Genomic DNA, 114571 nt, shown 5'->3' with positions numbered 1-114571 from the left:
TTCAGCATGGACAGCAGCCCACCGTCGATCATGTAGGACAACGTCACGAACAGCTTGCTGGTGTTCGATGCCCCGATGATTGCGCCTTCTGCCGCGCCCGCCAGTTCCAGATCAATCGCAGTACCGCCCAGAACCGTCATCCACGCAAAACACACCAGCGCTGGTGCGAACACGCAGCCCAGAATGAACTCACGCACTGTACGACCCTTGGAGATACGCGCCAGAAACAGGCCCACAAAGGGCGAGAACGCGATCCACCAGGCCCAGTAGAAGGTGGTCCAGCCCGCTTGCCAACCAAACTGACGGCCTTGTTCACCAGCGGCATAGGCTGCGGCCAGCGTTTCGGCATCCAATTCGGCTGCGGCACCTGTCAGACCTTCGCGGAAGCCCTCAAAACTGCCCCAGGCGTTGGTTGCGCCGCCCACCAGATCATTGGCATGGGCCTGCGCCGCCTCAGGCAGTGCTGCCGCAAATGTCTCGGTCGACAATGGGCCATAGGCATTAAAACTGAGCGACAGGAAGTGCAGGATGTAATCGACCATCGCCGTGCCATAGGTGGTCATGGCAAAAACGAATGAGCCAAATACGACGAAGGTGCCCAGCAGAATGATCGACAGCACCAGATTCAGGTTCGACAGGTATTTCACCCCCCGGCCTACACCCGACACAGCCGAGATGATTGACAGGGTCATGATCACGACCAGACCCACAATCAGACCAACCTTGCTGGGGGTCGGCACCTCGCCGCCCAGATCCATGACCCAGCCCATGCCGGTGATCGCATAGACACCGTCGATGAACTGACTGACGCCGTAACCGATGGTGACGGACACACCCAGGATCGTTGCAACAACACCCAAAACGTCGACCACATGGCCGAAAAATCCGTTGACGAAACGACCAAACAGCGGCGTCAGCGCCGAACGGATGGTCAGAGGCATATCACGCGTATAGGCGTAATAGGCCAGCGACAGACCCGTCACCACGTAGATCGCCCATGCGTGGAAGCCATAGTGCAGGAAAGTATAGCGATACGCCGATTGGATCGCTTCGGGTTCATTGCCGGTTACGTCGCCGGACACGACCAGGGGGTTCGACCCCCACAGGCCCAGCGGCTCGGCGGTGGCGAACACCATCAGGCCCACGCCAAGACCCGCACCAAACATCATCGAGAACCACGAAAAGTTCGAGAACTCGGGCTTTTCGCCCGGCGTTCCCATGATCCTGCGACCGGTGGACGGGATGATGGCGACGATGGCGAGAAAGAAGAAAAACGCACCAACGATGACGATGTAGAAACTGTTGAAGACCTCCAGAAGCTTGCCGTTCAGGCTGCCAAGCGTGCTGTTCGCATTGGCCGGGAATACAAGGGCCCACAGCACCAGCGCGACCATGATGGCCTTGCTGATCAGTGCGATGGGCACGCTGTAATTTTCATAGAATCCGGCATCTGCCGTTTCTATCTCAACATCCGTGAATGGTTCGGGTACCGACATAATCTCCTCCGTTTTGACGGTATGCGTTGGGTTGAGCCCGCTTAAACGCGGCGTCCCAATTCTGCTCTTTCCTTCGACCCGATCCTTTGGCGCTTTGCACCAATCCTCCGGCGGAGTGGGTCCTTGAAAGTTATGTCGGGCGCGATGCCCGGGCTGCTGTCGCAACGCAGCAACCGTTGGGGAAAACGCCTATCCCAGCAGCCTCATGTTGTTGGGGCTGGAACCGACGCATTCCGCAGTTTTGCGACACGAGGGCCCAAAACATGACCAACACATACACCTTCTGCGCAACCTGTTCTGGCCTTCAACCGCAAAAATCCTAATACTCAAGTGAAGCACGCTCACCCGAAACCTGACAGAGAACCCCGACCCATCATGTCCAGACGCCATTACAACTTGCCGCCGCTGACCACTTTGTCGGCCTTTGAAGCCGCCGCGCGGCACCTGAGTTTCAAGAACGCCGCCGAGGAGCTATCGGTCACGCCGGGCGCAGTCAGCCATCAGATCAAGGCGCTCGAAGGGGATCTGGACACCACGTTGTTTCAGCGCAAACATCGCGGCGTTGACCTGACCGAGGACGGCAAAGCGCTGTATGAGGCGCTGTCATCCTCGTTCGGTCGGATATCGAAAGTTCTGGCAACAATCCGGGACAGCAATTCGGGCGGCAAGGTCACGGTCGGGTCGACCACGGCGGTGGCGGCACTGTGGCTGTCCCCGGCGGTGATCCGGTTCTGGCGCGAGATGCCCGACGTCAACGTGGATCAGCTGTCACAGGATCGCCCGTTCCGGGATCGCCCCGAGGTGGATTTCTTTATCCGCTACGGGCGCGACAGCGACCCCAACCTGTCACACACCCCCCTGTTTCGCGATCACCTGATCCCGGTCGCCAGCCCCGAGGTTGCGGACCGGCTGACCGGGGCCAGCCTGCAGGCGCTTGCGGCCGAGCGGCTGATCCATCTGGATTCGGAAGATCGCACCTGGACCACCTGGCCGGACTGGTTTCAACAACTGGGCTACACCGGCACCATCCCGATTGAATCGCGGGTCAACAGCTACTCGGTCGCGCTGCAACTGGCGCGCAAAGGGGCGGGGTTGGCATTGGGCTGGCAGCGCCTGATCCAGCCTATGCTGAAATCAGGAAAACTGGTCGCAATCGGCCCGCACCACCTGACCGCGCCCAACCAGTTCTACCTTGTCGGCCGCCCGGATGAGGAGCTGTCCGACAGCGCCCGCGCCCTGAAAACATGGATCATTCAAGAGGTTCAGGGCGGCTCGGTTTAGATCAAATCACCCTCTGGTGAGGTTTTCTGATATTGAGAGAAGACCGCCCCATCCGCCAATACGAAAGGACGTATATCCAGCAACACCTTAGGGAGAGCCCGATGAACAAGCATAGCGCGCTGTCGTCCGTTCTGGCCGATGTGACCATCGCAAACGGCCTGCCGAACGAGCATTACATCGACCCGGCCATGTTCGCCGAGGAAAAGCAATCGGTGCTGTTTGCCAACTGGTCCGGGATCGGCTTCGGTAAGGACGTGCCCGAGGAAGGCGATGCCAAGCCCGTGGATTTTCTGGGTATGCCGCTGCTGATCGTGCGCGACCGGGATGGAGAGATCGGCGTGTTCCAGAACACCTGCCGTCACCGGGGCATGATCCTTGTGGACACCCCGCGCAAGATCGGCGGCGCCATCCGCTGTCCCTATCACAGCTGGTGTTACAGCCTGAAGGGCGAGCTGCGCGCCACCCCGCATGTGGGCGGCCCCGGCCAGAACAAGCACGCAGACGTCAATCGCGATAATCTGGGTCTGATCCGCATCCGCTCATACGTCTGGCGCGATGTGATCTTTGTAAATGTCGACGGCAACGCGCCTGGTTTTACCGAAGTCCACGGCCCCCTGATGGAACGTTGGGCGGATTTCGACAAACCGGTTTTTCACGGCGGCGAGACGTCCTCGTTCAAGCTGGAGGTCAAGACCAACTGGAAACTGGCGGTCGAGAATTACTGCGAAAGCTATCACCTGCCCTGGGTGCATCCCGGCCTCAACAGCTATTCCCGGTTGGAAGATCATTATAACATTGAGGAGCGCGGGCATTATTCCGGTCAGGGCACGCTGGTTTATCGCCAATTGACGGATCAGGATGGCGCGACCTTCCCCGATTTCGACGGGCTGAGCGACACATGGGACGAAGGCGCGGAATACGTGGCGCTATACCCGAATGTCCTGCTGGGTGTGCAACGTGACCACGCCTTTGCCATCGTTCTGGAACCCGTCGATCAGGAAAACACCGTCGAACATATCGAGCTTTACTACGCCAAAAGCGTTGATGACACGCCGCAACACGACGGGCTGCGCGCCTCGAACGCGCAGCTGTGGAAGACAGTGTTCGAAGAGGATGTGTTCGTGGTCGAAGGTATGCAAAAGGGCCGCCACGGGATGCTGTTCGACGGCGGGCGGTTCTCACCCGCGATGGACGGGCCGACGCATAACTTTCACCATTGGGTTGCGACGCAGATCGAAAACGGCCGTGCGGGCTGATCGGCTGCCAATCATACGGGGGGCCCATGGACAAGGATGATCTGGATCGCCTGCTGCTTGCGGCCCATGCCCGGAACGATCACGTCGATCTGGTCCGCTATTACACCATGGCAGCGGATCAGCGCGAGCAGGCACAGGACATTGATGCCGCCTGTTTCTATCTGACCCATGCCTTTGTCTTTGCATTGGAATCCGGCGCCCCCCAAGCAGATGCTCTGAACCGACGACTGGTCGCCCATGGACGCGCGCATCATCTAGATTTCCAAAGCTAAGCTGGGGCTGTACCGTCTGCTGCACCGCGCTTTGACCCAGCGCCATGTCAGGGTATCAATGGCGCAAGGCGCAACCCGGCCCCGAGCAATTTCGCCCGGCCATCCCAAGGCGGAGACTGTTAAAATGACGACCTTCCTGATCATAATCCTACTGCTCGCGACGGTCTTTGTCGGCATGAACCTGTGGACCCGTCGCCTGACCCGGCAAGGGTTCAAGCGGGTGCCGCAGCTTGGTGAGATCCTTCCCGTGACGGGCGGGCGCATCCACTATGTCGAAAAGGGTAATCCGGCCAGGCCGACCATCGTCATGATCCACGGGTTGTCAGGGCAGTTGCAGCATTACACCTATGCGCTTGTGGGCCTGCTGGCGGATGATTACCACGTCATCGCCGTCGACCGGCCCGGCTGCGGGTATTCCACCCGCGACACCGCCGATCTTGCCCGCCTGCCCGAACAGGCCCGCATGATACAGGAATTCCTGAACACCAAGGGTGTCACGGATGCTGTTCTGGTCGGGCATTCACTGGGCGGGGCCGTAGCACTGGCCATGGCGCTGGATTATCCGACAAAAATCAAGGCACTGGCGCTTTTGTCACCTCTGACGCAGCAGATGTCCGGCACACCGCAGGTATTCAAACCACTCGAGATTCGGACAGAATGGTTGCGGAACTTTATCGGCAACACAATTGCAGTCCCTCTGGCGGCTAAATCCGCGCCCCACGCCCTAAGCGCCGTTTTCGCCCCCGAATCCGCGCCAGCGGATTTCCTGGATCGCGCGGGCGGCGCTTTGGGATTGCGCCCTTCCGCCTTTATCACAGCATCACAAGACGTTGTGGGTATTGACGAGAGCATCGGAACACAGGCGGCCCGTTATGGCGATCTGACCGTGCCCGGCGGTATTTTGTTCGGCGCGCAGGACGCGATCTTGTCTGCCAATGCGCAAAGCGCCCCGATGACACAGTTCGGTCTGACGGATGAACGTCTGGACGGTCGGGGCCACATGATCCCGATCACCGCCCCCACAGCCTGCGCCACGTTTATTCGCAAGATTGCCGAAGGGGATGGCGCAAAGAACAACATGGCCGAAGAGGCCGGGTGAAGCAGGGCCAAAAAGAATCCCGGCCTGGCCGTCTTTTCCCCCTTGACCCCCATCGGCCCCTCGCTTAAATCGCCTCTCACTCATGGCGGAGTAGCTCAGTTGGTTAGAGCAGCGGAATCATAATCCGCGTGTCGGGGGTTCAAGTCCCTCCTCCGCTACCATCCCTTCCAAAACGATAGTCGTCTATACGCTGCAACGCTCTGATTGTTTTGCGGCCCGTACTCGGGCGCGCTGTGAACCTGTCTAGAACGACAAAACGGGTGTGGTGCGTGTGATGTCACGGGTGTGGGTCTCACCAGAACGTCCAATCTGAACGATCAGCTTGTCAGCCTGAGGGAAGCGGGTGAAGAAAGCGAACTGAATGGCGTCGATCGCTTGCGGGTTCTGACACTGTATTTGATAATCGGCCTGAAATTCGGTGTGGTGACCCTGATCACCCGCCAGTGCGTTGCCGCCATCCGCGCCCTGCCCGTTGGTTGACAGTGCGACATTGGCCGAGGTCGTGACGCACATCGCCTGCTCTGACAAAACAAACAGCTCCAGTGGCTTGGACAAATCAGAAATCGCCACAGCGACCGATGCCCTGTCCTCGTCGGATTCGGCGGGCATCTCAAAATCTACAATCTCGGTGGCAGGCACCGCGAGGGACAAGGACAATTCGGCCTCGGAAAACAGAATTTCCAGACGGCCCGTGCCATGTTCATGCGCTTGTGCCGTCAGGGGCTGCGACAGGATGACCGCGAGGGTCAGGACGAGAGCTGCGCTTCTCATAAACAGGCACCATCTACCAGGGAATCACGCATCTTAGTCTAATACGATTCAAACTTGGTGCAATCTTGGCATCGGATTTGATACCCCGCCAAAAATGGGGAGGCAAAGATCGGGCTGGCTTTCCTGACAATAAAACTCAGGTTGACATAGGTGACTAAATCACTCAGTTATCGCGCCGTACGCGTTGCATGACTGACGCTTGTGAAATTGCTTCTGACAGAAAGATCACACCCAAATGACCCGATTCCTTGCCGCCGCCAGCGCCCTGACGCTCAGCATTGCATCTGCTGCTGTTGCGGCCGATGCCCCGTCGAAAGCCGATGTTCTGAACGTTTACGCAAACATCGCCGAAGCCAAGTACGACGACAGCCTGATCGCTGCGAAGTCACTGCAGGCGGCTGTGAACGCCCTGATCGTCGAGCCGTCGGATGCCACCCTGAACGCAGCCCGTGCCGCGTGGGTTGCTGCGCGCGTGCCGTATCAGCAGACCGAAGTTTATCGTTTCGGCAACGCCATCGTTGACGACTGGGAAGGCAAAGTGAACGCTTGGCCACTGGATGAAGGTCTGATCGACTATGTCGACGCCTCTTACGGTGGTCCGACCGACGAGAACGAACTTGCCGCGCTGAACGTGATCGCCAACCCCAGCTTTGAGCTGTCGGGCCAGGCCATCGACGCCAGCAAGATCACCCCGAAACTGCTGAGCGACACTCTGCACGAAGCGGATGGGATCGAGGCCAACGTGGCCACCGGTTACCACGCCATCGAATTCCTGTTGTGGGGTCAGGACCTGAACGGCCACGGCACTGGCGCGGGCAACCGCCCCTGGACGGACTACGCCCAGGGTGACGACTGCACGGGCGGCCATTGCGACCGCCGCGCCCAGTATCTGAGCGCCGCGACCGAGCTGCTGGTCAGCGATCTGGAATGGATGGCGGCACAATGGGCTGAAGGTGGCGATGCACGCGCCGCCCTGAACGCGGACGAAACCGCAGGTGTCGCTGCCATCCTGACCGGCATGGGATCGCTGTCTTATGGCGAACAGGCAGGTGAGCGGATGCGTCTTGGCCTGATGCTGAACGACCCCGAGGAAGAGCATGATTGCTTCTCGGACAACACGCACAACAGCCACTACTACGATGGTCTGGGTGTTCAGAACGTCTATCTGGGCAGCTACACCCGCATCGACGGCACCCCGGTCAGCGGCGCTTCGCTGTCGGATCTGGTGATCGCAAGCGACCCGTCGCTGGATGCCGAAATGAAGGTCAAGCTGGCCAACACCATGCAGGCGCTGGGTCGCCTGAAGTCAACCGCCGAGGCCGGTTTCGCCTATGACCAGATGCTGGAGCGCGGCAACAAAGGTGGCGAGCAGCTGATCATGGGCGGTGTGAACGGTCTGGTAGATCAGACCAAAACCATCGAACGTATCGTTATCACGCTGAAACTGGATCAGATCAACTTTGAAGGGTCGGACAGTCTGGACAACCCTGACGCGGTTTTCCAATAAAACAACGGGTTTCAACCCCGAAAGAAGCGGCGCAATCGTGCCGCTTCTCGCTTTTGTGAGGCGACAACAGCCGGTTTCCTCTGGACCTCCGAAAAATAACTTACTAATACAGTAAGAAATAACAGCTACGCCCCGACGACCATGATCGTATGCCACTGCACAAACATCTCGGATCACGACATCCACGCTGCGATTGACTGGATGCGCACGGCCGATCCGTATGCGGTTATCACCCCCGGTAAAATCTATCACGCCCTTGGAAAATCCGCTGATTGCGGCGGGTGCATGCCACTTTTCCTAGACTCGATGCGTTCCAGCGATAAGCTGAAAGTCCCCATGCAGCTTCGTGCACTGCGCATCGAAGCAACACAGGAGAGTGAAGATGAAGGGCGATCCCAAAGTCATAGAGTATCTCAACAAATCACTGCGGCATGAACTGACAGCCGTTAGCCAATACTGGTTGCATTATCGTTTGCAGGAGGATTGGGGGCTTGGCCACATGGCCAAGAAAAGCCGCGAAGAAAGCATCGAAGAGATGGGGCACGCAGACAAGCTGATCGAACGGATCATCTTTCTGGAAGGCCACCCAAATCTGCAAAAACTGGACCCGCTGAGAATTGGTCAGACGCCAAAAGAGACGCTGGAATGTGACCTGGCCGCCGAGGTTGACGCACGGGCGCTGTACAACAAAGCGCGCGATTACTGCCGAGAAGCCGGCGATTACGTGTCAATGGGACTTTTTGAAAGCTTGTTGTCGGACGAAGAGAGTCATATCGATTTTCTCGAAACGCAGCTTGATCTGTACGAAAGGATTGGCGAAGCCAATTATGCGCAACTCAACGCATCGAAAATGGACGAGGGCGAGTAAGCTCTTGATCCTTCCGGTGGCCGCCCTTGCGGCCACCCAGTCCCTGTCGGCTGAGCTTGGGGACACGCATCTGAACTATCTTCCCAGAACCGACGATGAACGCGGCCGGATCACCGGGGCCACCGCTGTGCCGCAAGATTTCAGCGCGCCGCAGCGGTTCGAAGACCTGCCAGCCGGGGCTGCCACCGTACGGGCGCGCACCGACGGCGATGCGTTTTCCCAACCCTCTGGCAACCTGAGCTTTGAGCAGGAATTGGACTTTAAGGTCGGCAACGGGCTGTTCAAGAAAATCTGGGTGTCTTCGCCTTCGTCCACGCTGGCCTCGGACGGGCTGGGGCCGCTTTACAATGCCCGTTCCTGTCAGCGCTGCCACGTCAAGGACGGGCGCGGGCATACGCCGAACGGGCCGGATGACAACGCGATCTCGATGTTCCTGCGCGTGTCGATCCAGGGCGGACCCGATGACGGATATGCCGAGATCGAGGATTACATCGCCACCCTGCCCGAGCCGACGTACGGCGGCCAGATGCAGGACCACGCCCTGCCGGGCCATCCTGCAGAATACCGGTTGGACATCACCTATGAGGATGTCTCCGTTGCTCTGTCCGACGGTGAAACCGCCACCCTGCGCCGCCCCACGTACAAGGCCGCCGATCTGGGCTATGGCCCGCTGCACCCCGATGCCATGATCAGTCCGCGTGTGGCGCCTCAGATGATCGGTCTGGGCTTGCTCGAGGCGATCCCGGTCGCCGATCTGCTGGCCAAGGCCGACCCGGACGATGCGGATGGCGATGGCATTTCCGGGCGGCCCAATATTGTCTGGTCCGTCGAATACGGCGAACCGATGATGGGTCGTTTTGGCCATAAGGCCGGAATGCCCACGATCATGGAGCAATCCGCAGCCGCCTTTGCGGGGGACATCGGAATTTCCAGCCCGTTGTACCCCGCTGCCCACGGCGATTGCACCCCGGCGCAGACGAATTGCGTGAACGCGCCGCACGGCGATGGCGATGTGCGCGTGTTCGAGATTGATCAGGCAGGCATGGATCTGGTGGCCTTTTACAGCCGCAATCTGGGCGTACCGGCCCGGCGGGATGTGGACGATCCGCAAGTTCTGCGCGGCAAAGAGGTGTTCCATACCTCAGGCTGCGTCGGCTGCCATACGCCGGCATATGTGACCCATCGTATGCAAGACCGGCCCGAACATAGCTTCCAACTGATCTGGCCCTATACCGATCTGTTGCTGCATGACATGGGCGAAGGGCTGGCCGACAACCGTCCCGAAGCGCGCGCGACAGGCCGCGAATGGCGGACGCCGCCCTTGTGGGGTGTTGGGCTGACCGAACAGGTCTCGGGCCATACCCAATTTCTGCACGACGGGCGCGCGCGATCTTTGCTTGAGGCCATCCTGTGGCACGGCGGCGAGGCACAACCGGCCCGCGATACGGTCGTCTCGATGCCGAAACCCGACCGCGACGCTCTAATTCGCTTTCTGGAGAGCCTCTGACCCATGCGCCCGCTTGTTCTTGCCGTTGCTTTGACGTTGCCCTTCGCCAGTCATGCACAGGATCGCGGCCCGATCCTGACCGACACGGTGACGGCACATATTCTGCCGGGATACTCTCGATTGTCCGAGGCGACCGGCTTGCTGACGGAAACGGCTCAGCGCGATTGCGACCCCGGTTCACCAGACCTGCGGGCCGCTTACAATACTGCCTTTGACAATTGGATTTCGGTCAGCCACCTGCGGTTTGGCCCATCCGAAGTTGACGATCGGGCGTTTGCGCTGGCGTTTTGGCCGGACACCAAAGGGTTCACCCCAAAGGCCCTGTCCAGCATGATCGCAGCCAAGGACACGGCCGTGGAATCCCCTGCGGAATTTTCGGAAACATCCATTGCCGGACGCGGTTTTTTCGCGCTGGAGCTGATGCTGTTCGAACCAGCCTTTGCGACACAGGGCGACATGCCCTATCGCTGTGCGCTGGTTCGGGCGATTACGGCGGACATTGATCGCAACGCCAGCGCCATAGGGTCGGATTGGGACACCTATGCTAAGGCTCTGACCCAACCGGGGGAAACCAGCCCCTACCGATCCGGCGATGAGGCCCTGCAAGAACTGTACAAGGCCCTGATGACCGGGTTGGAGTTTACCGGCGATACACGCCTTGGCCGCCCCCTGGGCACCTTTGATCGCCCACGCCCCAAACGCGCCGAGGCGCGCAGGTCCGCGCGTTCGCTGCGCCATGTCGAGCTGTCTCTGATTGCCCTGCGTGATCTGGCCGCGCGCCTTTCGGCGGATCACCCCGACATCGCGGATGATCTGGACCGTGCGTTTGGCAAGGCGATTGATCGCGCGCAGTCGCTGGATGATCCGTCCCTGTCCGGTGTTGCCGACCCGCAGGCGCGGTTTCGGATCGAGGCGCTGCAACAGTCGATCAATGACATCCGCGCCATTGCATCCACCGAACTGGGGCCGACACTGGGCATCAGTGCAGGGTTCAATTCATTGGACGGGGATTAAGCCATGACCAGCCGTCGCCATTTCCTTATCGGGCTTGCGGCGGCCAGCCTTGCGCCTGTGCGCGGCTGGGCATCGGCAGGGGCACCCGATTACCTTGCGGCTGCGTTGTTTCCGGATGGAACCTATCAGCTGGCCGGTTTGGAGGCGAGCGGCGAGATCGTGTTTTCCCTGCCCCTGCCCGCCCGCGGCCATGCGGCGGCAGCCCACCCGCACCGCGCGCAGGCAGTGGCCTTTGCCCGGCGCCCCGGCACCTTTGCGGTCGTCATTGATTGCGTGACCGGCGCAAGAACCGCGCAGCTGGATGCGCCCGCAGGTCGCCATTTTTTCGGCCATGGCGTCTTCTCGCCCGATGGGGCGCGGCTTTACACCACCGAAAACGATTTCGAAGCAGGTGAAGGCGTGATCGGTGTCTGGAACACCGATGATTTTGCGCGCGTGGGCGAGTTCCGGTCTGGTGGAATCGGACCGCATGACATGCGCCTGATGCCCGACGGCAAGACGCTGGTCGTTGCCAACGGCGGCATCGAAACCCACCCCGAGACAGGTCGCACCAAGCTGAACCTGCCAACCATGCAACCGCGCCTGTCCTATCTGACCCTGACCGGAACCGTGCAAGAGCAGGTCACGCTGCCGCGCGCACTGCGCAAGAACTCGATCCGCCATCTGGCGGTGCGCCGGGATGGTCTGGTGGGGTTCGCGATGCAATGGCAGGGCGACAAAACGCAACATCCGCCTCTGTTGGGGCTGCACAAACGGGGCGCGGCGCCGCGATTGCTGACGGCCCCCGTCGCAGAGCAAAGCACATTGCAGGGTTACGCTGGCAGCATCGCCTTTGACGCCAGGGGCGAGACAGTTGCGATCACCTGCCCGCGCGGCAATGCGTTACACCGGTTCGACGTAGAAACCGGCGCGCTTACCGGCGCTTTCGGACTTGAGGACGTCTGCGGCCTTGGCCCCGGACCGGAAGGGTACGTTTTCACTACGGGCACCGGGATCGTCGGGGCGCTGACAGGCAAAACCCGCGTATCCGCCCGACCGGATTGCCAATGGGACAACCACCTGATCCCAATTCGCCCATCCGCATAGACCCGTCGGATTGACCACACGTGCAAGACCCAAACGGGGCCTGATCAGGCCTCGGACAGGGTTGTCCCTGTGCGCCTGGGCAATGCGGGAACCAGAGGGCGCCCGGCAATCAGCAGGAACAAGCATGAAATCAGGATGCCAATGATCGCAGGCAGATACAGCAGCATCCACATATCCGGGTCATCGACCACCACGGGCGAGACAAAGCCCCGCACACCCTCCAGCAGGACCAGAATTGTGAAGGCTCCGAAAATTTGCGGCCACAAGCCAAAGCGCGAAAAACTGCCCAGCATCAGGGTCGCATACCCGGCCATAGCGACCGCGATACAAATGGCGATCCACGAGAACCTCTGGTGCAGCTCGTCGATCAACTCTCCTTCGGTAAATCCTTCGGACGAGATGATGGTCTCTCGGTTCTGAAGCAGCTCTAGGGTCGGTATAGCTTCGAGGCTGCGGTCCGTCATGTTGTTGGTATGTGTCAGTGCGGAAATGTCATAAGACGCGTCCTCGAACAGGGTCGAGGACAGGGTCCTGCCCTGTTGGTCCTGACGCAGCGCGATTCCGTCCACCATCACCAGATGAACGCCAAGACCGTTGTTGACCAGATAGGCCGTCTTGCTGGAATAGCTGACCGGGCTCTGCTGGTCCCTGCGGTCCGAGACGAAAACTTCGTGCAGAGTACCGTCCAGATCAATGGAACCGATGTAGACCGTCACACCCGGCAACGGGTGCAGAAACTCACCCTCGTTCAAAAGCTGTGCTGTGACGTCCCCGGCGACCTCGGCCTGCCGCTGTTCCAGTTGCTCGACCGAGGCGGGACGCAGGAAAACGCTGATGGTGGCCATCATCAAACCCGCGACCAAGCCGAACAGAAACACGGCGCGCGCCAACCTCCAGGGGCTGGACCCGGTGGCCAGCATTACTGTCAGTTCACTTTCACGGCTCAGGCGGTTGGTGGCGTAAACAGCGGCGGCAAACACCGCCATTGGCATCACCGTACGGATCAACGTTGGCAGGGTCAGCGCCGTGAATTCCAGAAACACAAGGGCCGACTGCCCGCCGCTGATCACACGGTCAAACAGGCTGACGGATCGGGTGATCCAGAACACGCCGACCAGAACCAGGGTGAAAAAGCCGAACAGAATCAGCAATTGCCGCAGGAAGTATCCATCAAAGCGCGACATGTTTCCTCATTCGGCCGTTTGCAATTCGGTTGGACAATATTCCATTCAACGGGGCGAGGAAACCACATTACTGGACAATTCTTGAAAACCCGATGAGGTGCGACGCCTGCGATTTGTGACGCAGCACCACCCGATCCCTAAAAGGGGCGTCAGGTCAGCGGCATATGAAGTTCGACCTCACCGTCAACCAGTCGCCCGGTGCGGCGAAAACCGAATGCCTCGTACAGCGGCAGCGCACTGCCCGGCGCATCGACGACACTGATCACCAGCTTCGAAAGACCGCGCGTCCGGGCCAGAGATTTCGCAAATTCCAGCGCTGCCCGTCCGTACCCCTGGCCCTGATGTGTCTGGTCAATCATCAGCCGCCAGATGTATATCCCATCCGGATCGTCCTCGTCATCAAGTTCGGCATCAGGATGCGACATGTCGACGATAGCCAGCAAGCCAACCGGCGCGTCATCCTTCCAAATGCCGAAAATCCCGGACCCCGGTTCGAAAACCGACTGCGCCATCGTCATCAGATTTGATGCCACAAAAGTTGCCTGCTCATCACGAACAGTCAGTTTCGCCAGCGCGGACAGCGTGTCGCGTGTCAGGGGTCGAAAATCCACCATGGGGCATCCCTAGCACACAGCGGTGCGCCACGAAAACGTTGGCTGCTTTCGGCGGGGTTCATTCTGATACTTTGTGGAAATGGCAGGGGCAGCAGGGTTCGAACCCGCGACCTACGGTTTTGGAGACCGTCGCTCTACCAACTGAGCTATACCCCTAAGGTGCGCCTCAGATATGACAGCCGCGCAGCGGACTCAAGAGGCTTTTTCAGATTCCGCGGCACTTCTTCCAACGACAAACAAGTTGCGTGCAGCGTTGAGTTCTATAAGACACGGTTTGGCCAATACGAGGGAACCCATCCGTGAGTATCCGCAAAAAGATTGCCGACAGCGAAACCGTCCTGAATTGGGCTGCGCGTCGTATCGCGAGCTATATTCGGATGGTCAACCGCAACACCCGCTGGCAGCGTATCGGGTACGAGGAACTGGATCGGCTGGCCGAGCAGGGTGAGCCAGTCATCGTGGTGCTGTGGCACCAAAGGCTGACACAATCCCCGTATCTCTTCCCGCTGGACAAGGGGCGCATCTGTTCGATCACATCGTCCGCACGGGCGGGCAGCATGGTGGGGCGCGTGCAAAAGCTGTTCGGCATGGACACCATCGCCATGACCAGTAAAAACGCAAAAAACATTGCCGTATCGCGCGAAGTGATCGGGAAGATCAAGCAGGGCATTTCCATAGGTATCGCCGCTGATGGTCCGCGCGGACCCGAACGGGTACTGTCCACGGTGCCTCTGGTCTGGGCGCGCACCTCGGGCAAGCGGGTGTTCGGCATCACCTTTTCAGCGGAACATGGCCGCGAAGCGGGCACGTGGGATCGTCTGTTGATGCCACGCCCCTGGCGCAACAGGGGTGTCTTTCTGTGCCGGGAATGGACGGAAACCGTACCGCGGAAGGCTTCGGAGGAACAGGTCGAATCCCTGCGCCAAAGCCTTGAGCAGCACATGAACGACATCACGGCCGAGGCCGACCGTATGGTCGGACGCGAGCCCTGGTCGCCCGGGGCTTAACCGCCCCTCAGACGTTGCATCAGATAAATCTCGCTGCCTTCGGGGATCGGTTCGGTCAACCCGGTGGCGATGACGCGCCCATCTATGGCGATGGACACGCCCGCATCAATGGGCGCTTGCAATTGCGGATGCGCCCGCACCAGTTCCCGCAACAGCTCGCCGGTGGTTTTGGCCTGAACCTCGACCACCTGCTGGCCCCCGGTCAGTGACCGGAGGCCGGACCAGAGGTGAACCTCAACCATTGTCCTTGAGCGCCGCCAGAATACGCGGCGGTGACATCGGCAGTTGCCGCATCCGGACACCAGCCGCATGGGACACCGCGTTGGCAATGGCGGCCAGCGGCGGCACGATGCCGGTTTCGCCCACGCCACGCACGCCGAACGGATGGCCCGGGTTGGGCACTTCGACGATCACCGTGTCGATCATTGGCAGGTCACTGGCGACCGGGATACGGTAATCAAGGAAGATCGAGTTCTGCAGGCGACCGTCTTCGCCATAGACATATTCCTCGTTCAGCGCCCAGCCAATGCCTTGCGCAGCACCGCCCTGATACTGGCCTTCCACATAAGTCGGGTGGATCGCCTTACCGGCGTCCTGAATGACCGTATAGCGCGTGACGCTGGTCTTACCGGTTTCGGGATCGACCTCGGCATCGACGATATGGGTGCCAAAGGACACGCCGGCCCCTTCGGGGGTTGCCTCAAAGTGACCCGAGATCGGACCGCCCGTCGCGCCCATATCCGCGGTGATATCAGCCAGCGGCATCGGGTCGAAATCGCCCGCGTTCGGGCCGGAAGGCACGGCACAGCCGTCTTCCCACTTCACCGCATCAACCGGGATACCCCACTTGGCAGCCGCACGGCCACACAGCCTTTCAACCGCGTGGCGCGCCGCCTTGATGGTGGCCAGACCGCTGGCATAGGTCACGCGCGAGCCATGGCTGACGTCGTTGTAACCCAGCGACGCAGTGTCGGCGATGGTGACACGGATATTCTCATAGGGAATACCCAGAACCTCGGCCGCCATCAGCGCCATTGACGCGCGCGAGCCACCGATATCGGGCGTGCCGACCATCAGCTGCGCCGAGCCATCCTCGGACAGGGCCAGCGAGACCGAGGTCTCACCACCGTGGTTGAACCAGAACCCGCAGGAGATCCCACGCCCCTGCCCCGGCTTCAGCGGGGCCGAGTAATGCGGATGCGCCTTGGCGGCCTCAAGTGTTTCGACCAGCCCGATACGTTCGTAGGTCGGGCCATAGCTGGCCTGGGTGCCTTCGTGCGCGGCGTTTTTCAGGCGCACATCAACCGGATCGAGACCCAGTTTCTTGCACAGCTCGTCAATCACCGATTCAACCGCAAAAGCCCCCATCGGCGCGCCCGGCGCCCGGTAAGCGGCCTGTTTCGGGCGGTTGGCCATCACGTCATAGCCGATCTGCTTGACGTTGGTCAGGTTATACGGCGCAAAGGCGCACATGGCGGTCATATCGCCGGGCGCACCGGGGAAGGCCCCGCCCTGCAAGCGGAACACGCCCTGCGCGGCCGAAATCGTGCCGTCCTTCTTCATGCCGATCTTGATGTCCATCGACGCCGAAGAGGTCGGACCGGTGGCCCGGAACACCTCGGACCGGCTCATCACCAGCTTGACCGGGCGGTTGGCCTTGCGGCTCAGAGCCAGTGCGACCGGCTCGATGAACACGGTGGTCTTGCCACCGAAACCGCCGCCGATTTCCGACGCGGTCACCCGCAGTTGCGAGGTTTCAATCCCCAGCAGCGCAGCACATGTCTTTTGCGCGATCCAGTGACCTTGCGTGGTGCACCACAGCTCACCTTTGCCGTCATTGCCCAGCATGCCCAGACAGGCGTGGGGTTCGATATAGCCCTGATGCGTGGCCTCGGTGACAAAGCTGTCTTCGATGACCAGATCGGCCTCGGCAAAGCCGGCGTCGACATTGCCGTGACCGCTTTCGTGATACCGCACGACGTTGGGGTGCATCCCCTCGGGGACGGAATAATCCGCAGCCCCTTCGCGGATCACCGGCGCGTCCGAGGCCATCGCCTTATCCACATCCGTGACATGGGGCAGCACTTCATATTCGACCTCGATCAGTTTCAGCGCATCACGCGCCGCCAGCGCCGAAGTAGCCGCGATAGCTGCCACCGCATGCCCGTCATAAAGCGCCTTTTCGCCCGCCATGACGTTTTCCAGAACGTTCCAGAACTCGCCTTCCAGACCGGGCTGAAACGGGACTTTGTCCGAGAAATCAGCGCGGGTGACAACGGCTTTGACATCCTTGTGCGCCTCGGCTTTGGATGCGTCGATTTTTACGATCCGCGCATGGGCGTGCGGCGAGCGCAGGATTGCGCCGTGCAACATGCCCGGGGCCGAAACATCCGCCCCGAACTTGGCGCGGCCTGTGACCTTGTCCAGACCATCGGGGCGATCCGGGCGGGTGCCGACAAAAGTGAATTCCGATTTGCGATCGTCCAATGCCATTACGAAGCCTCCCGCAGCTCTTCGGCTGTTTCCATCACAGCGCGAATAATCTTGTCATAGCCCGTGCAGCGGCACAGGTTGCCTGCCAGCCAGTACCGTGCTTCTTCCTCGGTCGGGCTGGGGTTCTTTTCCAGCAGCGACTTGGCAGCCACCAGAATGCCCGGCGTGCAGACGCCACATTGCAAGGCGGCATGTTCGATAAAGTTCTTTTGCAGCGGGTGTAGTACGTCGCCCTCTGCGATGCCCTCGACTGTGTCGATCTGCTTGCCCTCGGCCTCGACCCCCAGCATCAGGCACGAGCAAACCAGACGGCCATCAACCGAGACTGAGCACGCGCCGCAATCGCCAGTACCGCAGCCCTCTTTCGCGCCGGTCAGGTTCAGCTTGTCTCGCAGGCAATCCAGCAGGGTTTCGCGCGGGTCGCACAGGTATTCGACCGCGTCCCCGTTTACGGTGGTGGATACGTGGAACTTGCTCATGCTTGCTCTCCCTTTGCGCGGGCATAGGCGATTTTCGCGGCGCGTTTGGCCAGAACGCCAGCAACTTCGGTGCGGAATTCGATGGTGCCGCGTTTGTCGTCGATCGGGTTACACGCGGCCGAGGCCGCAGCCGCCAGCGCATCCAACGCCACATCGTCCAGCGTGCTGCCGATGATCGCCTTGGCGCAGTCATCGACCAGCAACACGGTCGGGGCCACTGCCCCCAGCGACACGCGCGCCTCGGTGATGGTGTCGCCGTCCAGCCGCAGGCTGACGCCAACGCCAACCACGGCGATGTCCATTTCCGTGCGCGGGATGAAACGCAGATAGGCGTCGCCGCCGTTCTCGCCCCGTGCGGGGATGTTCACGGCTGTAACCACCTCACCCTTGGTCAGTGTGGTCTTGCCGGGGCTTGCGGGAATGCCTTCGGCGGCAATTGTGCGGTTCCCGTCGGGGCCGGTGATCGTCACCGTCACACCTGCGGCAACCATCGCCGGGACGGAATCAGCTGCGGGCGAGCCGTTGCACAGGTTGCCGGTCAGCGTCGCGCGGCCCTGCACCTGAGTCGAGCCGATCAGGTCCATCGCCTCGACCACACCGGGCCAGTCGCCGGACAGTTCGGGATGTTCGCTCATCTCTGCGCCGGTTGCTGCGACACCCAGCGTCCAGCTGCCGTCGACATTGCGGGTGATGTCGCTGACGCCGTCGATCTTCTTGATGTCGATCAGCGTATCGGGCGTCACTAGTTCCGAGCGCAGCTGCACCAAAACATCCGTGCCGCCCGCCAGAAACCGAGTAATGCCCGTTGCATTTGCGGCCAGTGCCGAGGCTTCGGCAAAGCTGGCGGGGCTGTGATAATCCATGAAAATACCTCGTACCTGTGGATCAGGATTCACTGGGGTTCGCGGGGGACGTTAGTGCAGCTATTCACTGGCGTCCATGGCCAGAACGACCATTTTTTGGTTTCATGATATCGATTCCAAATACCGAATCACAGGTCGATCTCAACCACGCCGCCCGCCTTGGCCGCACGGCTTTGGCACAGGATCATTGCCCCTTCACGCTGTCTGTTGGACAAAACGAAATCGCGGTGTTCGATATCGCCTGCGATCACACCGCATTTGCAGACCCCGCAGATGCCATCGGCGCACTTCACATCCACGTGAATACCCGCCTCGTTCAACACCTGAGCGGCGTCTTTGTCTTCGGGAACGTTCAGTTGCAGACCCGATTGGGCCAGCTTCAGGATAAAGGGGTGGTTTTCGTACTCCGGCTGCTCTGGGACCGAGAAATACTCCAGATGCCGCGCCTCTTCGGGGAAGTTCTGGCGCTCTGCCGCCTGAATGACGCCGTCCATGTATCGATCCGGCCCGCAGGTATAGACGTGCCAGCCGTTTCGATAACCCGAGAGGATAGCGTCCAGATCAGCGCGGGTGCCTTCGTCCGAGAAATGGTAATGCACGTGATCGGCCCAGGGCATCGCCGCCAGATCGGTCAGATACCCTGCGCCCGCGCGGGTGCTGGCGGAATAATGCAGGTCAAACGGTTTACCCAAGCTGTAAAGGCGATGGGCAAAGGCGATCATCGGCGTAATCCCGATCCCGCCGCCCATCAAAAAGGTTCTGGTCGCCGTCTCATCCAGTTCGAAATGGTTGATCGGTTTCGAGACGAAGACCTTGCGCCCTTCGTTGAATATCCGATGCAGCAGGGCCGAGCCGCCGCGCCCTTCGTCCTCGCGCAGCACACCGATCTGATATGTGAACCGGTCAGACGGATCACCGGACATCGAATACTGGCGCAGGAATTCCGGCGCGACCAGCACGTCCAGGTGTGCCCCTGCGGTCCAGTCGGGCAAAGGCGCACCATCGAGGGCTGAGAACTCATATTTGGTCACATCCGCCGTCATCTTATCGACCTTGGTCAGCGCGACCCGCATCACCGGCGCATCACCCGCGATAGAGTATCGGTGGATGACTGACATATCCCCGGCGGCCTTGCGAGCCTTGTATTCCGCGGCTGTCACCATCGCCTCATAGGCGGCAATCCCGGATTCGCGGTCCATGGCAAAGGGATAGGGCCACGGGTGCGGGGCCAGAAAGGCCGGGTAAACAGCCAGGGTCTGATCCTCGTACTTTAGGTCCAGATCCTTTTGCAGGTCGCGCCGGTTCAACGGGTGGGTTGTCGGGCGATAGGCCCCGTCGGCCTGCAGTTCGATATCCCACCACCATTTCTTGGTATCGTTCAACCCACCATTGCCCACGGCATCATCCAGCTTGGCCAACACGGGCGCGGCCTGCGGAAGGTTCATCGCCGCCCAGCGGAACGGTTTTTCCTTGAAGATACCCTCAAGGTTCCATGGACACGTCTTCATGCACCGCCCGCACATCGCCCCGCCCGGCGTGGTGATCCGGTAGGTTGCGCATTTCTGGCTGTCGGATTTCCAGATTTCATAACCGTTGAACATCAGCTTCGGCCCGGCGGTGATCGCGCCCGAGGGGCATTCGCGGGCGCATTTGTTGCAGCTTTCACAGAATGTCTGAAGACCGAAATCAATGGGCCTGTCATGGGTCATCGGCATATCAGTTGTCACAACACCCGATTTCAGGCGCGGTCCCAGATAGGGGTTCAGGATGACCTCTCCGATCCGGCTGACCTCACCCAGCCCGGACAGCAGCAGCAGAGGCGGTTGCAGCACTTCGCCATCCATCACCGTATGGGCCTTGGCCTTGTAACCGAGGTTGCGGATCTGCTGCGCAATCACCCCGCCCAGCAGCGAGAACCGCAGATAGGCGCGCATCGACTGGGCGACACTGATCCAATCGTCGCCGCTGGCGCCCTCCATCGTTTCATAGCCCTGATCAATGATCATGCTGACGGCCTGATCATGGGGCGGCGTGATCTCATCCCCTGTCGCGTCATGCGAATACCATGCCCAATCGGGGCAGCGGCTAAGGCCGACCGCGTCGACGCCAAGAAAATAGGTCGCGGCCTTGATGTTCGCGGCATTGCGCGCCGCATCCGTGGGCGGTGTGGCATCCGTGCTTTCGCCATCCTGCAACAACACAAACGCGCCCAACGCCCGGCGTTGCGCGAAACTGGGGGCGGCCTTACGGACGTAATACCCCCCTTTTGCCGCGTCCTGCAGTGCCTTGCCCATATCCCCGAACTGTGCCCGTGCGAACATGTCGGCGCGTTTGGGCACACGGGCCACGTTTTCCTCGTCGATATAGGTGGTGGGCGTCTCGACCCGCTTGAGCTTTTCGAACGGATGCGCGCCATCGACATAGCGCCGCTTGGCGTAAGGATCGCGGTTCAACGCGTTCTTGGCAAAGCCCGCGCCCAGCCACCACGCTGGCCCCTGTGTGCGAAACCACGGCTGCTGCGCCATGGGGCGCAATGGCTGATCATGGGCGATTTCCATTTCCGTGGTCACGGCGGCCAACCCAAAGCGTGTGCCCAGCCAAGGGGCCACAACCGCGCCATCCTCGACCGAGGCCAGACCAGCCGCCACAGCCAATCGTCCCAGATCAACCTCGGATGACATCGCCGAATGCGCCCGCGCATCAAAGCCCAGCAGGCGGATATAGTTGGCGATCACCACCGCATTCTCGGTCGCCAGCAGGCAGGCACGGTGATCTTGTGCATCCGTGATCCACTCTGCACCCAGCTCTGTCGGTTCGGGGTCGCGGTTGTGTTCATAAAGAAAGACGATGGCATGACGGTGCGTGTCCATCGGCTTGGGCGCGGCCTCCATACTGTCTTTCAGATCAGCCATGATCACGTCGATACCAGACGCCAGCGTTTTGGTTTGCCGCGTTTTCAACGCGTGGGCCAGACGGTCGATATCGGGGTTGCGGCGCGGGTCTTTCAGCAAGGCATCGGACTGTAACGGCCCGCAGCCCATCATCGACGCGTCGTTGAAATACCCAAACGACTTCAGGTGGTTGGCGCGCTCAACCGGGCTGTCCGGGATGTCTGACGCCACCGGGTTGACCAACCCGTCGCGGATCGCATCCATCATCGCCTGAAACTCGCCCATCGCGTTGACAATGCTTGCCGGGTCCTCGGGCCGGTGAAACCCCAGGGCGGACATCGCCGGCACCTGCGACAGGTCGGGCATCTGATGTTGCCGGGCCAACCTCTCCAACGGATAGGGCCCGTTGTGAACAGGCCGGTTCTTATCCGAAAAAAAGCGCAATCCCATCGCATATCTCCTGCTGCTGAGAGTCACCTAATGCGCGATGGACAGCAAATCCATTCATGAATAATCATAGATGGTATGAACAAAACTGATTTCACGGATCTGGACGGAAAGGTCTTACGCACTTTCCTGACCATCCTCGAAGAAAGCTCGGTCTCTAAGGCGGCAGACCGGCTGGGTGTCACGCAATCGGCAATCAGCCACACCTTGGGCAAACTGCGTCAGGTGTTGGGGGACCCGCTGTTTGTTCGCTCAGGACAGGGGCTGACACCGACGGAACGCGCCTTGTCCCTGAAAGAGCCAGTCCAGCGGGTTCTGGATGGTATGCGCGCCCTGACCGAGGAACGTCCCTTTGACCCGCAATCCGAAGAGATGGACATTCAGATTGCCACCAATGACATGCCGCGCGAGTTGATTTTTCCGCAGCTCCTGCGCGCGACCCGGGCCGAGGGCGTGCGTTTACGGCTGGGCTTCATCCCGTCAGGTGTTCCGGACCCCGCCTTGTTGCGCGGAGACAGATGCCAGCTGATGTTGACACCCCTGCCCCCGGATGGGCCCGACATCTTTCAGAAACGTGTGCTCAGCAGCCCGCTGATGATCTTTTACGACAAGGATCAACGCACACCACCCGGCGATTGGCCAAGCTATTGCGCCACAGAACATGTCGAGGTTCGTTTTGCCGATGGCCGCAGTTCGCGCGCGGTCATGCGTGGCGTGGATCAGACGCGGATTCGGCCACCAACTGTCACCCTGCCCCATTTCAACGCCATTCCATCCTTTGTGAAGGGCACAGGCCTGATTTCGACCGACACGGCGTTGATGCGGCTTGGGCCTTTGGCCGGGCTGGATTGTGCGCCCCTGCCTTTCGCCTGTGAACCGGTTTCGATCTACATGGTGTGGCACCAACGATCCGCCAACGATCCGGCCCACCGTTGGCTGCGCGACCGGATCGAAGCCATCGCCGCGACGCTGCAGGGCTGAACGCAAGCCCACGTCGTACAGATCAAAAGCGCGCCTTGACGAAATGCGTCAACGCGGCACCGGTTTCAAAGTAGGCGCGGCGCAGACCGGTCCAGTTTTCGTGATACTCTGAAACTGCCGGGACAGGCAGCACGCTTGGGTCATCGTTCAGCAGGCTTTCTGCCACCAGACGGCCAAATACTGTGCCCGGTCCAATACCGCGCCCGGAAAACCCGTGAACCGACAGGGCATTGGGACCGATCCGCGTGATCTTTGGAATATGATCCGAAGTCATCGCAATTCGCCCATGCCACCCCTCGACCAGCGATTGGTTGGCAAGCTGCGGGTAGAGCTGCGCCATCTTGCGCTTTGCCCATCCGGTATGGGCCGCCCGCCCCGCGTGGCCCAGATCTCCCATCGCTCCGAGGATGAAACGCCCATCTTGATCCATACGGAACGAGGTCATGATCAGGCCGGTATCCCAGCCCCCTTCGCCGCCCGGCAGGATGCCCGCACGTAGGTTGTCGGACAAAGGGGCGGTGGCATACTGGAAATAATAAACCGGCACATAAGCAGGGGCCGAACCCTGAAGGTTCTGGTGATATGCATTTGTCGCCTGAATCACTTTTTTGGCGCGGACGGTGCCCCGGGTGGATGTTAGCGTCCAGACGCCCGCCTCGTGCTGCATGGATTGGACAGGACTTTGCATGAACAGCCGAACCCCGGCCTGTGCAGCGGCCCGTGCCAGCCCCCGAACGTAGGCAAGCGGCTGGATGGCGCCCGCGCGTGGATCAAACAGGCCACCGTGGAACATCGCGCTGCCTGTGCGCTGGCCTGTCTGTTCGGCTGATATCAGCTCAACCGGCGCGCCCGTGGCGCTGAGCTGCGCGTGGCGGGCCTGTATATCGCGCAACCCCGACGCGGAATGTGCGCAGTGCAGGGTCCCGTTGCGCACGGGGTCGCACGCGATTTCATGCGTGTCGATCAGGCGAAACACCTCTGCCGGTGCTGCCGCCAGCAGGTCGATCAACCGCCCCCCGGCTTCGGCCCCCAGATGCGCGCGGATATCCGCAGGTGGCAGCCACAGCCCGGCATTCGCCAGCCCGACGTTGCGCCCCGAACCTCCGTGGCCGATCTCTTGCGCTTCAAGCAGGCAAACCGACGCCCCTGCCTGCACTGCGGCCAATGCGGCGGAACACCCCGTATAGCCACCGCCAATCACCGCCAGATCAACGGCTATATCACTGGTCAGAGAGGTGCTGTCGACATGCTCGCGGCAGGTTTTCAGCCAGAGGGACTGGTCGTGGTCACTCACTACAGACTCCTTGAGGTTATGCGGATCATCGGCGCGGCGTCAGGAGGTTGCAAGCGCCCGTTGATCCGCGCGCCCCATGGCGACCAGTAAGGGATTGGCGTCCTGCCGGGCCTGAAACGCCGCCTTGTCCGACATGCCCTGCCAATCGGCCAGCACCAGTGATTGCGCTACGGCCCCACCCAGCGTTGCACCGGGGCCGGTGACAATGAACAGGTCGGGGGCGAACTCACGCGCCGCTGTCTGGATCGCATGAGTGAAGTCAAAGGTCTCGGTCACCTGATGACCCAGCGTGTAGTCCCATAGGGCCCGCGTATCCGTCGCACCCGGCCACCAGATTTCGCCGCGCCCGTCGATCAACGGATGGCGCGGCTGGCCGAACAGGTTTATCCCCAACACGTTGCGGCCTTCGGCGGCCACGGGGGCCTGCAACCGCGTGTGAAAGGCGGCATGGTTGGCCAAGCGCATCGGAAACCGATCCTGCACCACCAGATGCGAGGCTTCGAACGCCGTCAACCCGTCTTCGTTTCCAGCCAGAACCAGCATTCCGCCCAAATCAATGGACAGCGCCAGATCGTGGCCATCCTTTGCGTTGATCCGCGCCACATCCGCCAGCAACTCGGCCTTTCTGTCCGCGTCTTTTTCCCAGTCTTCATCGACATGAGGATAGACCAATTGCCCGCCGATCATATGATCCTGCATCAGCGTGCCCATCGTATTCACGACACGAAACCCGTTTTCCGGCGACAGCGCCCCACCGGCTGCCAGCGCAATATACCACCCCATCGAGTTTCCAGTGACCGCGACCACCTCGATATCTTCGGCCAACGCCTGTGCGTCAGCCAAGGACGCGGCGTAGATCAGGGGTGAGGCCACATCGCCCCGGGAATAGGTGCCCACCGTATACCGATCGGCACCATCCAATGCAGTGACCGCTTGCTGCCCCGCCTCGGCCCGGATGGTGTCAAAGCGGTGAAACAGATCCGTCCGATGCGCGTGGTGGCGGTGCAGATAGCCCAGCTCGGGCTTGTTATAGGTGCCACGACCAGGGCAGATGACAACAGCAGTTCGGGTCATGGGCGACCTCCGGTCAAGGTCAGCGCGGCGGCGAAAATCTTATCGGTGGACGGCAGCGGAGCGGCATAAGCCGGGCCGGTGGCAATGAAACTGTCCTCGGCCACAACGCGCGCGGTTGAGGTGGCCGGACTTTCTTCTGCGAAGAAAGTCATCAGCGCCTCAGATTGGCTGCCGGTGCGGCGGCATTCGTCGACGACCAAAACGTGCGCGCACGTTTTGGTGGCATCGCGCAGGGCCTCGGCCGGCAGGGGTGCCAACCAGCGCAGGCCTATGATCCGGGTCTTCAGCCCCGCCGCCTCTAGCTTAGGCAGCGCCTGTTGCGACAGGTAGTGCCCGTTGCCATAGGTTACGATGGCTAGATCGGTGCCATCGCCGTGCACGCCAACCTCTCCCAGAGCGATGCGTTGTTCGGGTGAGGGGTAGGTGGTCATCCATCCTCCGTCCTGAGCCGCGTGCAGATCGCGCATCGGATAAAGCGCGATGGGCTCCAGAAAAACGACCACACGCTGTTCCTCACGCGCCAGACGGGCGCATTCGCGCAGCATCTGCGCCGCCTCTGCCCCAGTAGACGGGCAGGCGATGATCACGCCGGGGATATCGCGGAGAACAGCCAGCGAGTTGTCGTTGTGGAAATGCCCGCCGAATCCTTTTTGATACCCAAGCCCCGCAATCCGCAGCACCATCGGATTGGTGAACTGCCCGTTCGAAAAGAACGGCAGGGTTGCGGCCTCACCCCGGATTTGATCTTCGGCATTGTGCAGATAGGCCAGGAACTGGATTTCGGGGATCGGAACAAACCCATTGTGCCCCATGCCGATCGCCAGCCCCAGAATGGATTGTTCGTCCAGCAGCGTGTCGATCACCCGATCAGGGCCAAAGCGTTGCTGCAATTTCTGCGTCACCCCATAAACGCCACCCTTGCGACCGACATCCTCACCCATGCAGACGATCTCGGCATGTTCCAGCATCAGGTCGGTCAGCGCCCAGTTGATCAGGCGGCTCATGGGTTGAGGGTCATCCATCGCGCGCAAATCACCTCCGAACGCCCGGGCGCGCGTGTCAGCGTCGGGGCCATTGGTGGGTTTGCAGACCCGTTTGGGCGGGATAAGGCTGGCCATGACCTCGGACGCGGTGGTCAGACGCGGGCGGGTCGCCGCCTCGGCTGCGACACGGTCGGCACGCGCGCAGGTGTCCTTGTAGATTTTCAGCGCCTGATCCGGCGGCAAAGCACCCGCCTGGTCCAGCAGGCGCGCAGTGTGCAGCAAGGGATCGTTGGCCTCATCCTGTTCAACCTCGGATTTCGGCAGATAGGTTGTGGGCACATCTGCCCCGGCATGGCCATACAGACGCACGGTTTTCAGATGCAGGAAGGCCGGTTTGCGGCGGGTGCGCACGTATTCTGCCGCCTCTTTTGCCACCGCATAGGTCTCATAGATATCCAGCCCGTTGGCCTGAAAGTACCGGATCCCCGGGCGATGTTCCATCGACGCCTGTATCCAACCCTTCGGCGTTTTTACCGAGATACCGATCCCGTTATCCTCGCACACGAACAACAGCGGCAGCGGCGTCGACTGCACGCTGGTCCACCCCGCCGTGTTTATCGCCCCCTGTGCCGTGGAATGGTTGGCCGAGGCATCCCCGAACGAGCACATCGCAATCCCGTCCTCGGGCAATTCGCGGTGTTCCGGGTCATGCCGCCGCGCGGCACCCAGCGAATAGGCCGCACCGACCGCCTTGGGCAGGTGGCTCGCGATGGTCGAGGTTTGCGGCGGGATCATCAGCGCCCGTGACCCCAACACCTTATGCCGCCCGCCCGAGATCGGGTCTTCTTTGGAACAGGCGAAACTCAACAACATATCCCAGGCGATTTGCTGGCCGGGCACCTGTTCAGCGCGGGCAATCTGAAACGCCGCATCGCGGTAGTGCAAAAAAGCGATGTCGGTTGGGCGCAGCGCGTGGGCCACGGCAGCCATACCTTCATGACCGGACGAGCCGATCGTATAAAACCCCTGCCCCGCCTTCTGCATCGCACGGCTGGTTCGGTCCAAGGCGCGGCTCAGGACTTGCGACCGGAACACGGACACGGCGTCGGACTGACCCAGACCTGGGCGCGGGGCCGCGCCGCTGGGAAAGTCACGCATGGCGACCCGGTTCAGGAAATTCTCGTGAACAATTTGTGCGCGGTCCATTGCGTTTTCCCGGCCTTCTCTGGTTTTCGTTTGGTGGATGCGCAAGTGAACAAAGCCGCACCTGCCCTAAGCAGCTACAGACACCCCTATGTCCAGCCTGCTCTGCCGGGTTACGGGCCATTCTTCACGCAACATAGCCACCCCCTGTATCAGGCTGGCGCATCCCAATTGCCAGTGATATTCCATCGCAAAGGTATGAGGATTTGTAATATGATCGCACCGCGTCGGTTTCTGCCCTCAATCCCATCGCTGCTGGCGCTTGAGGCCGTAGACCGCCTAGGCAGCGCCTCTGCCGCCGCGGCAGAACTGTCACTGACCCAAAGCGCCATTAGCCGACAACTAAGGTCGATGGAGGAACAGCTGGGGGTCGATCTGATCCAGCGCACGCAAATGCGGCTGCACCTGACACCGGCCGCCAAGGAATACGTTGAAACCGCGCGCACCGTTCTGCACCAGCTGGCGCAGGCATCCCTGAAACTAAAGGCCAACCCTACCGGCGGATCACTGAATCTGTCCATCCTGCCGGCGTTCGGGATGCACTGGCTGGCCCCGCGCCTTCAGGATTTCGCCCTGCGCCACCCCGAAGTCACGGTGAACCTGAACACCCGCCTGAAACCGTTCGATTTCGACACCGAACATTTCGATGCCGCCATCCACTTTGGCCAGCAAAACTGGGCCGGAGTAAACTACCTGCCCATCATGCGCGAGGACGTGCTGCCGGTGTGCGCCCCCGAACTGTTACCCCGGAACGCTGACGACATCGGGTGGCTGCTGGACGCGCCCCTGCTGCATCTGGAAACACGCCCGGATGCCTGGGAAAAATGGTTTGCCGCCCAAAACTGCGCGGCAACAGGACTGCGAGGCATGTTGTTCGATCAGTTCTCGACCATGGGGCAAGCAACGGTTCACGGGCTGGGTGTTGCTTTGCTGCCCAGCTTCCTGATCGAGGAAGACCTGAAAACCGGGCGCCTCGTACCTGCTTGGCCTGGGCCGAGCGTGAGCTTGGGAGATTTCTATCTGGTATGGCCAAAATCCCGCACAGAATCCGAACCGCTGCGGTCGTTTCGGATATGGCTAGAGGGGCAGATCGACCCCGAACCAACGGGAAGCAATAACATAACAACCTGACGGCACGACCAAAATCCTGCGCGGCCTACGGCCTTGCGTCCTGCGGACGGCAGGGGACCAGGCAGGTGCGGGCAAAGCCCGCACCTGCCTGGCCCAACGGGAGGAGATGTTTCGCCAGAAACATTGACGACGGGCGGGAGAGCCCTCGTCCGGCTCAGGTGTCCAGTGAGCGGGCGATGAGTTCCTTCATGATCTCATTGGTGCCGCCATAGATCATCTGCACACGGGCGTCCGCATAGAGGCGGGCAATGGGGTATTCCATCATGAATCCATAGCCCCCAAACAGCTGAAGGCATTCATGCATGATGTCGTTCTGGATTTCGGACCCCCAGTATTTGGCCATCGAAGCCGTCGCTGCGTCCAGCGTGCCAGCATCAAGTCGTGCGATACAGTCGTTCAGGAAACTACGCAGCACTTCGGCCTTTGTCTTGCACTCGGCCAGCTTGAAACGCGTGTTCTGAAAATCCATCACGCGTTTGCCAAAGGCCTTGCGTTCCTGCGTGTATTTCACCGTTTCGGCAATGGCGAAATCAATCGCGCCCAGCGCGCCGATGGCAATGGTCAGCCGTTCCCATGGCAGCTGCTTCATCATCTGATAAAAGCCCTGACCTTCCTCGGGGCCGATCAGATTGGTCATCGGCACCTTCACGTCCTCAAAGAACAGCTCGGCTGTGTCGTTGGCCTTCATGCCCAGCTTCTTGAGGTTGCGCCCCTTGCGGAACCCTTCGGCCCCTTCCGTTTCGACAGCTACAAGCGAAACACCCTTGGACCCCAAGGACTTGTCTGTTTTCGCCGCCACCAGAATCAAATCAGCCGATTGCCCGTTGGTGATGAAAATCTTGGACCCGTTCAGCCGGTACGAGTTTCCGTCCTTGTCCGCCGTGGTCCGAATGGACTGAACGTCCGACCCGGTTCCGGGTTCGGTCATGGCCAGTGCTCCGACCATCTCACCCGAAGCAAGCCGGGGCAGCCATTTCTGTTTCTGATCTTCGCTGCCATAGGCCGTGATATAGTGGATCACAATAGACTGGATCGCGTATCCCCACCCGGAATCTCCGTGCGAGTTTTGCGCATAGATCGTAAGCGCGTCAAAGCCGAGATCGCCGCCAACGCCACCGTATTCCTCGGATATCGCGCCAGCCATCAGCCCCATGTCGCCGGCCTTGCGCCAGAAATCACGGTCCACTACGCCATTCGTCGTCCAGCGCTCGATATTGGGCACAAGTTCGTCACCCATGAACCGGCCTGCCATCTCGGCAAACATATTATGTTCTTCGGATGCCCAATTGGCGGTGGGTGTGGCTAGCGACATATTTCTTTCCTCCGGATTTGAATTAGAGGAAAACTAACCGTGGAAATGACGCAATCCAATCCGTCCACCGCGACGCAACGCAACGTCTTTTTGCACCGTCAGGCACATTTGCGTGACGTCACGCCAGCGCCTGGTCCAGCAACACCTGCGCTGCCGCCTTGGCGTCCCGCGCGGGTTCGCAGTTTTTGAGAAGAACCGCCGTCACAATCGCCCCCTCTTGCAGCAGCAATATCTGGCACCCCAGCTTTTCGGGTTCGCGCGCGCCCGCCTTGCGGGCCAGATCGGTGAAATAGTCCAGCATCAAACGCTTATGTTCGGCCGCCTGCAGGTGGATCGGGTGGTCACTTTCCTGATATTCAGCCCCCGCCTTGATGAACATGCAGCCGCGATATCCGTCCTCTTCGAACCACTGCGCCAAAGCATCAAAACTGGCAAGCAACCGGTCGGCGGGCGAATGCGCCATCTCTTCTATCTGGCGCAGGAGGCTTATGCGAAAGCTCTCGTCGCGCAGGCGCAGCGCGGCCAGGATCAGCTCTTCCTTGGTGCGGAAATGCTTGTACATCGAGGTCTTGGACACCCCGGTTTCAACCACCAATTTGTCCATTCCTGTGGCGTGAAACCCGTCACGATAAAAGACCTGCAACGCATTGCGGACCAGTTCGTCACGTTTGTTTGGGCGCATGATTCGGCTCCTGTGTGTACCGATCAGTACATAATGCTCCAAGGAATAGATCGCAACCTGATTAAAGTAACCATATGGAGTTAAACACTATTTATTGCATCCAAAGCAAAAACTCCCAACTGCCAGGTTTTGGTGCTTGCTAAAGTTTACCGATCAGTACATATTCATTGCAAGATGTACCGATCAGTAAACATTGGAGCGACCAGATGAAACGCCGGACCAGCCCATTTTCCTCACAGTACGTCCCCCTTTTGCTGAGCCTGGCGTTGCTTGCTGCCTCGCTGACGTAAAGGATCTGCGCATGGATCGCCCGCCTCTTCCCCCCTTTACGCTGGAAACCGCCACGCAAAAGGTTCGGATGGCCGAAAACGGCTGGAACAGCCGTGATGCGGATATCGTGACCCCGGCCTATACCGATGACAGCCAGTGGCGAAACCGGGCTGAATTCCTGAGCGGGCACGAGGCTATTCACGCCTTTCTGACGCGCAAATGGCACAAAGAGCTTGAGTATCGCCTGATCAAAGAGCTTTGGGCGTTTTCGGGAAATCGGATTGCCGTGCGCTATGCCTATGAATGGCGCGACGACAGCGGACAGTGGTTTCGGTCCTACGGCAACGAAAACTGGGAATTCGCCGAGGATGGCCGAATGGCCAACCGACACGCGTCGCTGAACGACCTGCCAATAGCTGAGACTGAGCGCCTGTTCCATTGGCCGCAAGGCCCCCGCCCCGACGATCATCCCGGCCTGTCCGATCTGGGTCTGTGAAAGGACACCCATGCCCCGTGCCTTTTCCGAACTGACCTTCACCCCTGCAGTTCGCGCGCATCAGGAACGTATGGGATCAGCCGCGACCTATGCCAGGTTCGTCGAGGGCGGCCCCCAGCAAGGCCACGAGATTGGCCCCGCCGAGAAAACCTTTATCGAAGCGCGCGACGGGTTTTACCAGTCCACCGTTTCGGAAACCGGCTGGCCTTATGTCCAATATCGCGGCGGCCCGGTCGGGTTTCTGAAGGTTCTGGGCGCGCAGACGATCGGGTATGCGGATCTGTCAGGGAACAAGCAGTACATCTCTCGCGGGAATCTGGACGGAAACGACCGGGTCGCGATGATCCTGATGGATTATGCCAACCAACGCCGCCTGAAAATACTGGGCCGCATTACGTTTACCGAAGGCGAAGCCGCAGCATCCAGCCTTTATCCCGAAGGCGCCGAAGCACCGGCCGAACGCGCTGTGATCATACGGGTGGACGCATTGGACTGGAATTGTCCGCGCCACATTACACCACGATTCACCGAGGCCGAACTGCGCCCCCACCTGAACAGCCTGGGGCAGCAGATGGCACAATTGCAGGCCGAGAACGAACGATTGAAACAGGAACTGGCCAAACTGTCCTGAGCCCACCATCCGGCAACAGGCAGATTGTCCTGGTATGAAGGAGCGACCCCAGATGCAACGGTCCACTTTGAATGCTGCCGTTGTTTGGATTACGGGTTTTGTGTTGTTTACTGCGGCCCTGATGCTGGCTTTCTTCGCCTCGCCCGAGGCCGTGCGAACCACGCCGCCCGACCTGTACAACTCGCTTTTGCTGGAACAGCTTCCAAACAGGTAATGCCCGCAAATCGGTTGAGGGCGCTATTCCTGCGCTCACATACAGAAAGATCCCCTGAACCCCTTGACCTTCCCGTGACTGGAACCCTCATCTGAAAGGCAGATGACAACATGGGAACGAGTCGGATGGCTGCGCCGCAGACTACTCAGATCAAAATCTCGGGTATGGGATGTGCCTCATGCGTGGGGCGTGTGGAATCTGCCTTGAACCACGTGCCGGGGGTAACGGATGCGTCCGTCAATTTTGCGACTGAAACGGCGCAGGTCACGCATGACGGACCGGTGAGGGCAGTGACGGATGCCTTGGCCAATGCGGGCTATCCGGCGGCGACCCGGCAGACGACCTTGAAAATCGGTGGGATGAGCTGCGCCTCGTGCGTGGCCAAGATTGAGCGGGCTTTGACCGCTGATCCGGCTGTGGTTGAGGCGCAGGTCAATCTGGCAACCGAAAGCGCAGCAATCACCTTTATCGACGGTGCGACCGATCCGCGTGCGCTGGCGCAATTGTCCGGCGATGCCGGGTACCCCGCGCGGGTGGCCGAACGTGCCGCAGATGGCCGCACTGATCCCACCAAGTCGCAAGAGACCAACGCGCTGACCCGGGCAACAGTGTTTGCCGCCATCCTGGCCCTGCCCGTGTTTGTTCTGGAAATGGGCGGACATATGGTCCCAGCCTTCCACCATTGGGTTCAGGCCACGATCGGCGCGCAAAACAGCCATCTGATCCAATTCGCCTTGACCTCGATCCTGTTGATCGGCCCCGGGCGCGTGTTTTACGCAAAAGGTATTCCATCACTGCTGCGGGGCGCACCCGATATGAACGCGCTAGTCGCATTAGGGACGGGGGCGGCCTATCTGTTTTCCGTCACCGCCACCTTTGCGCCGCAGATCCTGCCACAAGGCAGCGCCAATGTGTATTTCGAGGCCGCCTCGGTCATCGTGGTTCTTATCCTTCTGGGCCGCGTGATGGAGGCCCGTGCCAAGGGCCGCACCGGGGCTGCGATCCGCAAGCTGGTTGGCCTGCAACCCAAAACCGCACGGGTTGAGCTGGACGGGACAACCGTGGATCGCCCGATTTCCGATATCGTGGTGGGCAACGTGCTGCAAATCCGACCGGGTGAGCGCGTACCCGTGGATGCCCAGGTGCTGGACGGCACCTCTTATGTTGATGAAAGCATGATCACGGGCGAGCCGGTACCGGTCGGCAAATCCTCGGGCGATCAGGTCGTCGGCGGTACCGTGAACGGCACCGGCGCGTTGCGCGTCCGCGCCACGCGGGTCGGGGCCGATACGGTGCTGGCGCAGGTCATTCATATGGTCGAACAGGCACAGGGGGCCAAGCTGCCCATTCAGGGGCTGGTGGATCGGATCACCGCATGGTTCGTACCTGCGGTGATCGGTGTGGCCGCCCTGACGGTTTTGGCCTGGCTGATCCTTGGCCCTGCGCCCGCACTGCCGTTTGCGCTGGTCGCCGGGGTCTCGGTTCTGATCATCGCCTGCCCCTGTGCTATGGGGCTGGCCACGCCAACGTCGATCATGGTGGGAACCGGGCGCGCGGCGGAACTGGGCGTGCTGTTCCGCAAAGGCGACGCACTGCAACAGTTGCAGCAGGCCAAAGTCATTGCGCTGGATAAAACCGGTACGCTGACACTGGGCCGCCCCGAGCTGGAAACCGTTGTCCTGGTGAACGGTTTTGCCCGCAGCGACGTCCTGCGGCTGGCAGCTGCGGTCGAGGCCCGATCAGAGCACCCCATCGCCACGGCGATCACACGCGCGGGCCCGGCAAAGCTGCCCACAGTGTCGGGGTTCGAATCCCAGACGGGACTGGGGGTTCAGGCGGTTGTCGAACATCGCGACGTGTTGATCGGGTCATCCAGGCTGATGGAACAGCGCGGGGTGGGCCTGACCGATCTGACGCCCGAGGCCGACCAGCGCGCCGCAGAGGGTGCGACCCCCCTGTTCGTGGCCATCGACGGGCAGGCGGCAGCAATGTTGGCCGTTGCCGATCCGATCAAGCCCGGCACGGCGCAGGCGCTGGACCGGCTGCACACCATGGGTCTGACCTTGGCGATGGTGACGGGTGACAACGCGCGCACGGCGCAGGCACTGGCCGACAAGCTGGGTATTGACCACGTCACGGCAGAGGTATTGCCGGATGGCAAGCTGGCCGCGATCAACGCCTTGCGCGACCGGTTCGGCGCGCTTGCCTTTGTCGGCGATGGGATAAACGACGCCCCCGCGTTGGCCGCCGCAGATGTGGGCGTGGCCATCGGCACCGGAACCGATGTCGCGATTGAGACTGCGGATGTGGTGTTGATGTCCGGCGATCTGCGCGGCGTGGCAAACGCGGTCGAGATCAGCCGCCGCACCATGCGCAACATCCGGCAGAACCTTGGCTGGGCATTTGGCTATAACACCCTGCTGATCCCGGTGGCCGCCGGGGTGCTTTACCCCTTTGGCGGCCATCTTCTATCCCCCGCTCTGGCTGCCGGGGCGATGGCCCTGTCCAGCGTTTTTGTCGTCTCGAACGCGCTGCGCCTGCGCCGGGTTCGCGCCAGCCTGCCTGAAACACCGCAGGATCGGGCGGCACGGGCGGTGACGTCATGAACATCGGAGATGTCGCAACCCGAACCGGCCTGCCCGCCAAGACGATCCGATATTACGAGGAAATTGGCCTGATCAAGCCGCCGCGCGACGAAAACGGTTATCGCCGGTTTCGCGACAATGATGTGCACAAGTTGAATTTCCTGGGCCGCGCCCGCGCCCTGGGCTTTACGATTGAGGATTGCCGAACACTGATGGCGCTGTACGAGGATGAAACCCGCGCCAGCGCCGATGTCAAAAAGGTGGCGCGGGCACATTTGGCGCAGATCGAAGCCAAGATTGCCGACCTCAATGCAATGCGCGACACATTGGGCCATCTGATCGACGCCTGCGCCGGGGATGACCGGCCCGATTGTCCGATCCTGCGGGATTTGAGCCGCAATCCCTGACGCGGGGTTGCCCTTTGCACGCAGCTTTGCTTTGTCTTTCCTGAACACTCCGGCCCGCCAATCCGAGCAGGGACCGGACAGGGGAGAGGATCACCAAATGGCAAAAATCGCGTTCCTTGGTCTGGGCGTAATGGGGTATCCCATGGCCGGCCACCTGCAGGCTGCAGGTCACGACGTCACCGTCTACAACCGCACGGCATCAAAGGCCGAAGCCTGGGTTGCCCAACACGGCGGCGCAATGGCCACCACGCCGCAAGAGGCCGCCCAGGGTGCGGCGTTTATAATGTCCTGTGTCGGCAATGACGACGATTTGCGTATGGTCTGCACCAGCGATGACGGCGCGTTTCACGGCATGGCTGACGGGGCGATCTTTGTCGATCACACGACCGTTTCGGACAAGGTCACGCGTGAGTTGTTTGAGGCTGGCAAGACCCGGGGGGTCGCGTTTGTGGACGCCCCGATCTCGGGTGGGCAGGCCGGGGCCGAGAATGGCGTTCTGTCGATCATGTGCGGCGGCGATCAGGCCGCCTATGACGCGGCCGAGCCCATCATGCAGGTCTATTCCAAAATCTGCCGTCGTATCGGCGACAGCGGCGCGGGTCAGATGACAAAGATGTGTAACCAGATCGCCATTGCCGGCGTCGTGCAGGGCCTGAGCGAAGCTTTGCACTTCGCCGAAAAAGCCGGCCTGGACGGCCGGGCGGTTGTTGAGGTGATCAGCCAGGGCGCTGCGGGCAGTTGGCAGATGGCAAACCGCTATGAAACTATGCTGGACGACCATTTCGACCATGGTTTTGCCGTTGATTGGATGCGCAAGGATCTGGGCATCTGTCTGGACACGGCCAATGAAACTGGTGCGTCGCTGCCGGTGACCGCTTTGGTCGATCAGTTCTATAAGGATGTTCAGAAACTTGGCGGCGGACGGTGGGATACATCGTCTCTGCTCAAACGGTTGCGGGCGTTGGGCTGATGGTTAAGGGGGCTGTCTGCCCCCTCTTGGCCCGTTGGGCCAATTCACCCCCGAGGATATTTTGAGCCAGATGAAGAGGGTCACGCTGGCCACAACACAGGATATCGAATGAGCAAGATAACTGCATTCTGGGCCGACGCCCTGCACCGGCACTGGGGGCTGGATGCCCAGCTGACCCGGTTGGATGGGGAATATGACCTGAATTTCCTGGCCCGCGCCACGAACGGTCAGGACTATGTTCTGAAGGTCATGCGCGCGGGGTGCGAGGCGGATCTTGTGGATCTTCAGGTCAAGGCGCTGGCGCATATTGCCGCCCATGCTCCGGGTTTGCCGTTTCCCAAAGTGTTTCCTGACCTGCACGGGGCTTTGTTATCGGAAATCGTGGACCAACAGGGGGATGCCCGGCGGGTCTGGTTGCTCGAATGTTTGCCGGGCCAATGCTATGCCAATACCGCGCCCAAATCCGAAGAACTGATCCTGAAACTGGGCCGCGTTCTGGGCGCGACCGACCGGGCGTTGGAAGGGTTTGCCCATGACGGGTTGCACCGCGCGGACTTTAAGTGGGACCTGACGCAGGCCGACTGGATCACCGACCAGTTGGACGTGATCAATGACCCCCTGCGCCGGGCTGTGCTGTCGGACATATGCGCGGGCTTCGCAGCGATTTCGAGGCCGTTGGCGGGCTTGCCAAAACAGGCCATCCACAATGACGCAAACGATTACAACATTCTGGTTGAAAGCGGGTTGGACCAACGCCCAAGTATCTCGGGCCTGATTGATCTGGGGGACATGTGCGCGGCACCGCGCATCTGTGATTTGGCGATTGCCGGGGCTTATATCCTTTTGGATCACCCCAAACCAGAACGTGCGTTGACCGCGCTGGTCCGCGGGTATCACGCGGCCAACCGGTTGCGCGCTGATGAGGTCGATCTGATCTGGCCGCTGCTGCGGATGCGTCTTGCGGTCTCTGTCGTGAACTCAGCCTTGATGGCAGCCGAGAACCCGGATGATCCCTATGTGACCATCAGTCAGGCCCCCGCCTGGCGGTTGCTAGAAAACGGTGCCATCAATGGAGGGTTGATGCCAGCCCGCCTGCGCGCCGCCTGCGGCCTGCCGGTGACCGACGGGGCCGAGCGCATCCACGCTTATCTGTCCGAGCATCGCGGTCAATTTGCCCAGATGTTCGATCAGCACCTGAACGATGTGCCGATGGGGCCGCTTTCGGTTGAGAATTCGACCTGGCCGCAGAACCCGTTCCATATGCTACTGTCCGAGGCCGCACGCGTGGGCGAGGAGTTCGGAGAGGGCCTGTGGCTGGGCTATTATGGCGAACCGCGTTTGATCTATGCCGAGCCGGGGTTTCGCAAGGGGCCGTGGAAAGCCTCGGACCGGCGCACTGTGCATCTGGCCGTGGACGTATTCGCGCCAGCGGGGACCGTGTTGCACGCCCCCATCAGCGGACGAGTCGAGGCGATTGAGAACCGCGATGGGCATCTGGATTATGGCGGCGTCGTGATCTTGCACCACGAAACACCCGAGGGCGATCCGTTCTATACGCTTTACGGCCACTTGGACCCCGAGGTTTGCACCCGGCTGAAACCCGGCGACCCGGTGGCGCAGAGCGCGGCCTTTGCCCGGCTGGGGGATGCCAGCCAAAACGGTGGCTGGGCGCCACATGTGCACTTTCAACTGGCATTGACCACAGACGGGATGCAAACCGACTGGCCCGGTGTCGGCGATCCCGACGAGATGGAGTTGTGGAACGCCGTCTGCCCCAACCCGGCGGCACTGCTGAACCTGCCGGACGTCAAGGTACTGTATCAACCGACCGACAAACAGGCGATCCTGCAGGGGCGTCGGGATCATTTCGGCGGCAACCTCAGCCTGACCTATGACGACCCGGTCATGCTGGTGCGAGGCTGGAGACACCACCTGTTCGACGAATGGGGGCGCCCCTATCTGGACGCCTATAACAACGTCCCCCATGTCGGCCACGCGCATCCCCGCATTCAGGCGGTCGCAACAGATCAACTGAAACGGATGAATTCAAACACCCGGTATCTGCACCCGGCACAAACGGCATTTGCCGAGAAAATCCTGTCGAAACTGCCGGATCACCTGCAGGTCTGTTTTTTCGTCAACTCTGGCACCGAGGCGAACGAACTGGCCTTGCGGGTGGCCCGCGCCCACACCGGGGCCAAGGGGATCGTCACGCCGGATCATGGCTATCACGGCAATACCAACGCTGCTGTCGCGATCTCGGCCTATAAATTCAACAAGCCGGGCGGGGTCGGCCAGGCCGATTGGGTTGAGCTAATCGAGGTTGCCGACGATTACCGCGGGTCATTCAGGCGCGACGATGCCGCGCGCGCCACAAAATTCGCGAATTTTGTGGACCCTGCCATTGCCGCCCTGCAGGACAAGGGCCATGGTGTTGCGGGCTTTATCGCCGAGACCTTCCCCTCAGTCGGTGGCCAGATCATTCCGCCTAAGGGTTACTTGCCCGCCGTTTACGAAAAAATCCGCGCCGCCGGAGGTGTTTGCATCGCGGATGAGGTGCAGACCGGGCTGGGTCGGCTGGGCGAATACTACTTTGGTTTTGAACATCAAGGCGCGGTGCCGGACATCGTTGTCTTAGGCAAACCCATCGGCAACGGTCACCCGCTGGGCGTTCTGGTGACCACCAAAGAGATTGCCCAAAGTTTCGACAATGGAATCGAATTCTTCTCGACCTTTGGTGGATCCACTCTGTCCTGCCGGATCGGCAAAGAGGTGCTGGATATCATCGATGACGAAGGTCTGCAGGACAACGCCCGCATCATGGGCATCCGCCTGATGGATGGGCTGCGTCAGATCGAGGCCGATTTCACCTGTGTCGGCGACGTGCGCGGCATGGGCCTGTTTCTGGGGGTCGAACTGATCAACCCGGATGGATCTGAGGGCACCGAGATCTGCACATACGTCAAGAACCGGATGCGCGATCACCGCATCCTGATCGGCAGCGAAGGACCGAAGGACAACATCCTGAAAATCCGCCCCCCGCTGACGATCGAGGCCGAGGACGTGGACATGATCCTATGGGCGCTGCGGGATGTGCTGGCCGAAGTGGGCGATTTTGCTCCTGCTCCGACCTGCGATCACGACCAGCATCACGCTGGGTGCGGGTGTTGTTGAAACAACAAAACCCCGGCATTCATTCGCCGGGGTTTTGCGTCTGCCAGCTGGTCAGTGCAGCACGGCAGTGGGGATATGATGTCCCGTCGTAGGCATCTGCATCGACGTGGTCATCCGACGCAGGACCATCCCAAGCTCTTCTGACAAGGACGCCAGAGCGGGGGCGAAATCCGGCCGCACGATCAGCGAGGCCATCATCATCGCGTCTTCGCGTGCGCCTTCCGATGCAGCGGCAACCATCTGCGCAAAACAATTCTCGTCCGCGCCAAGACAGGCGCAGCCCAGCCCGTGACGGATCAGGGGGCGGCGTCCGTGATGGGCGCATAACGCGCACAACCGGTCCAGGGTCGTCATCGCGGCTTGCCCCTGATCGGCGCCCAACGCGATTTCGAAATCGCTGGCCGCGTCGGCGCGACCTTGCGATCCATCGCCCCACAAACGCAGGTACATGACCGCTCCGGCTTCGATCGGGGTCAGATCGGCCAGTCTTCCGACCGATGCCCCCCCGCGTGAGGAAGGCGCGTTCATTTTGTCAGGATCAGTTTGCCAGCGCGGGTGATGCGCAATGTGTACAGCTGGTCGCCCAATTCGATATGGGCCAGATTGCCGCCCTTGGTCAGATCTTCGGCTTTATGCGCCGGAAGCATGGATACTGCATAAGATTGGCTGGGATTGGGGGTCTGCACATTCATCGGGACAACTCCAGAGGTTCTCGGGCGAAAGGCTTAATCTGTTCGCGTTTTCAGTGTTCTGGCTGACCCGATTCAGGGTTGGCTTACCGTTTCCATCGCTAATCTGATTAATTTAGTCAGGTATGTCAAGCCCCGGTCTGAACTATTCCTGACACCAGAATGATTGCGCCGAATTGCCCGCCGGGATACCCGTTGCACACCATATCCCCGGGACGGACCAAAAGATGAGCGCCACAATCATTTTCGATCTGGATGGCACCTTGGTGGACAGCCTTGCCGACATTGCCAGCGCCGCAAACAGGATGCTGCGCGATGTCGGGCAAGAGCCCCTGCCGCAAGAAACCATCAAGCAGTTTGTGGGCAACGGGCTGCCCAAACTTGTTGAACGTGTCGTCAGGCATTGCGCGCTGACGCCCGAGCGTCACGCCGAACTGACGCAGCGAACGTTGGATCATTACAACGCCGGTGCTAGCAACAAAACCACCCCATATCCCGGCGTCCCAGAGGCCCTGAACCAACTGCGTCAGATGGGGTGCATTCTGGGTGTGTGCACCAACAAACCCGAAATCCCTGCGCGTCATGTGCTTGAGGCATTGGGCCTTGCGCAGCACTTTGATGCCGTACTGGGTGGCGATACGTTGAACACGCGCAAACCCGACCCTGCGCATCTAAATGCCAGTTTTCAGGCCCTCACATCGGCGGGCCCGCGCCTTTTTGTCGGCGACAGCGAAGTTGACGCCGAGACAGCGCAACGCGCGCAGGTGCCGTTTCTGCTGTTCACCGAAGGGTATCGTAAATCACCGATTGCCGACATTCCGCATACGGCCAGCTATGGTGACAGTTCACGGCTGCCGGATCTGGTTGTCGGGATACTGCAAGCGCAGAGGCCTGAGAGCCATTGAGGAATCTGAACGCTTTGGCTTGAAGATCACCCCGGTTGAGGGGTCGGCCGAGGGGGTAAGTAGCCGACCCCTCATAGGGGGAAAAGTGGTTTGGTCAGTGTGACCTTTTCAATGATTTACAGTTAACGAACCTGTCAGACTCAGGATATAGGGGGTTTCCCGTAGAGCTGGCGACAGCGTTGGAATTGCAGTTATTTTTTCACAACCCAGAGCGTGAAAAACTGCTTTTCCGACATCAACGGTTCTTTGACACGCAGCACAGGCCCGCAAAAAAGGCGAAATGGGCACGCCACCTCGCCTTTCGGACCCGCTGATCCGGTGGTTTAATACCTAAGAATTGGTCCCTTAAATCGCCAGGTATTCTTCGCGCAATTGCGAATTCTCAAGCACCTCATTTGCGGTGCCGTCGAACACGATGCTGCCGGTATCAAGGATGATCGCCCGGTCAGCCAATTCCAGCGCCCGTACTGCGTTTTGTTCAACGATGATCGTGGTCATGCCCTGTTGTTTGACATGGGCCAAAGTCTTTTCGATTTCATCCACAATCACCGGGGCCAACCCTTCGTATGGTTCGTCCAACAGCAGCACCTTGATGTCCCGCGCCAGCGCCCGGGCAATCGACAGCATCTGTTGTTCACCGCCCGACAGTGTCACGCCTTCCTGCTTGCGACGCTCACCCAGCCTTGGGAACAATTCGTACAGCCGTTCAAGCGACCAGCCGATGGGCGGTGCAATCTGGGCCAGTTGCAGGTTTTCTTCGACTGTCAGGCCCGGAATGATGCGCCGGTCCTCGGGCACCAGACCCAGTCCTGCTGCGGCGGCCTCGTAGCTGGCCATTTTGTGCAGCGGCTTGTGGTCCAGCCAGATTTCGCCGTGCCGGACCTCGGGGTCACTGACCCGTGCGATCGATCGCAGGGTCGAGGTTTTGCCCGCACCATTGCGCCCCAGCAACGCCAGAATTTCACCTTCGTGAACATTAAAGCTGATGCCCTGCACGATATAGCTTTCGCCATAATAGGAATGCATATCCCACACCGACAGAAAGGCGGGTGCGGTGCTGGCCCTGTTGGCATTATTCGAAAAGTCAGGTTTCTGATTCATAGCTTTTCCTTACGCAGCCTCGCCCAGATAAGCCTCGCGGACCTTCGGGTGTCCGCGAATGTTTTCCGGGGTATCCTCGACCAGCGGCGTGCCTTGCGCCAGCACGGTTATCCGCTCGGCAAGGCTGAACACGACGTGCATGTCATGCTCGATGATGGCGATGGTGATGTCGCGTTCCTCTTTGATCTGTTTGAGCAGATCAATCGTGTTGTTGGTGTCCGCACGCGCCATGCCAGCGGTGGGTTCATCCAGCAGCAACAGGCGCGGATTCTGGCTGAGGCACATGCCGATCTCAAGCCGCCGTTTGTCCCCTCGCGACAGCGACGCAGCGTGCATCTCACGCTTGTCGACCATGTTCATCTCTTCCAGCATCACCTCGGCCTGTTCCACGATCCCCTTTTCGCTGGCGATGGTTTCATAGGCGTGCATCCGGAACGCCCCGTCCCGCATTGCGAAGATTGGGATCAACATGTTTTCCATCACCGTCAGCTCGCCAAAAATCTCAGGCGTCTGGAACACGCGGCTGATGCCCATCTGATTGATCTGAAACGGCTCAAGCCCCAGCACCGAGTTGTTGTCGAACAGCACCGACCCGGTGTCTGGCATCAGCTTGCCCACCAGACAGTTCAGCAGGGTCGATTTGCCCGCGCCGTTAGGACCAATGATCGCGTGGACTGAGTTTTCCTCGACGCTCAGGTTCACGTCCGACAAAGCCTTAAGGCCCCCGAAGCGCTTGCTTACGTCTTTGACTCTTAGAATTGCCATGATCGCGCCCCTTATTCCGCAGGTTCGGTTTTGCCGGACGGTGCATCGTCGGCACCTTTTTTCTTGCGCCTGAACCAGCCCCGCAGACGCTGCCCCCCTTCGACAAGACCACCGGGCAGGTAGATCACCACCAGCATGAACAAGATGCCCAGCGTCAGGTGCCAACCTTTACCGATAAAGGGGTGGATCACGAACACGACCGCGTCCTCTAACCCGTCAGGCAGGAAGCTGAACCAGCTGTGCAGCACGTTGTCGTTGATCTTTGAAAAGATGTTCTCGAAGTACTTGATGAAACCCGCGCCCAGAACCGGGCCGATCAACGTGCCGGTACCGCCGAGGATGGTCATCAAAACGACCTCACCACTGGCGGTCCACTGCATCCGTTCCGCGCCGGCCAACGGATCCATCGCCGCCATCAAACCGCCGGCCAGACCGGCATACATGCCAGATATGACAAACGCCGCCAGCATATAAGGTTTAGAGTTCAGGCCGGTATAGTTCATCCGCTGCTGGTTCGATTTCACCGCCCGCAGCATCATGCCAAAGGGTGACCGGAAGATGCGGATTGCCAGGTAGAAGACAACCATCAGGACCACCGCGCACAAGTAATAGCCCGCATTGAAGTCAAAGCTCCACGCGCCCAGGTCCATCGTATAGGTCGATCGCATCGGCAGGCCGAACAGATGCGGCAAGTCCGGCGCGTTGGCCCCCTGTAGGATCTGCGGGTCATCCGCATAAACCTGAAGGCCGGTTTCCCCGTTGGTCAGGTTGAACTTGGGATTTGACAGCACCGAGTAGGCCAACGCAAAGCTCATTTGCGCAAAGGCCAGCGTCAGGATCGAGAAATAGATGCCGGACCGACGTAGGCTGACAAACCCGATCAGCAGCGAGAACAGGCCCGCCACCACAACGCTCAGCGCGATGGCAGGAACGACGTTATAGCTGAGCAGCTTGAACATCCACACGGCGGAATAAGACCCCACCCCCAGAAACGCCGCGTGCCCAAAGGACAGGTACCCGGTCAGGCCGAACAGAATGTTGAATCCGATGGCGAAGATGCCGAAAATTACGAACCGCTGCATCAGGTCCGGGTAACCGGCGTTGAACTGCGCCATAGCGCTGCCTTCGGGAAACGGGTTCAGGATGAAAGGGGCCAACATGGTCAGCAAGGCAACGACAATCAGCAGGCTGGTGTCTTTTTTGTTCAGTCCCAACATTGATTATTCCTCCATCACACCCTTGCGCCCCATCAGCCCGCGCGGACGCGTCAGCAGCACGATGATGGCAACAAGGTAGATGATGATCTGATTGATGCCCGGGATTGTGGTGGTCGCCCAGGTTGTCGAAGCAAAACTTTCAAGGATGCCCAGAAGGAACCCCGCCAGTACCGCGCCGGGCAAGGACCCCATACCGCCCACAACAACCACAACAAAGCTGAGGACCAGAAAGTCCATCCCCATGTGATAGTTCGGCGGGTTCAGCGGCCCGTACATCACCCCGGCAAGGCCCGCCACGGCGGCGGCGATGCCGAACATGATGGTAAAGCGGCGGTCGATGTTGATGCCCAACAAACCCACGGTTTCCCGGTCGGCCATCCCGGCCCGCACGACCATCCCGAATGTAGTGAATTGCAGGAATGAGAACACGGCCCCGATAATGCCCACGGCAAAAGCGAAATAGACCAATCGCCAGATCGGATAGATGATCGCGTTGGTGTCAAAGCCGATCATGATGCCCAGATCGACAGATCCGCTCAGCGCTTCGGGCGGTGGGGTCTGGATCGGGTTGGCGCCGAAGAAATATTTGACGACCTCTTGCATAACGATGGCCAGGCCAAAGGTCACAAGAATCTGATCCGCGTGCGGGCGCTTGTAGAAGTGTTTGATCAGCCCGCGCTCCATCACGTAACCAACCATCAACATGATCGGGATCGCGAACAAAATGGCCAGCGGCACAGACCAGTCGATGATCGTCGCGCCGACCTCGGGGCCGAACCAGGATTGGACGTAAGGTGTCTCTACCTTCAGCGGGTTACCCAGGAAATCCTTCTGGGTTTCATCCAGGGTCACAAAACTCAGGTTCAGAAGTTTCTGCACGGACACGGCACAGAACGCACCGATCATGAACAGCGCCCCATGGGCAAAGTTCACAACACCCAGCGTGCCGAAGATCAGCGTCAGGCCCAGCGCGATCAACGCATAGGCCGAGCCTTTGTCCAGACCGTTCAGAATTTGCAGCAGGATGGCGTCCATTGGCCCTACCTCAAGGTTGGTCAGCGTCGAAAAAAATATGTGGTGCGGTCCGGCAAATCTGTGTGCCGGTGTCTGGCCACCCGTCGGGCGGCCAGACACCGGCCAAAGGCCTTACGCGCCCGAGTTACACTTGCCGAGTTCGCCACCGGCAAACATCGGGTGTTCGGGATCGTATTCGACCTGCGCACGCGGCGTGATCTCGACGATTTCCAGCGTGTCATACGCGTTGGTCGGGTTTTCATTGCCCCGCACAACCAGCACATCCTTAAAGCATTGGTGATCCGCGCCACGGTACCAGGTTGGACCGTTACCCAGACCGTCGAACTCAAAGTCTTCCAGAGCTTCGGCAACGCCACAAGGATTGAAGGTGCCCGCGCGTTCGACCGCATCTGCATACAGCAGCGTCTGCGCATAGCAGGTCTGGGCCGAGTTGGACGGCGGCTTGCCGTATTTCTCGCCAAAGGATTTCACGAACGCCTTGGTGCCTTCGTCCTGCAACTGCCAGTTCCAGTTCATCGACCCAAGCACACCCTTGATGTTCTCGCCCGCACCGGCGGCCATCAGTTCGGAATACAGCGGTACGACGATTTTGAAGTCCTTGCCGTTGGCCACCTTGTCAAGCAGCCCGAACTGAATCGCGTTGGTCAGCGAGTTCACCATGTTGCCGCCATAGTGGTTCAGAACCAGAACATCCGCGCCCGAATTCAGAACCGGCGCGATATAGGACGAAAAGTCCGTCGACGCGAGTGGTGTCTTGACCGTGTTGACCGTTTCCCATCCCAAGGCTTCGGTCGAGGCGACGATCGACTCTTCCTGGGTCCAGCCCCAGTTGTAGTCAGCCGTCAGGTGATAGGCGCGGCGTTCCTTGCCCATTTCGGCCGCCAGCACCGGCGCCAGCGCGGCACCCGACATGTAGGCGTTAAAGAAATGGCGGAAGCCGTTGGCCTTTTTGTCCTTGCCCGTGGTGTCGTTGGCATGGGTCAGACCGGCCATGAAGATCACGCCCGCCTCTTGGCACAGGCCCTGAACCGCAACAGCCACGCCCGAGGACGACCCGCCGTTGATCATGATCGCGCCGTCTTTTTCGATCATCGACTTGGCCGATGCCCGCGCGGCGTCCGATTTGGTCTGGGTGTCGCCGGTGACGAATTCGACCTTTTTGCCCAGAATGCCGTTGCCTTTCAGCGCCTTGGACGAAAAGGTGTTCATGCACCCGCCATCGCCTTCGCCGTTCAGATGCTCGACCGCCAGCTGTTGTGCCAGCAGCTCATCGTTGCCTTCTTCTGCATAAGGCCCGGTTTGGGGTACGTTAAAGCCAAGAACAACCGAAGATCCCGTTGGTTCATTGGTATAGGCAGCAGCCGACGAAGCCGTAAAGATCGTAGGCAGGGCCAGACCGGTGCCCGCAACGGCACCAGACTTCAGCACGCCGCGGCGTGTGACAGATTTATTAGTCATCAATTCCTCCCATTTCCCTTTCTTTCGTCCACTGGCTCCTCTTCCAGCGGGCGAAAACGCAGTTCTGCGCGTCCTCGAGTATGGAGGCGGTTCTGAAAAATTCACAATAACCTGTTAAGAATGCACCGATCTTGTGTAAACAAATAAACAAATCTGGCAGTAAATTGTAAAAGAAATCCAACTTTCTGTCAGTATCTCTTGAAAGATATCAACTTTGTTGTAATGCAAGGCAAGCGTCGCGCGTCGTCGAGAGCCGCATCAAGGGTCTGCATTCAGGCGGGGCTGAGGGCAAGGCCCCTTTCCCCTGATCACTTGTGACTATTTTTTCATCGTCTCGCCCGATGAGAGGTCAAAATTTCATCGCACACCCGGAAAACCCGCAATATGTACGATTGGGATTCGAGCACCGGCGCAAAAGCGGCGAAACACGTGGCACCGACACATGTTTCGCAGGCCCGCCATCACCCATATTGACACCATATTGCCTAGACAAGACGCACCCCCACCCCGGGCTATGGGCGCGGTGCGTTTAAGTGCAAAGCATTTGGGCGACAAATCGGTTCTGGATGGGTTGCGCCAATCGGGATCGTTGAAATGCCTGTTCCCACGGTCCGACGGCAACGGGCTGGATGCCGTGTTGCTGAACACCGCAGGCGGGATCACCGGGGGCGACTCGTTTCGATTCACCGGGCACGCTGCCGCTGGCACGACCCTGACCCTGACAACCCAAGCCTGCGAGCGCGCCTATAAAGCGCAGCCCGGGACGTTTGGCCAGATCACCAACCACCTGCGCGCCGATGCCGGGGTGCGGCTGAACTGGCTGCCGCAGGAAACCATCCTGTTCAACGGCAGCGCGCTGGACCGCCGCCTGCTGATCGACCTGGCCCCGGACGCAACCACCCTGATGGTCGAGCCGCTGATCTTTGGCCGCACCGCCATGGGCGAGACGCTGACCAACCTCCGCCTGCGCGACCGGATTGAAATCCGGCGCGGCAATACACCCGTGTTTCTGGATGCCACGCGGTTCACAGGCGATCTGCACAGCCATTTGGCCAAACCTCATATTGCCAATGGCGCGGGCGCGATGGCGCTGGTGGTCTTGGCCTCGGACACAGCGCAGGGTCAGCTTGAGCCTATTCGTCGACTGTTGCCCGACAGCGCCGGAGCCACGCTGATTCAGGACGATCTGCTGGTGATCCGTATGCTGGCCGAAAGCAGCTTTACCCTGCGCCGGGCGCTGTTGCCGATCCTGCGGCGACTGAACAACGACACCCTCCCCAGATGCTGGATGATCTGACATGAACCTGACCCCCCGCGAAAAAGACAAACTGCTGGTCGCCATGGCCGCCGAGGTCGCCCGCAAGCGGCTGGCGCGCGGCGTCCGGCTGAACCACCCCGAGGCGATTGCCCTGATCACCGACGCCGTTGTCGAAGGCGCACGCGATGGCCGTTCGGTTGCCGACATGATGCAGGCCGGGGCCGAGGTGATCACCCGTGACCAATGCATGGAAGGCGTGCCCGAGATGATCCCCGACGTTCAGGTCGAGGCCACCTTTCCCGACGGCACCAAGCTGGTGACCGTTCACAACCCCATTCGCTGACCCGAAAAGGATAACTCCATGACACGTGTACTGCTCCCTGCCCTGATCCTCGCCAGTCCTGCTGCGGCCCATACCGGCACGCAAATCCACGCGCATGGCACCGATTACGCAACCCTTGGCCTTGGTCTGGCCGTTGCCGCGCTGGTCGCAACCGTGTTGATCGCAAAGCTGCCGAAATGATCCCCGGCGAGGTTTTTCCGGCTGCGGGCATGCTGACCCTGAACGCGGGTCGCAGCACGCGGCTGGTTGTTGTGGCCAATACCGGCGACCGCCCGGTGCAGGTCGGCAGCCACTACCATTTTGCCGAGGTGAACGCGGCGTTGAATTTTGACCGCTATACGGCTTTGGGGATGCGGCTGGACATCCCGGCCGGCACCGCCGTGCGCTTTGAGCCGGGCCAGACGCGCGAAGTCACCCTCGTGCCGTATGAGGGGCGGCGGCACATCTATGGTTTCAACATGCACATCATGGGGGCTTTGAAAGATGCCAGGCAAGATCAGTCGGAGTGACTATGCCGCCATGTTCGGCCCGACCGTAGGCGACAAACTGCGTCTGGCGGACACCGATTTGATTATCGAGGTTGAAAAAGACCTGATCGTGGATCGCGCAACCGCAGCCCGGTTCCGCGAAACAGGTCACCGCGAAGACGTTTACGGCGAAGAGGTCAAGTTCGGCGGCGGCAAGGTGATCCGTGACGGCATGGGCCAATCGCAGGTCACACGCGCCGAAGGGGCCGTGGACACGGTGATCACCAATGCGCTGATCGTGGATCACTCGGGCATCTACAAGGCCGATGTGGGTCTGAAAGACGGGCGTATCGCCGGGATCGGCAAGGCCGGGAATCCCGACACTCAGCCCGGGGTGGATATCATCATTGGCCCCGGTACCGAAATCATCGCGGGCGAAGGCCGTATCCTGACTGCGGGCGGGTTCGACAGCCACATCCACTTTATCTGCCCGCAACAGATCGAGGATGCGCTGCATTCCGGCCTGACCACCATGCTGGGCGGCGGCACCGGCCCGGCGCATGGCACGCTGGCCACCACTTGCACCCCCGGCCCCTGGCATATCGGGCGGATGTTGCAGGCCGCCGACGCCTTTCCGATGAACCTGGCCTTTGCGGGCAAGGGCAACGCCTCGCTGCCCGCCGCGCTGGAGGAACAGATCAAGGCTGGGGCCTGCGCCCTGAAACTGCACGAGGATTGGGGCTCGACCCCGGCAGCGATCGACTGTTGCCTATCGGTTGCTGACGCTTTGGATGTGCAGGTCATGATCCACACCGATACGCTGAACGAATCCGGCTTTGTCGAAAACACCGCGTCCGCCATCAAAGGCCGGACGATCCACGCCTTTCATACCGAAGGCGCAGGCGGTGGCCATGCCCCGGATATCATCAAGATCTGTGGCGAAGACCACGTTCTGCCATCATCAACCAACCCGACCCGCCCCTTCACCGTGAACACGGTCGAAGAGCATCTGGATATGCTGATGGTTTGTCACCATCTGGACAAATCCATCCCCGAGGATGTGGCCTTTGCCGAAAGCCGCATCCGGCGCGAGACGATTGCGGCCGAGGATATCCTGCATGACATGGGCGCGTTTTCGATCATCGCGTCCGACAGTCAAGCCATGGGCCGCGTGGGTGAGGTGCTGATCCGCACCTGGCAAACCGCCGACAAGATGAAGAAACAGCGCGGGCGGCTGCCCGAAGAAACAGGCGAAAACGACAATCTGCGGGTGCGTCGGTACATCGCGAAATACACCATCAACCCCGCCATCGCCCACGGGCTGAGCCATGAAATCGGCAGCATAGAAGAGGGCAAGCGCGCCGATCTGGTACTTTGGAACCCGGCCTTTTTCGGCGTAAAGCCCGAGATGGTCCTGCTGGGCGGCACTATCGTCTGTGCGCAGATGGGGGATCCCAATGCCTCGATCCCGACACCGCAGCCGGTTTATAGCCGCCCGATGTTCGGGGCCTATGGCCGCTCGGTCGAACATTCGGCGATCACTTTTGTTTCCGAGGCAGCGCAGGTCGAGGGGATTGGTGATAAACTGGGGCTGGCAAAACAGACCGTCGCCGTGCGCAACACCCGGAACATCGGCAAGCGCGATCTGCTGCTGAACGATGCGACCCCACAGATCGACGTTGACCCCGAAACCTACGAAGTGCGCGCAGACGGCGAATTGCTGACCTGCCAACCCGCCAAAGTGCTGCCGATGGCGCAGCGCTATTTCATGTTCTGAGAATTCAGGAGGCCCCGATGACCACCGCGATCAAAACCGCCCGCATCTATCATGACCATCATCAGTCGCAACCTCATGCGCAGGTCTCGCTGGACTACGACGGGCGGTTCCTGCGCCGTAAAATGCTGGCCACCGATGACGGCGAGGCGTTTCTTGTCGATCTGGCGCAAACCAAATCGCTGGATCATGGCGGCGTACTGGTTCTGGAGGACGGGCGCGAGATCGAAATCGTCGCCGCGCCCGAAGAACTGCTGGAAGTGACCAGTGACAACCTGCTGCGGCTGGCCTGGCACATCGGCAACCGCCACACCCCCTGCCAGATCGAAGGCAACCGTCTATTGATCCAGCACGACCATGTCATTCGCGAGATGCTGATAAAACTTGGTGCCGAGGTGCGGGAAACCGTGGAACCCTTTACCCCCGAAGGCGGCGCTTATGGCCACGGCAGGACCCATGGCCACGCCCACTGATGCCGATATCCTGACGCTGACCCAATGGCTGTCACCCGCCTATCCGGTGGGTGGCTTTGCCTATTCGCACGGGCTGGAATGGGTGATTGAAAGCAGGGGCGTGACCTGCGCCGCAGATGCGGGCGACTGGATAGCGGATGTGGTGGAACATGGATCGGGGCGCAATGATTGCCTGTTGCTAGCCGCATCCTACAGGGCGGATCACCCCGATGATCTGGCGAAAATCGACCGGACCGCACGGGCATTCTGCGCCTCGTCCGAACGTTTGATGGAAACGCGCCTTCTGGGCGAGGCCTTTTGCGGCGTGACTGCTGAGCTATGGTCGGTAGATATGGCAGCCCTGACTTATCCGGTCGCAATCGGACATGCGGCGGCGGCCCGGCACCTGCCGCTGCACCTGACTGCGCAGATGTTTTTGCAGGCTTTCATGGCCAATCTGGTGGCTTGCGCGACCCGGCTGGTGCCCCTGGGCCAGGCCGAAGGCCAGCGGCTGATCCGTGACCTGACCCCCCTGTGCCAGCAGGTGGCCACGACGGCGATCGACGCCGGGCTGGATGATCTGGGCTCGACCGCCTTCCTGTCCGACATCGCCTCGATGAAACATGAAACTCAATATTCAAGGATGTTCCGAACATGAGCAGCATAAACGGCCCCCTGCGCGTGGGCATCGGCGGCCCTGTGGGCGCAGGCAAAACCACCCTGACCGCCGCCCTGTCCGAGGCGCTGCGCGACACGGTATCAATCGGGGTGATCACCAATGACATCTACACACGCGAGGACGCCGAGGCACTGATGCGGATGCAGATCCTGCCGCAGGACCGGATCATCGGGGTAGAAACCGGCGGTTGCCCGCATACCGCCATCCGCGAGGATGCCTCGATTAATCTGGCGGCTTTGGCCGAGATGCAGACCCGCCATCCGGATATCGAGGTCGTGCTGATCGAAAGCGGCGGCGATAACCTGTCCGCCACCTTCAGCCCCGAGCTTGCGGATGTGACCCTTTATGTAATCGACGTGGCCGCGGGCGAGGAAATCCCGCGCAAGGGCGGCCCCGCGATCACGAAATCAGACGTGCTGATCATCAACAAAACCGACCTTGCCCCCCATGTCGGGGCCTCGCTTGAGGTGATGGACCGCGACGCCGCCCGAATGCGCAAGGGCCGACCCTTTGTGTTTGCCTCATTGCGACAAAGGCAAGGTGTCGACGATATCGTGACGTTGCTGGCGCAGATCGGCGGGCTAGATCTGTCGCGAACCTCGCGGACCCGGGCGGTTTGACGCCACCCTGCCGTCAGTCACCGTCCTGCTGTGGCAGACGGTCGCGCACCAAGTTCGTCCAGAACGCGGCACCGATTGGCAAAAGATCGTCGTTGAAATCATAATCGTTGGAATGCAGCGGCTGCCCGTGCGCGCCAGCCTCACCATTGCCCAGCAGGACGAAGCAGCCGGGAATCGCCGCCGCGAAATGCGCAAAGTCTTCGGAAAAGCTCATCGGGGGTCGGTCGGGTACAGTCTCCAGACCAGCGGCCTGCGCGGCGCGAATTGCGGCCTCGGTCGGAAGCGGGGCGTTGATTGTTTCGATAAATTCAGTCTGGAATTTTACGTCCACAGTCACGCCATGGGCGCTGGCGACGCCCTGCGCAATCTGGCGCATGTACGCTTCGATGTTGTCCCGGTCTTCCGGGCGGCGGGCCCTGGCATCGCCCTTTAGCGTCGCCCGCCCCGGCAGGACGTTACGCTGACCATCCGTCAGAAATTCGGTCACAGAGACCACGGCCCCCGCGCCAGGGGCCAGTTTACGGGCGACGATGGTCTGCAAAGCCTGAACGATGTCCGCACCGATCGTGATTGCATCACGCCCCGCCTGCGGCATCGAAGCATGGCCGCCCTGCCCGGTGATCGTGATCTCAAACAGGCTTTCCGACGAACAGATCAACCCGTTGCGTGTGGACATTTGCCCCACGGGCGCCCCCGGCAAGTTGTGAATGGCATAGACTTCGTCGATGGGAAAACGCTCCAAAACCTTTTCATCCAACATCGCCTTGGCCCCAAGGCCCAGTTCCTCGTTGGGTTGGAACAAGAACACCACCGTGCCGCTGAACCCGGGATCAGCGGCCAGCGTCTGCGCCGCGCCCAGCAGCATGGTCATGTGGCCATCATGGCCGCAGGCGTGCATGACACCGGGATTGCGCGAGGCGTATGCGTGCTTGCTGGTCTCATGGATCGGCAACGCATCCATATCAGCGCGCAATCCGATGGCACGATTCCCGCGCCCCGCCCTGAGGACGCCAACCACGCCAACGCCTTCATGAACCTCAAGCCCGTAGCCGCGCAGCAAGCCCGCCACTTTGGCCTTGGTCTCAAATTCGCTGAAGCCCAGTTCAGGGGTCCGGTGAAATGCCTGCCGCAATTGACGCAACTCGGATAGATCCAAAGCCATCGGTGACTCCATGCCTTTTCGCCGGGCGCAAGTTGCCCCGCGCCAATTCAAGTGTTCTGCCTGATTGGTAAGACACGACGCGCCGTTGGTCTACAGGGACGAATGCAACATCCGCATTCCCCCCATAGCAGATCAGCAGTAACTGGCGCATACGGCGCCTGATCTGCAATTTATCCCTGATTTCCCCGAAAGGAAGTCAGGAGAGAGCCCAAATTGCATAATGCCGCAGAGTGTTTGAACGACAGCTATTTTGGCGAAAGACCCAATCACGATCCTCGCGTCAAATCCTCAGCGAGCATGAGAGCGTTTCCATCGGGATCGTAAAAAGTTGCTGTCTTGACCATGCCTTCAACAACATCTGTTTCGCCATCAAATTTCACTTTGGCCTGCTCCAGCTTCTGCCTCGCGGCGTCTAAATCAGCTATCCCGAAAACGGGAACGCAATTGCCGGGTGCGGGCTTTGTATGCTCTCCTAGGCCAATTGTTACCCCGGCTGTATTCGTTTGAAGCTCTGACCAACCCGCGTCGTCTGCGTGATAGATTGTCTCAAACCCCAGCATACTTCCGTACCATTCAGCGCTTGCATGGCGATCTTTGACCGAAAACGAGATATTGATGGTTTCATCCAACGAAATAAGCGACATGATCTTTCCTTCTGATTCAAAATATACTAACTATACTTTGTGTACATTAGATCATTTGTCAACATTACTTCAAGAGCGTGGGCACTGCCCATACTATCGAGTATGCACGCGGGCATAGCCGGGCGGCAGGCCCCGCTTTTAGCCGCGACTGGCGCCAGCCGGACCGCGTTTGCACAAAGCATGGAACATCTGTTCGAGTTGGGGTTGTTGGAACGTAATCCCGGTTACGGCCATCCGCTGCGTCCAGAGTTTCGGCTTACACGTCTTGGAATGACTGCAGCAGCAATCGCCAATAAAATTCAAAGTGTTTCCGCAGATGAGGATCAAGACTTGCTTCGCCGGTCATGGACATTACCGGTACTGACTTCGCTACGCGCACCAAGCCACTTTAATGATATCAAGCGAAACCTGCAGACCATTTCAGATCGTGCCTTGTCGCAGTCCTTGAAAGCGATGGAAGTCAGAAGCTGGGTTTCTCGTTCCGTAGACGAGGCCGCTCGCCCACCCAGGTCCCTCTATAGCGCCATAAACACCGGCGGGGTGATAAGTAAAGTAACCGCCGCCGAAATTAGCTTTACCTAGAAAAACCAGTCGCTCGTACAAAAGTGGCCAATGACGGGAAAATCGCGTTTCTCAGCTATTCGCGCCAAGTACAACGAAACTGGGCCTTGCGGCGAAAGAGGAAAGTCAGCGCATTCAACAGGGTCCTGTGTCGAACAAGAATGGCGGCTGTAGGCATCATGTCTCGGGGTGGCGGAAAACACAGGAAGATCCATCTCCCACGAGGAGTCTTTCGAAGTCGGCTTCATGATTGTTCTTTCGTGGCTGGTGTGTTCGTCAGACAGAGCGGGTGATGCCACCGTCAACGCGGATGTTTTGACCCGTGATATATGCACCGCCCTCCGAGGCCAGGAAAGCAACCGTGGCCGCGATCTCTTCATAGGATTTGCCATAGCGTTCCATCGGGATCTTGGCCATGAAATCCGGATTTTCCGGCAGGCTGTCGATAAATCCGGGCAGAACATTGTTCATACGCACATTGTCCGCCGCATACCTGTCCGAGAACAATTTGGTGTAGGCGGCCAGGCCGGCCCGCATCACGCCCGAAGTCGGGAAAACTGCATCAGGCTCGAAGGCGGCAAAGGTCGAGATATTGATAATTGTTCCGGATTTCTGAGCAAGCATGATCGGCGCGACGATCCGTGTGGCGCGCACGCTGTTCAGGAAATAGACCTCCATGCCCTCATGCCAGTCTTCGTCGCTAATCTCGAGAACGGGCGCGCGGGGGCCGTGGCCTGCGGAGTTCACCAAAACATCCACGCGACCCCATTTGTCCATGGCGGCGCCGACCAGTTTCTGCATGTCTTCGCTGGATTTATTGGTGCCCGTTGCACCGATCCCGCCCAGTTCTTTGGCCAACGCCTCGCCCTTGCCCGATGAAGACAAGATGGCAACATTGAAGCCGTCGGCAGCAAGGCGGCGCGCGCTATCGGCGCCCATGCCGCTGCCGCCACCCATGATGATTGCAACTTTCTTGTCGGCCATCTCTGATCTCCATGTGTTCTGTGAGGTGTATCTGGCTTCAACATGGAGTGCCGTCGCGCGTTTGACTAACCAGTAATTCTGCTTTAACACCATAGAAATTCTACTGTCTAAGTGAGGGCGCAGATGCGCAACCTACCTCCTTTGAACTCTCTGAAGGCGTTTGAATCTTCGGGGCGGCACTTAAACTTCAGGCTGGCGGCCGAAGAACTTGGAGTGACGCAGGGCGCAGTCGCACAGCACGTACGTGCGCTGGAAGACCTGTTGAAAATCAAATTGTTCGAAAGACATGCAAGGGGGCTTTCTCTGACTGATGAAGGTCGCAAGTATCTGCCGCCCGTCCGACGCGCATTTGACATGATCGCCGAGGCAACAGGAAATTTGTCAGCCCAGAGTGCGGTGGTGACGATAAGTTCCACGCCGTCCTTCGCGACACGGTGGCTGGTGCCCAAGCTAGGGAGCTTCGCTCAAGACCACCCGGATATTCAAGTGCGCCTGGACGCATCAAACAACCGTGCCAATTTCCAGACTGACGGTGTCGACATTGCTGTCCGACAAGGAAAACCGCCATTTGGTCCAGGTCTTGTTGCAGAACCGCTGTTGGCGGCTCAATTGATTGCAGTCTGTCACCCGGATCTGGCCTCGGGTCCGGATCCAATCCAGTCGCCGCGCGACCTGCTCAACCACGTATTGCTGGAGGACACCCATGGCCAATGGCCTTTGTTCCTTGAAGCAGCACTGGAAGAACGGCCAGTGAAAGACGTAAAGACCATGACGTTCAGCCAAACATCAATGGCGATTGATGCGGCCCTAGCAAGCCAAGGCATTGCCCTGGCCAACCCTGAGTTTGTGGAGGCCGATCTAATGGCGAACCGCTTGTGCCAACCTGTTGAGTTTTCGATGGAGACGGACGAGGGGTATTATGTGGTCGCGCCGCGCGAACCAAGAAACCCAGTTATCGTCTCAATCGTGAGGCGTTGGCTGGCTGAGCAGGTATAGTTGATAGTTTGGTACTAAGGCGTGCGAACTCTGGATCAATGGCGCGCATTTTCTTCACCTGGATCACCTTGGAAACACCAAATCTCCGCGCAAGATTGCTCCAGTTTGACAATTGACCGGCATCGCTCTGAACCACCTCTCGAAGGGTCATCGAAGGACCTTCGACATCTCCATCAGTATTGAGGGTTACGGCCCAGAATGTTCAGTGCCGCGGTCTGGCTGGGCAAGCCAGTGCCGCCGCCCACCGAGCCAACCGGCATCTTTACGGTTCCGATGAAGTTCTCAATGCGGGCGCCGTAGGTCTCAGCGGCCTCAACTCTTGCAGGATCTGCGATCTGAACTTGATCCGCCTCGCTCGCCTTGGGCTTCAATTGATCCCAGAACCGCGCAATCGTCTTTGGGTCAGCTTAGCGAGAGGGGCGTAAGGGTGAAAATCCTTCATCGCTTGGGGCCATTTATCTTGGTGTGTCGTCAACATCATATCGCGCTTTGATACGCCGCAGCATTTCCCGCACATGAAATGGATGATCAAAAGGTAGCTCCGATAAACGCTCTGCAAGTCTACTGCAGATGGAATTTGCTATGGCAGCACACTAACAAGAAAGTAAGTGATATCCAGTGAATACGTCCAGTTGATGCATGTGAGGTCTTCAAACCCATTCTGACGAGCGGCAAAGCACGCTTTGCAATCACGACAGCGACAACAGGTGCCGGGATCTTGCTCACTTACTATTAGCATTGGCCGTTTCGGCCCGCCCATCAGCCGCCGGTAACGGCTCCGCCCTATTTCTTCATTTTCGCAACCACCTGGCCCAACCATCTCCCTTCACTGACGGCCCAATCCGGCCGTTCACCTGACAAGCATGTTACTGCAAAGCCGCCCATCAAACCGAACCTAGATGGATCGCACCTAACTTAATTTGCATGAGCAATAATCACCGGGCACGACAGTCATTACCTTGAGGCCCTGACAAGTTCGCAGATTTCTGTTCTGGGGTTGTTCCTCTTGGTGATCTGAATCGCTACAATTGTATTTGAGGCAACATGCAGGATAACGCGATGCGCAGTGCAATATTCTTACCCTTAGTGGCATTGTTCCTAGGAGCGGTTATGGACGTTGGACCTGCGTCGGCGGCCTCGCTCGGACGATACGAGGTTGTTGGCGTTGAAGAAGGTGACATGCTGAAAATGCGTGGTGGGCCTGGGACAGGGTTTATTGTGATCGTTGGCCTTCCAAATGGAACCGCCTTACGAGTTCACAGTTGCGAGCAGACTGGTGGCACCCGTTGGTGCCGCGTTTCTCTGGAGCGCGCGCGTGGGCTAAAAGGGTATGTCTCGTGGGCATATTTGCGAAAACTCTAATACAATGGCGATCAGCGTATCCATCTTGTTAGCGACTATGAAATGTCGGTGGAAAATGCCCTTTCCAGTCAGTTGGAATCGCTCGTCATAGGCTTTGAACCGATTTTCTGACCTTAAAAGAATTCGTCGGGTATCATGGCGCTTGATCGGAAGCTGCGTCGTCTTCACGGCGGTCCAAAGCGGAAATTGGCTGAGCCGTTAACGTGCTGCACGATGGCCCGTTGAGCCAGTCTTTCGCTGCGAATGCAACAGCAACGGCTGCTTGAGCCCTTAAAGTTGGGGCTCTTTCTTTCATCCAAGGAAACATGATCCATTGTCGCGTTAACGAAAGCCAAATTCCACGGGTTCTCTCAAGGGTTTAGGGCACGACACAAGACGGAACGACTTCGGCTCAAGCTATTTCGGTCAACGTCAGGTCGATGGTCATTGACATTTCGTCTGCAATATACGAAATTTCTGTTATGACAGAAACAAAAGAATATAGCGAATCCGCCGCTCAAACCCAGTTCATCTTGTACTGGGGTGACATGGGCAGCCAATGGGGTGTGAACCGATCTGTGGCGCAGATCCAGGCGCTTCTGTTTTTAAGCTCGTCGCCACTCAACGCGGAACAAATTTCTGAACGACTTGGAATTGCCCGCTCGAACGTATCGAATTCCCTCAAGGAATTGGTCGCCTGGAAACTGATCCGCCGCGTTCCCATTCACGGCGATCGACGAGAGCATTTCGAGGCTGAATGCGATGTCTGGGAAATTGCAACGCGCGTCGCACAAGGCCGTAAGGAACGCGAGATTGATCCTGCCATGCAGGTGCTGTCCGATTGCGTCGCCGCAGCCGAGGCCGAAAACGACCCGAACCCTACTGCACTGGCCCGCATGAAAGAAATGCAAGAGTTCCTGAATGTTGTGGACAGCTGGTATGATCAGATGTTGGATGTTCCGAAATCCAAACTGAAAATGCTGATGAAGATGGGCAACAAGGTGATCTCCTTGCTTACCATCACCGGGAAAAAGTCAGAGTAGCAGACGCACATCACCTGTCGCGTTAACAGTTTCCGAAGGCCAATATCATGCATGTGCGCCCTGTTACCCACCCCGATCTGCCGCTGGTCGATCACCGTTTTAGCGATCTACTTGGTCAAGACAGCTGGATGCGATTGCCCGCAACCGTCCGGCGCCGTTTTGGCAAACGTGTTCGCGGTGGTGCCAGCGTCACCTATCAAGGCGTCGTGACCAATATGCAGATGAACTGGGCTGGTTGGACCTTGGCCCAACTGGCCCGCCTTATTGGCGCGCCGTTGCCCTATGACCTAAGCTGTGTGGGAAAGCCGGCCGTTGTGATCGTCACCGAAGACATCGCAGGAAACGGTCAATTCTGGATCCGCCAATATGGCCGGGCCTCTGGCTTTCCGCAGATGATCCACAGCTCCAAGCGGTTTTCCGGTGCCACCGGGATCGAAGAATACATCGGCTATGGGATCGGCATGGGGTTGCGTGTTGTCGAGGAAAACGGCGCACTTTTATTCAAGAGTGATCACTACTTCCTGTCGGTTTTTGGCAAGCGCATCAAGATACCAAAGCCATTCGCACCTGGTGCGCTGGTGATCGGCCATCATGATTTGGGTTCAGGGCGGTTTCGCTTTTCCATGCGTCTGAGGCACGCCTTATTGGGCACTGTTTTAAGCCAGGATGCCGAATTCCAAGATGCGAAGGAATGACCGCCATGCAATGCGATGCGATCTGGCTTTTTGATAGCCAATGCGTGCTGTGCAGCCAGGGCGTACAATATACACTGCGCCACGAGAAGGCGGCGTCCATTCGATTTGTCGCAATCCAATCGGATGAAGGCCACGCACTGGCCCGGTATCACGACGTTGACCCAGGTGATCCGGCCACATTCCTGTTCATCGAGGGTGGCGTCGCATTGGACAAATCCGATGCCATGATTGCATTGGCGCGTCATTTGAAGGGTCCGGCGCAGATCGCCCGGCTCTTTGCCTTCATCCCGAAATCATTGCGCGACAGGGCTTACGGACTTATCGCGCGCAACCGCTACAAGCTTTTCGGTCAAGTTGAATGCTGCATCGTGCCGCGTGCCGATCAACGCCATAGGTTTGTGTTGTGACTGCACAGAACATCTTGATCATTGGCGGTACCGGGGTTTTTGGAAAACGGCTGGTTCGCCACCTTTCGACGCAACCCGGTCTCGTGCTGAACGTCTCATCGCGGAGTGCAACAAAGGCTGCGGCATTTATCAATACGTTATCCGGTGCAAAAGCAGAGTTACACGCAGTCACTCTGGATTGTCAGGTCAACTTACAACAGCAGCTTGACCAAATTCGCCCCTTCATCGTCGTGGATTGTTCCGGCCCATTTCAAGGTGCAAGCTATGACACCGCCCGGGCTGCGCTAGAATCCGGAGCGCATTTTATCGACCTTGCCGATGCGCGTGATTACCTCGCAGGTTTTGCCCATGCTCTGGACGCCATCGGGCGGCAGCATGACGTCTGCGCACTAAGTGGCGCCAGTTCAACCCCAACACTGTCGACGTGCGTGGCAAAGCACCTCACCGTCGGTTGGCGGCGCGTTGACACCATTGATATGTCCATCACACCCGGCGGGAAAAGCGAAGTTGGCAGATCCGTCATCGAAGCCATCATGAGTTATGCTGGTAAGAACGTGCCTCTGTGGGAGGAAGGGCACTTGTCGCAAACGACGGGCTGGGGAAATGCCAAACGGATTGACCTACCCGGCCTCGGCTCCCGGCGTGTGGCCACAGTTGAGACCTTTGACGCCGAATACCTCGGTCCTCTTCTGGACGTGCAATCGCGCGTATCATTCTCAGCGGGATTAGAATCTGGAATTGAGCAACGGGGAGTCGAGTCGATTGCGGCATTGCGCAAGTACAAACTGATTGGCTCGCCCAACGCATTGATCCCGCTTCTGCTAAAAGCGCGTAAGATAACGCGAATTCCGACCTCTTCTTCGGGGGGCATGCTGGTTAATATCTGCGGGCTCAACGCTGACGGGGTGATGACTCAGGCGAAGTGGTCGCTCATTGTCAGGCAAGATCACGGGCCATACATTCCGATCCTGCCTGCCGCAGCCGCCATCCGAAAACTCTTGTCAGGTTCTGTAAAACCTGGTGCCGATTTCGCCCACGCCACACTTTCCCTTGCAGATATCCTTGAAGAAATGCGGCCATATAACATTAAAACTGCGACTTCCGTGGTTCAAACACACCAAAGCATCTTTGAAACGACGCTTGGAGCAAAGGGATTTGAGGCTCTACCAGCACGCTTGCAGCAGTTCCATGGGCCAACAGGACCAGTCCGCTGGTCGGGAGAGGCCGATATCGAAAGAGGGTCCGGGGTCCTATCGCAATTGATCGCGCGGCTTTTTGGGTTTCCACAATCGGGTCTGGCCGTACCGGTAACCGTCAGCATCGACCGGGAACGATCATCACAAGGCGAGCCATTTGAGATCTGGACGCGAACCTTTGCCAGCAAGACGATGACATCCGTTCTGACGTCATTAGGCGACAGTATGGTTTTCGAACAGTTTGCGCCGTTCACCTTTGCATTGAAACTTGACCATGACAGCGATGGCGTTCGAATGCCGCTGGTAAAATGGCGTGCTGGAAAGCTCCGCTTACCTAGGTTTCTTGCTCCACGCTCTGACACAAACGAATATGTTGATGATGACGGTCGCTTCCGGTTTGATGTAGAACTTTCGGCTCCATTCGTAGGTCCACTTGTCCACTATCGCGGCTGGCTGAAGCCTGATCACAAGGGGTAGAATGCGCACTGCCGACCCAGAGCCGCCTTTCAGCAATTGCACCCGATGCTTTGGTCCGGCCCGTTAAACAAAACCTCGGCCAATCGCGCAAGCACTTTGAAACGTCACGAGCACTTGACTCAATTGACTGAAAAACCTCAAGAAATGAACAATTCGCGTCACCCAATTCTGACCCAGAACGAATAGGAGCCCATCATCAACGCTGCGGCTATGCCTACTATCGCGCGGTGAACACAAGAGCATCCAAACAGACCGTGTGACACTGGTCCCGGGACCAGATCATGAAATCGCCATTGTGAACCAGATTTTCGAGAGCTTCGTTCATGATGGCCAGTCCGAGGCAGAGATTGCTGCCGAGCTCAATGCACGCAGGATCAAAACCGACCTGGATCGCAGTTGGTCGCCTGCGGTTGTGCGTCAAATCCTGACCAACGAGAAGTACATCGGCAACAACATCTGGAATCGCAATTCGTTCAAACTGAAGAAGCGCCACGTGCGAAACGATCCGAGCAATTGGGTGCGCGCGACAGGTGTCTTCGAGGCGATCGTCAGCACCGATCTCTTCGCTGCGGCAGGTGCGATCATTGGATCACGAGCGCAGCGCATGTCAGATGAGGAGATGCTCGAAGGTCTGAAAGAAACCTTGGAAGAGAACGGATTCCTTTCTGGGATTGTTATCAACGAAGCCGCTACCCTACCTTCGAGCGGGGCATATCAAAGCCGGTTTGGCAGCTTGCTGCGCGCATATAGTCTTGTGGGTTTCAAACCAGACAGAGATTATCGCTACATCGAGATCAATAGGCGGCTGCGCGGCATACACAGCGATATCATCCGGAACACCATTTCCGGCGTTGAGGCCGTCGGCGGACAGGTCGACCATAATCCGCAAACAGATACCCTTACTGTCAACGAAGAGTTCACCGTTTCCATCGTTATTGCTCGTTGCATGCAAACTGGCGCTGGCGCGTTTCGCTGGAACATTCGTCTCGATACCGGCCACCTGCCCGACATGACCATTGTCGTCCGGATGGGACGAATGAATGAGCTACCGCTCGACTACTATTTGCTGCCGACGTTCGACATGACCAAATCCAAGCTACGCCTGTCGGAAAACAATGGCCTGTCCCTTGATGCATACCGCTTCGACGACCTCACGCATTTTTTCGATATGACGGCGCGCGCACCACTTCTGGAGGTTGCGTGATGAGCAATACCGCTCCCGAACAGACGGTGCTGGTTCCGGTCGACGCAATCACGGTGGTGAATCCGAGGATCCGTAATCAAAAGGTATTTGAGGAAATCACTGCCAACATCGCCGAGCTTGGACTGAAAAGACCAATCATGGTCGCGGTACGAGAACCTGAGAGCGGTGGTGAACCAAGCTACGAGTTGGTGTGCGGCCAAGGGCGACTGGAAGCCTTCAAGGCCCTCGGTCAGTCGGAAATTCCTTCCATTGTTATCAATGCCAGCAGTGAAGACTGTCTGGTGATGAGCCTCGTGGAAAATGTCGCACGTCGGCAGCACCATTCCCTTGATTTGCTGAGAGACATTCGGCGGCTCAAGGAAAGCGGCTATTCAGAACAAACCCAGCTTCACAGGGGATTGTCTCGAATTCTCTTCGGTCCAGCGCCGGAGCCAGATGGATCGCGGCGATCTCAAACTGCTCTGCCATTTGGCCCAGCGTCACCTACGCCTCCACAAATACCTGAATGCTCTCTTCAGTGATGTAGCAACGGTAATGCTGCGTGTCCGGGTTTCGCACTTTAATCTGCTTTAGATATCCACCATCCCGCAACCGCCGGATCGACCCGACGCTAACTCTCAGGCGTGCCGCCGCATCCAAAAGCGACAGATCGCCGGAAAACACGCGCTCCGATCTTTCCAAGGTCTCAGCATAGTCAATCAGTATTGCAGCCAATCCGTCCACGTCCGGGTCTCTCGATACACCGGTCAGTCGGCCTCCCTCAGGTATTGAGAAACAAACTCGGACAATTCAGCTCGGACTGTATTCGGGTCCAACGCGACAAACCGACCTTCCAGCGAAAGCTTGACGATGCCATGCACAGCAGAAAATACCGTTCGCGCACGCGAGGCCAATGTGTCTTCATCTAAGTTGGGGCTCAATTGCGACAACGGGCCGATAATCTCGGCGATGAGTACCGCGTGTTCCTCAAGGTGCCATCGCGGTACGGGTACACCTGGTTGCATCCTGTGATCGAATAATGCAGCCCACAGGTTCGGGTTCTCGGTACCGAATTCCAGGTAAGCCAATGCAAGTGTAAGAAGCGTTTCCTTGGGCGCTTCTTGTGACGCGGAGGCGTCTTTCAATGACGCGTGCAAACGCGCTAGTGTTCGCGAGTTCACCGACAGGATCAGAAGGTCCATATCCTCAAATGCATTATAAAGACTGCCCAGTGCACATCCGGCATCTTTTGTGACATCACGGGCGCGCAATGCAGTCAGCCCTTGCGTTTCAATGCACTTTTCTGCGGCATCTAAGATCTTTTTCTTCAAGATTTCTCTTTTACTTTCTGACACTTAATCCTCGCGTATTTAAACTTTATGAACATCGTTCATTTTTAGTGTTGAACGACGTTCAGAATCACCGCATAGTTACCTCATGAACAACGTTCATAAACGAGGAGCTAAAGATGTTCAAACAGTTTGCCACTTTGATAAGAGGCCGGGCCTTTGAGGCGGCAACCGTCGTTACGGATCGCCACGCTCTGCCCATTCTGCGTCAGCAAATCCGGGACTGCGCCCACGCCATTCAAGTGTCGCGCAAGGCCGTCGCCGTCGCAATGGCGCAGAACGAACAGGAGATCAAACAGCACAAGAGATTGACCCAACAAATCGCGGACCTTGAAACTCGTTCGATGGCTGCCCTGCAACAAAACCGCGAGGATCTGGCACGGGACGCAGCTGAGACAATCGTCCATCTCGAAGCAGAGCGTGATGTATCAACTCAGGCACAGGCCCGGTTTGAGACCGAGATCGCTCGGCTACGCACTGTCCTACGCGAGGCCGAAACCCGGTTGCGGCAATTGCAACGCGGTCAGCGCCTCGCCACGGCCACAGACAAAACTCAGCGCCTTCAGCAAGTCGCGCCGGACAGCGGATTATCCACCTTGCGCGAGGCTGAAGACACTTTGCAGCGATTGCAAGAGCGTCAAAGCGAGATGGATGCAACAGCCCGTGCCATGACCGAGTTGGAAGCGACTGGTTCAGCCGAAAACATTCGCGACAAGTTGGCCGAAGCAGGGTGCGGTAAACCATTGCGGTCAAACGCCGATGACGTTCTCGATCGCCTGAAGAAAAAGGCCCAGAAATCCAGCAAGTCGAAATCAAGCTGACGATCTAACCGAATTGAACTGACAGAGAAATTGAAAGGAATTGATCCATGAATACCGAAGAAAACCTGAACCTACCGCAGTCCAACGCCTGGAATATGTTCACTATTGTTTCGTTCATTGTCGCAGCAGCAATGATGGCCGGCGGCATCTACTTTCTGGAAGCCAGCTTTGCAGCAAAAGGGTTTTATTCCATGTCCGCGCTGATGCTGGTGCACACCACCGTTTCAATCACAAAGACTCTGCGCGACCGTGAAGAATCTCAGCGTCTGCACAACCGGATCGAAGACGCAAAAACCGAAAAACTACTGAAAGAGGTAGGCGAGAACATCGCTGCCTAAACGATAACATCGCGCATAGACAAGCGCGCTCGACTGGGGGTGGCACCGTTGGCGGCCCCCAGTCTCAACGCGTTAAACAAGACCCTGTCGGTCGGTACGGTAAAGCGATCCGATACAGCAGCACGTGTGCAAGGGTCATCTGCCAGTGCCGCGGCGGGCCACCCCACCAACCCACGTGCAGAGGCTTGCAACCAGGATCGATAGAATACCCGGCCTGCCTCGACCATCGACCCATTCGCAGGCCAGTGAAACAGCGCAATTGCGCCCGCACCGCGGCTGCGCGCAGCCTCACCCGACAGGTGCGGACCGAGGCCCAGCACCGACAACAGATCATAAAGCCTTCCACCCAGAACGGTCGGTGCGACCCTTGCGGTTGTTGCATCCATGGCAAGCACCTCTCGGTTCAAACCATCGGTGTGATAGTTCGGATCGCCCTCGCGCAAACGCATCCAATGCAGCAGTTCCGAACGAAAGGCCCTGGATCGCATGACGCGGGCCGACGCGATGTCGATTTGCTTGGCGAGCCAGTCGATCTGGGTCGTGTCCTCGACCAATGTCATGTGAGTGGCGTCCCAGTCTTCAAAGGCACCTTTCAGCGCAGGCGCAAAGCCTATCCGATGCGTGAGGCGTTTCGAGACCTCCGCGGCCAGTTCGGCGTCCTCTGCATCAGCGCTCGCCTTTGGATAAATGCGAGCAATCGTGCGCAACCCGACCTCATCCGGTGCGTCTGATAGGGTCACTTCAGCACCGGCCCCGCGCGCAGCCAGGGCCAATACGGTGCCCTCGACCGCCGCACCACATGACACTTCCAGATCACGATCATGCGGATCACCAACAGGCAGGCACCGTGACAGATCGGCGTGGACCTCGATACACTCCCCGTTCAGCCTCCATCGCGCTGGCTGCGTGTTATGTGCAGAAGGGGCAAGCATCGCCTGCGCAACGATTGCTTCAAATTCCATGCGGTCCATTACAAAAACTCCTTCGAAAACAGGTGCAGTCTGTGCAGCGGCACAGCACTGGTTTTTTCGGTTTGGCGCAGGCTGGCCGCATTTTCATCAGCAATCCACGTGCCACCCACCGTTTTGTATCCTGCGGCAATCATGTCCCGAGTCATCTCGCTCAACATCAATGGGTTGACTGAACGACCCTGAAACTCTGGCATCACACCCTGAAAAATGACCACTGCGCGGTCACGATGGGCTTTGTACCTGAGATAGTGATACGGCAGAGACAGACGCATTCGCGATCCAATCCGGCGGAGCAACGGGTTGAGATCGGGAATGGCAATCACCGCACCCGCTGGCGCGTCGCGATAATGCACCACTTTTGAAATCCGCGGGTCCATGATCCATTTCATGTCTTTGGCCTGAAAGTGGAACTCTTCCGCGGTGACTGGAACAAACATCGGATTGTCTTTGAAACTCCGGTTCAAGATGGCACGCGCATCCTCAAGCCGCTCGGAAATGGTCGCGCGGGTGACGGGTGCGAAAGAGAACCCTTGATCCAGCAACTGCGCGCGTTGCGCGTCGGGCAAGACTTCCGGGGTCGGATTGGTATCCAGGCGACGCTCGAAAGTGGTCATGGGAAAGTACGGTCGATACCCGTTCGCCTCAAGCAGGCCCGGAAGATACGGAGGCCCCCAAATCTGGTCGGTAAACGGTGGCTGATCGAAGCCACTTGTCATAATCCCAGCTTGTTGCATCGCAGTCAGGTTGAAATTACCGACCAGCCGAGTCATGCCTTTGGCGCGGGCCCAGTTTTCCGCCGCTTGCAGCAACGCTGTGGCGGCCTCAGGGTCATTTGCGCAATCAAAGTAGCCAAAGCATCCTCGCGCCTCGCCGTGCAGGTCATTGGAACCCCGATGAAGATGGGCCGTGATCCGACCCACAGACTTTCCGGCCCGTTTCACCGAGAAAAATGTGAAATCCGATGTGTCGGAAAACAGCGGGTTTCCGACCGACAAAAACCGTTTCAAGTCCGCTTTCATCGGCGAAACATATGGAGTGTCCGCCCCATACGCGTGAAACGGGGCGGCAAAGAAACTTGCGAAATCCCGTTCCAGCAACTCTATCATGCTTGCCCCTCATTCATCAAAACCCACGCCATCCGTTGTACCGCGCGCAAGGCGACACCGGTGCTATCCTGGTCGACGATGTCCGGACTGTTGAGCATGACCACGCGCAACGGGGTGCCGGACAAGAACACCGCATGGGTCGCATCAAAACGCGAGAACAGCCAATTGACCTGTTCGTCATCCGTTGCCCCTAACTGTTGCACAGGTGTTGTCGTGAAGTTGGCACGCAGATCATTCAGGTTCATGTCCGCCAAGTCTGCCTCTTCCACCAGTATCGCGTCCGGAGACCCGGCAGCCCGACGCAGCAACGCCAGGCTGGCTTGTGGGCCCTGCCCATCGGCATCGGCAATCTCGCGAAGAGCAATCAACTGGCGATCCTCAATTCGTAAGGCAATCGCTGCTTGCCAAATGGCCAGCAGCATAAGCGCGGACAAAATGATTGCCATCACCTGCACGCCCGACCGGATATCCATCGGCACAATCCCCGAGACGATTATCGAAAGCAGTGTGGTCATGACAATGACGATGCCAAAACCACGCAGAGTATCCCACGCTCGCAATCCGGAACGATTCATCGCAATTGACAACCAGCACAGCCCTAAAACTGCCACACCACCCAGTCTGACCGGCAGGTCAAGCATTGTTCCACGCGTGAAATCCGTCGCAAGAAACGGCAGGATCAGCAGGAAGGACAGGCTTATCCAATTGATGGTTCTGTTTTCCGCCGATGACAGGCTGTTTCTGTCGCGTCGCAACACGAACAAAGCGACACCACCCAATCCGAACAGTTGGAACAGCAGCAGACCGGCCAGCCGGGCAAACTCTATACTGCTGAACTGGAAGAGACCCAGCAGCCCGAGCATCACAGCCCCCCAAGCGCAGAGTTGTTTCAATATCGGAGGCGCATGGCGGCGCAAAAGCCCCTCGGATAGAACAAGTGCGGCCAAAGGTATGAGAGCCGCGCAGAAACTTGTAGCCGCCGAGAAAAACCAGCTCCATTGGCCCCAGTGACCAATCCGCGCCAACATCAGGACGACCAGAATCCACAAGCAAAATTGAAACCGTCTGGCAATTTCCGACCTTTGCACAAGGTCCTGAAGACGCAGTAACACGGTTGCCGCGCCCAAAGCGGCACAAAGAGAAACCCAGGAATCCGCCAGAAAGTTTGCCGTGTCAGTCATGGCGTCAGCAACTTGTTCATCTGCCGTCGAACCAGCGGACGCATCAGTGCAGCAAGAAAACTTGGCAAGGGCCGCTCGACCCTGCCGGTGTGTGGGTTCAGGAACCAACCTCGATAATCCGCACCGCGAGACCGCCCCAGAACGGCCTGAAGCGCCTCTCCACCCATCAACGTTCCTGCCATGATCACCATTGGCGCAAAGGACATACGGCTGCGGGTTCCGGCGATCACCTCACCTGCCAGAACCAGATCTACGTGGTGCCGGGATGAAGAATGGGTCAGCACGTATTCGGCCTCGGCCGCTGCTGCTGCGTCACGCATCTCAGGGGTTAGCTCGTTCCAATTGGTATCACATGTGGTGTAGTCCAAACGCTCCTCGGGCATGGGATCGCCGGGCGCTGTGACGTAAACTGACGGCAAAGGAGACGCATAGGCATCAATCACGGCGCGCCCCTTGGCCCGCGCCGTGCGATACAGCAGTAAACTGGCACCAAGATCGTCCGTGCCATTGACCACCACATCCGCGCTTTGAACCAGACGCTCCACTTGGTCGGGCCAATCCGCCCCAAGCACTTCTATCTCAGCCTCGGGATTGATTTGCAGACACTGATCACGGGTTGCCTGAGCCTTGTCCTGTTCGACAGTCTTCAGCGTCGCAAACAGCTGACGATTCAGGTTGGAAACTTCGAACGCATCCAGATCAGCCAGTATCAACCGGCCTACACCTGCACGGATCAGTGACATGATTGCACTGCCCCCCATACCTCCGGTGCCGCAGACGAAAACACAGGCGTTGCGTAAACGGGTTTGTTCGTCCGCGGAAACAAAGCCAAGGTTCCGAGTGGTGAACTCTGGGTAGGTAAAGACCGTCATTTTTTTTGCTCTCGTGGTCTAAGGATGCCAAATTCGTGCCGCGTATCTGCCCATTGCCAGAGTGGCATCGCAAGTCGTTGCAAAACCGCCGCGCCGACGGCAAGGGCAAGGGCCGCAAAGGACCCGCGCGGAACCTCGCGCCCGACATAGGACAGTGCGGTCGGCATATCCATTTGCCCCAACTGCAAGACATCATCGCCTCGGTCGTAATCGAGCTGGTCCTCGCAGAACTCATTCACGATCTGATCCCGATGTTTCGGAGCATCTTCGAAAGTTTTCTTCAGATTATCCGACCCGCCCGTGTAGGCGTTGGTGATCACAAAGCGGTCTTCGTCAAACCCCGCATCAGGACCGACACCAAATACATTGCGGTGATGACGCATGATACTCCGCGCCAAATGCAGATGCAGAAGGCTGCGCCGGTTCTGAGGTCCAGGAGGTGCCGTCGGGAAAACCCGGGCAAAGCCTTGCCCGACCAGCCCCACCACTGCCGGGACTTGCGTCACATTCGAAACCCAAAGCGGGCGCATACCATTTCGAAATAGGATCAACACACAGGTCAGCCCATAGAGAACCCAGCTGAATCCCTGGCTGCGAAGGTCCGGATCAACCATCACCAATCCCAGATGCAAGACCTCCTCGGACTGATGCCCCAAGTTTACATCCATCAACGCCAAAGCATTGAAGGCAACAGGAGCATCGTCATCCCTGCGCGAAATCAGAGTGATCACCGAATGCTCAAGCCGATCCCGATCTCCGGCAAACACGCCGTACATCAGTTCCCCAGCGGGCAGCGTTTTCGACGCCACATGCCGCAAATCCACAACCAGATTGTCCAGCTCATCGCTCGGCATCCAAAGGCTGGGGCGTTCAACAATGCGCACTCGGTATCCGCCTGGGATACCTAAACGAATATCCATGTAACGCTGCGAAGCCGCGTTGATTATTGCGCCTAACAAGTCTTGTTCCCGTTAAATTCTACCCATCTCAGGATCCGAACCATGTTTCACCAAAGCTAATACCTGGGATCAACTTTTTCCCGCGACCGCATCGCCTCGTCATCAACTGTTTATTTTGTTTTCAATGCAAGTCCTGAATTCCACCAGTATTCACCTTAGCCGCAGCACAATCACTTCTTTTCACCCCACTGTATGCCGGATACAACCGCCTGCTCAAACGGCAGGAGGGCGCGATCCAGTTGGCGCACTGCTGGGCACAAGCCTAAGTTCATTTCATATTCCGACCCTGCCAGCCAATGGAGTAAGGAGGATCAGAAAACGATCCAGTGAATCGTTTTCCCGACGAACGCGCACAAGGCGCCAGCATTCTTTGCGTACTCCGATAACTACCTCATCGATACAGATCACAGCGTGATAGTGGATGTCGAAGCGACCAGATCCATCCGGCAAGCCGAAGTCGGATCGACAAAGACGATGCTGGACCGGGTTAAAAGGCGGTTCGATCTTCACCCTGAAAGGCTGATTGCAGACACGGCCTATGGATCTGGTCCGATGTTGGGTTGGTTGGTTGATCGTAAGATCGCTCCTCATATTCCGGTGATCGACAAACTGAATCATCGACTTCCAGCGAGCGCAGAACGCGTTCGTATCCTGCAGTTTGTGCAACTGGATAAACCAAGATCCCAAAAAACGGTCAATTATGTGATCAGCTGCGGGCCCCAGACTCAAGACGGCATTGTAGATACTCGTTGCATAGTCGTCTGAGGTTCGCGAGCATTCAAACGCAAGTTTTTGAATAATATAGCGTTGGTTCGAATGGCTGTTGTCCGAAGCCTTGGGAACGCTGGATCTTTGCAGGTGCATTCGACCGCTGCGAGCCCATAGTGACTGATGCTGCGCGACGCGCGAAGGTCGGCTGTGTTGCATCCCTTCGTCAGATCGAGGCGTAACTGAACGCGCGGGGCATCAAAATAGCACGAGGTGGCAAGTGGCACGCAGCTACTGTGCGGAATATAATAACGGCAAAAAACGGTATTGAGCGGGCAGGAAGTTAGATACCTGCGTTGCCGATTGCGATCCACCGCGTCCGGCAGGTTTGATCCGCATATGCGGGCTGCTTTTGAAGCTGCCGCATTATGATTTCTGATCCGAACCCCCCATGCCGTGTGCCGTCAAGTAATGGACCAGCTTCCTCAATAAGGCGTTGATATCTTATGGGGTCTTCGTTTCTTCGGATTAGTCCTGTATCCATCCGCCAAACAAACCGAAAATCGTCATCGGCGTCGTTTGCTTCTGCGGTTCCATAAACCGTTGTTGTGGTTGCAAAGAACGGCCAAGCATCTCCGGGAAGTAGAGATTTCCCGTTTGGGAATTTTGGCACAACTTCGGGACGAAAGTATGGCTTGTTTGACGTCAGCACCTGTGGGACAGATTTGAGGATTTGAACAACGGAGGATTTCTGGTTCATCGTAACCGTCAAGGAGTGAAGATGAACAAGAAATCCGGAACCAGCAAAGCTTCGGCTACCAAGTTGGTCAAAACCATCCGCCGCAAGACGCGGCAAACCTATTCGGCGGAGGAGAAGATCCGCATTGTTTTGGCGGGTCTTCGTGGTGAGGAAAGCATCTCGGCACTGTGTCGGCGCGAGGGCATTTCTGAGAGCCTGTATTACAGCTGGTCAAAGGAGTTCCTCGAAGCCGGGAAACGCCGTCTGTCTGGCGATACAGCCCGGCAAGCGACGTCGCCTGAAGTGAAGGAGCTTCGATCCGAGGCGACGGCACTGAAGGAATGCGTCGCCGATCTGACCCTTGAAAACCGCCTGCTCAAAAAAAGCATGACAGGGGCTGGGGAGTTCGAGGAATGAGATACCCTGCCTCTGAGAAACTGGAGATCATCCGCACCGTTGAGGGGTCCCATCTGCCCACCAAGCAGACCCTGGACATGCTGGGCATCCCCCGCACGACATTTTATCGTTGGTATGATCGCTATGTCGAAGGCGGCTTTGATGCCCTGGCGGATCGCTCACCTTGCCCAAAGTCTGTCTGGAACCGCATTCCACAAGCTAGGCGGGATGATCTGATCGAGTTTGCGTTGGAACATGAGGTGTTAACGACACGGGAGCTGGCGGTCAAATACACCGACGAAAAGCGGTATTTTATTTCTGAATCATCTGCTTATCGATTTTTGAAGGAAGCTGATCTGATTACCGCACCAGACTACGTCGTGATCAAAGCAGCCGACGAGTTCACGGATAAAACCACCGCCATCAACGAGATGTGGCAGACCGACTTCACTTACTTCAAGATCATCGGCTGGGGCTGGTTTTATCTCAGCACGATCCTGGACGATTTCAGCCGCTATATCGTTGCCTGGAAGCTCTGCACAAACATGCGGGCCGAAGACGTGACTGACACAATCGAACTGGCTCTGGCGGCATCTGGATGCGACCAGGCCATCGTTCGGCACAAGCCACGCCTGCTGAGTGACAATGGGTCCTGTTACATCTCCGGCGATTTGGCCGAATGGCTGGAAGACCAAAAGATGGGCCATGTTCGCGGCGCTCCGTTCCACCCGCAAACCCAGGGCAAGATCGAGCGTTGGCATCAAACCATGAAGAACCGGGTTCTGCTGGAAAACTACTACCTGCCCGGCGATCTGGAACGTCAGATCGAGGCTTTCGTCGATTACTACAATAACGAGCGATACCACGAGAGCCTGAACAACGTCACACCGGCAGACGTCTACTTCGGGCGTGACAAAGCCATCATCAGAGAAAGGGCAAAGATCAAGAAGCTGACAATCCAACAGCGCCGCTTGCAACATCAAAAACAAGCCGCATAATCAATCACGTTAACGAACCAGAGCCTCCAATAATCAAGCCGCTCTGATGTCCCATTTTATATGACGACGGACAGGACGAAATGGATTTCCGCTTCCATCTGTTTGCCATTGATACGGTGCTCAGATCCGTGGTGAAAATGGAATTGGACAAATCGGTAAGTCCGATTGCCGACGGCAGCACTGCCAGCTTTGCCTTGTGTGCTGATTTCCAGAGAATGCCCGCTATTCGTGATCGCGGGTGCGAAGGCCTGCCAGCTTAGGACCAAGGCTGGCGGTTCAGCCTTGACGGTCATCGATGTCTCAATATCGATTGGCGACTGTTCGCGGCCTTGGGAGCAAATACTCAGCGCCGGGCTTAACTCACCCCAGTGCTCAGGGCCAGTTTCACCGACGTATCCCCAAGGAGCATCTTCTGCATTTGCGTGCTGCGGTGACAATAGAAAGAAGATGGTGACCAATAGAAATGTTAAGGAATACTGGATCATCAGCTTCTGCTCCTTTTTTCTCTTTCGCCGTATCTTCAAGCGCTTGCGTTAAAAACCCGTCAGAGACGTAGCCAGCCATTCGACTGGGATAGTTGGTATTGAGGGAGCGTAGTTTTTGGGAGTGCAAATTTGAAATAGCGATTTGATCGACGACGATAGGCATCGCTTATCGTGCGCGACCAGATTTCCCTATTGGACCCATGAATCTAATCTGCATGCGAATATTGGTTGGCCTGTCACAACAGAGATGGTCACGACCCATTATGGCGGCGTCTTGCCTTTGAAACGCTTCTACGTGACATTTGAAGACCAACAGGGGATTTCGAATACCGTGGACTTCAATCAGATACGATACTTCTTGGCGCTCGCCGACACGCTGAACTTCACTCGGGCGGCGGAGCAGTGCTTCGTTTCCCAACCGGCATTGACACAGGCAATCAAACGATTGGAAACCGAGCTTGGTGGAGAGTTGATCCAAAGGGATGGACGCGACAATGAATTGACCGAGCTGGGCAGGTCATTGCGGGCTCATTTTGAACAGATTGATCGTACCCGACATATGGTTCGGGCAACCGCCAAGGCTGTAAATGATGGGGAAATTGCCGAACTGAATATTGGTCTGATGTGCACGGTTGGTCCCGGTGTACTGGCCCCGATGTTGGATGAGTTTCGCATCACACATCCTATGATATCGATTTTACTGCATGACGTTGCACCCGCTTCCATACCCGAATTGTTGTTGTCCGGCGCTCTGGATGGGGCTTTCTGCGCCCGGCATGGCCCACCACATCCCCAACTGGACTATGTTGAGCTGTTCGAAGAGCCGATGGTCATCGCGTTTCCGTCCGACCATCCGTTTTCCGAACTTGACGCAGTGCCTTTGCGTAATATTGCAAAGCAGCAATACGTCGAAAGGCTCCATTGTGAATTTCGTGAGGAAGTTCTGGAGTTTTACAAGGAACTGGACCTTGAGCTCGAAGTTGCCTTTAGAAGTCAGCGAGAAGACTGGATACAAGGACTGGTAAGAGATGGCGTAGGTGTCTGCTGCATTCCACGCTATTCGCTTTTGCGTCCCGAGCTTGAGCACCGGCCAATTGTCGAGCCAACACTGTCGAGAAAGGTCTCCTTCGCCACTGTAGGGCAATCGACACCAACGCCCGCTTTGCATTCGCTTGCTCAACTGGCTGCGGGGCACGAATGGCCAGAATACCAGCCAGCCAATTGACCACTTTGTAGTCAATCGATTACCCCAGATCCCTTTGACAGATCAACTCACGTCAAAACCCGCGACCATAAGCGGTGCCTATCGTTGTCGATCAACTCGATATTTCCGTTCGATTTAGCCGTGGCATACGATCTGCCTAACAACAGGCGCTTACGTCTAAGGAAGGCTCAAGGAGGATCGAAAAACACATCTGCTATGGAGTGGCTGAAAACGGCGAACCACCCACTCATGATGTAGTGCACGCGGCTGCGCTGCGCCTCAGGCGAGGCAATACGGTCAGATCTCACTGTTAAGTGAATTTTCTATTCTGTGATCCACCGCGAATACAAATTCGCGGGCTTGAGTTGAGCCAAAACACTCGGGTGCAGGAGCGAGTCAGTTGCCGGTGGATGAAGTGGAAACCGCATTCGACAATGAATTCTGGGATCACTGGGAAGACGGCATCTATGTCGATGCCTTCAGTGGTGAACCTCTGTTCGCCTCTCAGGACAAGTACGATGCCGGAACCGGGTGGCCAAGCTTCTTACGAACGATTGCAGATGCAAAAGTTGAAGAAATCAACGAGCGCGAAAATGGATTGATACGCATCAAATTGCGTTCAAGGACATCAAAACGGCAACTTGGATTTCTGCTCCTGGATGGGCCGGAGCCAACGGGGCTGATCTACTGCATCAAGTCTTCGGCGCTGCGCTTCGTACCAATTGCCGACCTGCGGTAGCCACAACACTGCCCCACAGAAACTTCCACTCGGCGTGACGACATGCCGGGTTTTAAACCTGCACAATTGTTATGGGAGAACCAAAATGAAACATGGATCCGGGTCCGTATATGCCACTATCACAACAGCATCTCTGGCGGCAGCAAGCGTTGCTGGAATGGCGCTGGCATCGGGCCATTTTATCTCGGGGTTACAGGGGCAATACCCGGAATACGACCTCAATGACACCTATGTCTTTCAATCCAGCAATGATGGCTACACAACCATCATTTCTTCTGCAAACCCAAGCACACCAGGTTCAGCGGACTCGCCTGCTGGTGTCACGTTTGGCAATGATGGCATCTACAATATCCATATCGCACAGGATGACAGTTTTGAAACCGGTATGACGCTTGCGTTCACTTTTGACGGCGACAGTATCCAAGCCCACAAGATCGGCTCTCCCAATGCAGATGTTGGTGAAACGGGTGAAGCTCTTGGCCAAGGGAATGTTGGCGACATGCTGACCCTGTCGGATGATATTCGGGTCTGGGCCGGGCGCGGCGAAGAACCGTTCTTTGGCAATGGCGTCGGTTTGGCCAAGTTCAATGCCGCCAAGCAGGGTGGAAATTTTTCACCGGAGATCTTTCAGGAAGACGGAGATCTGTTCCTGGGTGCAACCGCCAGCTTTATCGTCGTTGATATCCCGAACTCCATGCTGGGCGACGTGATCAAGGTATTCACGACGACCGCAGTGCCTCACAAGGGTGAATGGAGCCAGGTTGATCGGCACGCCAATGTGTTGTTCCCCTATGTATTCCTGTCCGACACACCCGCGGTTCAGGAAGACCACGAACAGCACCGACCAGATCTTGACGTGGAAGAACGCCGCCAAGCCATCGTAAATAATGTGTTCTGGGCGGTCTCTGCATCCAAAGCAGATGTCGGCAACGGTGTAGAATACGCGGAGAATGTCGCGGATATGGTCATGCCCGACGTGATTACCTATCGCCCTGGGTCAGAGGCCAGCTACGCCGTCGATGATCTGAACGGGCGCGCACTGCAAGATGACGCGATGAACACCGTGCTACAGCTCATGATGGGCGTACCGGTCGACGACAACGCTAATGACAGCCATCGCTACACGGCTGAGTTCCCATACATCCTGCCCGCAAAATAACTCCAACCGTACTCACTCAAGTTCCCGGCCGCTGAATTTTGTGGCCGGGTCAGCCAACTAAGCCGGAGAAATGTTATGAAAAGGTTAATTGCTGGCGCAGCCGTTCTGGCGTGTTTTAGTGCTGCATCAATGGCCGAAGAGGCGATCAAGTTACCTGTGTCGTTCAATGCGGACGGAACCGTAAACCGGCCTTTGAATCACAGACAATGGGTAAATGTTGGCACGACTTTGATACCGCAGGGTGAAATCAACATTATCGACAATCTTCCGATACCGACCAGCGAGTACATCGACACCTATGTCGAACCCATGGCTTTCGCGATATACATGGCCACTGGAACGTGGCCCAATGGAACACAGATCGTGAAAGAGTTCACTGCTACAAAGCAAGCCGATGCTGGTGAAGTCCTCACCGAGAGCCACTACAACGGATTGGCCATGTTGGTGAAGGACGTCCAACGGTTCCCCACAGAAACAGGCCATCTGGGATACTTTAACTTTGGGCATCATGCTGAGCCCTACGAGGCTACTTCAAAACTTCTGCCCCGCGAACAGTGCTCGGCGTGCCACGAGGCGTTGGCCAGCGACCAGCAGTACATTTTCGGGGACCATCACATTGGATTAGCGCGACAGCAAAACTAACCTGATATCTTATCGAATGCGGGGGTCCGAGAAGCATTGAAGGCGGGCATTCAGGCAGTTTGCAGCATCCGAAAGTATGGGCTCGTTGCCGACTTTCTCTGCGACTTGCCTCGACGGGTCGAACGAGCCCCTTCCTGCCTTTCCCAAGTTACTTGATCTTTGCGCGTGCATGCGTCCGGTAAGCGAACGAAACGGTCATGTGACTGCTTTGAAATCTTGCATTAGAATGCGTAGCAAGATGGCCTCAGGAGACAAATGCCATGAAGCGTTTTGATAGCTTWTCTGGTGCAAAAATCGCGCTCATCTGTGAAGAAAAGGTTGTCACCTACTTGCGTGACAACAAACCATCAATCCCATTTCCGGACCATTGGGACCTGGCGGGCGGGGGACGAGAGGGGAACGAGACACCGGAACAATGCGTGCTTAGGGAAACTGAAGAAGAATTTGATTTAAAACTAGATATTGCCCGCATTGTGTGGAGACGGCGATACCCAAATGCCAGCGCGCCGAGCGAGCATGCTTACTTCATGGTCGCGCAGATTTCGAAGACTGAGGTTTCAGAGATAAAGTTTGGCAAAGAAGGGCAGTTCTGGCGAATGATGGATATCCTAGAGTTTTTGGAACACCCGAAAGCGGTCCCTCAACTCAAATCAAGACTTGCCTGCTACATGTCTCGGCTTCAGTAAACCGCGATGAGAATTGGGTGATCTGGTCTCGCTGCCGCCACTCTCTGCTCCGAGCCCACTGCTGCCTTTCCCAAGCTACTTATCTCTGCGGCTGCATGCGTCCGGTAAGCGGACATTGCCGTCGTTGCCCTTCCGGGTGTTTGCTGACGCAGCATGCGCTCGCAGGCACAGCACTTTTGCTGTCGCGGCGCAGCGCATGTCGCCAATCCGGTCATTCACGGGCGTGGATTTGGCCGGAACCGAAACCGTGCTTTCGCCGCAACCGGGATCGACCGTCGAGGAGCGGGACATATCTGTCAAACAAGGCGAGCACACCAATGATCGCTGTCAGTCCGGCCGGAAACTCGCAATAAATTCGGCGGACTTTAGATGGCCCAAATAGCGAGCTTCTTCCTCTGCGGTTGTGTTGTCATCAATCAAGGTCGTGACCGAACGATCTGCACCTGCCGTGAGTAGCATATGCATCGACCTTTCATCGTCTCTTATCGCTGCCATGTGTAACGGGGTCCAGCCATTGACACCTCGCTGATTGATGTCAACGCCAACCGTGATCAATGCTTCGAGGATTTGATACTTATCCCTGCTTTCACGTTCGATGCAAGCAAGCACCGGGGGATACCCGTCAGTAGTACAAGGTTGCAAATTAACTCCTTTTTCGATCATCCAGTTAACTGACTTTAAGCAACCACATTCGACGGCATGCACGATCCAAGGAGAGCCGAAGCACCCATCATTTCCGTGCGGGAAACTGTCCACTAACTGCGCTGCGAATTCCAGTTGATCTAGGTCGCCATTAACAAGCCATTCCTGAATTTCAAATAGCTCCTTGCAGGCAGGGTTCTCAGACATCTCGTACCCGTGATCGATCCAGTCTTTTCTAGCCACGCTCTTAAATCCGCTCGATTTTTCAGAAATGAAAATTTCCTTGTAAGCAATAGCAGACCTTCAGCAGAAACGCAGCATCCGTAGCTATGGGCTGATTTTGTTGAAAAACTCTTTCTTGATCGAGGCGTAATAGGCTGATTCAATTCTCGCAACAAGCGGGAGGATTGGAGATGATGGGACCGAAGCAGGAAGCGCAGGCAGCGCTGTTTTATGAGTTCTCTTTAGAAGATCACGTTCCCCACGATCACCTGCTACGGTCGATTGACCGGTTCGTTGACCTCAGCCTTATGCGCGCGCACCTGTCGGATTTTTACAGCCACACTGGCCGTCCATCGATCGATCCGGAACTTTTGATCCGGATGCTGTTAGTTGGGTATTGCTTCGGTATCCGGTCGGAACGGCGGCTTTGCGAAGAGGTGCATCTGAACCTGGCTTACCGCTGGTTTTGCCGTCTCGACTTGACCGACCGCATCCCGGACCACTCTACCTTTTCCAAGAATCGCCACGGCCGCTTCAGGGAAAGTGATCTCTTGCGCCATGTCTTCGAGACAACCGTGGCACGCTGCATGGAAGAAGGCTTGGTCGGTGGCCAGGGCTTCGCTGTCGATGCCAGCCTAATCAGCGCTGATGTTCAGAAACAGAACTCGAGCAATCCCGAGGACTGGGCAGCCCGCGAGATTGATCCCGTAGATGCACCCCGTGCTGTGCGCGAGTATCTTGATACCCTGGACGATGAGGCTTTCGGTGCCGCGACCACAGCCAAACCCAAGTTCACCGCCCATGCCGATCCCGCCAGCCAATGGACGGCCGCGCGCAAAGGACCTGCGTTCTTTGCCTATTCTGACAACTATCTGATCGACACGGACCACGGGATCATTGTGGACGTCGATGCTAGCCGCTCGAACAAGACCGCCGAGGTGGGCGCAATGCGCAAGATGCTCGACCGCACCGAAGAGCGCTTTGGCCTGAAGCCGGATTGGATTGCAGCTGATACCGCATATGGTGCCGCCGATAATCTGGTTTGGTTAACACTGAAGCGGAAAATCCTGCCGTTCATCCCGGTCTTTGACAAAGGCGAACGCAAGGACGGCACCTTCTCGCGGTCCGACTTCACCTGGGACGATGAGAACGACCGCTACATCTGCCCGGGCGGCAAGGAGATGCGGCACACCTGGCGGACCTATTCTGATCCAAAGCGGAATGCGCCTGTTTGGAAGGCCAGAAACTATCGGGCATTGAAGTCGGACTGCTCAGGCTGCGAGTTGAAGGCAAAGTGCTGTCCCAAAGCCGATACGCGTTCAGTCCATCGCGAGAAATATGAAGTCGTCAGAGATTTTGCACGCAAATGCACCGCTTCCGAGTTCAATCCGAAAGCTCAAGCGCGACGCAAGAAGGTCGAGATGCTCTTCGCCCATCTCAAACGCATCCTCGGCCTCGGACGGCTCCGATTACGTGGCCCTTGCGGTGTCCAAGACGAATTTACTCTCGCAGCTACCGCCCAGAACCTCCGGAAAATAGCCAAGCTCAAGCCAATGGTGCCAGCTGCAGGTTAAAAAGATGGACCACCTCCGCTTGCCCCAATTAAATCTACGACATCACTCGCACACGCGCGCCAAAACGAGCGAGTTTTTCAACAATATCGGCTCGCAGTCAGCTTTCGTTGCGCGGTAGGCAAACCACGGCTCCTGATCTGCCTAGGGCAGCTCGTTGCGAGAGGTCAATCCAGATCAATGACTTGGCTCGATGATCGGATGGCTGGTCTAGACCAGCGTTCTGCAATAGCGTCGCCGCGCGAGCATTGGGCAGCTTTTGAGCCCAGAGTCACCAAACTTCTGCCGTGCAGCCAATGTCCGGTTCTGCCACGTTAGGAAAATTCAAGTCGTCTTAACGGAGTAACTAGTCCCACGAAATCATCAATTCTGGTGCGTTAACAGGGTGCCATTTTTTGCGCTCTGAGTACCATAGAAATTCCTTGTCCGCTTCATACAGGTACCGAAAGCCAGCCAAGATTGGACCACGCACAGTGCCGGGCAATGCGTTGTACTCAGCGGCAAGGCGTTCCCAACGGAAGTCGAACCACCCCATTCGATCATTGTCGGGAAGTGCGTTAGCCAACAAAAGTGCTGTGCAAACGACAAAACCCGGTGTTTCACGCACGTGTGCAACGAGTTCGACAACTTCGCTAGGAACCCATGTTTCGCCTTTCGGAAACTGGCAGTTCTCCGAAGACAATACTTCATCTAGCGCGCGCAAGTGTTCATCTACTTGATAGCCGTAGTCTGCCTTCGCAACGCTCTGGCGAGTTTGCTGATCCATTCTACGCGCAATTTGGCATAGATTTGGGAGTATCTGATCCCGTGGCATTGTGAGACGGCTCTGATCTGGTAGCAGATAAGACGCGGGCTCGTATCTATGAGCGTAGTCTTCTAAAGTATCCAACCCGCGAAGAATGGCTGATCGCAACTTCAGTGGCGCGTTTCTAATGCTCCCAGTTGCTATCTCGGCTAACTCCTTCGCATCACCCGACCATAAACCGCGCTGAAGCTCATTCGATACAAGTACGGCCACCGCAAGTTCAGCCCCTGAGCTTCCTTCCAGCGCGGTTGATACTAGCGCATCGTAGCATCTGACATCATCTTCATTTTCTAACCGGCAGGCCCCAATTTTCACTATTTTGGGAAGATCGCACCCGCCATACTGAGCCAACTTGTCATCAGCAAACGACTGAAGAACGGAAATTAGATCAAAGGCTGATTGCGCCTGTCGAAAGGTAAAGTCTGTTCTCTTCATGCGCCCAAGATAGCAGCAAGTTTCGGCGGATTTAAGGCTTACCATTGCGAAGTAATGCCTAGATTCAAGTTCGCCAAAGCCGACATTGGAGCAGCCGCAGCGAATTCACCCTTTGTCCGCATCTTTCCTACCCGTGCGCGGCGCAGCGAACGCCACGCCGGACTAGGCCCGCCGTTCATGGATCGTGCGGCGAAAGTGTCGGATGAGCCCAGAGTCACAGATGTTGCGCGTTGCGTGAATGGCGGCTTCCGACGAGGCACATTGAGTCAATTGTTTGGAAGGCCGGATTCGGTGGCTTGGAGGCTTTCTCGCCGCGATACGGTTGCCCACCAGTCAGCGAGCTTTGAGTGAGCCTTCAATGCACTAGCGCCTTCCTGTGCTTGCACAAAGTAGGCGATCATCGGCGCTAGATGGCAGTCTGCAATGGTGAAACTCTGGCCATCCAAGACGCGGCCCTCTTTCGCAATGTTGTTCAGTGCACCTAGTACAGTGTGAGACGCATCGATGCCCGCTGTGATTTCAGCTTCATCTGCGACTTCACCGACAGCGGGCCGAAAAACTCGATGGGCAAAAACCTGTCGGACCATGGGTCGATAACCGTAACTATCGACAATCGAGACCACCTGCGTGACGCGCGCCAGTGTCTCAGCTTCGGTTGGCATCAATTCCGGCCCCTCAAAAGCCGCATTGACGTACCGAGCGATTGCGGAAGTTTCGAATACATCAAACTCGCCATGGCTTAGGACAGGCACCCGTCCAAATGGATGCCGTTTGAGATAATCTTCCGGAACATTGGCTGCGAAGGGATCAATCTCTTCAGTTTTGTACGCGACACCCTTCTCGTGCAGCACTACTCGCGCAATACGATTGTAAACACTGTAGCGATAGCCGCGGAGAATGACTGAATATTCCATCTATGCCTCCTACCATAAGAATGGTCCGTGCAAAAAGCGGCCGTAGAAAACAGAAGGTCCAACGGCGGCTCCGTTCGCGACTGAATCGTTGGAACCGCCTGCGGCGAAAGCACGGTTTGAATTTTGTGGCTCAGCGGCACTTTGAATGACCGCTGTGGCGACATTGGCTGCAACGCAGCAGAGAGGGTTCCGCGCCCGCAAAGTGATGCTGCGTCAGCAAAGGCCGCGTGAGCAAAAGGCGGGAAAGTCCGCTCTATCACCGTTCCAGCCTGGGAAATCCAATGTCCGGTTTAAGCGGTTTGCGACTTGCTGCACGAGCGAAGACTCAACGTTTGGTGAAGGTCCGGTAAGGGCTCTACGCACCAGCTCGGGCACGTCGCAGAGAATGGCCGCTCCGAGCCCAATCTGACATCGGCGTTTCATTATGTGGCCCAATAGTTATGGTACAAAAAGGTGAGATCGGCTCGTATCCTCGGATTAAAACTACGCCAGCAGTCCAATGAACTCACCACACAAAGTTATTTCGTTTTTGGAGAACAACTTGACCAATCAAATAACTCTTAGAGATGGTAGAACGCTTGCATTCAGCACTTACGGCGACCCAGATGGAACACCAGTGATTTTTAGCCATGGGTTTTCCGACTCTCACGTAATTCGTCATCCCGACGATAGTCTGACCGCTTCGCTTGGAATGCGATGGATTGCAGCAGACGAACCCGGTGTTGGAGGGTCGAGCCCGAAGAAGGACCGGAAGATGGTCGATTGGGGCGCTGATATGGAGGACCTGGCTGACCATCTTGGCCTCGATTCCTTCAACGTGGCGGGCCATTCCGGAGGCGGCCCCCACGCTTTGGCGGTGGCATTTCACATGCCCGAACGTGTGCGCAAGGTAGCGCTCGCTTCTCCTGTGGCACCATTCGATGAACCCGGCGTTACTAAAATGCTGGTGCTGAAGGATCTGAAGACCATCGCGAAATTGCGCCATTTGACCTTACTGATCCGCTGGGCAGAGCGTATGGGCGCTAAAAGTGCTTTGAAAGACATCCCTTCATACGTGGAGTCTGTAGTTGACCAAATGCCCGACGAAGCCAAAACAATACTCCGCAATCCAGAGCAGCAAGCCTTATTCGAAGAGAACTTTCGCCTTGGTTATCTGCAACACGAGGAAGGAGTTTTCGAAATGACGATGGCTCTTTGGGATTGGGGATTTTCGCCAAAGGAGATCCAGCAACCGGTGGAGATGTTCTATGGTACTGCGGACGATATTATCTCACCGGAAATGCCACGGCACCTTTGCTCTGAGCTTCCCAACTGTACAGCGCACGAGTGGGCGGGTGCAGGACATTATGGGTTTGTGGATCGCGAGCGGTGGACCGAATTTGTCGGCGCGGTCGCTAATCTGTCTTAGCAAGTCAAAGGCGGCAATGTCCCGCAGTGTTTGTTTTCATCACCCTGAGGAACATGGTCTGCAATCCGACCGAAAGCTGCCGAATGCACCCGCAGCGCCTACGCTGAGCGGCAATGGCAGCAAAGGGCTCTATGTGGTTATGAGCGCTTCTAGCGATTCGCTCTACCCGGGGTATACGCGGGGCCGGGTATACCCCGGGTAGGGAGAAAACCCCTATGTAACGTATCGTATACGTAGGGGCCCTACGTAACGTAGCCCGCCTATGTATACGTTCATAGAGTTGGTCACTCTGAATGACTTACCTAACTAGGCGCAACCCGTGGCCGGTCTCCTCCGCACCAACGAATGTATTGAGCCGTGCCGCGTTTTCTTCTGCCGCCCGCCGCACCGGATCATCGGCCAGATGTGCGTATCGCATGGTGGTCTGAATTTGACTGTGACCCAGCAACCGCCCAACCATTTGGATTGGCATGCCCGACGAAACGGCATTCGACGCATAGGTATGGCGCAGGTCATGAATACGGACGTCGTTTAACCCGGCCCGCTTACGTATACGTCGCCATGGCTTTTGCAGGTCAGTGGCATAGTGGCCGGGTCCAGCCCCAGTAATGACATAAGGATTGTCAGGAAGCCGTGGCAGCGCACTCAGAACCGCTCTGGCGGCTTGGGGCAGGGGAATGCGTCGCGCACCCGTTTTGGTGTCTGGTAGCTCCATTCCAACGTCCGTGATGAAGGACCATTGCAAGGTCTGGATTTCACCAAGGCGACAGCCGGTCAGGATCAGCAATCGGAAGGCGGCGACGACAAACGGTGACTCTGCCCCATCCCGCTCTGCGTCTGCCAAAACCTGCCCAAGCCGTTGCAGCTCATTTTGGTTCAGAAACCGTTCCCGCTTTTCTTCGCGGTATTTCGGGACGTGGCGGCACGGGTTTGACCCGTCAGGGCGCAAGCCCCAGATTTCCGCCAGATTGAACATCTTGGACAACACGCCCAATGTCCGGTTCGCCTGATAGGGTTTATCCCGGAACTTGTGGTGCAACTCGGCAATGTCTTTCCGCTCCACGTCAACCACTTTGAAGCTGCCGATGGCCGGAGCAATGAACAGGTCTATTGCCCTACGGTACTCCCCTTGAGTGGAAGGTTTGCAGCGTTCTTTGACGTGAGTGTCAAAGAACCGCTCACACAAGGCCGCAACCGTGGGTGCGCGGCGATGTTGGGAAATCTCTTCGGCAGGGTTCTCTCCCTTTGCCACTTGCCCCATGACTTCCTTTGCCAGCTTCCGTGCCTCGTCGACTGTGATCTTGCCATGCCGACCGATAGAGACACGCCGTGTTCTTCCACCTTTGCGATATTGCGCCTGATAGGTTTTGGCACCGGAGGGCATGACGCGGACACCAAACCCGGCAATCTGACTATCCCAAACAAAGTAGTCTTTCACCTCAACGGGCAGGGCTTCTACGGCGCGTTTGGTCAGTTTCGGCATGCTCATTCCCTTTACTTGTCTTCGCCCCGTGGAAGCATTGTGGAAGCAACTGGAAGCGGTTCATGGCGTAAGAGGTAGGAATTGAGTGGCGCGGTCGTCAATAATAAAACAACGTTTCCAATAAGATAGGGTAGTACAGAGTTTTCGAGCGTAGTTGGTGCAAGTGGGCGTAAGCTATCTCATAACCTGAAGGTCGTAGGTTCAAATCCTACTCCCGCAACCAAACTTAACCACACTAATACAACGCACTAACGCCCCATGGGGCGCTTTCTGCGTTTGGAGCCTTAGCGACTGGTGCTACAGCGGTGCTACGCCACACAGCAAAGAGCAGCATCCTGAACGCACCGAGATAGGCGGTAAGCGTTGTATAGGGGGCCCGAAACGCCACTTTCAATGTTTTCCAACCAGTTTATGACTATTGAGTAAGCGCTCATGCGCCGCTCTTTGACATCGTTAATCTCACCCCGGCTAGGCATGTCTGTAACTCTTTGCCCTGTGTCAATCGGCCCATACCAGCCGTTAGCCAGTACCGCCCAATGCTGCGTCCGCTGCCCACATTCGCTGCGATCGCACGATCATCTACACAATGGATGGCTGACGTGCGGAGCTTTCGCTACGTTTGCGCCAACGTCTGCAATCTGGAAAGCCGAAGCGGAAAATCAAGAAATAACTAGTGTTGTCGGCACACCACCCCAATTGTGCGGATCAGTGGTCGAAAAGCTAATCCGCATCTAATGCTACTTCTGACTGATCTTAATCTCTACGTTCCGAGCACCCGAAAGCGTGCGTTGCAGGTGCAGAAGGGTAAGCGGATCATTCGGCAGGTCCGCAACAAGGGCCGCAAAAGACTGACGTGCGTCTGCCGCGTCTTCGGCCAGCTTTCCATATGCCTCGCAGTACTTTTTAATCGCAGGATGCGCGCTCTGGTCAGTGGGCAACGGCTCAAAAGCAGCCAGCGCCGTAGATTTCCCAGGCAGTAACAAGTCGCCCGCCGGGCGTCCGGAAAAATCTTCTATCTGATCGCGCGTTGCGCCACTTACACAAATCCGGGTGCCAAGATCCTTGTTCGCTGCTTCAAGCCGTGCCGCGACATTCACACTGTCGCCGTAGGCTGTGTAATCAAAAAATGATTTTCCACCAAAGTTTCCGACAATGGCCTGCCCGGTATTTACGCCGATGCGTGTGGCCCCCAGATCCACGCCACGGTCATTCCAGTCTTGCCGGAACTTTTCTGCAAATACATCAATTTCCAACGCCGTCTGCACGGCGCGAGTTGCGTGATCAGGCTGTTGTACGGGTGCTCCGAACACTGCATTCACGGCGTCCCCATTGATTTTCATAACCGTACCGTCATTGTCAAAAACGATCTTTGCTATGCCGTCAATATAGTCGCTTAACAGAGCCACAATGGTTTCAGAGTCCAGGGTTTCGACCAGGGGAGTGAACCCTGCCAAATCGGTGAACATAAACGTCGCGACACAACGCTCTCCCCCTTTCTGAACGTCGCCGGGACATTCTGATAGAGAACGCACAACACTCGGCGAGAAATATCTCGACAGAGTCGCGCGGGCGAGCTCTGCCTCGGCCTTTTCGCGCTGCAGACGTCGGAACATCCGCAGATGGGTCAGCGTCTTCTGAATAGTTGTTTCGAGGTCTTCGAATTCAATCGGCTTGGTCAGAAAGTCAAAAGCGCCGCGGTTCATAGCAGTGCGGATGTTGTCAAGATCGCCATAGGCCGAGATGACAACCGTTTTGAGGTCCTGGTGATCTTCGCCGAGACGGCTCAGCAATGTAAGCCCGTCCATCTTTGGCATGTTGATATCCGACAGGACCATCAGCACATCCGGGTCCGACGCAAGATGATCCAGCGCCTCCTGTCCGTTCTGCGCGAAGACAAACTCCATCTGACCTTTGCGAATTTCACGCCGAAATTTCTGCGTGACAAGCGCCTCTACATCAGGCTCATCATCAACGACAAGAATACGCGCTTTTTCCATCACCGCTCCGTCTCGCCGATTATACTGGACAGCATCTCTTTCAAGAGCCCGAAGTCGACGGGTTTAGAAACCAGACTGCGTGCCCCGCGGATCAACGCGTCATTTTCAGTATTTTTGTCGCCATAGGCTGTCACCATAATGACGGGTAGGTCCGGCATCCGTGCCATGACCTGATCGAGCAATTCCAGGCCGGTCATACCCGGCATGTTAATGTCCGACAGCAACACTAGCACATCGGGCGCAACCGGTTCGACGAATTTACTCAGGGCTTCCTCACCAGATTGGGCAAACAGAAAATCATATTGCTTTTTGCGGATTTCCCGCCGGAAATTCTGCTGGAACAGAGCCTCCGCGTCAGGTTCATCATCCACAAGCAGGATTGTCAGCATAGGTCGTCACCGCCTGGAGCGGGCAATTCAAAACAAAAAGTCGTGCCAACACCTACCTCGGAGTCAAACGTCAATAACCCACCGTGCTGTTTTATGATGTCGAAGCTCATCGACAAGCCCAGCCCGGTGCCTTCGCCGGTGGGTTTGGTCGTAAAAAACGGGTCAAAAATCTTCTCTCGCATGTCATTCGGGATGCCGCCTCCGTTGTCTGAGATAAGTACTTCATAGCGACCAGAATTTACGCGCGTCGCTACTTTCAGTTGCGGCTCGCGGTCGGATGCGCGCGCATACTTGGCTGCTTCGTACATGCCATTAGAACAGATATTCAAGACCACCCGCTGCAGTTCTTGCGGCAGGCATTCAATCTGACCGACATCATCAGACAAATCGGTTTGTAGATCCACATTGAACGACTTATTCGCAGCGCGCGCGCCATGGTATGCAAGGTTCACCGCCTCCAAAACCAGCGCGTTCAGATCGATTAGCTGCTTTTCTGCCCCCCCCTCATGCGAGTGCATCAGCATGTTTTTGACGATGCTGTCCGCCCGGCGCCCGTGCTCTTCGATTTTTGTCAGGTTTTCTGTGACCGTCTGCATCAGATCTTGGGCATCCTCCCGGTCTTCTTCTTCCAGCGTTGCGATGGGCGCCTTTAAGACTGCCATCAGTTCGTCCATCATCTCTGCTGAAAGCTTGGAGAAGTTGTTGACAAAATTCAGCGGATTTTTGATTTCATGAGCAATACCCGCCGTCAACTGACCCAGACTTGCCATTTTCTCGGCATGGATAAGTGAGTTTTGCGTCTTTTTAAGATCGGCGAGAGTTTTCTCTGCTTCCTCCTTGGCCGCTTCAGCAGAATTCTTTGCTACACGCAGTTCTCTTTCCGCATGTTTTTGGGTGGTAATATCCCGGCCGTAAATGTTCGCGTACCCGCCTTCCGGAACTGGCCAAAGCAAAAGGGTATAGATCTGACCACCGGCTTCGTACTCGAAATCTTGCCGTTGATCCCCACTCAAACCTTTGGCGACGCGCTTGCGCCATCCCGTTCCTACTCTGTCACCAACCCTCAGCTGCAGTGCTTCGATCAATGGAGCGCTCGCCTTATTTGCATAAGTTAATTCACCCTGTTCCGTGACACGCAAGACCGGGTTTGGGTTTTCTTCGGGAATGCGCGCCAGTTCACGCATCTGATTTTCGGCCTTAAGCTGATCGTCCAGCGCCTTTGTGTTAGCCAGCGTCAATCTGATGCCTTTGATCGCACTTTTCCGAGTCAGAAGCGTAAGCTGTGTGATTGCGAATACGGACCCCAGAACCGTGACTGTGTTGATATACCAATCAAGCGAGCCCCAAAGTAGCATTGCCAACCACGTTAAACCCATGATCGGGCCAGAAAACCCCCATGAAACCCTGAGCGAAACCGTTGTGGCCGCGCCAAATCCACCAATGAATGTAAAGAGGTACAGCAACATTTGTTCATGTGGTTCCAAGGTTGGAAACATGAAAAAATTAAAACTACCCCAGCTCGTGCCAAGGATTAACGATGTGATTAGAAACACGCGCAACCGACGTGGGGAAATTGATATGGGGCGCGGCTTGTTGCGTAGCTTGTAGTAGCTTTTCAACCCCATCAGATTCATGATCAGTAATATCGTCACCGCTGCAATCGCGGGTGGTGTCAGATTTGCGAAACCAATCTGAGTGATTATCACCGAATAGGCTATGAGTGTGTAAAATGAAAAGATAGGCGTTGTAGAAGCAACATCCAACGCTTCGTGGATACGCAATTCGCTTTCGAATTCCTGATCATTGAGGTCCGTCAAACGAGTACCAGCCTATAATTAGTTACTCCGCCAAACCTAGAGACGTCATAATGACTTGGAAAGCGCCAAAGCTTGCTACCTGCAATGAAGTGACGATCGCAGAGGCGTAACACCACTTCGGGCAACGCTCTTTTTCAAGACCAAGGATGGTAGGGTATCGTATTAACTCACTTGCGCCGGTGTTGGTTTTATGTTGGTCGGGATCACCACCCGACTATTCAATCCACCCAGGGAGTCCGATTTCCCCAATTCAAGCCGGGCACCGTAAGCGTTCAGCAAATCAACTGCAATTGCTAGTCCTAGCCCGCTGCCTTTGAACGAGGTATCAAGACGCCCCCCGGAGCGCAGCGCTTCGGGCCGTGCATTTTCTGGAATTCCGGGGCCGTCATCTTCGATGCAAACTTCGATACTGCCTGCCCGGCGTTGTGCCGTCAGTCTTACGGTGCTGCGACACCATTTGACTGCGTTGTCCAACAAATTTCCAAGAACCTCTTCAAAATCCTGAGTGTCCATGCGGACCCAGAGTTCAGGATCATTGCTGATTTCAAGGGTTTTTCCATCTCTTTCGGCCATTGTTGAGAAAAGCCGTATTAGCCGATTGACCGAATTTGAAACATCTGTGCGAGAATGCGTCAGCTCTGCTGTGTTTATCGCCCGCAGCCGCGCAAGCGACCGACCGAGTTGAGCATCAATCCGATCCAAAGCCTCCTGAGCGATTCCAGTGCTGACATCGCTCTCGGTCATGCCTTGCAGTTCGTTTCGCAGAATGGCTGCCGGTGTTTTCAGAGCATGAGCGAGATCGGCAGCGTGCCTGCGAGAGCCGGATACAATATCCCGATTGCGACGTAAGAGCTGGTTGAGGTCCTCGACCAGAGGGGCCACCTCTTCTGGATAATCCGCCGGGTCGAGGTCGTCATCAAAGTCCCATCGGTGAGACACATCCGTTCGCAGTTTTTGCAGTGGCCCCAGTATAAACGTCATAAGCAGCAAAGAACCCGCAACACCAATCAGGCCGACAAGCCCGAATACGGGCAGCAAACTGCGCTGAGCTGCCCTGCGTTCATTGATCAGTTGGGACTGGCTTTCGGCAACGCTGACGCCCCAAATGGTTCCATCTTCGTAGGAAATTGTTTGGTAGACGCTACGAAGCACTTCGTCTTCTGGGCCTGAAGTGTTCCAAAGTGTGGCGTTTTCAGGGGAACCGGACGGTTCCGCAATGGTTTCGTCAAACAGCGAAGCGGACGTGAAAACCTCTCCGTCCGCGTTTGAGATTTGCCAGTATCGGCCTGAATATGGCGTGCTATAGGCCGGATCGAACATGATATCGCGCAATGCATCGGGGTTCTGTGTTGTCACACTCAGCCCGACGACAAGTTGCGTGTGCCGGTCAAGAAGCGCGGCGTCGAACTGACTTGAAACGCGGGAATCGATATAAGAGAAAACAGCCAGCGTGCCCACACCAACGGATAAAGCCCCGGATGCGACCCCTCCAAACAAAGCCCGTTGACGCAGTGATAACATCAGCCAGAATCGACCATATATCCACGACCCCGAACCGTTGTGATCAAGTCTGGTCCCAACTTCTTGCGTAGGCGATTGATGAAAACAGCAATGGTGTTTGAGTCCCGATCGCCATCATATTCGTAGATATGCTCCGAAAGCTCAGTTCTTGGGACCATACGACCCGCGTTATGAGCCAGGTAGGTTAGCACCGCGATTTCCTGTGCGGTCAAGTCAACCGGAACCCCGTCGGCGGTCACCCGACCATAGCGTGTATCGAGAATGACATTCCCCATCTCGATTACAGGGTTCAGTTGTCCGCTTTGACGACGCAGAATGGCGCGGACCCGCGCAGCCAGTTCCGGCAAATGGAACGGCTTGGTCATATAGTCATCTGCACCCGCATCCAACCCATCGACCCGTTCGCTCCAGCCATCGCGGGCCGTTAGTATCAGGACCGGTGTCTTGATGCCGGCTCCCCGCCATTCACGCAAAACAGAGATACCGTCGCGCTGCGGCAAGCCGATGTCGAGGATGATCATGTCATACGGTTCGGTTGATCCCAAATGCAGGGCATCAACGCCATTATTGGCAATGTCGACCACTCGTCCCTCTGCGTTCAGCAGTTTTTTGACTTGATCGCAAAGGTGCGGTTCGTCTTCGGCGACTAAAATTCTCATATCTCGAATCTACAGGTGTGTGATCAATAGTTTAAACACTATTTTTTACCACCACCGTTCCCGCCGGAGTTTCCGTTCCCATTCCCGCCGGAGTTTCCGTTCCCATTCCCGCCGGAGTTGCCGTTCCCATTCCCGCCGGAGTTGCCGTTCCCATTCCCGCCAGAGTTGCCGTTCCCATTCCCGCCGGAGTTTCCGTTCCCGTTCCCGCCGGAGTTTCCGTTCCCGTTCCCGCCAGAGTTCCCGTTCCCGTTCCCACCGGAGTTGCCGTTCCCATTTCCGCTGTTCGCCTGGCTGTTGTTGGATTTCGCCTGGGAATTAGCGTTGGCAGAGTTACCAGCTGTGGATCGAGCCGCGTCGGAGATCTGGCGTCCAACAGTAGAACGATTGGGCACGACAACGCCCGTTTGAGCATTGACGATGACGCTGATAATTCTTCCGTCGGGTTTTTTGACCAGAATGCGGTAGTAGACCTTGTCAGCCTGAAAGGCGCGGGCGTCCACCGGGGTCCCGCCAAAGACCCTTTCCACACCTTTGATGACTCTTTTCAGCCGAATGGCGCTGCCGGATGTTGTCGCTTTGCGCAATTCAGACTGTTTCAATTCACGCGCAGCAGCATGCCCCTCTCCAGCCTGGAGAAAGGCGAACAGACAAGCGATGATCAGAAGCCTCTTCATCTTCAATACTCATTATCGCGCATGCACCCCCAAAATCTACTGGTTTTAAGGTGAACTGGCGGTGAACGGACAGTTAGTCGCGGGTTCAACAATAATGGGCTTTAATCTGGGCGTTGGTTCCTGATTCCGACACAAACCCCAGCGTCTTCGGAGCGTATCGTTACGCGCTGTTAGGCGAGATTTGCATTCAATAAACGAGGATTGTCATGAAAACCAGTTTGACCAGCCTAATGAAGGTTTCCGCTATGGCAATTTCCTTACTGGGGTCCACAGCGATTGTTGGAGCGATCGTAACGCCGGATGTTGCCTTCGCAAAGGAAGGCAAGGGAAACGGCGGTGGTAAAGGAAACGGCGGCGGAAATGGAAACGGCAATTCTGGCGGAAAAGGTGGCGGCAACGGTGGCGGAAACGGAAATGGCGGCGGGAACAGCCAAGGCGATGGTGGCGGCCATGGAAAAGGCCACAGCAAGGGTGGCGGATCTGCCGCGTCTAAGGGTGACACAAGTAAAGCTGCTGGAAAGTCAGGCCGAAACACTTCTGGATCAGGCACTTCCAAGTCGAAATCTTCGAAGGGCGGAAAATTCTCTCTGAAGGGCCTGATGACCGGGAGCAAAGGCAAAGCCAACACCAAGCGACAAGGCGGCATCAAGAGCTTGTTCAAAGGCAACAAGACGCTAAGCACCAAAGCGCAAACAAAAAGAACGACAGTCAAGAAATCTCTGAGACCCGCTAGTCGCAAAGCAAAATATCTTGAGGATGGTACGCTTGAACCGCGCAACCTTGGCAAGCTGAATGGTGCTATCAACTCCAGCGTCAATGCAAAGCTTGCGCATATTGCCAATGGTCAGTTTACGAAGGGTACCGGGCCAGTCAGTCTTGCCGCCGGTCTCGCCGTAGCGGACGCTAAATTCAATCACGCCATGGGGGAAGACAATCCATACAGCCCTGAGGATATAAGAGAAATCTCAGCGGCATTTGGGTATTTGGACGATGCCCCCATGTCCCTGCAAGAGGCCGAGGATGTCCTGGCTGACGAAGCAGCGAATCCAGGAACAACTAATCCTGATGTCTTGGATGACGCACAGGATGTTAAAGATGCACACGACATAACCACCGATGACGCTGGGAACCCGATTGATCGTCCAACTGAGGATCAACAGGCTTCTGCAGAGGCCGTGCATGAAGCAGAGGACAGCCTCCTGGGCCATTACAAGGGCGATTTTTCTGACGACGACACCATGGCAATGCAACAGCAAGATCACGTCCTCGACGCCGTACGGGCCTCAAATCCGGATGACAAAGCGGTCAAAAGCGCGCTTGGTGTTCCGGATGAAGAATACGATGACGACGTTAGCACCGATCCGGTGGCAGAAGACGAAACCTCTGACGAGAAACCAGAAGAAGAGTTGGCAAACAACGGTTAATCCCTGCGCCAACAAGCGGGGTGACGAAGTCGCAGAGGCAGCTGCCGCTGCTTTGGGCGACTTCTTTTTCCCAATTCTTTGCCGCGAGCGGCGGTTAGAAGGTTGTGTCCAGCACGAACGCGACAACCAAAGTGGTTCTTGCTGGCCGCCCACAGTTTGGCAACTTGCAGAGTTCGAGGCACCGATATCCTACCTTACCAATCAAAAAACCCGCTCCGGCAGGAGCGGGCCTCTGCTTTTAAGTTTTTCCGGGTAGGACGTGTCCCGGTAAAACTGAAGATGTCGTGACAGGAGATCAGGCGGTCTTCTTCGCCCCATCAAGACGCTTGTTGTTAATAATGTCCATCAAAGCACTTTCGATAGGAGGGAATCGACCTGTGTTCGACTTCGCGGTGTTTGAGAGCTCTATTCGCACGGTGGAACCAGTAGATCTCATGCCTTGGAGGACTTGATTCACAGCAGCAACTTCAGTGGCAGACTTCATCAGCTTTTCCCCTAACAAAGGACCAAGCATATAGTTTCGCGTTTGGCCCGAGTAAAAGAGTATGCCTGATAGAGGTTGAACACTGAAAGAATACACTATTCACGTTCTGTTAATGTTGTTGCCGATACGTAGACAATAAGTGCGTAGCCATCACTGTCGATTTGTATTGCCGCATCAAAGCATCAAGCAAAATCAGCCAAAGCGCGCGGCCCCAAAGGTCCTGGTATTGTTGGTGCTATCCGCCTTTCGGTTCAACAGGTGCAGCAGTTCGACCTGATTGGATGCACCCGTCTTGGAAAAAATCGAGCTCAGGTGCGAGCGAACTGTGGCAGGACAGACCGAAAGGGTGCTTGAAATCACTTTGACTGTCATTCCTTCTTTCATCATTGCGCAAACCCGAAATTCGCTCCGACTGAGCGCCGCTGGATTTTCAGGATCCAGAATGGGTGTGAGTTCGGCGTCCCCGATTGCCCTGACGCCGTGGCCTCGGAATTGATTGAGTTTTGCCGAGATTGAGCCCGGGGGGCGATGTCCCCAACCAGATGCAAGTGTTGACGCCAAAACTGTCACCAGATCCAAGTTATGACGCGCAGGCCGGTGCTGGTAGTGTAACTCCAGATGATCACAGTGGCCCGCCGATACCTCAAGTGGAACCACAATGGCTTCACCCAACCCACTTGGGATCTTATCTCGACACAAAAGCGACGGTATGCCTTCAGCGTCCGTCAGATCTGATAATTTCCATATCGATCCAGTTTTCGCTGTTTTTAAACACGCGCCCAAAATCAACTCTGCCTGTGCTTGTGGTTGATAAGGCCATATTTTCCCTTCTTGAATGCAGTGACGTGCAACGTATTTAATTTTTCCGCTTGGTACCGGTAATCGTGAAATTAGTGCGGCATCTGCACTTGCCAACCGCATTAATTGATTCAGAACGTCTGAAATGGACTTTCTGCCATTCAAGGCTTGTGCCCACTCCATTACAAAATTCAAACTGTCCTGCGCGCAAACGCTTTTCGAAAAACTGTTACTCATTACTTTTACAATCCATCTAACAAAAAGCCAGCTCAGTCAGGCTTCCGACACGGCCCCCACCGTCCATTCAAACTTGTTCTACTTAGGTTCGACCGACAACTGGTTTTGTGGCGCCGCTATAGGTGCACGTTTGAAACTTTTGCGAGAAGCATCTTTCAATTCAATGTTTTTAAACAGTAAAATTTTTGAATTTCGGAAGAAATTTGAATTTCCTTCTTCCGATTTGTGATTTTCTTGCGCCGAAATCTCCTCATGTTTCCTCCACATTTTCTCCAAATTCTAGCCAATTGTTTCCGGAATCGATGATTCGTTTGTTTGTGAATGGCCCGTTAATCTGTGGTTAAAAATCTTCTCCTAATGGCGGAGCTATACTTCGCAAAAACGCCATAAAGTAGTAAAATTACCATTCTTGACGGAAGGAACGAGGCTTTAGCGCAATTACCGTAATTGGAGAGCTACTGCACGAATGCCTGGCTTGCGTTGCAATACTGCGCAACGTCGATCTCAATTTAACCTTTCGGGGGAAACATGACTAAATTCATGAACAAGTTTGTAAAAGAAGAAAGCGGTGCGGCAATTGTTGAATATGGCCTCGCCCTTTTGGTCGTCGCTTCGATTGCGGTTGGTGCTTTCACGTATCTTGGCACGGAAACCAACAACAACGTGACTGCCGCCTGCACCGCCCTGGGCAGCGCTACCTGCTGACAGCTGGCGAGCTTGCGTTCGCACAAAACGACATAATTCTGCGCCTAGCGTTTTTGCAGAGGCGCAGAATTTACCGCCGGGATTTTCGAAAGCCGACAACTACAGATGTTTCGAATTTTTTGAGCGTAACTTTTGGAGACAGAGATGCGTATCAGACCATTTATCACCACGCTCTTCGGGATCGCGATTGCCTCCGGTTCCGTGTACCTGGCGAAAGATCACATTCAGTTTAAAACAACCGCCACTGGACCGTCATCAAATGCCGATCTGGTAGAAATTTACGTCGCCCGGTCGGAAATCGCATTTGGTCAGACGATTGAAAAACACGACGTCGCTGTTCATTCGTGGCCCCGCGACGCGCTGCCTGCCGGTGTGTTTACGGACATAGACGTGCTTGTTCCCGAAAGCAGACGGCAGCTGCGCCGCGCCAAGGGTCGGTTTTACCCTGGCGAAGTGATGCTGTTATCGAAGGTTTCGAATTTTGGTGAAAAGGTCACTCTGGTCCAGAAACTTGGTGAAAACACGCGTGCTATGTCGATAAAAGTTGACGCGGTCACTGCGGTGGGTGGGTTTGTTACTCCCGGTGACTGGGTGGATATTGTTTTGACACAGGGCGCGAGAATGGAGTTGCGTGCTGTGACGATACTTCAGAACATCCGTGTGATTGGTGTAGATCAACAGTCTGAAGAACTAAGCGATCAACCCGAAGTCGCCCGCACGATCACCGTAGAAGTGACGCCACAACAAGGCCAGCGTCTTGCTTTGGCCCAAAAGGCCGGAACGTTGAGCCTGACCCTCAGGACGTTGGACGGGGTCGAAGACGCGCCAATGGAAATGGTGCGCCTGCGTGATCTGTTACAAGAAGAAGGCCCTGCGGAAAAAGCTGAAGTTCAACCCACTGTCAGGGTGAACCGGGGCACTGAATCCGAAGTGGTAACGATCCAGAGAACCCCTCGGGACGCCGAAGGTGCGGCCGCCGCCGACCCGGTTTCTGAGACGGTGCCCGACAATCAGACGGATGCAAAAGATTCGCCTGCAGACGCAGTGCCTGGGGTAAGACCCAAAATCCGCGAAATCGAAGTCAGCCAAAACTCTGGACAGTGAGGCAGAACCATGCCGCTGAAAGCGATCATATCACCCATGGCCAAGGACGAAGACGGAACTGTTGCGATCCTTTGGGGCACAGCACTGGTTGCGTTTCTTGGCTTCTTTGCGATCACCCTGGATGTTGGCCGGTTAAACGCGACCCATGCAGAACTGCAGTCCTTTGCGGATAACGTGGCTTTGGCGGCCGCGGGCGAACTGGATGGGCAACCCGACGCAATAACCCGCGCAAAAAATGCTGCCGCTAACCTGATCAGCGATAGCCAGACTTTTGCCACTGGACCAGCAGCCCTATCCGGTGCGTCAGACTATACGCTTACCTTCCATTCTGCTCTACCGGTTTCGGATGTAGCGCCGCTTGGTGCGGACACTACTACAGACCCACGGACTGCCAAATTTGCACAGGTAGCTTTGACACCGAAGGCGCTGAGCATGAACCTTGCATCCGCTCTGGACAAGTTGCTTGGTGGAAACGGCATTTCAACGGCCAGCGTCTCAGCTGAGGCAGTGGCCGGATACTCGCAAGCGGCCTGCGATATTTCGCCCCTGATGTTTTGCCTGCCTCCGAACTGGGAATCTACGCTGACAGTGGGTGATCAGATTTTGTTGCGCAGTGGTGGGAACAATACGGCCTGGGGACCTGGAAACTTCGGCTTTATTGATCTGGATTCATTTGAAGACACGTCGGGTGTCTGTGCGGATGAAGGCGGCAACAAGTTGGCCTGCCTGATCGCGGCGCAAAATCAAATCACACAATGCGTCCTGACCAATGGCCTGACTACAGAACCCGGGCAGAAGGTCGGTATCACCAACGCGGCGTTCAACGTTCGATTTGATATCTATCGCAGCGTGCTCAACGGTGAGAAAAACAACGTCGACTTTGCGCCTGCTCCGAATGTCATCAAGGGAATTCAGAAAAAAGGTGGTGGTTCGTGCATTCAAGGCAATGAAGAGATCACTCCAGACACAACCGCCCTTGGTCGCGACACTTGCATGGCCGCGGGTACCTGCGGCGTGAGCAACCGGTTCGGAGACGGCGTTTGGGACCGCGCTGGATATCTCAATCAAAATCATGATCTTGCTGACGGGGTCGCAGACGGAACTGGCGGCGACTCTCACCTGCCTGCACTGAGCGGATCGGATAGTGTCTTTGCTGGTACGCGGTACGGGATGTACCTGAGAGAAATCGCTTACGGAAACTCCAATCCGCATTCGGCGCCAAATGCGAACGCAATCCTGAATCCTTTGCTCGCCGAAACCGGCCGTCCGATGTGCTCGAGCAAAATGTCAGATGACCCGGCACGGCGTGTTGTGACTGCGGCTGGCATCGATTGTGCGCAGAACCCGGTTTCAGGTTCGACCACTGGCGTGCCCGTTACAAAATTTGTAGCCGTTTTCCTGACCGAACCAGTGGGTGACGATGGTGGATCGCCACCCAGCTTTGACATCCATGGTGAGGTCGTAGGCTTTCCGGATGTCACTGGAACCGGCAACGGTGGCAACGGGTTTGGCGGTATCTTTCGCGATCTCGTGCAACTGTATCGGTAAGGGGGCGAAGGATCATGAAAAAACGCCTGACGGCCCCGTTCAAACGCTTCGCACAGAAGGATGATGGTGCGATCCTCGTGGAATTCGGCCTCGTTCTGCCTGTCATGCTGCTGCTCTTGGCCGTCACGTTGGAATCGGCGCGTCTGATGTGGTCATACCAGTCTGTCATCGCAGGTGTCCGGGATGCCAGCCGTTATCTGTCTCGTGTCACGCCGGCGGATATCTGTTCTTCTGGTGGTTCCGTCGCGGGACTTACTACAACCCTGAAGGGGATCGTCGAGGACGACAAGGATGACAACGGCTTGTTTCCGCCGAGCATTACAGTCAATTCGGTGACTCCCAGCCTGTCCTGCGTCTCCGGAACCTATAGGGTGAGCCCGGCCCCGGTTGGGACAGTCAGCGCAAATATCACGATCCAATTTCCGATGGGGGGCCTGTTGTCGCTTTTTGGCAGCGGCTTATCATCGGTGACGACGGACGTCTCTGATACAACACGGATCTTCGGACAGTGATCCGCCTGGTACATATCCACGCGTATTTCCGCGGTAAAGGGCAGAGTTTCCTTGATGATCAGAGCGGTGGTGTTCTTGTCGAATTCGCAGTGGTTGTTTCTCTGTTTTTCTTCTTGTTCTTGTCATTGTTGGATTTCGGGCGCCTGTCTTACAGCAGTGTAAACGCCCAGAAAGCTGCGCAAATGGCAGCGCGTATAGCCATTGTTCGGCCACCCGCTTGCAATTACAGCCCACCGCTCCCAACGCAACATCAACGCGGAACGTCCCCGTTGTCACCTCGTTTTGGCACAGCTTGCAGTGTCTCGGTTGGAGTATGTGAAGATCCGAACTACGCCTCCTGCGTTGGTGACGCTACCAATGTAACCGCGTCGGAAATCTGGGGCCGTATCAGCCCGCTTCTGCCGCCGAGCGCCTCAATTGATGACTTGGAGTTTCACTATGACTTCAACCCCAATCTGGGTTTCCTGGGCGGCCCGTACACACCAATGGTCACGGTCAATCTGAACCTGGATGATTTTCAGTTCGTGTCACCGCTGGCCGCATTGGCAAACGCTGCGGGGGCCACGAACAGCACACTTTCATCAACAGCCGGTTACTCCAATTTCAGCGTTTCGCTGCCTGCTGAAGACCTTGCACAAGGAGAGTCAGGATAATGGAAAATAGCGTTTCAAATCTAAAGTCACATTCTGTGATGCTTGTTTCTGAAAGCGATGTCATCGCCCGGGTTGTAGCGGATGTCTTTCCGGCAGACGAGGATAACAAAGTCACCTCCAACGCGACGTCGTTTCAGGCCTTGAACGGTGCGGCCATTCAGCTTGCGTCCGACCATGACGTGGTGATCTTTGAGATCGACCCGGTCGATGCGGATGAGGTGCAGGCCATCGAAGACGTGTTAGCGCGCCGTGATGACGATACCTTGTTTATTGCACTGACGCAGAATGACCTGTCGATCACCAAGGCACGCGAGTTGCGGCGGATCGGCGTCGACGACGTATTGCCCCTGTCAATCGATGGCGAGGAGCTGAAAGCTGCTCTTAGCGAGAAAATCAATGCACGCACGCTGGCGCAGCCATTGGTCTTGGGCGGCGCATCCGCTTTGGGCAAAGTAATACCGGTTGCGAAATCTCGCGGCGGGGTTGGTGCATCGACCGTTGCGGCGAACCTTGCGTGCGCACTTGTAGGCGGAAAGGGGACTTTCTTTCGTAAATCTGCAAAAAGCCGGGTCGCGCTATTGGATTTCGATCTGCAGTTTGGAAACTCGAATGTCTTTCTGGACCTTGAAGACAACGGAGGGTTTCTCCAGCTCATTGAAAGCGACGAAAAACCTGATGATCACTTTTTGTCCTCGATCCTCCAGCAGCATACACTTGGCGTAGATGTATTGTGCGCACCGGCGCCGATGGTGCCGCTGCAGTCGATGCGGCCCGACCTGGTTGAGGGCCTTCTCGACCTTCTGCAACGGCGTTATGATTACATCGTGGTCGATCTTCCCTGTGCCATCGTTGAGTGGGTTGAACCCATTTTCAAACGGGCGACCCAGCTTGCCCTTGTCACAGACACCACGGTGCCTTGCGTGCGCCAGGCGCGGCGTTTGATCGACTTTTTTCGCGAGGCCAATATGGCCCTGCCGGTAGAGATCGTCGTGAACCGCGAGCGGAATAAGCTGGTCCGGCCATCGCATGTCCGTGAGGCCGAGAAAGTTTTGGAGACAAAGCTGAAGCATTGGCTGCCGGACAATCCGAAAGTCGCCCGCAATTCCGTGGATCTGGGACGGCCGGTTGTCGAGATGAAGCCGCAATCTGACCTGGGGAAGGCCCTGACAAAACTGGCTACCGCTGTGACGGCTGACGTTCAGACCGTGGCAACAAAGAATACATAAGAGGAGATCACCGTGTTCAACGAATTCAGATCACGCAAGGCGGCTTCAACATCGAATGTCCTGACATTGGAACGGCCCGTCGAAACGTCAGTCAAAGCCAAGGTGAATCCTGACCCGATAGACACTGACCTGCAAGCGCATCTGGAACTCAAAAGCCGCTTGCACAGCGAACTTCTTGACCGGCTAAACCTGTCCGTCATCGACAAGGTCGAACGATCGGAACTGAAGCGCCAGATCGCGTCTCTCGTGACCGGTATGGTCGAGGCTGAAAACCTGCATATGCGATCGGAGGATTTTACAGCACTGATTGATGAACTTATTCATGAGGTCATGGGGCTGGGGCCGTTGGAGCCGCTTTTGGAAGACCCGACCATCAACGATATTCTCGTGAATTCATATGACAAAGTCTACGTTGAACGCTTTGGCCTTCTGGAAGAATCCACCGTGCGGTTTCGCGACGAGCGTCATCTGCTACGGATAATTGACAAGATTGTCAGCAATGTTGGGCGCCGCATCGACGAGTCGCAACCTTGGGTCGACGCACGCCTAGAGGATGGCAGCCGCGTCAACGCGATTATCCGGCCGTGTTCAGTCGACGGACCAGCCTTGTCGATCCGCAAGTTTTCCCGAAACCCGCTGACAATCGATAAGCTGGTTCATCAGGACAGCATGAATGACCAGGCGGCGAAGCTTCTTGCAGCGCTGGTTGAGGCAAGGTTGAACATCCTGATTTCGGGCGGCACCGGCACCGGTAAAACGACCATGCTGAACGCAGTTTCATCGTTTATCGACGGTAAGCAGCGCATAGTTACAATTGAGGACGCTGCCGAACTTCAGCTTCAGCAAAGCCACGTGGTACGACTGGAAACCCGTCCCCCCAATGCGGAAGGGCAAGGGGTGATCACCCAGCGTGAGCTGGTTCGCAACGCTCTCAGGATGCGTCCCGATCGTATAATCGTGGGCGAGGTTCGCGGGTCGGAGTGCTTTGATATGCTGCAGGCCATGAATACAGGACATGACGGGTCTATGACGACCGTTCACGCAAACTCGGCGCGTGATGCGCTGAGCCGGGTCGAACAGATGGTCACAATGCTGGGTGCCGACTTGCCGGTCAGAACCATCCGGTCACAAATCGCTTCGGCCATTCAGATTGTACTTCAACTTACGCGTCTCAGCGACGGCACCCGCCGTGTTGTCAGCATTTCAGAAGTGACCGGCATGGAGGATGACACAATCACCATGCAGGACATCTTCGTATTCAAACGCCGCGGGAAGTCCGAGAGCGGAGAGATCCTGGGAGAGTTCCTGCCCACGGGCATACGTCCCAAATGCTTCGACCAATTGGTTGCTGCTGGCGTTGACGTTGACACCAACATGTTTATCCGCGGGGCTGCCTCATCATGATCGACTTACAGCCAAATACACTTAACATCCTGATATACATTTCTATTTTCATTGGAATTTTGTTGGCTTACGAGGGTCTGCAGCAACTTTTGTTGCGTAGGGAAACCCATGGCGAAACGCGCAATCGCCGCATGAAAATGATCCAGGAAGGGGCCTCGACGGACACAGTGCTGCAACTATTGCGTGATCCGGCAATGCTGGCTGCCGGTGAAAGACCGGGGTTGGTTGCGCGTTTTCGCCGTCTGCTTGTTCAGGCCGGGTTTACGATCAATCCGATCTGGGTCGTTTTTGCTGCCGCTTTACTTGCCGCCGTGATATTTGTTGCCGTATCGCGTGTCCTCGCTCCGGAACTTGCGCTGGTACTTAGTGGGGTTCTGGCCATGGTTCTGCCGCTGATGGTTCTGATTGCTATGAAGGCAGCCAGATCCAATAAGCTGACCAAACAGCTTCCGGATGCTTTGGATCTGATGGCACGTGGCCTGAAAGTCGGTCACCCAGTGGCCGTAACGGTTGGGAACGTGGCAACGGATCTTCCAGATCCGATCGGTTCGGAATTTGGCATAATCCAGGACCAGATCAACTATGGCGATGATGTCGCGACGGCTTTTCAGGATTTTGCGAAACGTGTCGGGACCGAGGATGCCAATTACCTCGCGGTTAGTATCGGCATTCAGCACGGAACCGGCGGTAACCTTGCCCGTGTTCTGGGCATTCTGTCTCAGGTCATAAGAGATCGTCAAATCATGCAGAAGAAGATCAAAGCCATCTCTGCCGAGGGTCGTTTGAGCGGCAGCATTCTCACGATACTGCCAATTATAATCGGCCTTTCAATCGAGATATCCACGCCATCGTTCTATGGCGATGTTCGAAGTGATCCGCTGTTTCCCTTTTTTGCATACGTGATCATTGGCCTGATGGTTGCCCAGGGTCTTATCCTGAGACAGCTCGTCAAGTTCAAGTTCTAACCAGGAGCAGTGACATGGACGTTATTCAAGACATTCTCGGCGATCAACAACTCCCCATGCAGTATCTTTTGCTGGCTGGTATTGCCCTAAGCGTATTCTTTGTGGTGCTGGGTGTTTCCGGCATGGCTACAAGCGATGACACGGCCGCGCGTCGTATGCGTGTCGGATCAATTTCGCGTGGACACGGTGCAGATTTTGACCTGCTTCAAGGGGATAACAGCGACCCGCACGGGCTGCTCAAAGCCTTTGTGCCGTCGTCCAAACGTGAGCGGTCCAGAATCGGCAAGCTTTTGAAACAGGCTGGTATTCAGCGTAAGCACGCCATCCAGACCTTCTATTTGTTCCGCGTGGTCTTGGGGTTCGTATTGCCGGCAGTTTTCGTTGTGGCCATGGCGCTGCCAATTGAAACTCAGGTTCAACTCCACATCGCCAACCTCTTGCAGGGCATCACATGGGTGAACGCGTTGCAGATCGTGACCGCGTTGATGGTGGCTGGGTTCTATGGTCCGGCTCTCTGGTTGCGAATTCGCATCAAGAAACGCCGTCAAGCCATTGAACACAGCCTTCCGAATGCGCTCGACCTGCTGCAAGTGGCGATTGAAGCCGGGTTGGGCTTTGATGCGGCTATGGTCCGGGTCTCGCACGAGATGTCCCACGCCGCGCCAGAAATTTCGCAAGAATTCACAATTCTTCAATTGGAACTGCAAGCTGGCAAAGAGCGGCAGGCCGCCTTTTGGGATATGGCGGATCGTGTCGGCATTGATGAGGTGAATTCATTTGCAAACGCGTTCCTGCAGTCTAATCAATACGGCACCAGCATTTCGGCATCTCTGCGCAGGTTTGCAACCGATATGCGCCTGGACCGCGAACTTCGTGCGCAAGAGAAAGCCAACCGTCTTCCGGTGCAAATGTCTGCGGTGATGGCCCTGTGCATGATGCCTGTATTGCTGCTGATTTGCTTGGCACCAATGTTGATCCGCTGGATGAATATGATTGGGTGACCGTTATCGAAAATCTAACAATAGTAGGGTTGCGGTTCTTGGTGGATGGTGGCGATGGATTATGAATTCAAAAGTGGCGCTCACGGAGTGCGTCAAAGGGGGTTTGGAATAGCCAGCGCATTGCTCAAGGTTCGGCAAGTCTAGCCGCGTGAGTTCCACCATCTGATCAGTTCTGAATGTCTGCTTTGCTACAAGGATAAAAGCCGTGGGCCCATGCAGCGAATGACCGGAATCCGCCCTGACCGTTAAGCAGCCTGCGGCACATCTTCGTCTTCCTGCTTCATGCCAGCCTTACACTGCTCCGGGGCATTCCAGGGCAAGTATTTTCGGTAATCGATTACCGGTGATGCCCCACGAGCGAATAACACCGACAACTCATCAAACAGCCAAACGAGGTATCTGTAGGGATCATATCCGTTCAGTTTACAAGTCTCGATCAGTGAGGAAAATATCGCCCAGGTTTCTCCACCTTCATCGCTCCCCATGAAGTAGACGTTCTTTCTCAGCATCTGCACTGACTTGAACTGCCGTTCGACTGCGTTGGTGTCCAGTTCGGCGCGGCCGTCTTCAAGAAAACGGGTCAAGCTTTCTCGACGTTTGAGAACATAGTTGATCGCAGTGTTCAGACGTGAACCAGTAGAAATTGTCGTCTGGATCTCCTCCATCCGTCGCAAAAGTTTGTCCACCACCGGTTTGCAGTGCGTTTGGCGATATTGGCGGCGTTTGTCGGGGCTCCATCCCCATGTTTCGCCATCATGTTTGTATAACACGCCGATTTTCGCCGAGGCGAGACTTGGCCGAGACGCGGATGCGTTGAGTTTGCAGCCAGACGCCGAAGACCGCGACCAGGGGCGCAGATCGGGTCTTGCGTGCCGAGAGACGCTGGCCGGGGGATGTGCCTCGGATGTCTTTTTCGATAGCATAGATTTCGGCGATCTGGCGCAGGCCTTCGGCGGCGATCTCGGACTTGTCGCGGTCGTGGATTTCCTTGAGCTTGCGGCGGGCGTGCGCCCAGCAATGGGCCACGACGATGGGCTCGCCGCCCTTGCGCGTGGTGCGGGTCAGACGATTGTATCCGGGGTAGCCATCCAGTTGCAGGATGCCGTCGAAGCCTGTGAGGAACTTTTCCGCATTCTCGCCCCGCCGGTCGGGGGCGTAGAAGTACACGACGCCGGGCGGGTCATCGCCGCCCCAATTCCGGTCATCGCGCGCCAGTGCCCAGAGGTATCCGGTTTTGGTCTTCTTGCGGCCGGGGTCGAGGATCGGGGCTGTCGTTTCGTCCATGAAGAGCTTCGTGGAGGTCTTCAGGTGCTCGGCCAGCCGGTCCACGACCGGGCCCAGATGGAAGGCTGCCTTGCCGACCCAATCCGCCAGAGTGGATCGGTGAATGTCGATGCCTGTACGACCCAGGATTTGGGATTGCCTGTAAAGCGGACAGTGATCGGCATATTTTGACACCAACACATGCGCGATGGTGCCCTCTGTTGGCAGCGCTCTTTCGATCAGGCGCGCTGGCACCGGGGCCTGGGTCACGCCATCGGTGCAATGGCGGCAGGCGTATTTTGGACGCACGGTGACAATCACGCGCAGTTTGGCGGGCACGATATCCAGCCGCTCGGATCGGTCTTCGCCGATCTTGTGCATCTCCCCGCAACCGCAGGGGCAGGTCAGGCTATCGGGTTCGACAATCTGCTCGATGCGTTCCAGATGCTCTGGCAGGGTGCCCAGATTGCGGCGCGCCACCTGTTTGCGTTTTGGCCCATCTTCGCCCGTGACCTGAGTGTCCTTGCGCTCCTGCACACAGGCGACAGCAACTTCGAGTTCTTCGAACAGGAGCTGGCGTTCGTCCTCATCCAGCTTCTCGGACTTCTTGCCATGCACCGCATGGTTCAGTTCCGCCACCAGATGCTCAAGCCGTTTGTTGACCTCCTTGAGTTCCGCGACCTGCGCCTCGAACAGCACCCGGAACTCGGGCGGCAGCAGGCTCAAATCAAGGTCTTTGGCAGCGTCGGACATGGCTTCCGCATAGCACGAAAGCCCAGGTTTGACGCGGCCAAAACAAGCCCCTGATTCACTCAGCCGCAGCCGGAGGGCGGCTTTCCAAAGCCTTCACCTTACGCCAGTCCAACCCCGCAAAAAGCGCCTCAAACTGGGCATGGTTCAGCGCCATCGCACCGTCCCGAATGGCGGGCCAGGTGAAACTCGTGTCTTCCAGCCGCTTGTACGCCATCACAAGGCCCGTCCCATCCCAGTAAAGCAGCTTGAGCCTGTCAGCACGTTTGGAACGGAACACAAAGACAGTGCCTGTGAAAGGATCCTTGCGCAGAACAGATTGCACCAGCGCTGACAACCCGTCATGGCCCTTTCTAAAATCCACCGGATTGGTCGCCACCAGGATCCGCACCCGGTTCGAGGGGAAGATCATGACCCAACCCCAAGCGCCCGGACAATCTCAGCAATCCGTACCGCCGGAGTGGCCCCATCCAGCTTGATCAAGAGGTCTCCAGCCGCGATCTCGATGGGCTGGGTAGAAGGCATAACTTCCAGAGCAGGCGGCTCCTCAAAAACCACCAGCGGCGCAAACGCAGCTTCCTCCTCCAAAACCGGAAGAACAAGATCACCATCTTTGGCCATCCGCCGCCACGACGAGACGTGGTTCGGCTTCAAGCCATATTTGGCAGCAACATCATTCACTGCCGCACCCGTCAGCAGCGTCTCAGCCACAATCCGCGCCTTCAAATCATCCGGCCACCGCCGCCTCCCATCAGATGAGAAGATAACGCCAAGCCCAATGAGATACTCTCTTGTGCTCTCCATGGAGAAACTCACCTCAAAAAAACACTCCAAGGCGGAATCTCAGATCAACCGAAGGGCTGGAAGGTGATCGTCACGCACCGCTTACGGAATTTCTCACTTCGCCCTTCCTGTCCGTCAGGTGGGTCGGAGCGTCCTTGAGGTCGTCTAAACCGGCGCGCAGGCTCGTCTAGTTTGGCGCGCCGCGCCATACGGGCTTGTCCGGCAAATCCCGCCAAATTGTCCAAAGGTTGCCGCCGCTTTAGTACACCCCGAGGCAATAGTTTCCCGGCTTTACCGGGGTCAATACTATCCGTTCTTTTCGGTGTTCGTGACCGCGCGCCAATCCGGCGAAGGAGGGCTCTCCATCAAGTCGCGGGCGCGCGATGACATGGCGGCAGAGGCGGGGTCTCCACCTCGGGCGCGGTCTGCGGCCTCAAATGCGGCGGCTGCCTGTTCAAACCGTCCTGCCCGGTAATGTGCAAGGCCTTGTTCATAGGTCTCTATCCATGCATGTGACCCATCAATTCCGTCTGCCATCGCAATCAGCTCATAGACCACCAGCTCTTTGATGCGCCCAAATACTGTAAGTGTATCCAGCTCGCGCACGACAATTGCATCCCCTGCTTCGCGCCTGGTCTCTGGCCCAATCAGGATGAGCGTCCCATATTCCTTGTTGGCCCCCTCCAGGCGGCTGGCAACATTCACGACATCGCCAATTGCGGTGTAGTTCAGCCGCTGCTCTGACCCGATGTTCCCGACCAAAGCCTCGCCACTGTTCAACCCGATCCTGACGCGGAGAGGGTTGCCAACCTCGTCTTCAATTCCGGCCGCGTCCACAGCAGCCACAAGATCCAACGCTGCGCGACAGGCGTTTTCAGCGTGGTTGATATCCTTGCGCGGCGCGCCCCAGAACGCCATCACAGCATCGCCCATGAATTTGTCGATCGTTCCGTCATGACGCGCGATGGCCGCTGACGCCGCGCTGAAGAAGGGTTCCATCAGTTGGACGATTTTGGGGCCAAGCTTTTCGGACAGTCCGGTGAACCCCGTGACATCGCAAAACAACACGGAAATCTGCTTCATGTCTCCGCCCGGCTGTGTCTTGATGCCCTCGGCAACCAGCATTCGGACAAGATCGGTGGGTACGTATTTGCGGAAGGCAGACAGACCCGCAGCCATGCTGGCGGTTGCCGCAGAAAGATTGGCAAGCTCAGACAGTTTCGAGGGCCTGCGTGAGATACGTTCGACGTCAAAGCTTTCGATTCTGCTCAGGTCTTCTGAGATACGTGCCAACGGGTTTGCGACGACTCTGCGAACCAGCCAGATTGCCAGCCCCGTGGCAGCCACCACCACCGCGATCAAAATATAGATCAGGTCTATCTGTGTCTTGTCGATCTCGGAAAAGAAGGCCGCTTCCGGGATAACCGTGGCAACGCGCCAGCCGTAAAACCCCAAGGGTGTCAGCGCCACCGCATAGGGCACGCCATCAATGACAACTCGCTTCGTCACAGGGCCGGGGGTATTTGCTTCGGGGTCACCCAACAGCGTTTCCCCCGAGATCATGGCGACCTCATACAGATCTCCCTCGCCCATCCGCGCCGGGGTAACCTCATCCGCTTCGGCATCGGGTACCGCAATGACTTTGCCGTCGGCGTCCAGAATAAAGGCCGCGCCGAATTCTCCGGGCGTAAGGCTCGCCAGAAAACGCGAGAGCCGGTCTGTTTCGATCGCGACAGCCAGTACACCTTGTCGCGTGCGGTTGACGTCAATCGGACCGGCATAGGCATAGACGGTTTTGTCAGTGCCCGGAAGGTCGCGTGCTTCGATCCACCCGTTAGAGCTGAGCCCCATGAAATTTCCGAACCAGGCATGTTCGCGGGGGTCATAAGATGTTTCGGAAAAGGATCGTTCTTCAAACTGGATGTCACCGGGAATGAAGATATACCGATCCGTCCGAAGCATCCGGTCGCGGATATCCTTGTCGATTTCAATCATCTCAAGCCCGCCGTCGCCCAAGCGATGCGACGCAAAGAAATTCCCGTCTGGCCAGCCGAAGAATATCCACGACGTATTCGGTTGCGCCTGCAATTGTGAGAGAAAGACAAATTCTCGCTTGTCAGCCTGCCGCGTCGCGATGACGTTCTGAACAAAGATCGTGCGCACAGCTGCCCAGGCGGCCTCGGCCGATCTGAGTGTCGTTCCCACCTCTATGCGGACGGTGTTTGCGATCTGGCTGTTGATTTCAGCCGCAAGCATGCGACTGTTGTCACGCGCTGTCGTCCACCATAGCGAATGGACGATGAAGGTCGACACACCAATTGAAAAGGCAACCAGCAGTGATACAGCGATGCCTACGCTAATTCTCATGAAAGCTCCGCTACCAACGAGATGTGCCTCAGTATTGAAGTGAGACAGCGAAGAGAGCAAAGCTTACTTTGGTATAGCACTGAAAACTCACGCAACTGTCATTTTCAGTGTAGTAACGGCTTTTGATTAGAATAGTCTTCGCGCGAAACGCCCTGTTCCAAAGAGGCGGGTCCTTGAATGGCCCAAACCGATGGTTCGTGCGTGGTTGCCCGTTGTTCTGTCTGGATGATGACCTTTGGCGCGGGGGCGCTCCGAAAAAGCCCAGTCTCGTTGCCTGACGATCAGGTTTGCCAATCACGCGCCCTGACGTTCTGACGTTTCAGGCAGAACGCGAAGACGGCGAACAGATCAAAGGTTTCAGAGGCTAACTCAGATACGTTTCGATCCTGTTCAACGTTGCCATATTGACGGCGACACCGTCGCTTTCGGCTGAATTGCGCATTGTGCGGCGGCCGTCCCCCGGAAGGTGCGCACCATCCTGAGAGCGGATTGCACCGACCAGTTCATTGATACCGGTCGCAAAGGCGTCTCCGGCGGTGACTGCCGGGTCGATTGCAATAAAGAACTGACCGGTGCGGGGCGGCCCGCCCACCGTGCCGGAAAAGGGCGAGGCATTCAGGCCCAGGGTCGCGCCGGTCAAGGCGGCGGCCATGATCTCGGTCAGCAAGGCGACGCCGACGCCCTTGTAGCCGCCTGAAGGGGCCATTGATCCCTTGAGGCCGACATTGGGATCGGTGGTCGGGTTGCCGTCCGCGTCCAGCGCCCAACCTACTGGAATCGGCTTGCCTTCGCGGGCGTGTTTCATCACTTCGCTTTTGGCGATGGTGCTGGCGCTTTGATCAATCAGCAGGGCGGGCTGCCCGTCGGCATCTGGCACCGCGATTGAAAAGGGGTTGGTGCCGACAACTGGTTTCGCACCTCCCGACGGGGCGATAGAGGCTGGCGCATTGGTGAACCCAAGCCCAACCAGCCCGGCCTGCGCCAGCCGGAAGGTGTGATAGCCAAGAACGCCGCAATTGTAGCTGTTGCGAATGGCAAGGGCGGCAATGCCCTGCGCGCGCGCCGCCGGGATCAGTTCTTTGAGCCCCAGATCAATGGCAGGGTGGGCGAAACCCGTCGCCGCATCCACGTTTACGACGCCGGGGCGAGGTTGCGAAAGAATGGGGCGGGCTGAACCATCAACCTTGCCGCATTGCACATGTTCACAATAGATCGGGATGTAAGCCAGCCCGTGGCTTGCCACGCCGTCCGCCTCGGTGGCTGCCGTGGCGATGGCCAGCGGACGGGCATTTGCCTCGGACGTGCCAGCGGCAACCAGAGCGCGAAAGGCCAGGTTTTCGATTTCAGCAAGGGTCAGGGTGCGGGTTTCAATCATCGTGGCCTCTTCAATCGTTGTCGGACAAGCCCGCACCGGCCCCAAGCAAGCGGGATTCCTCGGTGGCGGGGGCATAGGTCCGGTGGGCGAAACGGGTCAGGGCGGCCCAGTCTTCCGGGTCGGGCGTCGCCCGTGAATGGTGGGGTCTGGTCTTGGTGAGAATGCCGCCAATGCGCACAGTGACGCGCTCGGCGTGGTTTGGGATCGCACTTGTTATGGCAAGATCATAGCCATCAGTGACAACTTCAGATACGTCACAGGCGACGGTCACGCAAGATTTCAGCATCCGGGCTGCATTGGCGGAAAATGGCAAAAGCAAGGTCGGGGCTGCGACGTTTTCCAGCGTTATCGTGGAAACGTTCAGTCGATCCGCGCAGTCCGACAACAACGCGCCCGTCGCCAGAGGGCACAGCGCCTTTTGTCCGGCCCAGTGGTTGCCTGGATCGGCAGGAACATGGGTCTGCGGTGTACGGGCCAGATCGTGCGCCAGAATCTGCGCCATGACGGCGACACCGTCGATGCCCTGCACGCACAGCCAGCGCGCGGCTTTGCCAGCCTCTTCTGCCAGTCCCCAGCTATAGCCGGCACCCCGTGCGGCGCGTTTGGCGGTGACCTCGACCTCATTCAGGGAAAAACTCATTCTGCTGGCTCCGGATAGACCCACAGGTCTGCGGTGTCGTCCGTCAGATCCTCGGGGTAGGGGGCGCCGGCGTACATGCAGATGCGCACCCAGCGGTCCGAACGCGGATCGAAATGCGTGGCGCCAAAAAACGACAGCTTGGCGCGCAACATATCGATTGGCATGACGCTGGCGCTGATCGTGTTGTCGCGGATTTCGCCATAGGGGGCGACACGCCCGATCTGCGCGCGCCGCACCGTATGCCGGTGTTCAGGGTGACGCAGCAGGAATTCCGCAACAGGAGTACCGTCTGGCCAGTCCGCAAGCGCCTGATGGGCAGATGCCGCATCCCGCGCCGGGGCCAGGGGTTGCTCATATTCGGTGATCGGCTCGCCAAACCGCTCGCCCAGCCGGGGTTCCAGTTTCTCTTCCGAGACGTACCAGGCGCGCGCGCAATTGGCATCGGCGGACCAATCCAGCTCTAGCGCCCATTCAAAGCTGTTGCGGATCAGGGCGCGTACCTCTTTCACCGCCATGTTGCCGTCGATCACCTGCGCATGTGTGTTGCTGTCGGCCATACATCCGGTCAGGCCATCCACCATCTCGCCATAGGGTTCCAGAATAAGCGAGGCGAGCAATTCCTGCCCCTCTTCGCTGAGCGCCGTCTGTGACCAGCGGATCAGCCTGTCCCACGGGTGGTCCTGTGTCAGGTCCATCTGGTCGAGGTGAGCGGAAATGGTGCGAAGATCGGCGTTCAGGGCGGCCAGCTTCCCGATCTGGATCGGATGTTGCGAATGCCACCATGAAATTGACAGGGTACCGCGGTCAAAGATGTCCCTGAAAACCCCGACCTCGGCTTTGGATGCGGCTGGCAGGGATCGTACGCGCGCGATTGCCTCTTCCCTCGCCATGATCCAATTGTTGAACAGGATCGGGTGGTTCACGATGAAGGGGGCCATGCCCAGCCCGGTGGAATTTCCGATGCCCAGCCACCGTGCGATGTCCGGGTCCAGATCCACGGTTTGATCACCGCCCTTGGCGCGGGCTATGTGCTGTACCAGATCGCGGACAAAGGTCCGGGTCAGGTAGACCGACAGCATCTCGGCTTGAAACGGGCTGCTGATCTCGGGGCGGTGTGCGGTTTTTTCCCGGTCCGCCGCGCCGAATTTGCCCGACCCGTAGACCGCCGTTGTGCGCATCAGATAGCCAACCTTGTAAATCTGCTCCAGATCAGGCTGCTGACCAGTGGCCAGCCGGTCCACCACATGCGCCCACAAACGCACGGACCGGTTGGCGCGGGATAGGGAGAGTTCGCTTTCGCTGACGCGTCCGGCCTCTTGCAGCGGCACATTTTCGGACAGCCGCCGGATGTCTTGCGGCGTGGGGATGCCGTCGAACAGGGTAAAGGTGGCGTCCCAAGCCTCGGCGATGACCCGATCCGAGCGTTGATCGGGTGGAAGATCATGCGCAAAGGCAACAAGGGAATAGGCGTGTTCAGGGCCGTGCACGGTATAGACCGCGTGACCGACGCCAGTTTCGTCGATCTCAAAAACGGGGCGGGTGAACGTCCACCCTTCGTGCGCCATCCGACGGGTCAATTGCCGCATGAAGCTGAGGCGGCATTGATGCAGCGATCCCAATCGCGACAGGCGCATCACCTTGCCGGGGTCACGTCTTGGGATATGGGGGTCGGGGGTGCTCATGCGTTTTGCGGCCCGAAGTTGGCGGCGAAGAAACGGTACCAATTGCCGCCCATGATGCCGCCGATTTCTTCGGCGTTCATACCGACTGTGCGCAGCCCGGCCTCGATGTTGCCGAAATCGCGATTGTCGCGGAACCAGCCGGGCATCGGTGGGAAACCGGGGTTGCTGGCTGATCCTTCGCCATAGTCGACCTGCTTGGTCCAGCGCCCCACGCGCATCCATTCGACGACACTGTCGGGCTGATCCTGACACAGGTCGGTGCCGATCCCCAGATTCTCAGCACCGTATTTGTCTGCGGCGCGGGCGATCATCTGACAAAAGCTTTCCAGCGTGCAGGCGGATTTGTCTTTCAGGTGATGAGGGTAGACCGAAAAGCCGAGCATCCCACCGCGTTCCGTCACCGCACGGATCACCGCCTCGCGCTTGTTGCGCAGTGCGGGCGACCATTCATGCGGGTTCGCGTGAGTGATGGCGATGGGGCGCTCGGACAGTTCGGCGGCCTCGATGGTTGAACGATCCGCCGAATGGCTCATGTCTACCACCAGACCCACACGGTTCATTTCCCGGATCACCTGTTTGCCCATGCGGGTGATGCCGGTGTCGTGGTCCTCGTAACAGCCGGTCGCCAGCAGAGACTGGTTGTTATAAGTCAGCTGCATGAAGCGCGCGCCCAGATCGTGCAGAATCTCGACCAGTCCGATATCGTCTTCGATAGGTGCGGGGTTCTGGAACCCGAAGAATATCGCCGTCCGACCCGTTTCGCGCG

At 57.3% G+C, this 114571-nt stretch carries 110 protein-coding genes, 2 tRNA genes and 2 pseudogenes (2 of these 114 running past the window's edge); 60 read left to right on the top strand and 54 right to left on the bottom strand.

What is annotated here, in order from left to right:
• A protein-coding gene (locus JT51_RS06105; RefSeq protein ID WP_037309027.1) for a BCCT family transporter crosses the window boundary here: on the bottom strand, nucleotides 1-1496 show its 5' portion. Its footprint begins 328 nt before the window's first position; only the first 1496 of its 1824 coding nucleotides appear in the window; its start codon is at nucleotides 1494-1496; the stop codon falls past the left edge of the window.
• 375 nt (nucleotides 1497-1871) lie between these two features.
• Here JT51_RS06105 and JT51_RS06100 point away from each other — a divergent pair, with 375 nt between their 5' ends.
• The 5 genes from JT51_RS06100 to JT51_RS06080 all read left to right on the top strand — a co-directional run bounded on the left by JT51_RS06100 (nucleotide 1872) and on the right by JT51_RS06080 (nucleotide 5565).
• On the top strand, nucleotides 1872-2777 hold the full coding sequence (locus tag JT51_RS06100) for a LysR substrate-binding domain-containing protein (RefSeq protein WP_037309023.1): 906 nt from the start codon (nucleotides 1872-1874) through the stop codon (nucleotides 2775-2777).
• A 101-nt stretch (nucleotides 2778-2878) separates the two neighbouring features.
• Entirely contained in the window at nucleotides 2879-4033 is a 1155-nt protein-coding gene (locus JT51_RS06095) for an aromatic ring-hydroxylating oxygenase subunit alpha (protein ID WP_037309020.1), read from the top strand.
• Between the two features lie 26 nt (nucleotides 4034-4059).
• On the top strand, nucleotides 4060-4305 hold the full coding sequence (locus JT51_RS06090) for a hypothetical protein (protein WP_037309017.1): 246 nt from the start codon (nucleotides 4060-4062) through the stop codon (nucleotides 4303-4305).
• A 124-nt stretch (nucleotides 4306-4429) separates the two neighbouring features.
• Nucleotides 4430-5404, top strand: coding sequence for an alpha/beta fold hydrolase (locus tag JT51_RS06085; protein WP_051927421.1), 975 nt, complete (start codon nucleotides 4430-4432; stop codon nucleotides 5402-5404).
• Nucleotides 5405-5488: 84 nt separating this feature from the next.
• A tRNA-Met gene (locus JT51_RS06080) sits at nucleotides 5489-5565 on the top strand.
• 82 nt (nucleotides 5566-5647) lie between these two features.
• Here the strand turns inward: JT51_RS06080 and JT51_RS21175 are convergent.
• Nucleotides 5648-6175, bottom strand: a complete 528-nt coding sequence (locus JT51_RS21175; RefSeq protein WP_051927420.1) for a ZrgA family zinc uptake protein — start codon at nucleotides 6173-6175, stop codon at nucleotides 5648-5650.
• A 235-nt stretch (nucleotides 6176-6410) separates the two neighbouring features.
• Here JT51_RS21175 and JT51_RS06070 point away from each other — a divergent pair, with 235 nt between their 5' ends.
• From JT51_RS06070 to JT51_RS06050, 6 genes are all read left to right on the top strand, one after another.
• The gene (locus JT51_RS06070; protein WP_037309015.1) at nucleotides 6411-7682 is read left to right on the top strand and encodes an imelysin family protein; all 1272 of its coding nucleotides are present in this window, start codon (nucleotides 6411-6413) and stop codon (nucleotides 7680-7682) included.
• 141 nt (nucleotides 7683-7823) lie between these two features.
• Nucleotides 7824-8117: a (2Fe-2S)-binding protein gene (locus tag JT51_RS21440; RefSeq protein WP_081894607.1), complete on the top strand. Its 294-nt coding sequence runs from the start codon at nucleotides 7824-7826 to the stop codon at nucleotides 8115-8117.
• Nucleotides 8065-8550: a bacterioferritin gene (bfr, locus tag JT51_RS06065; protein WP_037309012.1), complete on the top strand. Its 486-nt coding sequence runs from the start codon at nucleotides 8065-8067 to the stop codon at nucleotides 8548-8550. The genes JT51_RS21440 and bfr overlap by 53 nt, the downstream gene beginning before the upstream one ends.
• Entirely contained in the window at nucleotides 8510-10057 is a 1548-nt protein-coding gene (locus tag JT51_RS06060; RefSeq protein ID WP_200876066.1) for a di-heme oxidoredictase family protein, read from the top strand. The genes bfr and JT51_RS06060 overlap by 41 nt, the downstream gene beginning before the upstream one ends.
• 3 nt (nucleotides 10058-10060) lie before the next feature.
• Complete coding sequence (locus tag JT51_RS06055; protein ID WP_037309010.1) at nucleotides 10061-11071, top strand: imelysin family protein; 1011 nt, start codon at nucleotides 10061-10063, stop codon at nucleotides 11069-11071.
• Nucleotides 11072-11074: 3 nt separating this feature from the next.
• Nucleotides 11075-12157, top strand: a complete 1083-nt coding sequence (locus tag JT51_RS06050) for a DUF1513 domain-containing protein (protein ID WP_037309007.1) — start codon at nucleotides 11075-11077, stop codon at nucleotides 12155-12157.
• A 44-nt stretch (nucleotides 12158-12201) separates the two neighbouring features.
• Here JT51_RS06050 and lptF read toward each other — a convergent pair whose 3' ends face one another.
• The 3 genes from lptF to JT51_RS06035 form a co-directional block, all read right to left on the bottom strand.
• Nucleotides 12202-13341, bottom strand: a complete 1140-nt coding sequence (lptF, locus tag JT51_RS06045) for an LPS export ABC transporter permease LptF (protein WP_037309005.1) — start codon at nucleotides 13339-13341, stop codon at nucleotides 12202-12204.
• Nucleotides 13342-13490: 149 nt separating this feature from the next.
• Complete coding sequence (locus JT51_RS06040) at nucleotides 13491-13955, bottom strand: GNAT family N-acetyltransferase (protein WP_037309002.1); 465 nt, start codon at nucleotides 13953-13955, stop codon at nucleotides 13491-13493.
• An 80-nt stretch (nucleotides 13956-14035) separates the two neighbouring features.
• Nucleotides 14036-14111 (bottom strand) — tRNA-Trp (locus JT51_RS06035).
• Nucleotides 14112-14254: 143 nt separating this feature from the next.
• On the opposite strand from JT51_RS06035, the gene JT51_RS06030 reads away from it, so the two are divergent.
• The gene (locus JT51_RS06030; protein ID WP_037309000.1) at nucleotides 14255-14962 is read left to right on the top strand and encodes a lysophospholipid acyltransferase family protein; all 708 of its coding nucleotides are present in this window, start codon (nucleotides 14255-14257) and stop codon (nucleotides 14960-14962) included.
• Here the strand turns inward: JT51_RS06030 and JT51_RS06025 are convergent.
• The 5 genes from JT51_RS06025 to JT51_RS06005 all read right to left on the bottom strand — a co-directional run bounded on the left by JT51_RS06025 (nucleotide 14959) and on the right by JT51_RS06005 (nucleotide 22138).
• Nucleotides 14959-15204, bottom strand: a complete 246-nt coding sequence (locus JT51_RS06025) for a MoaD/ThiS family protein (protein WP_037308997.1) — start codon at nucleotides 15202-15204, stop codon at nucleotides 14959-14961. The genes JT51_RS06030 and JT51_RS06025 overlap by 4 nt on opposite strands.
• On the bottom strand, nucleotides 15197-17455 hold the full coding sequence (locus tag JT51_RS06020; protein ID WP_037308994.1) for a xanthine dehydrogenase family protein molybdopterin-binding subunit: 2259 nt from the start codon (nucleotides 17453-17455) through the stop codon (nucleotides 15197-15199). Before JT51_RS06020 ends, JT51_RS06025 begins: the two co-directional genes overlap by 8 nt.
• The gene (locus JT51_RS06015) at nucleotides 17455-17934 is read right to left on the bottom strand and encodes a (2Fe-2S)-binding protein (protein WP_037308991.1); all 480 of its coding nucleotides are present in this window, start codon (nucleotides 17932-17934) and stop codon (nucleotides 17455-17457) included. The genes JT51_RS06020 and JT51_RS06015 overlap by 1 nt, the downstream gene beginning before the upstream one ends.
• Nucleotides 17931-18797 (bottom strand): FAD binding domain-containing protein, encoded by an 867-nt coding sequence (locus JT51_RS06010; RefSeq protein WP_037308988.1) that lies wholly within the window; start codon nucleotides 18795-18797, stop codon nucleotides 17931-17933. The genes JT51_RS06015 and JT51_RS06010 overlap by 4 nt, the downstream gene beginning before the upstream one ends.
• A gap of 128 nt (nucleotides 18798-18925) precedes the next feature.
• Nucleotides 18926-22138 carry a reductive dehalogenase gene (locus JT51_RS06005; RefSeq protein ID WP_037308985.1) on the bottom strand — a complete coding sequence of 1071 codons (3213 nt, stop codon included), beginning with the start codon at nucleotides 22136-22138 and terminating at the stop codon, nucleotides 18926-18928.
• 75 nt (nucleotides 22139-22213) lie between these two features.
• Between JT51_RS06005 and JT51_RS06000 the strand changes: the two genes are divergently transcribed.
• Entirely contained in the window at nucleotides 22214-23116 is a 903-nt protein-coding gene (locus tag JT51_RS06000; RefSeq protein ID WP_037308982.1) for a LysR family transcriptional regulator, read from the top strand.
• A 22-nt stretch (nucleotides 23117-23138) separates the two neighbouring features.
• Here the strand turns inward: JT51_RS06000 and JT51_RS05995 are convergent, their stop codons facing one another.
• Genes JT51_RS05995 through JT51_RS05985 form a run of 3 tightly spaced genes read right to left on the bottom strand, consistent with a single transcriptional unit; the run spans nucleotide 23139 to nucleotide 27673 of the window.
• Nucleotides 23139-24410, bottom strand: coding sequence for an NAD(P)/FAD-dependent oxidoreductase (locus JT51_RS05995; protein WP_037308979.1), 1272 nt, complete (start codon nucleotides 24408-24410; stop codon nucleotides 23139-23141).
• 39 nt (nucleotides 24411-24449) lie between these two features.
• Nucleotides 24450-25484 (bottom strand): ACP S-malonyltransferase, encoded by a 1035-nt coding sequence (locus JT51_RS05990; protein ID WP_037308977.1) that lies wholly within the window; start codon nucleotides 25482-25484, stop codon nucleotides 24450-24452.
• Nucleotides 25481-27673: a dehydrogenase E1 component subunit alpha/beta gene (locus JT51_RS05985; protein ID WP_037309618.1), complete on the bottom strand. Its 2193-nt coding sequence runs from the start codon at nucleotides 27671-27673 to the stop codon at nucleotides 25481-25483. The genes JT51_RS05990 and JT51_RS05985 overlap by 4 nt, the downstream gene beginning before the upstream one ends.
• Nucleotides 27674-27883: 210 nt before the next feature.
• Here JT51_RS05985 and JT51_RS05980 point away from each other — a divergent pair, with 210 nt between their 5' ends.
• Nucleotides 27884-28801 (top strand): LysR substrate-binding domain-containing protein, encoded by a 918-nt coding sequence (locus JT51_RS05980; protein WP_037308975.1) that lies wholly within the window; start codon nucleotides 27884-27886, stop codon nucleotides 28799-28801.
• A 154-nt stretch (nucleotides 28802-28955) separates the two neighbouring features.
• Here JT51_RS05980 and JT51_RS05975 read toward each other — a convergent pair whose 3' ends face one another.
• Both JT51_RS05975 and JT51_RS05970 read right to left on the bottom strand, forming a co-directional pair.
• Nucleotides 28956-30113 (bottom strand): acyl-CoA dehydrogenase family protein, encoded by a 1158-nt coding sequence (locus JT51_RS05975; protein ID WP_037308972.1) that lies wholly within the window; start codon nucleotides 30111-30113, stop codon nucleotides 28956-28958.
• Nucleotides 30114-30231: 118 nt separating this feature from the next.
• Nucleotides 30232-30795: a TetR/AcrR family transcriptional regulator gene (locus JT51_RS05970; protein ID WP_037308970.1), complete on the bottom strand. Its 564-nt coding sequence runs from the start codon at nucleotides 30793-30795 to the stop codon at nucleotides 30232-30234.
• A 301-nt stretch (nucleotides 30796-31096) separates the two neighbouring features.
• Between JT51_RS05970 and JT51_RS05965 the strand changes: the two genes are divergently transcribed.
• From JT51_RS05965 to JT51_RS05940, 7 genes are all read left to right on the top strand, one after another.
• Nucleotides 31097-31561: a DUF1348 family protein gene (locus JT51_RS05965; protein ID WP_037308967.1), complete on the top strand. Its 465-nt coding sequence runs from the start codon at nucleotides 31097-31099 to the stop codon at nucleotides 31559-31561.
• 10 nt (nucleotides 31562-31571) lie between these two features.
• Nucleotides 31572-32192, top strand: a complete 621-nt coding sequence (locus JT51_RS05960) for a pyridoxamine 5'-phosphate oxidase family protein (protein ID WP_037308964.1) — start codon at nucleotides 31572-31574, stop codon at nucleotides 32190-32192.
• 52 nt (nucleotides 32193-32244) lie between these two features.
• On the top strand, nucleotides 32245-32406 hold the full coding sequence (locus JT51_RS21955) for a hypothetical protein (RefSeq protein WP_160175165.1): 162 nt from the start codon (nucleotides 32245-32247) through the stop codon (nucleotides 32404-32406).
• 125 nt (nucleotides 32407-32531) lie between these two features.
• Nucleotides 32532-35012 carry a heavy metal translocating P-type ATPase gene (locus tag JT51_RS05955; protein WP_037308960.1) on the top strand — a complete coding sequence of 827 codons (2481 nt, stop codon included), beginning with the start codon at nucleotides 32532-32534 and terminating at the stop codon, nucleotides 35010-35012.
• A complete protein-coding gene (gene cueR, locus JT51_RS05950) occupies nucleotides 35009-35398 on the top strand; it encodes a Cu(I)-responsive transcriptional regulator (protein ID WP_037308957.1) in 390 nt (129 codons plus the stop codon). Before JT51_RS05955 ends, cueR begins: the two co-directional genes overlap by 4 nt.
• A gap of 40 nt (nucleotides 35399-35438) precedes the next feature.
• A complete protein-coding gene (locus JT51_RS05945; RefSeq protein WP_327284506.1) occupies nucleotides 35439-36368 on the top strand; it encodes an NAD(P)-dependent oxidoreductase in 930 nt (309 codons plus the stop codon).
• A gap of 108 nt (nucleotides 36369-36476) precedes the next feature.
• Nucleotides 36477-39542 carry an aminotransferase class III-fold pyridoxal phosphate-dependent enzyme gene (locus tag JT51_RS05940; RefSeq protein ID WP_037308951.1) on the top strand — a complete coding sequence of 1022 codons (3066 nt, stop codon included), beginning with the start codon at nucleotides 36477-36479 and terminating at the stop codon, nucleotides 39540-39542.
• 51 nt (nucleotides 39543-39593) lie between these two features.
• Here JT51_RS05940 and JT51_RS05935 read toward each other — a convergent pair whose 3' ends face one another.
• Together JT51_RS05935 and hemP are read right to left on the bottom strand one after the other, a co-directional pair.
• Nucleotides 39594-40070 (bottom strand): hypothetical protein, encoded by a 477-nt coding sequence (locus JT51_RS05935; protein ID WP_037308948.1) that lies wholly within the window; start codon nucleotides 40068-40070, stop codon nucleotides 39594-39596.
• Complete coding sequence (gene hemP, locus JT51_RS21435; protein ID WP_081894606.1) at nucleotides 40067-40234, bottom strand: hemin uptake protein HemP; 168 nt, start codon at nucleotides 40232-40234, stop codon at nucleotides 40067-40069. The genes JT51_RS05935 and hemP overlap by 4 nt, the downstream gene beginning before the upstream one ends.
• 224 nt (nucleotides 40235-40458) lie before the next feature.
• On the opposite strand from hemP, the gene gph reads away from it, so the two are divergent.
• Nucleotides 40459-41136: a phosphoglycolate phosphatase gene (gene gph / locus JT51_RS05930; RefSeq protein ID WP_037308945.1), complete on the top strand. Its 678-nt coding sequence runs from the start codon at nucleotides 40459-40461 to the stop codon at nucleotides 41134-41136.
• 345 nt (nucleotides 41137-41481) lie between these two features.
• Here the strand turns inward: gph and JT51_RS05925 are convergent, their stop codons facing one another.
• The 5 genes from JT51_RS05925 to JT51_RS05905 all read right to left on the bottom strand — a co-directional run bounded on the left by JT51_RS05925 (nucleotide 41482) and on the right by JT51_RS05905 (nucleotide 46712).
• Entirely contained in the window at nucleotides 41482-42237 is a 756-nt protein-coding gene (locus JT51_RS05925; RefSeq protein ID WP_037308942.1) for an ABC transporter ATP-binding protein, read from the bottom strand.
• Nucleotides 42238-42246: 9 nt separating this feature from the next.
• Nucleotides 42247-43002: an ABC transporter ATP-binding protein gene (locus JT51_RS05920; RefSeq protein WP_037308940.1), complete on the bottom strand. Its 756-nt coding sequence runs from the start codon at nucleotides 43000-43002 to the stop codon at nucleotides 42247-42249.
• Nucleotides 43003-43013: 11 nt separating this feature from the next.
• Nucleotides 43014-44219 carry a branched-chain amino acid ABC transporter permease gene (locus tag JT51_RS05915; protein ID WP_037308938.1) on the bottom strand — a complete coding sequence of 402 codons (1206 nt, stop codon included), beginning with the start codon at nucleotides 44217-44219 and terminating at the stop codon, nucleotides 43014-43016.
• A 3-nt stretch (nucleotides 44220-44222) separates the two neighbouring features.
• Nucleotides 44223-45254: a branched-chain amino acid ABC transporter permease gene (locus JT51_RS05910; RefSeq protein ID WP_037308935.1), complete on the bottom strand. Its 1032-nt coding sequence runs from the start codon at nucleotides 45252-45254 to the stop codon at nucleotides 44223-44225.
• Nucleotides 45255-45365: 111 nt separating this feature from the next.
• On the bottom strand, nucleotides 45366-46712 hold the full coding sequence (locus JT51_RS05905) for a substrate-binding protein (RefSeq protein WP_037308931.1): 1347 nt from the start codon (nucleotides 46710-46712) through the stop codon (nucleotides 45366-45368).
• 514 nt (nucleotides 46713-47226) lie between these two features.
• On the opposite strand from JT51_RS05905, the gene JT51_RS05900 reads away from it, so the two are divergent.
• From JT51_RS05900 to ureG, 8 genes are read left to right on the top strand one after another with little or no spacing between them, the layout of a single operon-like run.
• Entirely contained in the window at nucleotides 47227-48009 is a 783-nt protein-coding gene (locus JT51_RS05900) for an urease accessory protein UreD (RefSeq protein WP_051927419.1), read from the top strand.
• Nucleotide 48010: 1 nt separating this feature from the next.
• Entirely contained in the window at nucleotides 48011-48313 is a 303-nt protein-coding gene (locus JT51_RS05895; RefSeq protein ID WP_037308928.1) for an urease subunit gamma, read from the top strand.
• 18 nt (nucleotides 48314-48331) lie between these two features.
• The gene (locus JT51_RS21950; protein ID WP_160175164.1) at nucleotides 48332-48493 is read left to right on the top strand and encodes a hypothetical protein; all 162 of its coding nucleotides are present in this window, start codon (nucleotides 48332-48334) and stop codon (nucleotides 48491-48493) included.
• A complete protein-coding gene (locus JT51_RS05890) occupies nucleotides 48490-48822 on the top strand; it encodes an urease subunit beta (protein WP_037308925.1) in 333 nt (110 codons plus the stop codon). Before JT51_RS21950 ends, JT51_RS05890 begins: the two co-directional genes overlap by 4 nt.
• Entirely contained in the window at nucleotides 48797-50557 is a 1761-nt protein-coding gene (gene ureC, locus JT51_RS05885) for an urease subunit alpha (protein ID WP_037308922.1), read from the top strand. Before JT51_RS05890 ends, ureC begins: the two co-directional genes overlap by 26 nt.
• A gap of 17 nt (nucleotides 50558-50574) precedes the next feature.
• The gene (locus JT51_RS05880) at nucleotides 50575-51027 is read left to right on the top strand and encodes an urease accessory protein UreE (RefSeq protein ID WP_037308919.1); all 453 of its coding nucleotides are present in this window, start codon (nucleotides 50575-50577) and stop codon (nucleotides 51025-51027) included.
• A complete protein-coding gene (locus tag JT51_RS05875) occupies nucleotides 51011-51664 on the top strand; it encodes an urease accessory protein UreF (RefSeq protein WP_037308916.1) in 654 nt (217 codons plus the stop codon). Before JT51_RS05880 ends, JT51_RS05875 begins: the two co-directional genes overlap by 17 nt.
• Entirely contained in the window at nucleotides 51661-52305 is a 645-nt protein-coding gene (gene ureG, locus JT51_RS05870; RefSeq protein ID WP_037308913.1) for an urease accessory protein UreG, read from the top strand. The genes JT51_RS05875 and ureG overlap by 4 nt, the downstream gene beginning before the upstream one ends.
• A 13-nt stretch (nucleotides 52306-52318) precedes the next feature.
• Here the strand turns inward: ureG and JT51_RS05865 are convergent, their stop codons facing one another.
• Complete coding sequence (locus JT51_RS05865) at nucleotides 52319-53467, bottom strand: amidohydrolase (protein WP_037309612.1); 1149 nt, start codon at nucleotides 53465-53467, stop codon at nucleotides 52319-52321.
• A 266-nt stretch (nucleotides 53468-53733) separates the two neighbouring features.
• A complete protein-coding gene (locus tag JT51_RS05860; protein ID WP_037308910.1) occupies nucleotides 53734-54111 on the bottom strand; it encodes a VOC family protein in 378 nt (125 codons plus the stop codon).
• Between the two features lie 39 nt (nucleotides 54112-54150).
• Here JT51_RS05860 and JT51_RS05855 point away from each other — a divergent pair, with 39 nt between their 5' ends.
• The gene (locus JT51_RS05855) at nucleotides 54151-54693 is read left to right on the top strand and encodes a winged helix-turn-helix transcriptional regulator (protein WP_037308908.1); all 543 of its coding nucleotides are present in this window, start codon (nucleotides 54151-54153) and stop codon (nucleotides 54691-54693) included.
• Nucleotides 54694-54948: 255 nt separating this feature from the next.
• On the opposite strand, the gene JT51_RS05850 is transcribed toward JT51_RS05855, so the two are convergent.
• The gene (locus JT51_RS05850; protein ID WP_037308905.1) at nucleotides 54949-55656 is read right to left on the bottom strand and encodes an SDR family oxidoreductase; all 708 of its coding nucleotides are present in this window, start codon (nucleotides 55654-55656) and stop codon (nucleotides 54949-54951) included.
• A gap of 123 nt (nucleotides 55657-55779) precedes the next feature.
• Between JT51_RS05850 and gcvA the strand changes: the two genes are divergently transcribed.
• Complete coding sequence (gcvA, locus tag JT51_RS05845; RefSeq protein ID WP_037308902.1) at nucleotides 55780-56652, top strand: transcriptional regulator GcvA; 873 nt, start codon at nucleotides 55780-55782, stop codon at nucleotides 56650-56652.
• A 173-nt stretch (nucleotides 56653-56825) separates the two neighbouring features.
• Here gcvA and JT51_RS05840 read toward each other — a convergent pair whose 3' ends face one another.
• On the bottom strand, nucleotides 56826-57023 hold the full coding sequence (locus JT51_RS05840) for a hypothetical protein (protein ID WP_037308899.1): 198 nt from the start codon (nucleotides 57021-57023) through the stop codon (nucleotides 56826-56828).
• Nucleotides 57024-57762: 739 nt separating this feature from the next.
• On the opposite strand from JT51_RS05840, the gene JT51_RS21430 reads away from it, so the two are divergent.
• From JT51_RS21430 to JT51_RS05810, 7 genes are all read left to right on the top strand, one after another.
• The gene (locus JT51_RS21430; RefSeq protein WP_419177297.1) at nucleotides 57763-58014 is read left to right on the top strand and encodes an SH3 domain-containing protein; all 252 of its coding nucleotides are present in this window, start codon (nucleotides 57763-57765) and stop codon (nucleotides 58012-58014) included.
• A gap of 461 nt (nucleotides 58015-58475) precedes the next feature.
• Entirely contained in the window at nucleotides 58476-59036 is a 561-nt protein-coding gene (locus tag JT51_RS05835; RefSeq protein WP_037309609.1) for a GbsR/MarR family transcriptional regulator, read from the top strand.
• 47 nt (nucleotides 59037-59083) lie between these two features.
• A complete protein-coding gene (locus JT51_RS05830) occupies nucleotides 59084-59731 on the top strand; it encodes a DUF4166 domain-containing protein (RefSeq protein WP_037308896.1) in 648 nt (215 codons plus the stop codon).
• A complete protein-coding gene (locus JT51_RS05825; protein WP_037308893.1) occupies nucleotides 59728-60138 on the top strand; it encodes a thiol-disulfide oxidoreductase DCC family protein in 411 nt (136 codons plus the stop codon). The genes JT51_RS05830 and JT51_RS05825 overlap by 4 nt, the downstream gene beginning before the upstream one ends.
• On the top strand, nucleotides 60135-61811 hold the full coding sequence (locus JT51_RS05820) for an SDR family oxidoreductase (RefSeq protein WP_037308890.1): 1677 nt from the start codon (nucleotides 60135-60137) through the stop codon (nucleotides 61809-61811). The genes JT51_RS05825 and JT51_RS05820 overlap by 4 nt, the downstream gene beginning before the upstream one ends.
• Before the next feature lie 256 nt (nucleotides 61812-62067).
• Nucleotides 62068-63015: a recombinase family protein gene (locus JT51_RS05815; protein WP_268745979.1), complete on the top strand. Its 948-nt coding sequence runs from the start codon at nucleotides 62068-62070 to the stop codon at nucleotides 63013-63015.
• A complete protein-coding gene (locus JT51_RS05810; RefSeq protein WP_051927418.1) occupies nucleotides 63015-63536 on the top strand; it encodes a ParB N-terminal domain-containing protein in 522 nt (173 codons plus the stop codon). Before JT51_RS05815 ends, JT51_RS05810 begins: the two co-directional genes overlap by 1 nt.
• A 225-nt stretch (nucleotides 63537-63761) precedes the next feature.
• Here the strand turns inward: JT51_RS05810 and JT51_RS05805 are convergent, their stop codons facing one another.
• Nucleotides 63762-64325, bottom strand: a complete 564-nt coding sequence (locus tag JT51_RS05805) for a TetR/AcrR family transcriptional regulator (protein ID WP_200876065.1) — start codon at nucleotides 64323-64325, stop codon at nucleotides 63762-63764.
• 137 nt (nucleotides 64326-64462) lie between these two features.
• On the opposite strand from JT51_RS05805, the gene JT51_RS05800 reads away from it, so the two are divergent.
• The gene (locus JT51_RS05800; RefSeq protein ID WP_037308884.1) at nucleotides 64463-65164 is read left to right on the top strand and encodes a PspA/IM30 family protein; all 702 of its coding nucleotides are present in this window, start codon (nucleotides 64463-64465) and stop codon (nucleotides 65162-65164) included.
• Between the two features lie 47 nt (nucleotides 65165-65211).
• Nucleotides 65212-65502 (top strand): YiaA/YiaB family inner membrane protein, encoded by a 291-nt coding sequence (locus tag JT51_RS05795; RefSeq protein WP_037308881.1) that lies wholly within the window; start codon nucleotides 65212-65214, stop codon nucleotides 65500-65502.
• On the opposite strand, the gene JT51_RS05790 is transcribed toward JT51_RS05795, so the two are convergent.
• From JT51_RS05790 to JT51_RS05770, 5 genes are all read right to left on the bottom strand, one after another.
• A complete protein-coding gene (locus JT51_RS05790) occupies nucleotides 65499-66473 on the bottom strand; it encodes a hypothetical protein (RefSeq protein ID WP_037308877.1) in 975 nt (324 codons plus the stop codon). The two genes, JT51_RS05795 and JT51_RS05790, sit on opposite strands and share 4 nt — an antisense overlap.
• Nucleotides 66473-67579, bottom strand: a complete 1107-nt coding sequence (locus JT51_RS05785) for a hypothetical protein (RefSeq protein ID WP_037308874.1) — start codon at nucleotides 67577-67579, stop codon at nucleotides 66473-66475. The genes JT51_RS05790 and JT51_RS05785 overlap by 1 nt, the downstream gene beginning before the upstream one ends.
• Entirely contained in the window at nucleotides 67576-68442 is an 867-nt protein-coding gene (locus JT51_RS21170) for a hypothetical protein (protein WP_051927417.1), read from the bottom strand. Before JT51_RS21170 ends, JT51_RS05785 begins: the two co-directional genes overlap by 4 nt.
• 314 nt (nucleotides 68443-68756) lie before the next feature.
• On the bottom strand, nucleotides 68757-69632 hold the full coding sequence (locus JT51_RS05775) for a ThiF family adenylyltransferase (protein ID WP_037308871.1): 876 nt from the start codon (nucleotides 69630-69632) through the stop codon (nucleotides 68757-68759).
• Entirely contained in the window at nucleotides 69629-70552 is a 924-nt protein-coding gene (locus JT51_RS05770) for a hypothetical protein (RefSeq protein ID WP_152563301.1), read from the bottom strand. Before JT51_RS05770 ends, JT51_RS05775 begins: the two co-directional genes overlap by 4 nt.
• Nucleotides 70553-70849: 297 nt before the next feature.
• Here JT51_RS05770 and JT51_RS21425 point away from each other — a divergent pair.
• Nucleotides 70850-71212: pseudogene (locus tag JT51_RS21425) on the top strand (transposase); the annotation flags it as partial.
• 430 nt (nucleotides 71213-71642) lie between these two features.
• Here the strand turns inward: JT51_RS21425 and JT51_RS05760 are convergent.
• On the bottom strand, nucleotides 71643-72059 hold the full coding sequence (locus JT51_RS05760; RefSeq protein ID WP_037308862.1) for a hypothetical protein: 417 nt from the start codon (nucleotides 72057-72059) through the stop codon (nucleotides 71643-71645).
• Between the two features lie 21 nt (nucleotides 72060-72080).
• Here JT51_RS05760 and JT51_RS05750 point away from each other — a divergent pair.
• Nucleotides 72081-73432 (top strand): IS3 family transposase gene (locus JT51_RS05750; RefSeq protein WP_419177295.1). Its coding sequence is split into 2 segments (ribosomal slippage): nucleotides 72081-72416 and nucleotides 72419-73432, totalling 1350 coding nucleotides; the frame shifts between segments, so codons are not numbered across the junction.
• Nucleotides 73433-73488: 56 nt separating this feature from the next.
• Here the strand turns inward: JT51_RS05750 and JT51_RS05745 are convergent.
• Nucleotides 73489-73917 (bottom strand): carbonic anhydrase family protein, encoded by a 429-nt coding sequence (locus JT51_RS05745; RefSeq protein WP_152563300.1) that lies wholly within the window; start codon nucleotides 73915-73917, stop codon nucleotides 73489-73491.
• A gap of 142 nt (nucleotides 73918-74059) precedes the next feature.
• Here JT51_RS05745 and JT51_RS05740 point away from each other — a divergent pair, with 142 nt between their 5' ends.
• The 5 genes from JT51_RS05740 to JT51_RS05720 all read left to right on the top strand — a co-directional run bounded on the left by JT51_RS05740 (nucleotide 74060) and on the right by JT51_RS05720 (nucleotide 78347).
• The gene (locus JT51_RS05740; protein WP_152563299.1) at nucleotides 74060-75142 is read left to right on the top strand and encodes a LysR family transcriptional regulator; all 1083 of its coding nucleotides are present in this window, start codon (nucleotides 74060-74062) and stop codon (nucleotides 75140-75142) included.
• 385 nt (nucleotides 75143-75527) lie between these two features.
• A complete protein-coding gene (msrB, locus tag JT51_RS05735) occupies nucleotides 75528-75860 on the top strand; it encodes a peptide-methionine (R)-S-oxide reductase MsrB (RefSeq protein WP_235216122.1) in 333 nt (110 codons plus the stop codon).
• 85 nt (nucleotides 75861-75945) lie between these two features.
• A complete protein-coding gene (locus JT51_RS05730; RefSeq protein ID WP_037308856.1) occupies nucleotides 75946-77019 on the top strand; it encodes a DUF4331 family protein in 1074 nt (357 codons plus the stop codon).
• A gap of 75 nt (nucleotides 77020-77094) precedes the next feature.
• Nucleotides 77095-77661 carry a cytochrome P460 family protein gene (locus JT51_RS21165; RefSeq protein ID WP_051927414.1) on the top strand — a complete coding sequence of 189 codons (567 nt, stop codon included), beginning with the start codon at nucleotides 77095-77097 and terminating at the stop codon, nucleotides 77659-77661.
• A 260-nt stretch (nucleotides 77662-77921) separates the two neighbouring features.
• Nucleotides 77922-78347: an NUDIX hydrolase gene (locus tag JT51_RS05720; protein ID WP_037308854.1), complete on the top strand. Its 426-nt coding sequence runs from the start codon at nucleotides 77922-77924 to the stop codon at nucleotides 78345-78347.
• Between the two features lie 327 nt (nucleotides 78348-78674).
• On the opposite strand, the gene JT51_RS22190 is transcribed toward JT51_RS05720, so the two are convergent.
• The gene (locus tag JT51_RS22190) at nucleotides 78675-79196 is read right to left on the bottom strand and encodes an ankyrin repeat domain-containing protein (RefSeq protein ID WP_235216116.1); all 522 of its coding nucleotides are present in this window, start codon (nucleotides 79194-79196) and stop codon (nucleotides 78675-78677) included.
• A gap of 206 nt (nucleotides 79197-79402) precedes the next feature.
• Here JT51_RS22190 and JT51_RS05710 point away from each other — a divergent pair, with 206 nt between their 5' ends.
• Nucleotides 79403-80785, top strand: coding sequence for an IS1182 family transposase (locus tag JT51_RS05710; protein ID WP_037308851.1), 1383 nt, complete (start codon nucleotides 79403-79405; stop codon nucleotides 80783-80785).
• Nucleotides 80786-81128: 343 nt separating this feature from the next.
• On the opposite strand, the gene JT51_RS05705 is transcribed toward JT51_RS05710, so the two are convergent.
• Nucleotides 81129-82022, bottom strand: coding sequence for a hypothetical protein (locus JT51_RS05705; RefSeq protein ID WP_037308848.1), 894 nt, complete (start codon nucleotides 82020-82022; stop codon nucleotides 81129-81131).
• Between the two features lie 266 nt (nucleotides 82023-82288).
• A complete protein-coding gene (locus tag JT51_RS05700) occupies nucleotides 82289-82936 on the bottom strand; it encodes a glutathione S-transferase family protein (RefSeq protein ID WP_037308845.1) in 648 nt (215 codons plus the stop codon).
• Nucleotides 82937-83477: 541 nt separating this feature from the next.
• On the opposite strand from JT51_RS05700, the gene JT51_RS05695 reads away from it, so the two are divergent.
• Entirely contained in the window at nucleotides 83478-84344 is an 867-nt protein-coding gene (locus JT51_RS05695; protein ID WP_200876064.1) for an alpha/beta fold hydrolase, read from the top strand.
• A gap of 298 nt (nucleotides 84345-84642) precedes the next feature.
• Here the strand turns inward: JT51_RS05695 and JT51_RS05690 are convergent, their stop codons facing one another.
• The 7 genes from JT51_RS05690 to JT51_RS22070 form a co-directional block, all read right to left on the bottom strand.
• Entirely contained in the window at nucleotides 84643-85827 is a 1185-nt protein-coding gene (locus JT51_RS05690; RefSeq protein ID WP_037309580.1) for a site-specific integrase, read from the bottom strand.
• A 737-nt stretch (nucleotides 85828-86564) separates the two neighbouring features.
• Nucleotides 86565-87824 carry an adenylate/guanylate cyclase domain-containing protein gene (locus JT51_RS05685; RefSeq protein ID WP_037308843.1) on the bottom strand — a complete coding sequence of 420 codons (1260 nt, stop codon included), beginning with the start codon at nucleotides 87822-87824 and terminating at the stop codon, nucleotides 86565-86567.
• Nucleotides 87824-88213, bottom strand: coding sequence for a response regulator (locus JT51_RS05680; RefSeq protein ID WP_037308840.1), 390 nt, complete (start codon nucleotides 88211-88213; stop codon nucleotides 87824-87826). The genes JT51_RS05685 and JT51_RS05680 overlap by 1 nt, the downstream gene beginning before the upstream one ends.
• Complete coding sequence (locus JT51_RS21155; RefSeq protein ID WP_051927411.1) at nucleotides 88207-90030, bottom strand: sensor histidine kinase; 1824 nt, start codon at nucleotides 90028-90030, stop codon at nucleotides 88207-88209. Before JT51_RS21155 ends, JT51_RS05680 begins: the two co-directional genes overlap by 7 nt.
• Before the next feature lie 162 nt (nucleotides 90031-90192).
• Nucleotides 90193-91551, bottom strand: coding sequence for an ATP-binding protein (locus JT51_RS05670; protein ID WP_037308837.1), 1359 nt, complete (start codon nucleotides 91549-91551; stop codon nucleotides 90193-90195).
• The gene (locus tag JT51_RS05665) at nucleotides 91551-92210 is read right to left on the bottom strand and encodes a response regulator transcription factor (RefSeq protein ID WP_037308834.1); all 660 of its coding nucleotides are present in this window, start codon (nucleotides 92208-92210) and stop codon (nucleotides 91551-91553) included. The genes JT51_RS05670 and JT51_RS05665 overlap by 1 nt, the downstream gene beginning before the upstream one ends.
• A 38-nt stretch (nucleotides 92211-92248) precedes the next feature.
• Nucleotides 92249-92884 carry a PepSY domain-containing protein gene (locus JT51_RS22070; protein WP_200876063.1) on the bottom strand — a complete coding sequence of 212 codons (636 nt, stop codon included), beginning with the start codon at nucleotides 92882-92884 and terminating at the stop codon, nucleotides 92249-92251.
• 206 nt (nucleotides 92885-93090) lie between these two features.
• Between JT51_RS22070 and JT51_RS22065 the strand changes: the two genes are divergently transcribed.
• Nucleotides 93091-94308: a hypothetical protein gene (locus tag JT51_RS22065; RefSeq protein WP_081894603.1), complete on the top strand. Its 1218-nt coding sequence runs from the start codon at nucleotides 93091-93093 to the stop codon at nucleotides 94306-94308.
• A 676-nt stretch (nucleotides 94309-94984) separates the two neighbouring features.
• Here JT51_RS22065 and JT51_RS21415 read toward each other — a convergent pair.
• Nucleotides 94985-95827 (bottom strand): helix-turn-helix transcriptional regulator, encoded by an 843-nt coding sequence (locus tag JT51_RS21415; protein WP_081894602.1) that lies wholly within the window; start codon nucleotides 95825-95827, stop codon nucleotides 94985-94987.
• A gap of 540 nt (nucleotides 95828-96367) precedes the next feature.
• On the opposite strand from JT51_RS21415, the gene JT51_RS21410 reads away from it, so the two are divergent.
• From JT51_RS21410 to JT51_RS05595, 9 genes are all read left to right on the top strand, one after another.
• Nucleotides 96368-96532 carry a Flp family type IVb pilin gene (locus tag JT51_RS21410; protein WP_235216115.1) on the top strand — a complete coding sequence of 55 codons (165 nt, stop codon included), beginning with the start codon at nucleotides 96368-96370 and terminating at the stop codon, nucleotides 96530-96532.
• 144 nt (nucleotides 96533-96676) lie between these two features.
• Nucleotides 96677-97636, top strand: a complete 960-nt coding sequence (cpaB, locus tag JT51_RS05630) for a Flp pilus assembly protein CpaB (RefSeq protein ID WP_081894600.1) — start codon at nucleotides 96677-96679, stop codon at nucleotides 97634-97636.
• Nucleotides 97637-97645: 9 nt separating this feature from the next.
• Nucleotides 97646-99184: a pilus assembly protein TadG-related protein gene (locus JT51_RS05625; RefSeq protein ID WP_037308818.1), complete on the top strand. Its 1539-nt coding sequence runs from the start codon at nucleotides 97646-97648 to the stop codon at nucleotides 99182-99184.
• A gap of 14 nt (nucleotides 99185-99198) precedes the next feature.
• On the top strand, nucleotides 99199-99696 hold the full coding sequence (locus JT51_RS05620; protein ID WP_051927410.1) for a TadE/TadG family type IV pilus assembly protein: 498 nt from the start codon (nucleotides 99199-99201) through the stop codon (nucleotides 99694-99696).
• Nucleotides 99693-100349 (top strand): TadE/TadG family type IV pilus assembly protein, encoded by a 657-nt coding sequence (locus tag JT51_RS05615; protein ID WP_051927409.1) that lies wholly within the window; start codon nucleotides 99693-99695, stop codon nucleotides 100347-100349. The genes JT51_RS05620 and JT51_RS05615 overlap by 4 nt, the downstream gene beginning before the upstream one ends.
• Complete coding sequence (locus JT51_RS05610; protein ID WP_081894599.1) at nucleotides 100349-101575, top strand: AAA family ATPase; 1227 nt, start codon at nucleotides 100349-100351, stop codon at nucleotides 101573-101575. The genes JT51_RS05615 and JT51_RS05610 overlap by 1 nt, the downstream gene beginning before the upstream one ends.
• A 12-nt stretch (nucleotides 101576-101587) precedes the next feature.
• The gene (locus tag JT51_RS05605; RefSeq protein WP_081894598.1) at nucleotides 101588-102979 is read left to right on the top strand and encodes a CpaF family protein; all 1392 of its coding nucleotides are present in this window, start codon (nucleotides 101588-101590) and stop codon (nucleotides 102977-102979) included.
• Entirely contained in the window at nucleotides 102976-103944 is a 969-nt protein-coding gene (locus tag JT51_RS05600) for a type II secretion system F family protein (protein ID WP_051927408.1), read from the top strand. Before JT51_RS05605 ends, JT51_RS05600 begins: the two co-directional genes overlap by 4 nt.
• Nucleotides 103945-103958: 14 nt before the next feature.
• Nucleotides 103959-104945: a type II secretion system F family protein gene (locus JT51_RS05595; RefSeq protein ID WP_037308812.1), complete on the top strand. Its 987-nt coding sequence runs from the start codon at nucleotides 103959-103961 to the stop codon at nucleotides 104943-104945.
• 245 nt (nucleotides 104946-105190) lie between these two features.
• Here JT51_RS05595 and JT51_RS21405 read toward each other — a convergent pair whose 3' ends face one another.
• The 9 genes and pseudogenes from JT51_RS21405 to JT51_RS05550 all read right to left on the bottom strand — a co-directional run.
• Nucleotides 105191-105715, bottom strand: a complete 525-nt coding sequence (locus JT51_RS21405) for an IS66 family transposase (protein WP_160175162.1) — start codon at nucleotides 105713-105715, stop codon at nucleotides 105191-105193.
• A 7-nt stretch (nucleotides 105716-105722) separates the two neighbouring features.
• Nucleotides 105723-106820 (bottom strand): annotated as a pseudogene (gene tnpC / locus JT51_RS05585) (IS66 family transposase); the annotation flags it as partial.
• Nucleotides 106821-107016: 196 nt separating this feature from the next.
• Nucleotides 107017-107370 carry an IS66 family insertion sequence element accessory protein TnpB gene (tnpB, locus tag JT51_RS05580; protein WP_037306766.1) on the bottom strand — a complete coding sequence of 118 codons (354 nt, stop codon included), beginning with the start codon at nucleotides 107368-107370 and terminating at the stop codon, nucleotides 107017-107019.
• Nucleotides 107367-107762 carry a transposase gene (locus tag JT51_RS05575; RefSeq protein WP_037306764.1) on the bottom strand — a complete coding sequence of 132 codons (396 nt, stop codon included), beginning with the start codon at nucleotides 107760-107762 and terminating at the stop codon, nucleotides 107367-107369. The genes tnpB and JT51_RS05575 overlap by 4 nt, the downstream gene beginning before the upstream one ends.
• Before the next feature lie 285 nt (nucleotides 107763-108047).
• Nucleotides 108048-110108 carry an adenylate/guanylate cyclase domain-containing protein gene (locus JT51_RS05570; RefSeq protein WP_037308807.1) on the bottom strand — a complete coding sequence of 687 codons (2061 nt, stop codon included), beginning with the start codon at nucleotides 110106-110108 and terminating at the stop codon, nucleotides 108048-108050.
• A gap of 364 nt (nucleotides 110109-110472) precedes the next feature.
• Nucleotides 110473-111483 carry an Ldh family oxidoreductase gene (locus JT51_RS05565; protein ID WP_037308804.1) on the bottom strand — a complete coding sequence of 337 codons (1011 nt, stop codon included), beginning with the start codon at nucleotides 111481-111483 and terminating at the stop codon, nucleotides 110473-110475.
• Nucleotides 111484-111493: 10 nt separating this feature from the next.
• The gene (locus JT51_RS05560; RefSeq protein WP_037308802.1) at nucleotides 111494-112123 is read right to left on the bottom strand and encodes a DUF3726 domain-containing protein; all 630 of its coding nucleotides are present in this window, start codon (nucleotides 112121-112123) and stop codon (nucleotides 111494-111496) included.
• Entirely contained in the window at nucleotides 112120-113805 is a 1686-nt protein-coding gene (locus JT51_RS05555) for a hypothetical protein (RefSeq protein ID WP_037308800.1), read from the bottom strand. Before JT51_RS05555 ends, JT51_RS05560 begins: the two co-directional genes overlap by 4 nt.
• A protein-coding gene (locus tag JT51_RS05550; protein WP_037308798.1) for a membrane dipeptidase crosses the window boundary here: on the bottom strand, nucleotides 113802-114571 show its 3' portion. It continues 220 nt past the right edge of the window; only the last 770 of its 990 coding nucleotides appear in the window; its start codon lies beyond the right edge, outside the window — the gene reads right to left on this strand; its stop codon occupies nucleotides 113802-113804. Before JT51_RS05550 ends, JT51_RS05555 begins: the two co-directional genes overlap by 4 nt.

Source organism: Ruegeria halocynthiae (assembly GCF_000743705.1).
In the GTDB taxonomy this organism is placed as follows: Bacteria; Pseudomonadota; Alphaproteobacteria; order Rhodobacterales; family Rhodobacteraceae; genus Ruegeria; species Ruegeria halocynthiae_B.
The sequence above is the reverse complement of the archived record's forward strand: the minus strand, read 5'-3'. Positions and strand labels throughout refer to the sequence as shown.

Excerpts from the sequence above, each read along its gene's own strand:
- JT51_RS06100 (WP_037309023.1), top strand. The coding sequence starts at position 1,872 with ATGTCCAGACGCCATTACAACTTGCCGCCGCTGACCACTTTGTCGGCC.
- JT51_RS06095 (WP_037309020.1), top strand. The coding sequence starts at position 2,879 with ATGAACAAGCATAGCGCGCTGTCGTCCGTTCTGGCCGATGTGACCATC.
- JT51_RS06090 (WP_037309017.1), top strand. The coding sequence starts at position 4,060 with ATGGACAAGGATGATCTGGATCGCCTGCTGCTTGCGGCCCATGCCCGG.
- JT51_RS06085 (WP_051927421.1), top strand. The coding sequence starts at position 4,430 with ATGACGACCTTCCTGATCATAATCCTACTGCTCGCGACGGTCTTTGTC.
- JT51_RS21175 (WP_051927420.1), bottom strand. The coding sequence starts at position 6,175 with ATGAGAAGCGCAGCTCTCGTCCTGACCCTCGCGGTCATCCTGTCGCAG.
- JT51_RS06070 (WP_037309015.1), top strand. The coding sequence starts at position 6,411 with ATGACCCGATTCCTTGCCGCCGCCAGCGCCCTGACGCTCAGCATTGCA.
- JT51_RS21440 (WP_081894607.1), top strand. The coding sequence starts at position 7,824 with ATGATCGTATGCCACTGCACAAACATCTCGGATCACGACATCCACGCT.
- bfr (WP_037309012.1), top strand. The coding sequence starts at position 8,065 with ATGAAGGGCGATCCCAAAGTCATAGAGTATCTCAACAAATCACTGCGG.
- JT51_RS06060 (WP_200876066.1), top strand. The coding sequence starts at position 8,510 with ATGCGCAACTCAACGCATCGAAAATGGACGAGGGCGAGTAAGCTCTTG.
- JT51_RS06055 (WP_037309010.1), top strand. The coding sequence starts at position 10,061 with ATGCGCCCGCTTGTTCTTGCCGTTGCTTTGACGTTGCCCTTCGCCAGT.
- JT51_RS06050 (WP_037309007.1), top strand. The coding sequence starts at position 11,075 with ATGACCAGCCGTCGCCATTTCCTTATCGGGCTTGCGGCGGCCAGCCTT.
- lptF (WP_037309005.1), bottom strand. The coding sequence starts at position 13,341 with ATGTCGCGCTTTGATGGATACTTCCTGCGGCAATTGCTGATTCTGTTC.
- JT51_RS06040 (WP_037309002.1), bottom strand. The coding sequence starts at position 13,955 with ATGGTGGATTTTCGACCCCTGACACGCGACACGCTGTCCGCGCTGGCG.
- JT51_RS06025 (WP_037308997.1), bottom strand. The coding sequence starts at position 15,204 with ATGGTTGAGGTTCACCTCTGGTCCGGCCTCCGGTCACTGACCGGGGGC.
- JT51_RS06020 (WP_037308994.1), bottom strand. The coding sequence starts at position 17,455 with ATGGCATTGGACGATCGCAAATCGGAATTCACTTTTGTCGGCACCCGC.
- JT51_RS06015 (WP_037308991.1), bottom strand. The coding sequence starts at position 17,934 with ATGAGCAAGTTCCACGTATCCACCACCGTAAACGGGGACGCGGTCGAA.
- JT51_RS06010 (WP_037308988.1), bottom strand. The coding sequence starts at position 18,797 with ATGGATTATCACAGCCCCGCCAGCTTTGCCGAAGCCTCGGCACTGGCC.
- JT51_RS06005 (WP_037308985.1), bottom strand. The coding sequence starts at position 22,138 with ATGGGATTGCGCTTTTTTTCGGATAAGAACCGGCCTGTTCACAACGGG.
- JT51_RS06000 (WP_037308982.1), top strand. The coding sequence starts at position 22,214 with ATGAACAAAACTGATTTCACGGATCTGGACGGAAAGGTCTTACGCACT.
- JT51_RS05990 (WP_037308977.1), bottom strand. The coding sequence starts at position 25,484 with ATGACCCGAACTGCTGTTGTCATCTGCCCTGGTCGTGGCACCTATAAC.
- JT51_RS05985 (WP_037309618.1), bottom strand. The coding sequence starts at position 27,673 with ATGGACCGCGCACAAATTGTTCACGAGAATTTCCTGAACCGGGTCGCC.
- JT51_RS05980 (WP_037308975.1), top strand. The coding sequence starts at position 27,884 with ATGATCGCACCGCGTCGGTTTCTGCCCTCAATCCCATCGCTGCTGGCG.
- JT51_RS05975 (WP_037308972.1), bottom strand. The coding sequence starts at position 30,113 with ATGTCGCTAGCCACACCCACCGCCAATTGGGCATCCGAAGAACATAAT.
- JT51_RS05970 (WP_037308970.1), bottom strand. The coding sequence starts at position 30,795 with ATGCGCCCAAACAAACGTGACGAACTGGTCCGCAATGCGTTGCAGGTC.
- JT51_RS05965 (WP_037308967.1), top strand. The coding sequence starts at position 31,097 with ATGGATCGCCCGCCTCTTCCCCCCTTTACGCTGGAAACCGCCACGCAA.
- JT51_RS05960 (WP_037308964.1), top strand. The coding sequence starts at position 31,572 with ATGCCCCGTGCCTTTTCCGAACTGACCTTCACCCCTGCAGTTCGCGCG.
- JT51_RS21955 (WP_160175165.1), top strand. The coding sequence starts at position 32,245 with ATGCAACGGTCCACTTTGAATGCTGCCGTTGTTTGGATTACGGGTTTT.
- JT51_RS05955 (WP_037308960.1), top strand. The coding sequence starts at position 32,532 with ATGGCTGCGCCGCAGACTACTCAGATCAAAATCTCGGGTATGGGATGT.
- cueR (WP_037308957.1), top strand. The coding sequence starts at position 35,009 with ATGAACATCGGAGATGTCGCAACCCGAACCGGCCTGCCCGCCAAGACG.
- JT51_RS05940 (WP_037308951.1), top strand. The coding sequence starts at position 36,477 with ATGAGCAAGATAACTGCATTCTGGGCCGACGCCCTGCACCGGCACTGG.
- JT51_RS05935 (WP_037308948.1), bottom strand. The coding sequence starts at position 40,070 with ATGAACGCGCCTTCCTCACGCGGGGGGGCATCGGTCGGAAGACTGGCC.
- hemP (WP_081894606.1), bottom strand. The coding sequence starts at position 40,234 with ATGAATGTGCAGACCCCCAATCCCAGCCAATCTTATGCAGTATCCATG.
- gph (WP_037308945.1), top strand. The coding sequence starts at position 40,459 with ATGAGCGCCACAATCATTTTCGATCTGGATGGCACCTTGGTGGACAGC.
- JT51_RS05925 (WP_037308942.1), bottom strand. The coding sequence starts at position 42,237 with ATGAATCAGAAACCTGACTTTTCGAATAATGCCAACAGGGCCAGCACC.
- JT51_RS05920 (WP_037308940.1), bottom strand. The coding sequence starts at position 43,002 with ATGGCAATTCTAAGAGTCAAAGACGTAAGCAAGCGCTTCGGGGGCCTT.
- JT51_RS05915 (WP_037308938.1), bottom strand. The coding sequence starts at position 44,219 with ATGTTGGGACTGAACAAAAAAGACACCAGCCTGCTGATTGTCGTTGCC.
- JT51_RS05910 (WP_037308935.1), bottom strand. The coding sequence starts at position 45,254 with ATGGACGCCATCCTGCTGCAAATTCTGAACGGTCTGGACAAAGGCTCG.
- JT51_RS05905 (WP_037308931.1), bottom strand. The coding sequence starts at position 46,712 with ATGACTAATAAATCTGTCACACGCCGCGGCGTGCTGAAGTCTGGTGCC.
- JT51_RS05900 (WP_051927419.1), top strand. The coding sequence starts at position 47,227 with ATGGGCGCGGTGCGTTTAAGTGCAAAGCATTTGGGCGACAAATCGGTT.
- JT51_RS05895 (WP_037308928.1), top strand. The coding sequence starts at position 48,011 with ATGAACCTGACCCCCCGCGAAAAAGACAAACTGCTGGTCGCCATGGCC.
- JT51_RS21950 (WP_160175164.1), top strand. The coding sequence starts at position 48,332 with ATGACACGTGTACTGCTCCCTGCCCTGATCCTCGCCAGTCCTGCTGCG.
- JT51_RS05890 (WP_037308925.1), top strand. The coding sequence starts at position 48,490 with ATGATCCCCGGCGAGGTTTTTCCGGCTGCGGGCATGCTGACCCTGAAC.
- ureC (WP_037308922.1), top strand. The coding sequence starts at position 48,797 with ATGCCAGGCAAGATCAGTCGGAGTGACTATGCCGCCATGTTCGGCCCG.
- JT51_RS05880 (WP_037308919.1), top strand. The coding sequence starts at position 50,575 with ATGACCACCGCGATCAAAACCGCCCGCATCTATCATGACCATCATCAG.
- JT51_RS05875 (WP_037308916.1), top strand. The coding sequence starts at position 51,011 with ATGGCCACGCCCACTGATGCCGATATCCTGACGCTGACCCAATGGCTG.
- ureG (WP_037308913.1), top strand. The coding sequence starts at position 51,661 with ATGAGCAGCATAAACGGCCCCCTGCGCGTGGGCATCGGCGGCCCTGTG.
- JT51_RS05865 (WP_037309612.1), bottom strand. The coding sequence starts at position 53,467 with ATGGCTTTGGATCTATCCGAGTTGCGTCAATTGCGGCAGGCATTTCAC.
- JT51_RS05860 (WP_037308910.1), bottom strand. The coding sequence starts at position 54,111 with ATGTCGCTTATTTCGTTGGATGAAACCATCAATATCTCGTTTTCGGTC.
- JT51_RS05850 (WP_037308905.1), bottom strand. The coding sequence starts at position 55,656 with ATGGCCGACAAGAAAGTTGCAATCATCATGGGTGGCGGCAGCGGCATG.
- gcvA (WP_037308902.1), top strand. The coding sequence starts at position 55,780 with ATGCGCAACCTACCTCCTTTGAACTCTCTGAAGGCGTTTGAATCTTCG.
- JT51_RS21430 (WP_419177297.1), top strand. The coding sequence starts at position 57,763 with ATGGACGTTGGACCTGCGTCGGCGGCCTCGCTCGGACGATACGAGGTT.
- JT51_RS05835 (WP_037309609.1), top strand. The coding sequence starts at position 58,476 with ATGACAGAAACAAAAGAATATAGCGAATCCGCCGCTCAAACCCAGTTC.
- JT51_RS05830 (WP_037308896.1), top strand. The coding sequence starts at position 59,084 with ATGCATGTGCGCCCTGTTACCCACCCCGATCTGCCGCTGGTCGATCAC.
- JT51_RS05825 (WP_037308893.1), top strand. The coding sequence starts at position 59,728 with ATGACCGCCATGCAATGCGATGCGATCTGGCTTTTTGATAGCCAATGC.
- JT51_RS05810 (WP_051927418.1), top strand. The coding sequence starts at position 63,015 with ATGAGCAATACCGCTCCCGAACAGACGGTGCTGGTTCCGGTCGACGCA.
- JT51_RS05800 (WP_037308884.1), top strand. The coding sequence starts at position 64,463 with ATGTTCAAACAGTTTGCCACTTTGATAAGAGGCCGGGCCTTTGAGGCG.
- JT51_RS05795 (WP_037308881.1), top strand. The coding sequence starts at position 65,212 with ATGAATACCGAAGAAAACCTGAACCTACCGCAGTCCAACGCCTGGAAT.
- JT51_RS05790 (WP_037308877.1), bottom strand. The coding sequence starts at position 66,473 with ATGGACCGCATGGAATTTGAAGCAATCGTTGCGCAGGCGATGCTTGCC.
- JT51_RS05785 (WP_037308874.1), bottom strand. The coding sequence starts at position 67,579 with ATGATAGAGTTGCTGGAACGGGATTTCGCAAGTTTCTTTGCCGCCCCG.
- JT51_RS21170 (WP_051927417.1), bottom strand. The coding sequence starts at position 68,442 with ATGCTCGGGCTGCTGGGTCTCTTCCAGTTCAGCAGTATAGAGTTTGCC.
- JT51_RS05775 (WP_037308871.1), bottom strand. The coding sequence starts at position 69,632 with ATGACGGTCTTTACCTACCCAGAGTTCACCACTCGGAACCTTGGCTTT.
- JT51_RS05770 (WP_152563301.1), bottom strand. The coding sequence starts at position 70,552 with ATGGATATTCGTTTAGGTATCCCAGGCGGATACCGAGTGCGCATTGTT.
- JT51_RS05760 (WP_037308862.1), bottom strand. The coding sequence starts at position 72,059 with ATGAACCAGAAATCCTCCGTTGTTCAAATCCTCAAATCTGTCCCACAG.
- JT51_RS05745 (WP_152563300.1), bottom strand. The coding sequence starts at position 73,917 with ATGATCCAGTATTCCTTAACATTTCTATTGGTCACCATCTTCTTTCTA.
- JT51_RS05730 (WP_037308856.1), top strand. The coding sequence starts at position 75,946 with ATGAAACATGGATCCGGGTCCGTATATGCCACTATCACAACAGCATCT.
- JT51_RS21165 (WP_051927414.1), top strand. The coding sequence starts at position 77,095 with ATGAAAAGGTTAATTGCTGGCGCAGCCGTTCTGGCGTGTTTTAGTGCT.
- JT51_RS22190 (WP_235216116.1), bottom strand. The coding sequence starts at position 79,196 with ATGTCTGAGAACCCTGCCTGCAAGGAGCTATTTGAAATTCAGGAATGG.
- JT51_RS05710 (WP_037308851.1), top strand. The coding sequence starts at position 79,403 with ATGATGGGACCGAAGCAGGAAGCGCAGGCAGCGCTGTTTTATGAGTTC.
- JT51_RS05705 (WP_037308848.1), bottom strand. The coding sequence starts at position 82,022 with ATGAAGAGAACAGACTTTACCTTTCGACAGGCGCAATCAGCCTTTGAT.
- JT51_RS05700 (WP_037308845.1), bottom strand. The coding sequence starts at position 82,936 with ATGGAATATTCAGTCATTCTCCGCGGCTATCGCTACAGTGTTTACAAT.
- JT51_RS05690 (WP_037309580.1), bottom strand. The coding sequence starts at position 85,827 with ATGCCGAAACTGACCAAACGCGCCGTAGAAGCCCTGCCCGTTGAGGTG.
- JT51_RS05685 (WP_037308843.1), bottom strand. The coding sequence starts at position 87,824 with ATGGAAAAAGCGCGTATTCTTGTCGTTGATGATGAGCCTGATGTAGAG.
- JT51_RS05680 (WP_037308840.1), bottom strand. The coding sequence starts at position 88,213 with ATGCTGACAATCCTGCTTGTGGATGATGAACCTGACGCGGAGGCTCTG.
- JT51_RS05670 (WP_037308837.1), bottom strand. The coding sequence starts at position 91,551 with ATGTTATCACTGCGTCAACGGGCTTTGTTTGGAGGGGTCGCATCCGGG.
- JT51_RS05665 (WP_037308834.1), bottom strand. The coding sequence starts at position 92,210 with ATGAGAATTTTAGTCGCCGAAGACGAACCGCACCTTTGCGATCAAGTC.
- JT51_RS22070 (WP_200876063.1), bottom strand. The coding sequence starts at position 92,884 with ATGAAGAGGCTTCTGATCATCGCTTGTCTGTTCGCCTTTCTCCAGGCT.
- JT51_RS22065 (WP_081894603.1), top strand. The coding sequence starts at position 93,091 with ATGAAAACCAGTTTGACCAGCCTAATGAAGGTTTCCGCTATGGCAATT.
- JT51_RS21415 (WP_081894602.1), bottom strand. The coding sequence starts at position 95,827 with ATGAGTAACAGTTTTTCGAAAAGCGTTTGCGCGCAGGACAGTTTGAAT.
- JT51_RS21410 (WP_235216115.1), top strand. The coding sequence starts at position 96,368 with ATGAACAAGTTTGTAAAAGAAGAAAGCGGTGCGGCAATTGTTGAATAT.
- cpaB (WP_081894600.1), top strand. The coding sequence starts at position 96,677 with ATGCGTATCAGACCATTTATCACCACGCTCTTCGGGATCGCGATTGCC.
- JT51_RS05625 (WP_037308818.1), top strand. The coding sequence starts at position 97,646 with ATGCCGCTGAAAGCGATCATATCACCCATGGCCAAGGACGAAGACGGA.
- JT51_RS05620 (WP_051927410.1), top strand. The coding sequence starts at position 99,199 with ATGAAAAAACGCCTGACGGCCCCGTTCAAACGCTTCGCACAGAAGGAT.
- JT51_RS05610 (WP_081894599.1), top strand. The coding sequence starts at position 100,349 with ATGGAAAATAGCGTTTCAAATCTAAAGTCACATTCTGTGATGCTTGTT.
- JT51_RS05600 (WP_051927408.1), top strand. The coding sequence starts at position 102,976 with ATGATCGACTTACAGCCAAATACACTTAACATCCTGATATACATTTCT.
- JT51_RS05595 (WP_037308812.1), top strand. The coding sequence starts at position 103,959 with ATGGACGTTATTCAAGACATTCTCGGCGATCAACAACTCCCCATGCAG.
- tnpB (WP_037306766.1), bottom strand. The coding sequence starts at position 107,370 with ATGATCTTCCCCTCGAACCGGGTGCGGATCCTGGTGGCGACCAATCCG.
- JT51_RS05575 (WP_037306764.1), bottom strand. The coding sequence starts at position 107,762 with ATGGAGAGCACAAGAGAGTATCTCATTGGGCTTGGCGTTATCTTCTCA.
- JT51_RS05570 (WP_037308807.1), bottom strand. The coding sequence starts at position 110,108 with ATGAGAATTAGCGTAGGCATCGCTGTATCACTGCTGGTTGCCTTTTCA.
- JT51_RS05565 (WP_037308804.1), bottom strand. The coding sequence starts at position 111,483 with ATGATTGAAACCCGCACCCTGACCCTTGCTGAAATCGAAAACCTGGCC.
- JT51_RS05560 (WP_037308802.1), bottom strand. The coding sequence starts at position 112,123 with ATGAGTTTTTCCCTGAATGAGGTCGAGGTCACCGCCAAACGCGCCGCA.
- JT51_RS05555 (WP_037308800.1), bottom strand. The coding sequence starts at position 113,805 with ATGAGCACCCCCGACCCCCATATCCCAAGACGTGACCCCGGCAAGGTG.